Here is a 115,343-nt window from a genome sequence, read left to right as displayed (position 1 = left end):
TAATGTTTATTTGTTTAAATTCAACATTATACAGATGTTGTTAGTAATACGAAAACACTTGTGGCCACTATTTTCTGTATTAAAGGTAGTTGAATAACTGTTAAGTTGTTATCGGAGAGATTCATAAATATGCTTTTTTAATATCTGTTTGACAAAATTGCTTAGCAAAAAGATTATTTACGGCAGAATGCTTAAGAATAGTAAAAAAACAGTTACCTTTGCCAGACAAATTAATTCTAAAGATGAAACAAACAAAATCAGGGAAAAGTGACGTTATTTTGCGTACACTGAGCCCTTACGATCCGAAGGTACAACGCTATCTTTCCCTCTCTAAACAAATTGAGCAATTGATGAATAATGCAGAAGATGAAAATGACGCATGTATTTCTATTGAACTGGTGGCAGAATTCTGCGTGCTGCAGGAAGAGCTTTATCAGGAAGCACTAAAAAAGCACAAAGAAGAAGCCAACTAACCTTCTCCATTGCCGATATAACGAAGTACATAACAAAAACGGAAAGGCCCTGGGATACACCAAGTCCGTACCTACTCCCTACCTACTCCTTACCTACTCCTTACATAGTCCTTGTCTAAAGACAGGGAGAAGGTCCGGAGTTGGTAGGGAATGGGCAAGGAATTGGAAAGAATCAGGTATGCAAAACCTCCAGGAATAAATTCATTTTCATATCACACATAGGCTTTTTCCTTGTATCCGATTAATTTTATAAAAAGATTGCAACCGGAATCATGATAAAGTTGTATCTTTGCACCGTTTTATGTATTTCGGAAATAAATAATAACGACGATATGATAGATAAAATCAACCAGCTTCTGCAAGAAGTGGAAGCACTGAAAGCTGCCAACGCCGAGGAACTGGAAGCACTCCGCATCAAATTCCTTAGTAAAAAAGGTGCAATCAACGACTTGATGGCGGATTTCCGTAACGTGGCTGCCGAACAGAAGAAAGAAGTCGGCATGAGACTGAATGAACTGAAGAACAAGGCACAGGAAAAGATTGCTGCCCTGAAAGAACAGTTCGAAAGTCAGGATACGGGCTGTGATGACATTGACCTTACACGTTCCGCTTATCCGGTAGAATTGGGCACACGCCATCCGCTCACCATCGTAAAGAACGAAATCATCGATATATTTGCCCGTTTGGGATTCAGCATTGCCGAAGGCCCGGAAATAGAGGATGACTGGCATGTGTTCTCCGCATTGAATTTCGCCGAAGATCACCCTGCACGCGATATGCAAGATACTTTCTTCATCGAAGCTCATCCTGATATTGTATTGCGTACACACACCTCATCCGTGCAAACCCGCGTAATGGAAGTTTCACAACCTCCTATCCGCATCATTTGTCCGGGACGTGTATATCGTAATGAGGCCATCAGCTACCGTGCACACTGTTTCTTCCATCAGGTAGAGGCTTTGTATGTAGACAAAGATGTATCTTTCACCGACTTGAAACAGGTATTGTTACTCTTTGCCAAAGAGATGTTTGGTGAAGACACTAAAATCCGTTTACGCCCTTCTTACTTCCCGTTCACGGAACCCAGTGCGGAAATGGACATCAGCTGTAACATTTGCGGTGGAAAGGGGTGCCCGTTCTGTAAGCATACCGGCTGGGTTGAAATCCTCGGTTGCGGTATGGTAGATCCGAATGTATTGGAAAGCAACGGCATCGATAGTAAAGTATATAGCGGATATGCCCTCGGCATGGGTATCGAGCGTATTACGAACCTGAAATACCAGGTGAAGGACCTTCGTATGTTCTCTGAAAACGACACGAGATTCCTGAAAGAATTCGAAGCCGCTTACTAATAACCGACATATACCGGGCGAATGATTATCCGCTCCTACAATGATATACCATTCCGGATATCACAAAACAAGTAGGCGATATATAATCATTCGCCCGGATATATTTTCTTAGCTCTTACTCAAGCTGCCCATTATGAAAGATAGACTTGTCACTCCCAGCTATTGTTTTATTCTTGCAGCCAACTTCCTGCTGTACTTCGGCTTCTGGTTGCTGATACCGGTACTTCCATTCTACCTGTCCGAAGTATTTAGTACCGGAAATTCAACAATCGGCATTATTCTTTCCTGTTATACAGTAGCAGCTTTATGCATCCGTCCTTTTTCCGGTTACTTCCTGGATAGCTTTGCACGTAAACCTCTGTATCTGATGGCTTATTTTATCTTTATGACCATGTTTGCCGGATACATCATTGCCGGTTCACTTACGTTATTCATCCTGTTTCGTATCATACAGGGCGTATCGTTCGGAATGGTGACCGTAGGCGGTAATACGGTGGTCATCGACATCATGCCTTCTTCACGACGCGGAGAAGGATTGGGATACTATGGGCTTTCGAATAATATTGCAATGGCAGTTGGTCCGATGTCCGGATTGTTTCTGCATGATGCAGGAATGAGTTTCACAACTATATTCTGTTGTTCACTGGGTTCATGTATGGCAGGCTTCGTCTGTGCTTCCCTTGTCAAAACACCCTATAAGCCTCCTGTGAGGCGAGAACCGATCTCCCTCGACCGTTTTATATTATTAAAAGGTATTCCGGCGGGTATCAGCCTGTTACTGCTTTCGATTCCTTATGGAATGACAACGAACTATGTGGCTATGTATGCCAAACAGATCGGGATCAATGCCACTACGGGGTTCTTTTTTACCTTCATGGCGATAGGTATGGCTATCTCGCGTATCTTCTCCGGAAAGATAGTGGACAGGGGTAAGATAACACAGGTTATCTCTGCCGGACTGTATCTCGTAGTATTCAGTTTCTTCCTGCTTTCAGCGTGTGTATATCTTATCAGCTGGAACAACATGCTATGTACTGTTGTTTTCTTTGCCGTAGCCCTGCTGCTGGGAGTAGGTTTCGGTATCATGTTTCCGGCTTACAACACCCTGTTCGTCAACCTCGCCCCCAACAGTCAACGTGGTACTGCCACTTCTACCTATCTGACTTCCTGGGATGTAGGCATCGGTATCGGTATGTTGGCAGGAGGATATATTGCGGAGGTCAGCACCTTCGATAAAGCTTATTTGTTCGGGGCTTGCCTCACCATTGTCTCTATGCTTTACTTCAATGGAAAAGTGGCTCCTCATTACCATAAAAATAAATTGCGATGAGAAAAAAAGAACGTTACGAAAAAATTCTTGCCTGGTTTCGGGAGAATCGTCCCGTAGCCGAAACGGAACTGCATTATGAAACTCCGTTCCAACTGCTGATAGCAGTCATCCTCTCCGCCCAATGTACAGACAAGCGGGTGAATATGATTGTTCCACCGTTGTATCGCGACTTCCCTACCCCGGAAGTCCTTGCTGCCAGTACACCGGAAGTAATATACGAATATATCCGTAGCGTATCTTATCCCAATAACAAAGCAAAACACCTGGTGGGTATGGCACAAATGTTGGTGAAAGACTTCAACAGTGAAGTGCCCGATACACTGGAAGAACTTATAAAATTACCCGGTGTAGGACGCAAGACGGCAAACGTCATCCAATCCGTTGTATTTAACAAAGCCGCAATGGCAGTAGATACTCATGTATTTCGTGTAAGCCACCGCCTCGGCCTGGTTTCGGATGCGTGTACCACGCCGTTCAGTGTAGAAAAAGAACTGGTGAAAAATATCCCGGAAGCGGATATTCCCATTGCACATCACTGGCTTATCTTACATGGAAGATACGTCTGCCAGGCACGTACACCGCAATGTGATAAGTGCGGTTTGCAATTGATGTGCAAATACTATTGCGAGAAGTATAAAGTTAGCAAAGAGAAGCCGAAAGATAAAGAATAAACGACGGATTCATAGCAAAAGAAAGAAATAAATGCTAACTTTGCGCTCACGAAAACGAATTAATAACACTTTTAAATAAAATAGAGTATTATGACAATTGATCAATTCAACTTTGCCGGTAAAAAGGCATTCGTTCGTGTGGACTTCAATGTGCCTCTGGACGAAAACTTCAACATTACAGATGATAACCGTATGCGTGCTGCTCTTCCTACGTTGAAGAAAATTCTGGCTGACGGTGGTAGTATAATTATTGGTTCTCACCTCGGTCGTCCGAAAGGTCCGGCTGACAAATTCTCACTGAAACACATTCTGAATCATCTTTCCGAATTGTTGGGTGTTGACGTACAATTCGCTAACGACTGTATGGGCGAAGAAGCTGCTGTTAAGGCTGCTGCTCTGCAACCGGGTGAAGTGCTGTTGCTCGAGAACCTTCGTTTCTATGCTGAAGAAGAAGGCAAACCCCGTGGTTTGGCTGAAGACGCTACAGACGAAGAAAAAGCTGCTGCTAAGAAAGCCGTTAAAGAAAGCCAGAAGGAATTCACCAAGAAATTGGCTTCTTACGCTGACTGCTATGTAAATGACGCTTTCGGTACAGCTCACCGCGCACACGCTTCTACAGCTTTGATCGCTAAATATTTCGACAAAGACAGCAAAATGTTCGGTTACCTGATGGAGAAAGAAGTGAAGGCTGTTGATAAAGTATTGAATGACATCAAACGTCCGTTCACTGCTATCATGGGTGGTTCTAAAGTTTCTTCTAAAATTGAAATTATCGAAAATCTGCTGAGCAAGGTTGACAACCTGATTATCGCAGGTGGTATGACTTATACTTTCACTAAGGCTATGGGTGGTAAGATCGGTATTTCTATCTGCGAAGATGACAAACTGGATCTGGCTCTCGACCTGATGAAAAAGGCTAAAGAAAAAGGTGTAAATATGGTACTGGCTGTTGATGCAAAGATTGCTGACGCTTTCTCTAACGACGCTAACACTAAGTTCTGTCCGGTTGACCAAATTCCTGATGGTTGGGAAGGTCTGGATATCGGTCCTGAAACTGAGAAAATCTTCACAGACGTTATCAAAAACTCCAAGACTATCTTATGGAATGGCCCGACAGGTGTATTCGAATTCGAAAACTTCACTCACGGCTCACGTGCAGTAGGCGAAGCTATCGTAGAGGCTACTAAAAACGGTGCATTCTCACTTGTAGGTGGTGGTGACTCTGTAGCTTGCGTTAACAAGTTCGGCTTGGCAAGCGGTGTTTCTTACGTTTCAACAGGTGGTGGTGCATTGCTCGAAGCAATCGAAGGAAAAGTTCTTCCGGGTATCGCTGCTATCAACGAATAAGAATAAACATTATCATACCAAAAGGCAGCTCTTTGAAAAGAAGGGTTGCCTTTTTTAATCTTATATTTTTATAGTAAACGATCAATTATCTTCCCTAACACATTTATCATAGAAATGAGACGAACTTTGTTATCCTTTGCTTTCCTACTTTCCGCACTGATAGCAACAGCACAAGATGCATGTTTGAACGATGTAGTAAATACCCTTAAAGACCGTATCAAACTCGCAGGCTACGCACAGGTGGGTTATACCTACGATGATGCCGACGGCAGCAGTAATACGTTCGACATCAAGCGGGTTATCTTTATGGCAGAAGGTAGAATTACTGACCGTTGGTTGTGCTACTTCATGTACAGCTTTGCCAATACTGGAAAAATCCTTGAAGCATATACCGAATATAAATTCCTTCCGCAACTGACTGCCCGCATCGGACAATTCAAAACCATGTATACCATTGAAAACCCAATGTCTCCCTGCTATGTGGAACTGATTAATTGCTACTCGCAATCTGTCAATTATCTGGCTGGCATCAATGGCAGTGATCCTTTGTATGGCTCGAGTAGCGGACGTGATATGGGACTCCTGATCTATGGTGATCTGTTTGGAAAACTGGTGAACTATAATCTTGCGGTAATGAATGGGCAAGGTATCAACCTGAAAGATAAAAACAATCAGAAGGATATTGTAGGTAGCCTGATGGTCCATCCACTCGACTGGCTGTCTGTAGGCGGTTCATTTGTAAAAGGGAAAGGATGTGCTGTGGCCGTTTCCAGCCTTAATCCCGACATACAGGTAGGCGAAAACTATACCCGTAACCGGTGGTCGGCAGGTGCAGTCATTAAAACCAAACCGGTGGATGTGCGCACGGAATACCTGGCCGGAAAAGACGGACGCATCAAAAGTGACGGTTATTATGTAACAGCATCTGCACATGTATTCCCGAAAGTAGATGTAATAGCATCTTATGATTATCTTAATAAGAGCAAAGTACTCGATGATAAGCAAAGTAATTATGTAGTAGGTTTACAATATTGGTTCTATCCTAAATGCAGGGTACAGGCACAGTATACATACTGCAACCGCCATATCGGAGATAACAGTAACCTGCTGCAAGCGCAATTGCAAGTGCGCTTCTAAAGAAAAACCTTATATACCATGGACTACACCGAAATTCTGAAAGAAATATACGAAGAGATACAGCCATACGCCCAAATGGGTAAACCGGCAAGCTATATTCCTGAGTTGCTGAAAGTCAATCCTGATTGCTATGGCATTTGCCTGCGTACTATTGAAGGAAAAGAATATGCCCAAGGAGACAGTGACGAGCGTTTCGCCGTACAAAGTATTTCAAAAGTATTCTCTCTTGCGATAAGTTTCAGCCGGATGGGCAATGAACTCTGGAAACGTATAGGTGTAGAACCATCCGGTAATGCATTCAACTCCATCTTCCAGCTGGAAATGGAGAAAGGAATTCCCCGCAATCCTCTCATCAATGCGGGAGCATTAGTAATGGCAGACATCCTGCTTTCAGTACTCGATAATCCGGAAAAGGATTATCTCGCTTTCGTACGGAAACTTTGCGACAACAACCAGATTGAATATAATGAAGGTATGGCAACTTCCGAACGGGAGCATGGCTATCTGAATGCTGCCATTACCAACATGCTGAAATATCATGGAAATATAGAAAACGATATTGAGCGGGTACTTCACTTTTATTTTCTTCAATGTTCCATAGGCATGAGTTGCCGGGAACTGGCACGTTCTTTCCTTCCTTTCGCCGATCATACAAGACCGTTCAGTTTTAATGGAATCGAACTGACGACTTCACAAGTGAAACGTATCAATGCCATTATGCAGACCTGCGGCTTCTACGATGAAGCCGGAGAATTCTCTTATCTGGTGGGGCTACCCGGAAAAAGTGGTGTTGGTGGTGGCATTGCAGCTGTCTGCCCACGCAAGTATGCAGTAGCAGTATGGAGTCCGCGACTTAACTCTAAAGGTAACTCTGTGATGGGCATGAAAGCCCTTGAATTGCTGACAACTAAAACAGCTATCAGTATTTTCTAAGACCCCGAACTTTTTGGCATCATTTTTGTACCTTATATTAATAAAGTATTAAAGAAAGGACTGAATATGAATGAACAATCCATCCAAAAACAATATAATCAAATAGTCAGTTTATTGGAAGATAAACGATTGAAAGAAGCTCTCGTTCAACTGGATGCTTTCTTATATAATGGTAACGACTGGAGTCTGCGTAACCGACTGGAACAAATCCAGACTTCCTATCAATATATGTTGCAATACATGAAACTGGGTATGAAAGACCCGGAACGGCAGAAACTGTATCGTCAACTATTGGCTGATACATGGGAGATTGCTGACCAGACACGTATTGCATTATTAGATGAAATATCCACCCACTATTACCACTCCCTGCGCAGGAATCCCAACCAACTTCCGAAGGCTTATGACCTTTCCGGCCAGCAAAAGATCCTGGAAGGCTTTGCAGATGAAATGGCTGTATCACAGTTAGCAAATTATCAGGGCTTAGACGCTATCCTGAGACGGCATGAAGAAACACATCAGGTAATGTTTCTTACTACCTGGAGCAACAGTAGTTGGACTTTGGAAGAATTTGCCCAGGCAGAAGATATGCTTCGTTCGGAGACATTGCCAACCAATGACTTATGCCTGTTTGTCAGTGCTGTCACACTCAGTTTAATGGAGTGTTTCGATGAGCGCAAAGTAAACTGGTTGCTCGACGGGCTTCGCCATACCAATCCGCAAATCAACCAAAGGGCATTGGTAGGACTTGTTATTACCTTGCATCTCTATCCTTCACGCATTGCACTTTATCCGGAATTGGAAGCACGTATTTCTCTTTTCAGAGAAGACCCGAACTTCAGCAAGCAGGTGAACCGCATTTATATCCAGCTACTTCGTAGCCAGGAAACGGAGAAGATCGACAGGAAGATGCGGGAAGAAATCATTCCTGAAATGATGAAGAACGTGAATATCATGCGCAACATGAAGTTCGGTTTTGAAGAAACAGATGAAAATGACCGCAATCCTGACTGGGAACAAGCTTTCGAGCAATCGGGTTTGGGGGATAAAATACGCGAGATGAACGATCTGCAACTGGAAGGAGCAGATGTCTATATGAGCACGTTCGCACAACTCAAAGGGTATCCTTTTTTCCGCGAACCACATAACTGGTTCTATCCTTTCGACCGGATGCATTCCAGCATTATCCATCAGGTGGGTTTGAACCAGAGTGATGAGAGTTCTGTCCTCTCTATCATCCTGCAATCAGGATTCTTCTGCAACAGTGATAAGTATTCATTTTGCTTCACTATTGCACAACTTCCGCAGGGACAACGTGACATGATGCTAAACCAGATGACCCCTCAGGATCAAAGCGACTTTATGGAAGAAAAGAATAGTGCCAGCCTGAAACAATATGCTGAACGGCCTGATGTTATCAGTAACCAGTACATTCACGATTTATACCGTTTCTTCAAACTTAGCCAACGCAGATTCGAGTTTCATAATATCTTCCAGGAAGAGATTGCATTGCACCGCAATCCGGTACTGAAAGAATTGTTGAGTGCTCCCGAATTATTAGTAGCCGTTGCCGACTTCCACTTCAGCAAGGAACATCCTGCAGAAGCGTTGGAACTCTACCGGATATTAATAGACCGGAAACAGGCCAATGCGGACATTTTCCAAAAGACAGGTTTCTGCCTGCAAAAGGAGAAACGCTATCAGGAAGCTGTGGACGCTTATCTGAAAGCCGATATGCTGAAGCCCGATCACCTGTGGACACTTCGCCATCTGGCTACCTGTTACCGCCAGATGAAGAATTTCGATGCAGCTTTGGAATACTATCACCGCGTAGAAGCTATCCAACCGGAAAATCGCAATGTATTGTTCTATACCGGTAGTTGCCTGGCAGAACAAAAAAGGTATGACGATGCCCTGCAATATTTCTTCAAGTTAGACTTCCTGGAAAACGACTGTATGAAGGCATGGCGCGGCATTGGCTGGTGTTCATTTGTCAGTGGTAAGCACGAACAGGCTATGAAGTATTATGACAAACTCCTTGCTGCCAAGCCACTTGCTACGGATTATCTCAATGCCGGACACGTGGCCTGGGTACTGGGAAACATAGAAAAAGCAGTCGGGCTATATGGCAAGGCCATGGCAGAAAGCGGAAGTAAAGATGCTTTCCTTGAAATATTCGACAGAGACCGGAGCAGTCTTCTCAAACAAGGTATTGCAGGAGAAGAAATTCCATTAATGCTGGATATGATTGAATAAAGACATAAATAAGTAGCTGATGAGGAAATATTGTATACTGGCTGTATTCTGTTGCCTTAGCTATCTGGCAGCAGCACAAAGTCCTGTAGAGAAAGGACTGGAAAGCATAAACCGGGCATCTGCCGAAGCGTATATCGGTTTTCTGGCTCACGATGAATTACAAGGGCGGGAAGCCGGATACCATGGTTCGAAGGTAGCTGCCCAATATATTGCTTCATTGCTTCAGGCAATGGGAATACAACCATTGGGAGACAGCTATTTTCAACCTTTTGAAGCATACAGAAGAGAACGCCAGAAAAGGGGAAGATTAGAAGTACACCCCGATTCAATAACCATATTCAAAAAGGAAGTGCATCAGAAACTCTCTATGGCAAATGTACTGGGAATGATCCCCGGCAAAAACACCAGTGAGTACGCTATTGTCGGTGCGCACCTTGATCATTTGGGAATAGATCCTGCTCTTGAAGGTGATCAAATTTATAATGGTGCTGATGATAATGCTTCCGGTGTATCAGCCGTTCTGCAAATAGCCAGAGCGTTCATTGCGAGCGGCAAACAACCGGAACGGAATATTATTTTTGCCTTCTGGGACGGTGAGGAGAAAGGATTGCTGGGTTCCAGATACTTTGTACAAACCTGTCCGTTCATTTCGCAGATCAAAGGATATCTGAACTTCGACATGATAGCCCGTAATAATAAGCCACAACAACCCATGCATGTAGTTTATTTCTATACGGAGGCTAATCCGGCTTTTGGAAAATGGCTAAAAGAAGATATAAAGAAATACAACCTCCGGCTGGAACCCGACTATCGTCCATGGGATAATCCCATAGGCGGTAGTGATAACGGTTCTTTTGCCAAAGCGGGAGTTCCTATTATCTGGTATCATACAGATGGGCACCCGGATTACCATCAGCCCTCCGATCATACAGACAAACTGAATTGGGAGAAGATAGTGGAGATAACCAAAGCATCCTTTCTGAATGCCTGGAATCTGGCGAACGAGAAAGAGTATTGAACTATACTTTCAATAATTCCCTGTACAATTTCTGTACAGGAAGCCCCATGATATTATAGTAACTACCCGAGATATTTTCCACTCCGATAAAACCGATCCACTCCTGCACTCCATAGGCACCGGCTTTATCCATCGGTTGGAAATTATCCACATAGTAGGCTATTTCCTCCTCACTTAAAGTGGCAAAACGCACCTCGGTTTGTGCAGTAAAACTACGCTGCCAATCGGTAGTCGTTATACATACACCGGTGAAAACTTCATGGGTACGCCCGGACATAGTGCGCAACATCTGCAAAGCATCTTCCCTATCCCGGGGTTTACCCAGCACCTTACCATCCAGCCATACAATTGTATCAGCAGTAATCATCAATTCACCGGGCTGCATCATGGCAACATAAGCGTCCGCCTTTTCTTTAGCAATATACAAAGGTATATCCGCACCCTGCAAAGTCTCAGGATAAGATTCATCCACATCGGGCAAAGTCCGCACTTCATAGTCCACACCTAAACCTGCAAGCAATTCCTTTCTTCGCGGAGAATTACTGGCAAGTATCACCTTATACTTTTTCAAATTGTCCAACACCGCCTCTTTAATTTTTAATTATTAATTATTAATTTGCTCGTCATCCTACCATCCGAAGGCTTTATCATCCATCCAAAGTCCCTGAACTTTCAGGACTTGTTCCACGACATCCCGGCCACAACCATAGCCGCCATTAGCATAAGATATATAGCGGGAAACAGCCTTCACTTCCGCTGATGCATCTTTAGGGCAACATGGCAATCCACATTCACGCATCACCTCGATATCGGGAATATCATCTCCTACATAAAGAATCTCTTCATTTTTAAGACTATGACGATCACGGAAATCATGATAATCATGGATTTTCACGGAAGAAGACATATAAATATCCACAGAAGGAATTCCCAAAGCCACGAAACGTTTGCGAACAGCCTCAGATCGTCCACCGGTTATGATACCCAATAGCAGCCCCTGTTTGCCGGCAAGGTGCAAGGCGTATCCATCCTTAATGTTCACGGTACGCATCGGTTCGCCATCCGGACTCATCGGGATAACATTAGCACTTAAGACGCCATCGACATCAAAAACAAGGGCCTTTATCTTCTTTAAATCGTAATTGATAGTACTCACTATATTCGGTTTTTAGTTGGGTTATTTATCAGAAACAACAATGCTTGTCAGGTGGTAAAACAATGCTTGTTATGCCTCAAAACATTGCTTGTTATACACCGGAACATTACTTGTTATGCAACCGATGTATGCTCTCGCTAACCAATCGATATAATTCCTGCATCTCCGGTTCACCCGCAAGCATCTCCAGATGTTTATTGATCACATTCTCATCATAACGTACAGCCGGCCCCGTCTGCGCTTGCTTTGGTTCCAATTCGTGCACTTTACGGGCTGTCTCATCAATCAAAGGCAGCATGGCATTAAATGGAAGATCATACATCTTCAATAATTCAGCCGCCAGGGCATACATGTGATTCGTGAAATTACAAGTAAACACAGCCGCCAGATGCAAGCTCCTCCGTTGCTCAGAAGTTGCCTCGTATACATTTTCCGAAAGAACAGAAGCAATTGCCTTTAATAGTTCTGTATCTTCAGACGAATTACTCTCTATAAAGAAAGGCACTACGCGAAAATCAACTTCGCGCTGCTTGCTGAAAGTCTGCATAGGATAAAACACTCCATAACGTGATGCTTTACCTTCCCAGATATTCATAGGAATACTTCCGGCTGTATGTACCAGTAAAGCATCTTCCTTTCCGGCAACAATTTCAGGTAATAATGTCACGAAAGCATCATCCTTTAAAGAGACAATATATAATCGGGCATCCTTAGACACTTCAGAAAGTTCGGTTGTATATCCAGCCTCCACCGTCTGCGCCAATGCACATGCAGCTTCTTTTGTACGGCTATATACCTGTACTATACGAAAGCCATTCTGATATAAAGCCTTAGCCAGATTAGTCGCGAGGTTTCCGGCACCGATAAAGACTATTGGCGTATCTTGTACACTCCTTTTCATCTTGTAGCCAGCCAATATAAAATAATTCCGAGAACTAACAGCGCCACAGGTAACAGATAAGCAGACATCGTACCGAGTAATGCTGTAATCAATCCGAAGTTCAGTATTAACCATAAACCAATCAACACCAGCCCTACAGACTTGTCACGCTTGAAAATGAGGAATATTACTGCTGTATAAAGCAAGAAGTTATCTTTATTCATCACCCACGGCAGGCCGATATTGGAGAAATGTATCAATTTATCCACCAGATAAAGTATGCCGAAAACAATCAGTGTAACAGCCGTAGCCCTGTAAGTATCGCGGTTATTGTTTGCTTTTGCTGCGCTCACCGTTACTTTCCTCCAAATTTATTGATATGAACTTTTTCCCATTGCAAATGTTCTTCACTAAAGGGCTTGCGCTCCATTCCCTTGTGTCCGATAGCAATGACACTGAGGACTTGTAGCTGCAAAGGAATATCGAGTACCTCGCGCACATATTCATCGGAAGGCATACCAGTAGCCGTAGAACGTTCGCGCACCTGTACCCAACAACTGCCTAAGCCCATATCTTCTGCCTGTAACTGTATAATAATCGAAGCAATGGAAGCATCTTCAATCCACACATCACTAACCAACGGATCGGCCGTCACCACAATTGCCAGCGGGGCATCAGCAATAAACTGCGACGATTGTGCCTTACAATGCGATAGTTTTTCTAGTAATTCCTTATCGTCCACCATGATAAATTGCCATGCATTTGTACGCTTGGAAGTAGGCGACATCAGTGCAGCTTTCATCAAAGCAACCACCTGTTCCTGTGTCAACTCTTCATTTGTAAACTTCCGCATGCTGCGGCGAACCTTTAGTAATTCACTGAAATTTTCCATATATCGTACTATTATTTATTAAGTAACAAGCTACCGGCTACGAATTACAAGTGGCTGCGCTAACATAGCCGAATGGCACTTGTAGCTCGTAGCCGGTAGCTTGTAGCTAATTTATCGTTTAAGAACGCAAAGATACGAGATTATTTTTTAAATTTGCAGTCAATGCCTTTGAAACTAACCACATATTACCACGGGAGTAACATCCCGGAACTACCGGGCAAAAATACGTTTCACTCCCTTGAGTTGTTTCATATCTATGAAGCAACCCCGGGTTATACACCCCTTCTCATTGTTGCATCAGAGGCAGGAAGGCCCGTTGCCAAGCTATTGGCGGCAATACGAAAGAGTGTTCGTTTGTTTCCACCCTCTATCATCAAGAGATGTGAAATCTATGGCACAGGAGAATATTTCGATGAAACAGTCGATAAAGAATTTGTCTTTGGCGAAATCCTACAACGGTTAACTGCCGAGGCATTGCGGGAAGCATTTCTTATTGAATTTCGCAATCTGGAAAATTCGCTGTTCGGATATAAATCTTTCCGCAAGAATCGTTACTTTGCCATCAACTGGCTACGGGTACGCAATTCGCTACATAGCATCGAACATGTAGAAAGTCGTTTCAGCCCCTCACGTATCCGTCAGATAAAAAAAGGATTAAAAAATGGTGCAGAAGTGCGTGAAGCTCATACTCCTGAGGAAGTACGTGCTTTCTCCCAGATGCTACACCATGTTTATTCCTCAAAAATACGCCGCCACTTCCCCAGCAGAGTCTTCTTCCTACGCATGGAAGAAGAAATGATGAAAGGGGAACAAAGCAAAATATTCATTGTCACTTACAAAGATAAAATTATAGGTGGCAGTGCCTGCATCTATTCCGAAGATAATGCCTATCTCTGGTTCTCCGGTGGCATGCGCAAGACGTATGCGCTCCAATATCCGGGCATACTTGCCGTATGGCATGCTCTATCTGATGCCAAGCAACGCGGCTACCGCCATCTTGAATTTATGGATGTCGGCCTCCCCTTCCGCAAACATGGTTATCGCGAGTTTGTCCTACGCTTCGGCGGCAAGCAAAGCAGTACTCGCCGCTGGTTCCGTTTCCGTTGGGAATGGCTGAATAGAATACTAAACAAAATCTACGAATAGACTTCACTCCACACTTTGGTATGTCAGCGGCGGATCAAAGTAACGAGACATACTCTTCAGATTTTCTCTGTAAGATGGCTTTGCAAAATGAGTATTGTGGAAATAGGCATCCTGTTGTTGCTTCTTCTCCAGCTTGGCAGCATCCGGTTCCACTGTATAATTTGCGATTTGTTTACCGGAAGCATCCGATACTTCTACTTTCAGACTTACTACATCTGTCTTGATATTCACTGAACTGTTGGTTGAAACCGGAACTTCCAATGCTTGATAAGAATCAATATTCAGTTTAAGAGATACAGGCGCACCCGTCCATTCATAACGATAAATTCCGTTAGCTCCATTCTTAGAGAAGACCATACGCAGGGTACCATCTCCAACGTTTATTTGCGCATCTACCTCTTTCAAATCAGAAGGAAGTTTAGGATCGATAGTAATGGAATGGTTAAGCATATCGGGACGAATACCCAAGAAATATTGATTCCATACACGGATATGTTCACTATTGCTCCATGCCTGCAGGAAAGTTCCACTACGCCGTACCCATGTCTGCCCGGCACGTGGCCACGCATCTGCATTCTCCGACAAACTCCCAACAGCACCTTCGGCAAGTGCCTGACGATTCATGTTTTTGAATAACGCATAGGCTATATCCTGCTGACCGTTTTCTATCATCCGTTGCATAGCCATACCATTGTTCCAAAGCCATATCGTACCGTTGTGGTATGCATCATCTTTATGATAACGATACCATTGCTCATGGTAAGGATGAAACTGTTCGTCATACTGGTCGAGTGAAGATACTCCCCACGGATATACCAGGCGTTCCCAGACTTCCTTTGTTTCATGCATCTTTAAATCTGAATCAGAAATCAAATCCAACGCATAGATAGCATTGGGGCGGAATTGCATATCTCCACTTCCATCCGTATTCAAATGATCATAAATAAACGTAGTAGCAGTATCAACAAAGTCTTGTTCAAAGCTTAAACGAAGGTGCTCTGCCGCCTTACTCCAACATAGTGCATCTTCTTCCTTATTCATGTATCGGGCAAGGTCTGCAGCATTCATCAACTGGGTATACCATAATGCCTGCACATCTACAGCACGATTGCCGCGTGGCGAACATGGATATCTACCCTGGCGCTTGGCATCCATCCAGGTATCTGCACCTGCATGAGTAAGATAACCTTTCTCATCAGTATACAGACGGAGGGATGCATCCGTAGCAATCTTCACGGAAGGATATATCTCTTTTACAAAGGCCGTATCACCGGTATATTTCAGATAATCGTGCACTTGCATAACAAAGCGGGGTGTTCCATCGGTAGTATTATAGAGAACACCTTCCAGATTCAAGCGATTGGGTACACGCCCGTAAGTAGGAGAAGTAGAAATAGTATCCTGGTAACGTGCAAAAGAGGCTAGAATATCACGTGCCGTATCAAACTGTCCTGTACAGAGTACTGCACCCGGCATAGAGATAAACATATCTCGTCCCCAGAAATCCGTAAACCAAGGCAGACCGGCATACATGCCATAACCACCATGTTGATGAGTTATCAACTGGTCGTTAGTGAGCATAATCCAGGCAAGGGCATGATCTAAAGAATCCTGATTTGTTTTTAAAGGATTATGATCGAGTAACGACTGAATACGCTGGCTACGTGTGTTCAACCACTTTTCTCCTTCTTGACGAAAATCTTCTATTACTTTCCGGCTCTCTCCTTCGGTACCGAAAGCGATCAGGAAACCATCAGAAGAAGTCGGAACAGTTATCAGACTATCAGCAAATTCTATTCCCACTTCTTTTACAGGTGCTATGCGTATTACATTCTCCGGCGATTCTTTCGCTGTATAAAGTATTGAATTCCCATCTTTCCGTGCATCTACGACATTTCCTCCTATCAACATTAATGAGATATGTTTTCCCTGCACACTATCCATACGAACATATAATAACTTTGGTTCATCCACCAGAGAAAATGTTTCCACAGCCTTTCCATAATGGCGGATTAATCTGTCAGGATATACCGATGTGCGAGCATCTTTCCGATACAATCTTTCACCATCCACATGCAAACGGTAATCAGCAAAGATACGTTTAGCATAGATATTCCAACCTGCATACCAGTCTCCCCAATCATCAATAGAGGTCATTCCATAGTAGAAGCCACCATTCTTATCTGTATAAGAATACTCACGTGATTGTCCGCCAGGTATAGTGATACCTAATTTATCCATATTTAACGGAGATAACTCTTTTACATTTTCACTGCAAGACATTACTAAAAAAGAAGTAGCTGCAAGTAATATACTCGCAGCTTTCTTTGAAAAACACCAATTTACAACCATATTTACAACAACTAACCTATTTCATTATTTTGCAAACCTGTACTTTACCATCTTCCATATAAACCCGTGCCATATAATAACCAACAGGTAAGGCTGACAAGCCTACAGAAGTACACCTTTCCTGCGTCATCACCAGCATTCCGTTTACAGAATATACTTCTACACGTTTAGCCTCTCCAACAGGTAACACCAAAGTATCTATTGCCTTATTATAATATATCAAAGGCACTTCCGTATCAGGAGTAGTGGTTTCAATCCCAGTCAAAGTCGGTTTAAAGTTAGTAAAGAGACGGAATTCATGAGCAGGGACAGCAATAGTCTGTGTAGCACCTGACACACTCAATGGCTCATTATCTTTCAGAAATTCATACCATGTACCTGTTTCCGGGAAAGTTACAGAAAGGTTCTTATCTGCCAAAGTAAAGTTTCCAACCACTACAAAAGACTTGCCATCAGTAGAAGTAGCTGACAAGGTACGTCCATTATCCCAATTTGTAGCACCTACCTTCCAGCTAAATGTAGTATTCGAAGCAAATAGTTCAGGATATGAATGACGAAAATCTAAAAGGGCAGCATACGTTTCATACAATCCTTTTCGATCAGCATCTTCAAAATAGTCCCAACGTATAGGTTTAGGATCCGTACGATAACCGCCCTGATCGTCATAACTAGAACCATCACTATTGTTGTTTATAGAGAAATCATATCCTAACTCACCAAATTGCCAGATCATCTTTGGTCCGGGTACAGTAAGGAAGAAGGCCGCATTAGTAGCTAAACGTTTAGTACGGGTAGAGAGATTAATATTACTTCCTGTTGAAGGACTTATTCCGTCATTCTTACTCGTAGTTGATGCTATTACTCCGGTATTTCCCCATTTCCAGGCTTTAAATCCTGTACGTTCCTCATCGTGACTTTCCATATATCCTACTAAACTACCAGCAGGCATACTGGATGTCCCCGCAAATAAACCAGAAAAATCGGTTTTTGAACCACTCCATCCCATAGCAGTTTCACAATATGCTTCATTTTTATTACACCATAGCAAGATGCCCGCATCTCCTAACTGCTTTTCTTCACTGGCAGCTGCCAAATGTTCAAAAATAACATAAGCACCCGGTTGGCGCTTTTGTACGGCAGCCGACATACGCTTCAAGTTGGCAATACGTGCAGCATCCGGTCCATTAGCCCAATCATTCTCCCCATAAGGAGTATTGGAGAAACCTTTCGTAAAATCATAACGGAAACCATCAATTTTGTATTCCGACATCCAAAAGCCTGCTACACTATCTACCAGAGCACGGGTATATTCACTGTCATGATTAAAATCATATCCCCATGAGAGGCTCGGATTCTTTATATTTGATTCTTGATTATACCACGGATTATCAGCAGAGGGCTTCCCATCCACATCCTTATACAAAAGATAGAAAGGAGACTGACCAAAACTATGATTGAGCACAAGATCGATAATAACAGACATTCCTTGACTGTGGCATTCATCCACAAAAGCTCTTAAATCATTCTTTGTACCATAATACTTATCCACGGCAAAATAGAATGAAGGATTATATCCCCAACTCGTATTTCCTTCGAACTCATTAATAGGCATCAATTCTATAGCATTTACTCCCAGATTCTTTAAATATCCCAGCTTTTCTTTTGCAGCGTTAAACGTATGTTCTTCAGTAAAATCACGAACCAACATTTCATAAATAACCAATTGCTCAGAAGCCGGGCGTTCGAAGTTCTTTACTTTCCAATTATATACAGTCTGTCCTGTTTGTAATACAGAAACAATACCTTCTGCTTTTCCGGCTGGATAAGGTTTCAGATTCGGATATGTCGTACTTTCAATATACTGGTCGTTCCAAGGATCCAGAACTTTGTCTGTATAAGGATCTGCAATATAAATAGAGCCATCTACCAAATATTGAAAAGCATATTCTTCACCTTTTATCAATCCGGAAAGAGTTATCCAGAAATATTCACCATCTTGTTTCAACTGATAGTCTGCTTTAGGCATCCAATCATTAAAGTCACCTACCACATACACATACTTTTTACCCGGAGCCTGCAACACCAAAGTAACTTCTGTATCACTGATATAGTTAATACCGGGACGCACACCTTGGGGCATTGTCTCCGAGGTACTTGTTCCATTCAGTACTGTTACTTCTTGGGTAGCAGATTCTGTTTTACCATTAGCAGTAGCCTCTACTTTCAAAGTATAGCTTCCGGCAGTTGAGAATGTATAAGGTTGGGAAATTGTAGTAGCATTAGCTTCAGTAGCTATCTCAGTATTACCTACATAGAGTTTTAGAGTTGAAGCAACAGAAGCAGAAGCTTTAATTGTAAGAGCAGTATTTGTGATCAAATTTTCTTTCTCAGCAGGCTGATCGAAACGAACGGTTAAACCGGCAGTATGCACATCTACGAATATATCTTTATTACCCGTATCCTTGCCTTCTTTTGATGTATCTGCACTACGAAAAACAAAAGCCAGTTGTTTTACTGTTTCTCCATCTTTAACGCCATAATATTCACGAATATTAGGGGTTATTTTCAGTTGCCATTTATCATTTCCTAATGAAGTCAGTTTATACTTCGCCGAGTTATCTCCCCAAGTTGGGGCATATTGCCAACTTGTACCCGTACTGAGTATCACTCCTGTATGTGCATACACATCACCAGTAAAGCCTTTCAGTCCTGCGGTACCTTTCGTTGCATCAAAGATAATGGTTACCTCATCATTTTCTGTTGGGAAATCCGGAGTAGTAGTTACTATTTGCGCTTGCATAGCTAAAACAGCTAACAAGCAAATAAAAAAAGCGTAGAGTCTTTTCATTCGGTATCAATTTATGAGTTAATAGTTCAAAAGTACAGTAGTTATCCCAAATTATCAAGTGCTTGAAACAGAAGCAAGAGAAGAAATAATGCAAACGGTTGCATGACCTAAAGAATACATCTCTTTTATTAACATAAAGCAAAAATATATCATACCATCCTCTCTCGTTCATTTAGGATGATTTTTTCCTCCAAAACCTCTTATCAGACTGTTTTTGCTAGATTATGTGTAAGATAAGACAAGCCCTCTCCCCCATATTTAGAAAAATGAGGAAGAGGGCCTGGTTTAAATTCTAAAATTGGATCACTTAAAAGTTCCTGTACCGTCAGTGAAATTCAAATAGGCTTTCTGGCCTTCTGAAACACTTACCCGTTCTTGATCACCACCGTTGCCACGATAAACAATCTTTCCATCAAGAACAATAAATTCCACCTTCCACCAATCGTAGCCACCAAAATTGACGCACATACGCACTTCTTTACTTGCCACGAATGCAGGAGACACAAATTCGCCATCTTTTGTTTCCGGAACAACAAACTTTCCTGTTTCATCAATGCTCCATCCTCCGGGAGCCGTATCACCTGTCAAGTAAACGTTTGGAGCCAACACATTAACTATGCGTTCTGCACCATTAACAACATGAAGCAGATACCAACCGGCATTCTTGGCTTCCAAATTATTATCAGTATCAGCAACCAAACCTGCACCAGCTTCATCATTCACCGTTGCCTGACCACCAAAATCATTTCCCCAATCGGCCTGCGGAGCGAATTTAATCTTTTCGCCGACACTCAAATATACAATCGTCCAATAATCAGTGCCTGTACCATTTACTGGAGTAAGTTGTTTCCATACACCACCCCAAGAGTACTCACTGCCCGTCATATAAAGTTCCGTAGGAGCTTCCGTAATTTCATAAGTATAATCCATCATATTAATAGTCATGTTATACTTACCGGCTTTCGCAATCTTTCCTGCACCAGCGCCCTCATTCACGAGTTGACCGCTCATAGCATCATCTCCATCAACTTTAGGACCTACAACTCCAGGATTTGCCCAGAAGTCACCTGCGTCAATATTCTTTTGAGGAATAATTTTCCAATATTGATCATCAACTGTGGTAGTTATAGAGATGGTAAACACTGGATCATCATAAACATTCACATCACTATGGGTGAATTTTATCATACTTGCCTCATCCCATCCAGCCATATCGCCAACAAGATAATAAGATTCTGAGATGTCAGGCTTAATAAGCGTTACTTGTATTTCTGCTTGATTGGAACTTACACAAAAAGCCTGTTCAGCTTGTTTAATGTATGCCATTACAGTTATAGCCAATTTACGTGCAATCGGATTCTTACCATAATAACTCTCCACTGCACTTACGACTTCTTTAGTAGATACATTTCCTGAAGCATCAGCTGCCAAGACAGTTTTTCCCTGTGCAACTCCATTCTCATCTATTTTGCTCAGCACAGCTTCATAAGTAGTAACTTCCATACCTTCCGGAGCATCTATCGACGCTGTAAAAAGCTGAATAGTTTCAGTAGTAACATTCTCCATTTCAATGGCTGCAGCAGGCGTAATATTCACACTTATATTTTTAGCCTCCTCCGCATCAAAACCTTGAGGAGCTGCCCAGTCATCATAATCTCCTTTACAACCGCTAAGAAACGCGGTTGTAAGAACTATACCATATATGAATGATTTTCTCATACTAATCAATTATTTATTCATTATTATTTATTGTAAAAATGATAGTAACCGGTAATATCATTAAAGATGACTCGATAATCGCCAGCCTCTACAGGAATATTACCGCCGCCGCCGACACCCCAACCAAACGGGAACTTATCACCGCCCCAGTTAGGATTCCAACTGCTATCAACGAGGAACTTCATCCCTGTATTTTCAGTTATGCTCATATCGTACATCCATACATGTGGACGAGCACCCGCATAAGTATCTACTGGAGACATGCTCACAGCTCCATCTCCCCAATTAGTAAAGTCACCTGCAATCATCATCTGCGAGTATTCCGCTGGCTCCTTGTCAAGGGCAGTGAATGTCAAAGTGTTCGTATAACAATCAAGGTCAATTCGATAGTAGCCTGCCGAAGGAACTTTAAAATCAGAACCTTCACCACTATCATCTTTCAAACGAGGCTGATTAATATCTCCATCAACAGCTCCCCATTGATCGGCCCACTCACCGGGAACACGAACAATCTTGAAACCAAGTTCAGGTGTGAAATAACCTGTATAAGTAAGCGGTCCTTTACCCGTTACTTCATCAAACTTACCACCTTCTACTGGAGACATCGGATAAACAGAAACACCAATTTCTGAACCCCATGCACCATCTCCTACACAAGCACCGATAAGATACCATAATTCAGTATCCGCAGCAACCAATGCTTGAAAGAAAGGTTTAACTTTCACTGTTATACTGTTTGAATAAGTGTTTTGCTTAGAACTCAGAACGCCATTAAGACGTATATATACATCCAGATTATCTGGTATTTGCTCTTCTGCCGTATATCCACCTATTTTCATAATGGCTTTATTGAAATCTTTAGCAGCAACATCAAATTTAGCCTTCGTACTATAACTTTCCAATTGTACAAATTTGGGATTGCCTACTATTTCACCGTTCTCATCAAGCACATTTTCCCATTCATTAGTCAATGAAAGTTGCGGATAATAGCTTACAGCAGCCGTATAACCAAACTCTGGTTGTTTACAAGACAGTTCAATCCCCTCACAATTAGCTAAATCATACACATTACCAGCCAATGCAGGTGTATTCAGCACAAAACTATCAGGTACCGTCAAGGTAGGATTGGAGTCTCTGTCATCCTCACACGATGTAAAGCCCATAAGAGCAACACCTGCCAACAAAGATGCAATAATATATTTTTTCATATTCCTTGTTTTCATTTAGAGATTAATAACCAGTATTCTGTTTCAGATTTTTATTATTTGAGATCTCATTTACCGGTAAAGGGAAAATACTCATATAAGAGGGGAATTGATTACCCTCATAAACTCCTCCCATCCATTCCCACTTATAGCTGGACTGTCCGGCAAATTTGCCAAAACGAATAAGATCAACACGTCGACGTCCTTCAAGCCAGAACTCACGGCTCCATTCATCACAGATATCGTCCAATGTATAAGTACTCTTTACAGGGGCATGTGCACGTGTACGCAATTCGTCTATTTTCGCTTTGGCATCACTATTGCCAATAGCACCATTCTTGCGAACTGAAGCTTCCGCATAAGTCAAATATGCCTCAGCTATACGCATAACGGGCAGGTCTGTATTGACAAATTCAATAACTGCATTATTACTTCCATCAGAATTAACATTGCGGAATTTCACGCAGCTATATCCCAAATTTTCATCAGTACCTTCATCGGAAACAGAAATATCCATTCCTTTATTGAAGAACAATGCACGGTCATCATTTGCGGCAGTAATCATATTTTGCAATGTTGCAGCTTCAGCAGGTTTAGTCGTAAAAAACTTATCAATAAGTTGCTTGCGCAAACGAATACATTTACCCCAATTGTTGTCGGCACCTGAAGGAGCATAATTGTCTGTCGGCACCTTGTTAGAGTAAGACGCCTGTATAAGGAAATTGGTTCCTTCATAACTTTTGGTAGTTTCACCATCAGTAAGACCTACCAATAAATTCTCATATTGTGCTCCATTACGATTATTATCGGCCAAAAACAACATTTGATAACCTGTATATTTCTCACCAGTTACTGGATTAGTAGCTCCCGTTGTATTAAGATGATAATAACCATTATTGATAACCTTTTCAGCATAAGTCATGGCATCATCCCAACGAGGTGTACCCGTATAGACTTCTGCATTCAAATAAATACGTGCCAAGAGGTTCCAAGCAGCCACACGGTCAGCGCGGCCGTAAGTGTTTTTACCAGGTTCTGCCATCAAATCAGCACATTCTTTTAATTCTCTCTCAACATATTCAAAAAACTGGCTTCTTGAATAGCCTAAAGCCATTTCAGCAGACACAGTTTCAGTAAAGGCCGCATTTCCATACAAGTCCATAACAAGCGCATAGTTATAAGCACGTATAAAACGCACTTCCGCATTACGTATCTCTTGGTCTGCTGCATTACCTTCTTGCCCTAAATAGAAATTACAAAGTGTAATTGTGAAATAAAGACGATAATAAAGAGCAGCCGAGAATACGCAACTCTCTCCCCATGAGTTGTGAAGCAATTCCGGTATACCAGCATCTGTTGCCCATACCCAATGTGCTTCGTCAGCAGTAAATTCATTGAGATACCACTGAGAGCGGAACATACCTGAACGTCCTTCATCAACATCATCAATATCACCATTGCCATTAGGTCCTGATTGCCCTGTCAGACTAAAACTAGCATAAATTTTGTTGAAGACGGCGTCATTATCGAACTCCATCGTTTGCTGCGGATTAATTGGACTGACATCCAAGTCGCCTATACAAGAACTAAAGTTCAATGTTAGCGCAAGTGCCGCAGCAGGTATTATTGATTTCAGTATTTTTGTTTTCATGTTATTTTTCTATAATATGGTTTAGAAATTAAGACTTACACCAAATACACCAGTGAATGGACGGGGGTAAATATTACCATCATAGCCACCATTGATTTCCGGATCAATGCCCTTGTATTTAGAGATTGTAAAGACATTCTGAGCTGTAAGATAAGCACGACCACTAATTTTCATTCCGAATAACTTTTCGAAGCTATATCCCAAAGTGATATTATCGCACTTCAAGAATGAAGCGTTCTGAATGAAGTAGTCAGACAAAGCATCTTCCGTAGAAATATAACTCCAATCCTTGGCCATTGCCATATTGGTTACATTGTGCCATGTATTACCATTGAACAAACGTTCTACAGAAATATTCGAGCGTCCGGCTTCTACACCGTTATAAGCATAATTACCAAGACTTGCACGAAGAGAAAAGCCAAAGTCCCAATTCTTGTAAATCAATTTAGACGTCATACCCATTATCACATCAGCATCAGCCTTTTTATAGAAATAACGGTCTGCCGAGTTGATAGTACCATCTCCATTACGATCTACAAACTGTCCTTCAATAGGTTGGCCATTCTGGTCATAAACCTGTTGATAAGTATAGAAAGCTGATACCGGATGTCCCACAGCCCAAGCTTTAATACCATCTGAGCCAGAATCACCTACAGCAAGACCTCCATGCAGGATTTTATAATCAGCATCATCGCTTGCTAACAGCTTATCAATCTTATTATCATTATAAGTTATATTATAACCCAATTCCCAACGCCAATCTTTCGTTTGGATAGGCCGATAAGTGAACGATAATTCGACACCCTGATTATGTAACTCACCAATATTACTTGTAACCTTATTCTTAAAGTTAGAACCTGCAGCAACAGCCACTGTATTGATAAGGTCAGTAGTCTTTCTGTAATAATAATCTAAATTTACAGTAAAACGATCATTTAAAAGACTCAAATCAATACCAGCATTGTAGGTAGTAGTCTTTTCCCAAGTCAGGGCGGCATTATAAGCATCAGGGCGGTAAGTCATACCGTTGCCTACAATTGGATAATATGCACCCAAACCATTAGTCGTATAAGAAGCAAAATAAGTGTAATCGCCAATACCTTCCTGCTGACCAGTTTTACCCCAACCTAAACGAAGTTTCAAATCAGAAACGACTTTAGAATCTTTGAGGAAAGCTTCTTCATTGATTTTCCATGCAGCTGCAACAGAAGGGAACAATCCCCAACGATTGTCTTTATGGAAACGTGAAGAACCGTCATTACGCAGCGTAACAGTCAGTAAATAACGATCCATCAACGAATAGTTCAAGCGACCAAAGAAAGATACCAAATAATTCTCAGTCTTATAGAGAGTATTCTCTGACGGGTCTTTTATTTCACCGGGATGTTCCTTGTTGGTATCAGGATAAGTACCGTAATAGTAATAATCAGTTTCTTTATGGAAATGCTGCCATTCATAACCACCCATTACATCGAAATGATGATTCTTGCCAAAATCCTTAGTGTACTGGGCATACATATTCAGTGAAAGATTATAAGTGTCCTGAGTATTCCAGCCCTGACTGCCATAATAATAATTGTCGTAATTATAACGGCTATAATATTTGTCACTCTTACCACTCTTCAAGTCCATACCGGCATTCACATGTAAATGGAGATCTTCAAGACCATGAATTTTATAATCCAACTCAATATTTCCAGTCAGTTCCTTACCTTTACCCTTATCTGAAGTTGTATTTAAATAAGCCATAGGATTACGCGTAGACAGAGAGTTTATAGAATATTTCCATTCATCATCACCACGATCTACAGGTGAACTGTATTGGAAATAGCCACCAAAGTTTTTGTTGTAGAATTCACTGTCAATCATAACAGGCTTTGTTGGATCCATTTCACTGGCCGCACCAATAGCACTGGTATTAGCATACGTTGTATTAGAATACATTCCTTTGGCATTAAAATTCACAGTCAAATGATCGTTCAAGAAAGTAGGATTCAAGCTCACACTAGCTGTATAACGCTCAAAGTCTGAGGTTTTAAGAATACCTTGCTGTTTTGTATAACCCAAAGAAACACGATAAGGAAGATTCTTGTAAGCACCAGTCAACGTGATGTTATGGTCGGTAGCAATGGCCGTGCGGTAAATCTCATCTTGCCAATCTGTATCAGCAAAAAGATGTTGAGCTCCATCAGCTGGTGTTCCATCAGCATTATATGCACTCCAGTAACCCATATTCTTATAATAGTCACTGGCTTCCCAATCAGCACCTTCCAATCCACTCTTGTTCTTTATAAAGTTCATGAATTCATTAGCACTCAGCACATCCAACTTATTAGTCACAGTACTCACCGATACATTTCCATTATAAGAAATAGTCGGCTTCATATTTTTGCGTCCTTTCTTAGTGGTAATAATAATCACACCATTAGAAGCACGGCTACCATAGATTGCTGTAGCAGATGCATCTTTCAACACTGTAAAGCTTTCAATATCATTAGGATTTACAAGGTTTAAAGGGTTGGACATACCTTGCATACCGTAATTATCCATAGCCAGACCATCGATTACAATCAACGGATCATTGCTAGCATTCAATGATGAACCACCACGAATACGAATTGAAGCTCCGCCACCCGGTTCACCGCCACTATTCTGGACATTAACACCAGCAATCTTACCGGTAATCATGTCTTGCGCACTAACCTGCAAACCTTTGTTCATTTCATCAGGTTTGATAGCTGTCACCGATCCGGTTAAATCGTTTTTCTTAGCGCGACCATAACCAATTACGACAACTTCATTCAACAACTCGGCATCGTCCTTCAAGGTAATAATTACCGAAGGAGCCGCAGCCACTTCCTGAGTCTGATATCCAATGAAAGAAACCACCAGCGTTGCCCCTTTGGGAACACTCAGTGTAAAATTACCGTCAAGGTCGGTGATTGTACCATTCGAGGTATTACCTTTTTCCACGACATTAGCGCCAATCACCTCACCCATGGCATCCTTTACATGCCCTTTCACGGTGATGTTCTGTGCATAAACGCTAACAGACAAGAATAACCCCATCAATAGGGGAAGAATCATTCGATAGATTCTAAGATTAACTTGCTTCATGCATTTAAAAAATTAAAGTTAACAATATTAATTACCTATATTATATATTCGAAATTATCTTTCGATTGCTTTTTCTTTTATAAGGTATCTATAACACGACGCAACAAAAATATGCTTTATTAAAATATTAAAATATAAGAAATATGAGAAATATGCAATTGCAACAGTGCAAACGATTGCAGGAAGTTGCGCCATTACACAAGAAAAGGATTAGTCTTTGAGATAGACAAATACATAATCATTTTCAAGGAACAAAGAATTACAAAATGTCAAAACAACAATAGAAACACTTATTTTACATCCATAATGCTAGCCCATTCCCTATTTTCATAACATACCTCATTTTATAAATCCGCAAACCAGCACATTCTTCGAATAAATAAAGAATAAGAATGCACTAAAACCGCATATTATTGCAGCTTTGATAGCTATTTATACAGAAAAGGGTTACTACTTACAGGTGATAAGGTTACTACTTACAGGTAAAAGAGTTACTACTTACAAGCAAAAGGGTTACTACTTACAGCCAATACACTTATTTGCATCACGTCTCTCACCTATAAGAGCTATTTTCCATGAATATTTCATTCTAAAACGAATGTAAGCATTTCGCTATTCAACTATTAATCTGACATTTGTTTCTTTTCACTGTCATATTTCCAACTCTGTAGGCCTACGGCCAGAAATAGCGCACTCTCAGCTAACCTAAAATACAATTTGTCACAATGACAATTAGGCATATCCTCGTCCTCACTAATTCAGCCTCCTACATAAAGCAGCCATTATGGGTCGTACATATCCCATCCCTGTCGCACATTTGTTATAATTACAAACGGGAGGACAGGAATGGAAAAGCTTCTTAAATCAATACCTTATTATTTTGAAGAATAAAGTGTAAGTTTACCGGACTTTACCCCTTTGGCTTTAGCTTCAAATACTATCTCACCGGCTTGCTCGGCAGTCTGAACAATTGCCGTCAACTGACCACTGAAAGCAGGCATCTTCGGCAAGTGGAACAAATCGAGTGAAGTAGCATCTCCATTAGCAGCAGCACGATAATGACCCGCACCTTTCACCGTAAAGTTAACAAGACGACTATCCGAAGGACAGAGGTTTCCATCTTTATCGACCACGCGAACTGTGATATAGGCCAAGTCTTTGCCATCGGCAGTAAGTTGCGAACGATCAGCTACCACTTCCAAGTGATGAGGTTTACCGGCAGTACGGACCACTTTTTCCTCTGCTATTTTACCTGAAACATCATAAGCTACGACTTTCACCTCACCCGGCTCATAAGGAACATCCATCCACATCAAGCGGTAACGACGTTGGAGAGCAAGCGCATCTTTGCCTTGAATAGCTTTACTTTCTTCGGCTGTCAGTTTATGCTGTTTACCATAACTTTTCCCATTAACGAAAAGTTCGGCAGTCGGATAGTTTGTGTAAACGAAGACAGGAGTATTCTCCCCTTCCCTACCCGGCCATGTCCAGTGAGGAAGTACATGAAGTGTATTCACATTCTTATTCCAAAGACTGCGATACAAATAGTAGCGGTCTTTAGGGAGGCTGCCAAGGTCAATAATACCAAACAAAGAACTATGACTCGGCCATGCATCCGTATCATAGGGAGAAGGTTCACCCAGATAATCGAATCCTGTCCAAACGAATTGACCGATAGTCCAGTCATAATCATCTGCTAAAGCAAAATCCTCATCGGGAACATTAGACCAAGAACAATGCTCCAAATCATATCCGGAAGACTGATGATCATCGTACTTCGCATCCCCGCGTTTCTCTACAGGGAATTTATATACGCCACGAGAACTAACGGTAGAAGAAGTTTCGGAACCAAGTACTATATTCTGCGGTAGCAGTTCATAAGCTTCCAGATAACGGTGTGCACGATAATTAAAACCGGGTACATCAATCATTGCTGCAAAGCCATTCTTCAAAACACAGGAAACCTGATCCATACCGCAAGTAACAGGGCGTGTCGGGTCTTCACGATGACAGATATCCTGCAAAAAAGAAGCAACTTTATAACCTACCGGGCTACATTGGGTCGGAACTTCATTGCCGATGCTCCACATCACGACACAAGGATTGTTGCGGAACTGATGCAGCATATTTATCATATCGCGCTCTGCCCACTCGTTGAAATAGCGGTGATAGCCATTCTCACATTTGGCAATGTCCCATTCGTCGAAAGGTTCCACCATCATCATAAAGCCCATTTCATCACAGAGTTGCACTAACTCCGGTGCAGGCATATTGTGAGCGGTACGAATGGCATCGCAACCCATATCTTTCAACAGTGTGAGTTGGCGACGTAATGCAGCAACATTGATGGCAGCACCCAACGGACCGAGATCGTGATGATTACATACCCCCTGGAACTTACGGTGCTTACCATTCAGGAAGAATCCTTTGTCGGCAATGATTTCTATGCTACGGATGCCGAAACGAGTAGTATATTCATCCGTTTGCTTGCCATCGGCATAGACTTTGGAAACAGCCTTATATAAATAAGGTGTCTCTGGTGACCACAAGCAAGGAGCATTCACCAAGAAGTTTTGTTCAAAAGGTTGACCATGATTAATCTTACGGGTATTATCCTTCGTTGCAACAACTTTCCCATCGGGAGAGATAATTTCTGTTACGATACGGATATCTTTTCCTTCATCATTAGCAATAGTCGTCAACAGACGTACTGAGGCATACTCATCAGAAACATGAGGAGTAGTCAGCTGAGTACCCCATACAGGAACATGCACTTTATCAGTACTCACTACACGCACATTGCGATAAAGTCCTGCGCCAGGATACCAACGGGAAGATTGAGGCTTATTCTCCAGACGTACAGCAAGGGTATTGTTTTTACCATCTTTATTCAGAAGTCCGGTGACATCGCAATGGAAAGAATTATAACCGAATGGCCAGAAACATGCTTCTTGCCCATTGACGTATACACGGGCTTCACTCATTGCACCATCAAAGACAAGTGTCGTCTGCTGATCAGCGAGAGCATCGAACGTAGTACGATACCAACCTATTCCTACGTAAGGGAGCCCACCTGTACGTCCGGTCTTGACAGAAGCCTTCTTTTCGAAGTTTTGCGTTACTGCTACTTCCTGCAAGTCGTTGCTGCGATCGAAAGGACCGAAGATGGCCCAGTCGTGAGGTACAGTTACAGTTTCCCATTTGCGATCATCAAATTCAGGCTTCATGGCTTCCGCTACTTCACCTTTTGTAAACTTCCAGTTCTTCTCCAACAGTGTTTCTATACGCTGAGCTTTTGCCATCAAAGAAAAAAGAATACAGCAGGAGAAAGAGATGAATAGTATCTTCTTCATTTTCAATCAAAGTATTTAATTAATGTTATTTAAAAGCATCCATTATAACAGTAGGACGACCCTCTTCTGTAAATGCTCCCAATCTATATTGACTCGGCCTGCACTCCGGTTCCCAATAGAACACTCCTTTACAACGACCGTTGGTATGTTCCTTGCACTCCTTCAAGATACGGGCAAGCTGCCTCTTTCCCTCGTTCAAAACAGAGGTACTTGCCAACTTACCATTGTCATCGGCACACTCCATACCGGTTTCTACCACCATTACATCACAATTGTACTTGGTGCTCAAAGCCTTGATGTTGCTGATACAGTCCGTAATGACGGCATCGGCAGATGAATAGCCTTCTTTGGAATCACGCGACCAATAAGGGTAAAGCGACATACCTATCATGTCCCACTTGCCGCCATTCTTCTTTAATTCATCGAAGAACCAGGTGAACAAGCCGCTGTCCCATCCATTGTCCAAGTGAACAATCACAATAGCATCGGGAAAAACTGACTTCACAGCATCGTATCCGGTAGTGACGAAAGCACCAAGATTAGCCCAATTCATGGGATATACCACTTTGTCGGTCGCACTTGCCGGTGCATCTTTCAAATCCTTCTCCGTCACATTATAAGATGCGCCGCTCAAAGCCACGTCTTCATCCCACAACATACCCGGGCGAATTTCATTCCCCACTTGCACCCATTTAGGAATAACCCCTATCGTCTTCAAGGCCTGAAGTACACTCACTGTATGGTCTTTAATGGCACTTTTCAAGTTTGCCAGATTTTTTCCTACCCACGACGCGGGTTTGTTTTGCTGGGCGGGGTCGGCCCACCAATCACTGTAATGAAAGTCTATCATTACATCCATTCCCAACTCTTTGGCTCTTTTGGCCTTCTCCACCACATCGGCAGTGTTACACCAATTGCCATGTTTGCTCGGGTCTACCCATACGCGAATACGGATGGCATTAAGTCCTAGTTCCTTCATCAGAGCCGTACACTCACGCTGCTCACCTTTGGCATTATAGAAGTTGTAGCCTTTGGATTCGTATTCGGTGACCCATCCTATGTCGGCACCTTTGGCAAATTCCACCTCTGTAGTTCCATCGTCACCATCGGGATCGACATCGGGCACAGGAATTATTTCGTTATTACTGCTACACGCTACTATAGAAAAAGTAATACCCAAAAAGAAAGACAAAAATTTCATGTGTTTCATGGCAAATATAGTTATCAATGATACAAATATAATAAATAAAAGCATAATCATTCAAGCCAGATACTCCCTATCTCTATTTCCGTAGCCTTTTCAGCAACTCCATCAAAAGAGAGTTCGAGAGTTTCAATCCCTTCTACCTTGAAAGGTATTTCAGTCTGCGGACGGAAATAATTATCAAGGAAGACCGGATAGACGTGGGGAAGTAAAGCTGTATTTGTTTGCTTCAAATCCTGCAAGGATATACGAATGATACCATCAGTCGCAGCGGCACACGAAGCAAGGTAGGTATATCCGTCAGAAGTAATGAAGCCGGCTTTTAGCCCTTCGGGGAACTTCTTTGCATGGATACACAAAGTGCGGCAGGAAGCGAGTCGATCAGGGCGTCCATCGATATCATCTTTAATGTAACGACGAAGAACGAAGACAGACGCCTTATCTTTAGACTCGAAAGTGATGCGCAAGGTCGGCTTCTCTGTCGGTGCATTTTGTATTAACTGGCGATTCGTACGGCTCCATTCGGGCATAGTATATGTTTCCAACTTACTATCAGCATCCACTATTTCCAGCAGAGGCAGTGATTTTTCAGGAGCAACTACGTTGGTTTCCCACAGGGTAGCCGAAGTATAGTCCCAATCCAGTGGACTCCTGGCTACTCCCGAAGGAAACGTTTGTCGCTTATCGCCTTGACAAACGACGATGTTATACCTAAAACAACCCTCTTTTATCTCTGTAGCAGGTACGGTAGCACGATAAGTGTAACCGCCTGCATGATTCATTTTCAGACAAGGATTCTTTTCATTCCAGAAAGATATCTTATCTGTGTAGATAATAACGGAATCGGGCATTTCATGGCCTGCCACAATAGCCTCTATCTGTAAATCTTTACCGGCATCTACTGCCTTGGCAGGAGAATGAGTAACAGTAAAACCTTTATTATCAGAAATGGATGGACGTACATATTCACCAAGAGTAATATTCTGCCAATGGGCATCAGCAGTCCATTTACCGGAAGCAGATATACCTTCACGCTGTAACAGATAGACACCCGGACGAAGGGTAGAAATCTTACCATTCGCAGCTTGTGTACTGAATGTATTTCCATTATTCAAACCGTTCACCCGGAATTGCTTACCTAAATCAGGTAAATTCAGAGTCATAGCCCATGCACCGGAGACAATGCGCATTACTTCTTTATCCAAAGAAGGCCTTGTAAACGGATCACTAACCTGTACCGCATCGGGCATTACTTCCAAGCGCCAAACACCCTCTTCCAAACGATCCAGCCAATACACGCCCGTACCTTCATAATTCACCACCGGAGATTTGCCACAACCGGCTATTGCGCGAAGCTGAGAAATATCTTTCGGACGGGTTTGAGTCGTATTGGAATAGTAGAATTTCTCTCCGTCATTCAGTTCGCTTAAATCCTGCACGTAGCTGACACGGAAGTCATTGAATAATGTATCTGCCGGATAACTGCCAAAACTCTCTCCCCTGCCCACTTTCTGTGCCACTTCTGCGGCAATCATCAATCCGACAGCTTTATTCGGGGTGTATGCTACATTCAGGTAATGAGTCTGGTATTCGGTATTGTAGGCTGCCATGTCAATAGGATCATAGGCAAACTGAGTAATCCACTGGAAACCGGCTGTGCGGAAAGTGCGTACAGTGGCCGGATACATATAAGAATAAAGAATATCAGCGGGATCAAATTCATAAACCATACGAGCCTTCTTATTGAAACCTTTCAGATTGGAGAAAGGAATATCGTAACGGTCTACGGAAGGCAGGAAATTCCCCTTGCGGGTATATCCGGATACAAGACCAATAGGATACCATTGATAGGTAGTACCTTGTATGGCTGTAGAATAGTAAGCCTCTACCACATGCTGGTTATGACTGACATTGTAGAACACCGGTTTGCGGTTGCCTGCACGTTTCAGGGCGGACAGCATCTTATTTATGTAACTACGCGTCTCAGCAACAGTGCCGGGATGGCAAGGCTCATTGTTTATTTCAAAGCCTACGATATAAGGATCGTCTTTGTAAGCATAACCTGTATAAGGATTCACATGGCGTACAAGAGCAGCAATATACTTTTCCTGTGCAGCAATAGCTTCTACATCACTATGAACAGCACATTTATCATAATGGGATGAGAAGCCATCGGTGGGCTGATTACGTTCCGGATAACCGTTGCCAAAATTTGTCTGTGCCGTGATAACGGTACGGATACCACGTTCCTGTAATTTATGAATAAGGTAGTCCAATAGTTCCAGGTGCTCATTTTCCAGCAAGTTACCTTCTGCATCAGAAATCTCTACGTCCCAGATGTGAATACGGTAAGCATTCAGTCCCAAGCGTGCCATGTGATAGACATCACGATCGATAGCTGCTTTACGATCCACTCCCAGATAGCCCATCGCCCGGTAGGCATGCGCAAAGGGTAAAGTGTAGTTCACACCAAAGAAAGAAGCTTCTTTCTTCGTATCCGACCAACGCATGACGCCGCCGGCATCTACATAGATAGTAGGAACGCTTTTTTGTACTTTGTTCTGTGCCGGAGCAACTACTGCCAGCAAACAAGTAATCAAGATAAGAATGTGTCTCTGCATGTCATCAAATTCAAGTTGGTTTTTCTTGACGGCAAAAGTAATGGAGGGCGATTATCCGTCAAAGCAGATATCGGACATAAAACGACACAAAAAGGACATACACTGATTATCAGCGACATCCATAGATAATTTCTGAGTTAGAATATAATAACAGCCATAAACGACAAATCGGATTAACTGGTATTTTTTCTCCAGATTCTTGTAATTATTAAGCATAAAGAAGTATCTTTGACGCATCCTTTATACAAGAGATAAAATGAGAAGACACACCAACATACTAATTTTGCTACTCCTTACAGGACTCTGTATTTCTGCAGAGGCACAAAATAATCCCTATAAAATAGACGACTCATTATATCCCATCTTCCAACGTGCCATCAAATGGCGTACTCAACCCCAAGGATTGCTTATTGCTGATACGCTTTATGCGGAAGCCACGCAAAAGAAAGATAAGAAAGCACAATGCCTGGCACTAACAATCCCTGTTAGTTTTTATTTGAGTACCAATAATTATGAGAAACTTGAACAGGCAGCAACCCGAGCAAAAGAAGAAGCAAGAAAGAATAACTATCTCCAATATTATTATTCCGCCTGTACCAATGAAATAAACTGCCTGTTAAATAACGGACATTCATTGCGAGCCCTGCAAAAAGCTGAAGAAATGAAAATACAGGCTTTCAAAGATCAGCACGAATATGGGATCTTTTCGTGTATCTACACTTTAGGGAATATCTACTACATGCGTCAAAACAGGGAGGTAGCCACAGAGTACTACAAAAATGCATTGGAATATATGCTGAAGAATCTACCCGATCAGGATCCGACATATATGTATATAAACCTTTCTGAATATTATCGGGATAAAGGAGAAGGTGAAGTGGCTTTAGAATATGCGGAAAAAGCAACTAAAGCTGCTAAAACCAATGAAAGCCGTGTAGCCGCCCTGCTAAACAAATGCGAAGCATTGTATTCCATAAAGCGTATCAATGACTTTAATGCCTGCTATGATGAATGCACGCGAGTAATAGAACAATATGGCGTTATCCGCAAAACAGCAGTACAACGCTTGCATATCTATAAACTCATTCTGAATAAAAATTACGATCAGGCACACACTGAAGCGGATTCCCTACGCAATCTATTATCAGTCTACCAGATGCACCATGAAATATATCTGAAATCTGGAAACTATGAAAAAGCTTATTTCTATAATGACTGGCTCCATAATTATCAGGATTCTGTCAACCGCCAGGTACAATCATCAGACATTGCCGAACTAAATGCACGTATAGGTACTGAACGCATAAAATTGGACGCCAAAGCCCTGGAATATCAGAATACAGCACTCAACCTGAAGAATACCCAGCTGGAACTGGATCGGACGAAATCGCAGTCTGAACTGGAAATGATGAATATCGAGAATAGCAAGTTAGTACTGGAAAACCGGAACCTGGATCTGGCACGCCTCAATGTAGAAGCGGAAAAGCAAAAAGCCATTTTAAAAGAGCAACAAAGCGCCTCCCAACATTACATCGTAACCCTCAGTCTTGTGCTCTCATTCTTGTTTCTTTTCACCTGCTTCCTGATATTCTACCTGTACAGACGCCGTAAAACAATGGCTATCCTACAGGAGAAAAATGAAGAACTCACCGTTGCACGCGATCATGCTGAGGAATCGGACCGAATGAAAAGCTTCTTTATACAGAACATGAGTCACGAAATTCGTACACCGCTCAATGCCATAGTCGGATTCTCGCAGGTATTATCTACTCCGGACATGGAAGTTGACGACGAAGAAAAGGAAGAGTTCAGTATGCTTATCCAGCAGAATTCCGAGTTGCTGACTACACTGATCAATGATGTCCTCGACCTCGCCAGTCTGGAAAGTGGTAAATACAGAATGCATTTGGCACCCCACCGTTGCAATGAATTATGCCAGGTAGCAATGGTTTCTGTTGTGCACCGTAACCCAAAAGAAGTGAAATCTTATTTCACTTCCGATGTGCCAAATGATTTCTTGTTTGTAACGGATAAAGAACGCTTGCAACAGGTACTTATCAATTTCCTGACCAATGCGGAGAAACACACGGAACGGGGTGAGATTCATCTTCATTGCTCTCTTACGGAAAATCCGGGAAAGATTACATTTTCCGTTGCAGATACCGGTCCGGGAATTCCGGCAGACCAGGCAGATTGCGTTTTCGACCGGTTCAGCAAGCTGGATGAATTCAAACAGGGCACAGGACTCGGATTGAATATCTGTTCCATCATTGCCGGACGCCTGAAAGGGGAAGTGAAACTGGATAAGAATTACACCGGAGGAGCACGTTTCTTGTTTATACTTCCGCTCGACAGTGTGCCTGATAAATAAAGCTCTGCTAAACAAAACTCACCACCCATTGTTCTCTTCGGAACGATAACAATCTAACGAAAGGACAATGAAAAAGTTGACGTATTCTTTCCTGCTCCTGATGCTTCTGACATCAGTTCCGGCCCTGGCCGATTATGCACCTGTCAATGTACAGACAGCACTGAAAAAAATGTATCCCGCCGCCAAGGATGTTGCCTGGTCACGGGATGAGACTTATTATGTAGCGGACTTTATACAGAATGGGTTCGACACAAAGGTCTGGTTCAACTCCGAAGCACAATGGGAAATGAGACAGATTGATTGGGGAACAATGGATGAAGTGCCCAATGCCGTGTACAATGCTTTTGCAGCAAGCGAATATTCCGATGGAATGGTGCAGGGAGTCACCTTAGTTCAGTTCCCCAAACGAGAAGCGGTGGTTTCCGTAGTTGTGGGAATGGCAAATACACAGACCAGATACCAGCTACTATTCACCCTCGACGGCGGATTGGAGGATGAACGCAATGCAACCTATTTCAACAACTTGCTTGGCGCAGAAGTCTTCTTATAATAGAGAACTACTTCCTCAAACATACTGCTTCGGGGTCACTCCAAACTCAGCCTGGAAGCATTTAGAGAAATAGGAATGATTGGAGAAACCAACCATATACATCACTTCGGCCACAGTAAACTTCTGCTGTTTCAGTAGCATAGCCGCCTTTTTCATGCGGATGGACTTAATGTATTCCACAGGTGTCATGCCCGTCAGTTGCTTTATCTTGCGATACATCTGCTTGTTATTGATTCCGGTCCATTCGCAAAGGGCATTCACATTCAGTTCGGAGTCTGAGATGTGTTCTTCAATCAGATTAATTACACTTGCCAGGAACTTCTCATCATAAGAAACCGCCTCTATCTCTTTCGGGGTAGAAAGAACTTCCATGCGGGCTTTCGCCTCATGCGTCTCCCGGCTATGTAATAACTGCTCCACACGCGAAAGTAAAATATCCGGTTCAAAAGGCTTAGGAATGAAGGCATCTATATGCAACTGGATACTTTCAAGCTCTGTTTCCTTATTACTTTTCGCTGTCAGCAAGATAATGGGAATAGTGGATGTGGGAATATTCTTCTTAATATGACGCACCATTTCAAGTCCATCCATCACGGGCATCATGACATCAGCTATAATCAGATCGGGCATTAATTCCATAGTGAGTTCCATACCTATCTTACCATTATCCGCTAAACGGCAACGATATTTGGTATGCAGTATCTGATAGATAAACTCTGAAACCTCCGGAGTATCATCCACAATCAGAAGCAATGGGGCATCCGGAGCAGGCATATTTGTATCTGGAACCACAGCTTCAACTCCGGCAGCAACAGGTTCGATATCAGAAGAAACAGTTTCCGGAGAAATTTCTACGACAGGCTGTTCCATAGCAATCAGCGGAAGGATCAGCGTAATGGTAGTACCTTTATTCTCTTCTGAAGAAAGGTGAACATTACCGCCATGCAGTTCAGTATAAGTCTTTACCAAATATAGTCCGATACCCGTTCCCTCCTTTTTGCCTGCCGTCTTGGGAGACTGAAAGAAACGCTGGAAGACATACGGTTGATCCTGGTGGGAAACACCGATACCTGTATCTGATACAGAGATATTCACCTTTTTATCAGAAGCCTGTAAACGAAGCGTTACCTCACCCTCCTCCGGAGTATACTTCACAGCATTAGACAAAAGATTATCCAAGATAGATTCCAGCTTTATGGCATCCATCTGTATGTATATCTTTTCACGGTCGGTATAGAAATGGAAAGTTAGCTTCTTCTCTTTCGTCTTCTCCTCTGCATACATGGCAAATAAACCACGCGCAAAAGATACTAGTTCGATTTGAGAAAATATCAGCAACGTATTGTTGCCACTATCCACCCGGTTGAAGTCCAGTCCCTGATGAATAAGTGAATTCAGCTTCATGGCATTGCGATGCACCTGCTCCAGTTGTTTCTTTTCCTGCTGGTCCTTGATACCGGGCAGCAGTTTACTGATAGGAGCGATAATCATGCTCAACGGAGTTTTCAAGTCGTGGGAAAGATTGGTGAAAAACTCTATCTTCGCCTGTGATTGTTCCAGAATCTTCTCCTTCTCCATACGTTCCAGCTTCAAGCGATTCTTTACACGAAAGAAGTTGATGGTCCAGATCACCAGTACCAAGCAGAGCAAGGCATAGAATACCTTTGCCCACGGAGTATAGTACCAGGGCGGAATGATATGAACCTCCAGTGTATAAGCCCGGTCCGATGGTTTTCCATAAATGTCCAACTTACTCACCAGCAGACGATAGTCTCCATAACTCAGGTTATTGTAAGTAATACGGTTCGTATTCGCTTTCAACAAGTTCCACTCACGATCCACGCCTTCCAGACGATAGACTAATTTGCTTTTCTCTTCAAGAGAATAAGGCAGGTCGGAAAGTTCAAAGGCAAGGTTATTCTGGTCATAAGCCAGTTCTATCCGTTGCGAGTAACGGATACTTTGTCCGGGCAATGAGAAAGTACCGGAGCGTCTGGTATCGGAATGTGAAACATCAGTTTGTGAGGCATTGGGCTGATACTGTTGGTTGTTGATGTAAATGGCAGTCAGGATAAGAGGCTTTTCGATGTGTTCCGCCAGCAGAGCTTCCGGTGAAGATATGGCAAAACCATCTGCCGTACCCAAATAAAACTCTCCGCTTATCCGGTCGAATAACATGCTGGTGAAACGTTTATCGGTGATATTCAGCCGGCGGATTTCCAGCGTCTGCTGATCTGCCACCCAGACACCATCGGTGGTAGATATCCAGATTTTTCCGTCAGCCTCAGCCATGGAAAGTATTGCATAGTGATTGTACTCATCGAAAGGAAGCATGCGGATACTATCGTTATCAGGCTGTACACGCATCACACCACCGGGAAAGCCTATCCAGATATGACCGTCTTGGGCAGAGAGGATGAAGTTGGGGGTTCTTTCGCCTGTCAGCTCGTCCGGGGCGATATGGGTTATCTCGCCTGTGCGAGGATTTATCTTCTCGATGCTGTTGGAACTGTTGTACAGCAATGCCCATACATTTCCCTCACGGTCAGGGATTAGCTGGTTGATGAACATGCCCGAAAGACCATTGTGGATGGAATACGTCTTCTCTGCCATATAGGGACCACCGGAAGAACGCATAAGGTTCTGTTTGTCTACCACAAAAATTCCACCGAGGCAAGTGGCTATCCAAAGTTTCCCTTCCCGGTCTTCAAACAAATGATACGCCCAGTTGGCATTGTAGCGGCGGGTGCTGTCCACAATGCTATAATGGACGAACTGGCGGTTCTTCGGATCAAAACGGCTGATGCTGCCATCGGTAGCCAGCCAGAGTTGCCGTTCCCGGTCTTCATAAAGATGGCGTACCCGGTTGTGCGACAAGGGATATTTCTGATCACCCATTTTATACCAGGCAACATCTTGCTCTTCACCCAGGGGCTGGGTGAAACGAATTAGTCCGTTGGTTCCGCCAAACCAGTAGGTTCCGTGTGTATCGCGAAGCATGGAATAGAACTGGTTCCCCTCTCCTGTTCCGGTGATTTGTGAAATAGGGATATAACGCAACGCATTATTATTCCGTGACATGGAAATTCCGTAATCCGTGCCCAGCCAGATGTTATGTTCCCGATCGGCAAAGATGGTCCAGATGATATTATTGGAGAGTGATTGCAGATTTCGGGAGTCGTGGACCACGTGCAGCAAAGGTTCTCCTTCCTGATATACATACAAACCATTGTCCGTGCCCACCAGCAACTGCCCACTGCCATCCAGTGCCAACGACTTGACGGAATTATCATAGAAAGCATCAATCCTCTGAGTACGCCCGTCAGCAGGCGTATATCTGAAAAGACACCCTTCCGTACCGATCCATATGCAGCCACGTGCCGTATCTTCCAGTAGGGAATTGATAAACTGGTTGCTCCGGTTGCCACTGCGAGGAAGGTCTATTGCTTCAAAATGCCGGGTAGCGGGGATATAACGACAGAAGCCATTATAGGTGCCGATATAAAGGAGCCCGTCCGAAGAGCGAATCAGTGAATAGATGGTCTGGTGTGGAATACCTTCGGTAACGGCAGAGAGTTGGTGGTCGTTCAGCGAATAGGTATAGAGGCCGTTCAATGTTCCCAACCACAGCAGACCGTCGTGTACAAGCAATGTCCGGATATCGGTCGGAAGTTGCGTTTCCGGTTCTTCATAGGTATCTGTACGATAGTTGTAAATCAGCAAACCATTGTCGGCACCCAGATAAAGATAGGTACTGTCTACCACCGTACCGCAATAAATCTGTGTATTGCTACGCTTGGCGAAAGTGAAATGTGGCTGCGTGGAATAACCGTCATAACTGAACAACCCTTTATTGGAACCGATCCATATCAGTCCCTGTGTATCTTGCAGAAAGCAATTGATTACAGAAGCTTCCGTCCCCAGACCGATATTATCGAACAAGCGATAATCCGATTTCTGTCCGGACAGCTTGAGGGGAAGCGTTATCTGCAAAAGTATAAGTAGAAGAAGAAAAACAGGTCTGCGCATACACTTCGGTTTGTTAAAGGTCGGGGACAAAGATAAAACTAATCTGTAACAAACGCCCTGCACCTTTCTGAAAAATTGCCTAAATCTTATGAGGGAATCCTCTAAAGTAACCTACTCTAATCGTTTGTTATGCTCTGAAACTTTTCACTCCTTCCATGTAACACCTAGCCCAATACTTTCTGCCTCATACTTACCAACTCTTAGGATACATGCAAACGTTTGCATAAATCTCTAACCCGATAACTGTCAATGAAGAAGCGATATTTCATGTATTCAACTATTTTTGCAATCGGATAGGTCAGTTCAATAAGATAAGCTGCACCTCAGCAATAAAAAACAAGCAAGCTTATTTTGTATTGTTTTTGGTTTGCACTACCTTTGGATAAAGGAATACTTAGAGAATACCATGAATAAACCGCAGATTACCATCAAGGACATAGCACGGGCGTTGAACGTCTCGCCCTCTACCGTGTCAAGAGCGTTGAAGGACAACCCGGATATCAGCCAGGAAACCCGCAACCTTATACATGCTTACGCCCGCGAGCATAATTATAAGCCTAACGTACTTGCAGTAAATCTTCGAGCCAGCCGTTCGAATACAATCGGTGTAATTGTACCGCAACTGGTACATCACTTTTTCTCGTGCGTGCTGAGTGGCATTGAAAAGGCTGCCGCCGAAGCGGGATACAATATTCTGGTAGCCCAGAGCAACGAATCTTACGAGCAGGAAGTGAAGATAGTACATTCATTCCTTGCCGCCCGCGTCTGTGGTGTGATTGCCTCTCTGGCAAAGGATACTTCCCAATACGACCATTATCAGGACCTGCTGAATAATAATATCCCCATTGTGTTCTACGACCGCATCTGTACCGGATTGAAAACGGAACGGGTGGTAGTGGACGACTATGCCGGTTCTTTTGCCGCCGTGGAGTATATGATACAGACAGGTTGCAAACGTATCCTGTTTTATGGAGCAGCCCCGCATCTGGAAATCACCAAGAATCGCCGGAATGGCTATCTGGATGCCATGAAGAAATACAAGATTCCCGTAGACGACAGCATGATTATGCTGTGTGATACACGAGAACGCGCCATATCCATCACCCCTGACATACTGGAAGGTCCCGACCATCCCGATGGTTTCTTTGCCATCAATGACGAAACAGCTTCGGGCATTCTGTATGCCTGCAAACTGGTTGGAAAGAAAGTTCCCGACGAAGTATCGATCTGCGGGTTTACCGACGGCGCCATTGCCCAAAGCACAGATCCCAAACTGACCACCGTGGAACAGCACGGAGAAGAAGTCGGAAAAAGTGCTTTCAGCATTCTGACAGGCAAGCTGGGAGGGGGCGATGATAAGAGTAACAACAAGATTGTGAGGACGAATCTTGTAGTGAGGGGAACAACGAAATAACTGAATAAATATCTAATACATAAAATTAAGAATGAAAGTAAAACCTGATTTGAGCTTTTGGAAGCTGTGGAATATCAGCTTCGGCTTCTTTGGCGTACAGATCGCATATGCTTTGCAGAGTGCGAACATCAGCCGTATTTTCGCGACATTGGGTGCAGACCCGCACAATTTAAGTTATTTTTGGATATTGCCACCATTGGCAGGTATCATCGTACAGCCCATCGTAGGTGCTGCAAGCGACAAAACGTGGACACGCTTCGGACGACGTATTCCTTACCTGTTTGTCGGTTCACTGGTAGCCGTACTGGTAATGTGCCTGCTGCCGAATGCCGGTAGTTTCGGTATGGCAGTCAGCACGGCAATGATATTCGGATTAGTATCATTGATGTTCCTGGATACATCCATCAATATGGCGATGCAGCCATTCAAGATGATGGTGGGCGACATGGTAAACGAAAAGCAGAAAGGTCTTGCCTACTCTATCCAGAGTTTCCTGTGCAATGCCGGTAGCTTGGTAGGTTTCCTGTTCCCGTTCATTTTTACATGGATAGGTATCAGCAACATAGCTCCCCAAGGTGTAGTTCCCGACTCGGTTATCTATTCCTTCTATATCGGAGCAGCCATTCTGATACTTTGTGTCATCTACACCACGGTAAAGGTGAAAGAAATGCCACCTGCCGAATATGCAGAATACCATGGCATCACCGAAGAGGAAAAAAAGGAAAAGATCAATATGGTGAAACTGCTGGTGAAAGCACCGAAAGCTTTCTGGACGGTAGGTTTGGTTCAGTTCTTCTGCTGGTTTGCCTTCATGTTCATGTGGACCTATACCAATGGTAGTGTAGCTGCCAATGTATTCGATGCTCCTACCGTTGAAACAGTGGTGAACGGTGCAAGCAAAATAGTGCTGGACACTAAGAGTATCCAATATCAGAATGCTGCCGACTGGGTAGGCGTATTGTTTGCCGTACAGGCCATTGGTTCTGTACTCTGGGCTGTATGTATCCCGCTGTTCAAGAATCGCAAACAGATCTACTCACTCAGTCTTGTTTTGGGTGGTATAGGTTTCATCTCCACGTATTTCGTTCACAATCAATATGTATTGTTCATCTCCTTCTTGCTTATCGGTTGCGCATGGGCAGCTATGTTGGCATTGCCTTTCACCATCCTGACCAATGCTCTGAGCGGCGGACACATGGGTACCTATCTGGGACTGTTCAACGGAACGATCTGTATTCCGCAGATTGTAGCTGCTACGCTGGGTGGTAGTATTCTGGCTCTGTTCACCCCGAAAGGTATGTTACCGCCTGAAATAAATATGCTTGTCATGGCAGGTGTGATGTTGATTATCGGTGCCGTTTGTGTATATTTAATCAAAGAGACCAAAGGAGAACAAGCAAAAGCATAATCCGTGCGAAAACATACTTAAAAGGGGATGTCTATCCCTCTATAACGAACAACTCTCTTCTCTACGATAATCGCCCCGTTCCTTTAAAAAGATCGGGGCGATTCTTATAAAGGAACCAAACACATCTTATTCTTTAGACATTCCTTGTCTTCTTTTTTTCCTCATCATTGCCGTTTATCCGTTTATTTGTTTATCTTTACCGCCATAATCACCATTGAGATACACACCATGAAAAGATACCTTAAAACCGATGAATGGAATATTATTGAAGATAACTTTCACGCCGACAACCTGCGAATGTCAGAAAGTATATTCAGCCTTGGGAACGGTCGCTTCGGCCAGCGGGGCAATTTCGAGGAACCTTATTCAAGCGACTCATACCGTGGTTCATTCGTTGCCGGTATCACTTTTCTTGATAAAACGCGTGTAGGCTGGTGGAAAAACGGTTTCCCTCATTTCTATACCCGTATTCCCAATGCAGCTGACTGGAGTCGTGTCAGCCTGCGTCTCATCGACGAAGAACTGGACCTGGCACAATGGGACGTGAACAGCTTCAGCCGCAGGCTCAATATGAAAGCGGGTATCTCCTACCGGGACTTCGAAATCACATCTCCCAAAGGACACCAAATACGGGTACATGTGGAGCATATCAACAATATGGCTCACCCCGATTTATGTCTGATAAAATACAGCGTCACCTCCATCAATTATACGGGAAGAATATCACTGATTCCCTCCCTGGATGCAGTCATAGTCAATAAGGACGATGATCTGAACGAGAAGATATGGAATATCCTCCGTTCTGGTGTCACAAAGGATTGTGCTTACCTATGGACGCAAACCCGGCGGGAAGATGCGCAAGTGTGCTATGCCATGACCTATCAGTTCTTCAAGAACGGCAAAGAAGCCACCTCGAACCCGATACGCATTGAAAAGGAGAAACAAACCGGGTTCAGCATCGGGGCAGATGTGAAACCGGGAGACAATGTAATGCTCATCAAATATACCGTTATAAGTTCGTCGCTCTATGATGAACGTCAGGAACTGATAGAACATTCCGTCACCAAAGCCCGTCAGACTAAAATAGACGGCTGGGATAAGCTGGAAAACGATCATCAGCAAGCCTGGGCCAATATATGGAAAGAAATGGATGTGGTTATCGAAGGCGATCCGGAAGCACAACAGGGTATCCGGTACAACATCTTTCAACTATGCCAAACGTACCGCGGTGATGATCCGCGCCTGAATATCGGCCCGAAAGGCTTCACAGGTGAAAAATACGGTGGAAACACATATTGGAATACGGAACTTTGTTGTGTACCGTTCTTCCTACTCTCTACTCCGAGGGAGATTGTAAAAAACCTGTTGATATACCGTTATAACCAACTACCGAAAGCGATAGAGAATGCCCGCAAACTGGGTTTCAAAGAGGGTGCCGCCCTCTTCCCGCAAGTTACTTACAGCGGTGAGGAATGCCACAGTGAATGGGAAATTACCTTTGAAGAAATACATCGCAATAATATCATCGTCTATGCCATTGCACAGCATGCTGCAATCACGGGTAGCAAAGATTATGTAGCCAAATACGGACTGGAAGTAATGATCGCCGTCTCCCGTTTCTGGAGCCAGCGTGTATCTTTCTCCAAACCAAAACAGAAATATGTGATACTGGGTGTCACCGGACCGGATGAGTACGAGAACAACGTAGATAATAACTGGTACACCAATTACTCGTGTGTGCAGTGCCTGCGGATGACACTTAACTATCTTGAAATTATTGCCGGAGAATACCCCGACGAATATGCGCGTGTACGCCGTGTCACCAACCTCCGCCAACAAGAAGAGGCTGAATGCTGGCGCGACATCATCAACCGTATGTATCTGCCGGAAGATAAAGAACTGGGGATCTTTGTACAAAATGACGGTTTCCTGGATAAGGAACTGAACAGTGCCGATGCCATTCCACCCGAAGAACGCCCCATCAATCAGCACTGGTCGTGGGATCGTATTCTTCGTTCATGCTACATCAAACAAAGCGATGTATTGTTGGGCCTATATCTGTATTATTTCAATTTCGATAAGGAAACTGTCCGCCGTAACTTCGATTTCTATGAAACAATGACGGTGCATGAATCTTCACTTTCCCCGCACATCCACTCCATTCTTGCCGCCCGCATCGGAGAAGTGGAAAAGGCTTACCAACTCTTTCTGCATGCCACCCGTCTCGACCTGGATGATTACAACAACGAAACTCACCAAGGACTGCATATCACCAGTATGCCGGGCAGCTGGCTTGCCATTGTACGAGGCTTTGCCGGGATGCAGATTCTGGAGGGCATACTCTCTTTCTTCCCAGTCATTCCAGAGAAGTGGAACAGTTACTCCTTCCAGATAAATTATCAGGGACGTACACTTCATATGCATGTAAGCAAAGAAATAAATATTTCACTTATTGCCGGAGAAGAACTGAACATACAAGTATATAAAAACGTTTATAAGCTCAAATTGGGCACCGATTTGTTGCTCAGGATAGAGGAGTAGAAGCCTTATCATTAACAACGCGTAACAAAATAAACCGGGAGAACAATTATCTGTTTTTCCGGTTTTATGTTTTTTATACCTAAACGAACAACTATATATTAGTATGAAGAAAATCTATTTGTTCGCCATCAGCGTGATGCTGCTTGCCACATCATGCGGGCACAAGAAAGAGGGCGATGCCACGCTGGTCCGACCTGTCAAGACAGCTACTGCCAGCTCCCAATCGGTCATCCGGAAAGACTTCTCCGGTATTGTAGAAGCCGTAGAATACGTGAAACTGGCCTTCCGTGTCAGCGGACAGGTCATAAATCTTCCTGTGGTAGAAGGCCAGCGAGTAAAGAAAGGACAGTTGATCGCCGCCATTGATCCGCGCGACATTTCCCTGCAATATGCCGCCGACAAAGCCGCTTACGAAACTGCCGCAGCACAGGTAGAACGTAACAAACGCTTGTTGGGACGTCAGGCTATCTCCGTGCAGGAATATGAAATTAGCGTTGCCAATTATCAAAAAGCAAAGTCAGCTTATGAATTATCCAGCAATAATATGCGGGATACCAAACTTACCGCTCCCTTCGACGGTTCTATTGAAAAACGTCTGGTAGAAAACTATCAGCGCGTGAACTCTGGGGAAGGCATTGTACAACTGGTGAATACACAAAAGCTCCGTATCAAATTCACCGTACCGGATGATTATCTCTATCTACTTCGGGCAAAGGACGTAACATTCAAAGTGGTATTCGATACCTATCCGGGCACGGTATTCAATGCAAAACTGGAAGAATATCTGGACATTTCTACAGCCGGAACAGGTATTCCGGTAACTATTACGATTGAAGATCCCGCTTTCAACCGTTCCCTATACGATGTGAAACCGGGATTTACGTGCAAAATCAAATTGGCTTCGGACGTAGCTCCCTTCTTGGAAGAAAAGCTTGTGAATATTCCGCTCAGTGCCATATTCGGTGAAAGCGAGAACCAGAAAACCTATGTGTGGGTAGTAAAGGATAATAAGGTAAGCAAGCGGGAAGTAACCGTATACTCTCCTACCGGAGAAGCCAATGCTCTTATCTCTACCGGTGTACAGCCGGGAGAAACTATTGTGATTGCCGGAGTGCACCAACTGGTCGAGGGACAGACGGTGAAAGTTATCAATTAAATGATAATTTAGTAGGAGATGAAAGGCTGAAGTATCTCAAATTCTCCTCCTCTTGGGAGGAGGAGTACCCGTAGGGGGAGGTGGTAGGTAAAACAATAAAATACCTATGAATAATAAAATTAAGGAATTTTTCTCTCACCTACCACCCCGCCCGTTGGGCACCCCTCCTCCAACTGGAGGAGGGGAATTGAGATAGTCAGAATACCAATAGCTTCGCCGCTAAATTATCATTTATAGAATCTAAAACATAAATATAAATCATATGAATTTAGCTAAATATGCATTAGACAACACCAAGATTGTTTATTTCTTCCTAGCTGTGTTGCTAATCGGCGGTATACTATCATTCGGCCGGTTGGGAAAGAAAGAGGATGCACCCTTCGTCATCAAGTCAGCGGTCATTATGACTCGCTATCCGGGGGCAGAACCGGCAGAAGTAGAACGACTGATCACCGAACCGATCTCCCGCGAGATACAGTCGATGAGTGGTGCATATAAAATTAAATCGGAGTCCATGTACGGACTATCCAAGATAACATTCGAGCTTCAACCTTCCCTTTCCGCAGAGTCTATTCCGCAGAAATGGGATGAACTTCGCCGCAAGGTGCTCAACATACAACCGCAACTACCCGCCGGTGCTTCCGTTCCCACGGTATCGGACGATTTCGGTGATGTATTCGGCATCTATTACGGTCTGGTAGGCGATGACGGTTTCTCTTACGAAGAAATGCGCAACTGGGCAGAGCGTATCAAAACTCAGGTTATCACTGCTGACGGGGTAATGAAAGTAGCCCTGTTCGGCACGCAAACCGAAGTGGTGAATATCTTTATATCCGTCAATAAACTGGTCGGTATGGGGATAGACCCGAAGCAAGTGGCAAGCCTGTTGCAATCGCAAAACCAGATTATCAACACGGGTGAAATCAACGCCAGTGAACAACAATTGCGTATTGTAGCCAACGGAACTTACACCACCGTCAATGACATCCGGAACCAAGTGATTACAACTTCGGGAGGGCAAGTAAAATTGGGTGATATAGCCATTATCGAAAAAGGATATATGGACCCACCCGGCAACATCATGCATGTCAATGGGAAGCGTGCCATAGGTATCGGCGTTTCCACCGACCCGACAAAGGATGTAGTAAAGACCGGAGAACTGGTAGATCAGAAACTGGCTGAACTTCTTCCCCTTATTCCGGTAGGGTTGGAGTTGGAAAGTCTGTATCCGGAAAATGTCATAGCTCAGGAAGCAAATAATGGTTTCATCATTAACCTGATAGAATCCCTCCTCATTGTAATCGTTATCATCATGCTGGTGATGGGGCTACGTGCTGGTATACTTATAGGAAGTTCACTGCTATTTACCATTGGCGGCACGTTGCTCATCATGTCCTTCATGGGGGTAGGACTGAACCGTACTTCCCTGGCAGGTTTCATCATTGCCATGGGTATGCTGGTGGATAATGCCATTGTAGTGACGGACAATGCACAAATAGCCATTGCCCGAGGAATAGACCGTAGAAAAGCACTGATAGATGGAGCTACCGGACCACAATGGGGCTTACTTGGCGCCACGTTCATCGCCATTTGTTCATTCCTCCCATTGTACCTCGCCCCTTCTGCCGTAGCGGAAATCGTAAAACCTCTGTTTGTCGTACTTGCCATTTCTTTGGGATTAAGCTGGGTACTGGCACTCACACAAACCACCACTTTCGGCAATTTTATCTTGAAAACCAAATCCGGCGATACTAATAAAGATCCGTATGATAAACCTTTCTATCACAAGTTCGCATCTATCCTCGGAGTACTTATCAAAAAGAAAACGCTCACACTAGGTAGTATGGTAGTCCTGTTTATCATCTCACTGATCATCATGGGAATGATGCCGCAAAACTTCTTCCCCTCATTGGATAAGCCCTATTTCCGTGCCGATATATTCTATCCGGACGGTTACAGCATCCGTGACGTGGAAAAGGAAATGAAACAGGTGGAAGCGCACCTCCTGCAACAACCGGAAGTGAAACGGATATCCACTACTTTCGGCAGTACGCCATTACGTTACTATCTGGCATCTACTTCCGTGGGTCCCAAGCCCAACTTTGCCAATATACTCATTGAACTAACCGACAGTAAATATACAAAGGAATACGAAGAGAATTTCGACCAGTATATGAAGGCGAACTATCCGAATGCCATTACCCGTACCACTTTGTTTAAACTATCACCTGCGGTAGATGCTGCCATTGAAATCGGTTTCATCGGTAATAATGTCGATTCACTGGTGATGCTGACCAATAAGGTCCTGGAAATCATGCATCGGGATGACGATCTCATTAACGTACGAAATTCATGGGGGAATAAGATTCCTGTATGGAAACCCGTTTACAGTCCGGAACGTGCCCAACCGTTAGGTGTCTCCCGACAGAGCATGGCACAGAGTATTCAGATTGGCACAAGCGGTATGACATTAGGTGAATATCGTGAGGGCGACCAAGTGTTGCCTATCCTGCTAAAAGATAACACGGTCGATTCTTTCCGTATCAACGATCTGCGTACACTACCCGTATTCGGAACAACACAGGAAACCACTACCTTGGAACAAGTAGTCAGTGAATTTGATTTCCAATATAAGTTCTCGAATGTGAAAGATTATAACCGCCAGATGGTAATGATGGCGCAAGCCGATCCACGCCGGGGAGTAAATGCCATAGCAGCATTCAATAAGATATGGAAAGAAGTGCAAGAAGAAATTCAGGTACCGGAAGGATACACCATGAAGTATTTTGGTGAACAGGAAAGTCAAGCAGAAAGTAATGCAGCATTGGCAGCTAACATGCCATTAACTTTTTTCCTGATGTTCATTACCCTGTTATTCCTGTTCAGAACCTACCGCAAGCCAATCGTCATCCTATTGATGTTGCCGCTTATCTTTATCGGCATCGTACTGGGATTAATCTTGCTTGGTAAATCATTCGACTTCTTCTCTGTCCTCGGTCTACTGGGATTGATTGGTATGAATATCAAGAATGCAATTGTATTGGTAGACCAGATCGATATAGAAACTGCTTCCGGAAAAACGCCACTGAATGCGGTAATCAGTGCAACAACCAGTCGTATCATACCTGTAGCCATGGCATCCGGAACCACGATTCTGGGTATGTTACCGTTGCTATTCGACGCTATGTTCGGTGGTATGGCGGCAACAATCATGGGTGGTTTGCTGGTGGCTTCAGCATTAACTCTGTTCGTTCTTCCAGTGGCATATTGTGCGATACATAAGATTAAAAAGTGAAAAGAAGAAATACAAGTAATCATGAAAAAGAAGATATTCATAGTCACACTACTCTGTTGCTTCGGCCTGAAAGCCGGAGCCCAACAGTATCTCAGCCGTGAAGCATATCGTGACAAAGTAGAAGCCTACAGCCAGGTGTTGAAACAGCAGCGCCTGAAAACCATGGCAAGCACCGAAGCGCGAAAAATAGCAAATACCGGCTTCCTGCCACAAATAGACATCACTGCCGAAGGTACCGCCAACCTCAACCATCTGGATAAGTGGAACAGTCCGAAGGGTGAATACCGCCCCTACACCTATCAGGCACTCGCAACTTTGGCACAGCCCCTCTATACCGGTGGTTCTCTGATAGCCCAGAAACGTATGGCACAGGCAGACGAAGAGTTAAGCCAACTCACCACCGAACTTACTCTCGACCAAATTCATTATCAAAGTGATGCCGTTTACTGGAATGCTTCAGCCGCTTATGCCAGTCTTGAGGCTGCTGCTACATTTCAGGATATCATAAAGAAGCAGCACGATATTATTCAGGATCGTTTCGACGATGGCGCTATCAGCCGTACAGACCTGCTGATGATTTCCACCCGCCAGAAAGAAGCTGAATTGCAATATATCAAAGCCCGCCAGAATTATACCCTTGCCCTGCAACAACTGAACATTTTAATGGGAGCAACACCCAATACTCCCGTTGATAGTCTAAGTGAAATCAGTATAGCCAGTGAACCCGTCGACATTCTTGGACTTGACGATGTACTTCCACGCCGTGCCGATTATGCCAGTACAACAGTAAACATTGCCCGAAGTGAAGCACAACGCCATGCCGCCCTCAGCAAGTATAATCCCCAGGTAAGTATGTTCCTTGCCACAGGTTGGGATACAGGTATCACATATATGGGACAGGAAATTCCCCATACTCCTGTAGCCGGAGTAAACGTCAGTATCCCCATCTTCCGTTGGGGAGCCCGTTTCAAGACAAACCGACAACAGAAAGCATTCATTGGCATCCAGAAGCTACAACAAAGTTATATTACTGATACTATTCTTGAAGAGCTCTCCGCCGCCACTACGAAACTGACGGAAACGGAGCAGCAAGTAAAGACTGCAAAGGAAAATATGGCTCTTGCCGAAGAGAACCTGGACCTTGTGACTTTCTCTTATAATGAAGGAAAATCCAGTATGGCAGATGTCTTGTCCGCACAATTGTCGTGGACACAGGCTCATACGAACCTGATTAATGCATATCTGGCAGAAAAAATGGCAGTGGCAGAATACAGAAAAGTGATTAGTGAATAAAAAATCAGGCGCGGATTACACGGATTACGCAGATCAGCTTTATTGCAACAAATTGCAACAAAAGAATCCGTGTAATTCGCGTAATCCGCGCCGTCTTCGTATCTATTCCCCTTATCCCAGGAACGAAATCAGCACACCCGCCGCTACAGCCGAACCGATTACACCAGAGATATTACTGGACATACAGTAATTCAGCACATGGTTCTTCGGGTCATACTTCGTAGCAATCTCATTGCACACACGGCTTGCCATAGGCACAGCACTCAATCCCGTTGCACCGATCAACGGATTTATCTTCTTCTTGCTGAACAGGTTGAACAGCTTCACAAAGAAGATACCACCCGTAATAGAAAGCGCAAATGCAAGGAAACCACCAATAACAATACCAATGGTTGTCCAGTTCAGAAATGCTTCGCTTGTCATAGTTGCGCCTACACTCAGTCCTAAGAAAATAGTTGCCGCATTCATAATGCTGTTGGCAGCCGCATCAAACAAACGGCTGGTGTCCGCACCGATTTCCTTAATCAGGTTACCGAACATCAACATACCGATCAAAGGCACTGCCGTCGGTACAAAGAGAGCGACAATTGTAGTTACTGCTATCGGGAAAATGATTTTCAGTACACGCAGATTCTTGATTTCCGTCTTCGAAGGATAGAGCTTTTCCTGTTCCTTCATATTGATCATCAGTTCCTTCTTAGAGCAGAACAGCTTCACTACCAACGGAATAATCACCGGCACCAACGCCATGTAAGAATAGGCTGCAATAGCAATCGGACCCAACAGATGCGGAGCCAGCTTAATAGTCGTGAAGATAGCCGTCGGACCATCAGCACCACCGATAATGCCCAGTGCACCTGCCTCCTGTGGAGTGAAACCTATCATAACAGCACATAGCAGCACAGTGAAGATACCCAACTGTGCAGCAGCACCAAAGATAGAGAGACGCAGGTTGCGAAGCATCGGTCCGAAGTCCGTCAAAGCACCCACACCCATAAAGATGATGGGCGGCAAGAAACCTGTCTTAATCAACATATAGTAGATGAAGTTCATCAATCCCAGGTCGTGCGCTATTTCATGGAGCGGCATTTCCCAGATGTTCTTCAATACCCCATTTACCATTACCATTCCGTTTTCATCTGCCTGAATGACCCCCATATCACCACCGGGAAAGTTGGCGATAAGTACACCAAAAGCGATGGGCACCAGCAACAACGGTTCGTAGTGCTTCTTGATACCCAAGTACAGCAGAATGAAAGCAATGGCATACATCACCAGAAACGACGGGTCGGCAATGATATTGCTGAACGCCGTCATATCATAGAGTTTTGCAAATATTTCTTCCATCGCTGTTTATCCTATCTTCATTAATACATCATCTTCTGAAACAGTGTCCCCCGGAGTGGCACAAATAGCCGTAATTGTTCCGTCAAAGTCGGCACGGATGGCATTGTATGTCTTCATGGCTTCAATGTAGCAAAGCAAGTCACCTTTCTTCACCTTGTCGCCCACTTTCACCGGAGTTTCCTGTGCATTCTTCGTCAGGAAGAACTTACCTTCCAACGGAGCGATCACATCCTGACCTTCGCCTACGGGGGCTTCCACTTTCGCAGTAGCATTTGCCGGTAGGTCAATATCACCATAAGCCACCGTTACGCGATAAGCCTGTCCATCCACCTGTACGGTTAGCGTCTTCGGTTTAGCGTCATCCAACGGGGACTTATTAAGTTCCGCCTTCCGTTTTTCCACGTCTGCCAGGAAGTCTTCTTTCGCCTTGCCACTCTTGTATGCTTCGTATTGTGCCGGATGCATGGCATATTCGAAGAGTTCTTCATCATCTTCTCCCAGATCCCATTTATTCTCTTTCATCATCTTGCGATACTTGTCGAGCGCATCCGGATAATTATCCTGTGGATTTCCGGTGAAGAACTTACGGCCTTCACGTTCCGCTTTCTCCACGAGTTCAGGAGCCAGCGTACCCGGCAGTTTACCTGCCTTGCCCAACAACATATCCCAGATATCATCAGCAATCATACCCCAACGTTCCTTGCCTTTTTCCATGGCAATCACGTTCATCATCGCCAGATTCTTAACGTACTGGCTGAACGGAGTTACCAACGGAGGATAACCTACACGCGGCCATACATAAGCTACTTCGTTAAACAGCTTGATAAGCAACTGATCCTGCGTCATAAACGGCAAGTTACGTTTTGCCTTATATTTATTGATGGATTCCAGATTGGACTCTAGGTCGGCCATAAGGCTACCCATCATACCACCCGGAAGTCCCGGACCAATCAGCAGGGAGTTCATCAAGCGGTTCTTCGGACTGATGTACAGACCAAGAAAATCGTCCATAAATTCCTGAATCAATGCACGTACCTTCATGTATGCTTCCATATTCACCTCAGGAACCTGGAAACCTGCATCTTTCAGCATTGCCTGCACGCTCAGCAAGTCAGCATGTCCCGTACCCCATGACAACGGTTCCATGCCCACGTCGATATAATCGCAACCAGCCTCACAAACTTCGAGGATGCTTGCCATATTAAAACCGGGACCTGCATGACTATGATACTGAATAGGGATTTCAGGGTGTGCCGCCTTGATATTTGCTACAATCTTACCCAATGATACCGGGCGTCCGATACCTGCCATATCCTTGATACAGATTTCATCGGCACCTGCCTTGATGAGCGTTAACGCCATATCCGTATAGTATTCTACTGTATGGATGGGCGAATGGGTGATACAGAGCGAACACTGTGAAATCATTCCGGCTTCCTTAGCGTAAGTGATGGAAGGAATAATGTTACGGGTATCATTCAGTCCACAGAACGTACGTGTGATGTCTGTCCCCTGTACTTTCTTCACTTTGTAAAACAGCCTACGTACATCCGCAGGCACGGGGCTCATGCGCAGACCATTCAATGCGCGATCCAACATGTGAGTTTGTATACCGGCTTCGTGGAACGGTTTCGTCCATGCACGTACAGCTTTATTAGGATTTTCACCAAACAATAAATTTACCTGTTCAAAACCTCCGCCATTGGTTTCTACCCGGGCAAAACAGCCCATTTCAACAATAGCTGGAGCAACCTTTACCAACTGGTCTACGCGGGGCACATATTTTCCGGCACTCTGCCACATGTCCCTGAACACCAAGCTGAACTTAATTTCTTTTTTCATACTAAATAAATAGATGTGTGTTTTTTATTAAAGATTATCATTTTACTTTCTCGACCTTGGCTACTTTACCCTTGCCTTGTGTCACCACTGTTACAGCGGCACTGATAGCAGCCAAAATATTTCCAGGAATCGCTGCGGGACCTTGCGCACCTTTCTTATCCGGCACCACCTCTTCGGGGGCATACTTGTTTACCAGAAGAATAAGTCCTTTACCTAAGTAGATTACAATCAGCAGGATAGCGAACACTGTCGTCATACCTACCACCATCAGCAGAAGCGCTGTGTTGAGATTTTCCATATTATAAATTATTAGTTATTCGGTCTGTTTTGCAAAAAATCGTCCGAAATTACGGATTTTTGATGAATTAAAATAGAAAAAGAACGATAAAATATGCTAAAACGAAAGTTCCCGTGCTCTCTCCTATCAAAAAGATTGCACGGGAACCATCTGTCACAAGTCACTGGATATCAAAAGATACTAACTTACAGAGCCGAGAGGATTAACCTAATGGATCACCCTCGATACCACCGTCACCGCCGGTATTTCCGCTATCGGTGTTGCCACCGGAAGTGGCGGTTTTACCCCACTCTTCCCAACAGATATTATTATCCACCATGCTGCGAGTAACAACCTTACTATTCACATCGCGTTCAACCTCGGGAATGAAACGGACGCGCACGCCCACGATCTGAGAGGCACTGACCTCCTTAGCAGTTTGTACTCCCTTCTTATTAGCAGCAGCCGTATAATAAAAAGTGCCAACTCCATCTATTTTCACCGTACGTCCCTGTGCCATATAAAGGGAGAGCACTTTTCCCAAGTTTTTGACGATAGCATAGGCATCACCACGGGTAGTGGTAGAAAAATATGCCAATTGATCCGCAACCTGATCGGTTGTAATGGCTTTACCCCATGTAATTGATTTAGGATACCACAAGCCATTGATTTTCTGTTGATTTTTCTTGTAAAACATAATTAATAATGTATTAAGTAAATATAAATATAGTTGCAAATGAACCAGCCATCATTGCTTTGACCGATCAGGTTAAGGACTGACCGAGGCCGCATCTCCTTATAATAAGAGATAATAAGAAAGAATTTCATCGCGAGGCCTCAACGATTAAACCTTTCGTTTTTCTCAAATTCGATGTTGCAAAGTTAGGATACACAAGAAGGAAAAGCAAGAAAACAGCCTCTACAACCTATTCCACCAATCTGCTATTAATCAGAACATTACAAAAAGTGAATCTCTACAATACAACAATAGGAGCAAGTACGGAAAATGAAGCAAACGATAAGTATCTCTACAAGGGAGGAAGCTAAAGAACTGATAATGAACAATAGGGAAACAAAGTATCTCTACAATATGACTAAAAGAACTTTTCTTCTCTTTCTCTCTTTTAATTGCGCATAATTTCATTACTTTGCACCCTAATACTTAATTAATAAAAAATTGCTCCATAAATTAAATATATGTTCTATAGATTAATAACCCAAAAACGTAACGAATGGCTATGCTCTGCGGATTGCACAATCCGCGAATTGCTATCTTATATCAACCGAAAAGGAAGAATGCGCGATGCCCAGCTCGATGCCATAAAAACCTACCTGTTTCTCAAGATAGCATGCAAAAACCAACCTTTGTGGAAACTGTTCGTTAATGGAACATTCAATAGCATGGACTTAAGTACAATGCCGCTCACAGTAGAGGCACGCAATGTGCTGACAACCAACAAAGCCGCCGCTGCCTTGTTGGAATATGCCTTGCAGAAGGACAAGAGCGGACGACAGCTTGCTCCCGCATTGGAAACCTTCATCAAAGAACATGCCACGGATATAGACTATGAAAAGGCTTTCAGAAAAATATTCTATGACGTAACCTATACGGATTATCTGTTCAGCCTGCCCATGGGAGCCGGAAAAACCTATCTGATGGCAGCATTCATCTATATAGATCTCTACTTCGCACAGAATGAGCCAAGCAATCCTTGCTTTGCACATAACTTCATGATATTTGCTCCTTCCGGACTGAAATCATCCATTATCCCCAGCCTGAAGCATATCAAAGAGTTTGATCCGTCATGGGTAATACCTGAGCCTACTGCTTCACAGCTTAAGCGGCTAATCAAATTCGAGATACTGAACGAACAGAAATCAGCCAAGAAGAGTAATCTCATCAAAAACCCCAACGCGCAGAAGATAAACAATCACCAACCACTGGAGGACTTGATGGGATTAGTGGCCATTACCAACGCCGAAAAAGTAATATTGGACAGGGTGGATCAGGAAGAAGAGATTAATCTGTTTTCAGAAGAAGAATATAATAAGGTGAAACTTGCTAATGAATTGCGGAATATCATCGGACAATTACCCAATCTGGCCATCTACATAGACGAAGTGCACCATGCCGCCGATGGCGAAATAAAACTACGCAAAGTAGTGAACGAATGGACGCGCGCCCACTCGTTCAATGCTGTATTAGGCTTTTCGGGTACCCCCTATTTGGAGAAAGCGGAGAATGTAGTTTTGGGAGAAACATTCAGCATCAAAAATACAGACCTGGCCAACGTGGTGTATCACTACCCTCTCATTGAGGGGATCGGTAATTTCTTGAAAACACCTGAGGTGAAGTATGCCGATAATGAGACCGATATGATTGTCCGCAACGGAATTAAGGAGTTTTTGGAAAAATATAAAGCAACCATTTATCCGGACAAGACCCGTGCCAAGTTAGCCATCTATTGCGGACAGATAGAGACGCTGGAAGAACAGATTTATCCGCTCGCCGCCGAAATATCAGCTGCTTATGGACTGGACCCCGTGACAAGTATTCTGAAATATCATGGTGGAAACTCTAAATATCCACAGCCGGAAGGATCGGAGACAGAGTTCGCCTCACTTGACACTATCTTTTCCAAAATCAGAATAGTTTTGCTGGTACAAATCGGCAAAGAGGGATGGGACTGTAAGAGCCTCACCGGCGTAATCCTTCCTCAAAAAGGAGTATGCCCCACGAATATGGTGCTACAAACAAGTTGCCGCTGTCTGCGCCAAGTGCAGAAAAACCATGCGGAAACTGCCTTGATCTGGTTGAACAAATTTAATGCCGACACCTTGAACAAGCAGTTGAAACAACAACAGAACATCACTTTGCAGGAGTTCAGTGACAAGAAAACATATTCCTTCAAATCCATCGAACGATTTTCGCGCATGGAGCGAATGCAGGTGCCTCCCATTGACTTCTTCCAGTTAAAAGTTTCGTATCAGACATTAATCATCGACGAAGATACGCATACCGCAGAACGGCTGACAGAAAAAGGCATATTGCGACAGGCCGAGTTGTCCATCATTCATCATCAAGACATGGAAGGGCACATCATAGGGCACTATGAAGAAGAAAGACAATCGAACCATGAAATCGCTTCTTTCAATCATTGGCTACAACTCATTGCCAAAGAAAGCTTTGGTACACTCTCCATTCCGGAACTAAGAAAATACGATAAAGAGTTAAACGGCATCTTTCGCCAGATCACACTCAAAGAAGGAAATTTCCTGTCTTTCAATCACTATTTTGACCACATGCAGATACGTTCTCTGATACGCCAAGCATTCGTCCCCAGGCGGGATTTTCGCACCAATGAAGAGATTGTGCCTGCCAAAGCTAACCTGCTGCAAATAGAAAAATTAGTTTCTCCGATTGAAGTGACCGATGACAGCCATTTCTACCCTTCACAAAAAGAAGTGAAAGAAGTGCTCCAATGGGATAATCATGCTGCTGACGCTCCACTTGCCCCTGAAGTGCAGGCTGCCATGAAAATATTGGAGGCACAAGGAATGGATACCTCATCGCTACACCCGCATGACCCACACCCCGAACGTAGGAAGACCTATCATTACCTTCCCTACCGTTTCGACAGCCCTCTGGAGAGAGAATATTTCTCGCAATCCGTCCTGCCCATAATCAAAAACAAGGAGCTGGAAATATACTTCAACGGTGATGACACCATAACCGAATTCAAGATTGACTGTTACAAACAGGCAGGCAAAGAATGGAGATACATAGGAAAATACGTCCCTGACTTCCTTCTCATCAGCCGCAATGCCGACAAGCAGATTCACAAAATCATTATCATTGAGACGAAAGGTGAAGGATTTGCCGCCAAGTTTGCAGATAAGCGCAACTTTATTGAGACCGAGTTCATCAAGAAGAACAACGAAAAGTTCGGCTATACACGTTTCAACTTCCTCTATCTGGAAGACACATTAAGCAGAGAGGAACAGGAAAGACGAACCCTGCGTGCAATCAATCAATTCTTTAACAACTAAAAATATATTCAAGATATGGCTATTAAATATGTACCCTATTCCCCGAATACACTGGAAGGCCAAGCATTGCTCGACAACTTTGTACGTACCAAACGCATCCTCCGCTATCGTGACAATGACAAAGTGATAGAACACATAAAGCGTGGCATGCCACTCTACGAAACAAAGTTAAAGGAAAAGAGGGGTGAAAACCCGGACGGAAACTTGATTATCCGTGGTGAGTGTGTTTCTGCCTGCGCCTACTTAAAAGATAAAGGTATCAGTGTGGATTTGGTATATATCGATCCCCCGTTCGCCAGTGGGGCAGATTATGCAAAGAAGGTTTATATAAGGAGGAACCCCAAAGTGGCGGAAGCAATGCGACAGGCTGAAACAGAACTGGATGTGGAAGAGCTGAAAGCTTTTGAGGAAAAGATGTATGGAGACATCTGGAGTAAAGAAGATTATCTAAACTGGATGTACGAAAATCTTATGGCTATCAAGAGTGTGATGAGCGATACGGCAAGTATTTATGTTCATCTGGACTGGCATATAGGGCACTATGTGAAGGTACTGATGGATGAAGTGTTCGGGGAAGATAACTTTCAACGCGAGATTATATGGGATATTCAGGTGTTATCCGGTTTCAAAACCATAGCACCTAACTGGATCAGAGGACATGATACCATTTTTTATTATTCAAAAGGAGAAGAGAGAATCTTTAATAAATTAAGACAACCCCATACAAAAGAATATCTTGACTCCTTTAATAAAACTGACGAAGAAGGCAGACGATATATGGTCGCACATGGCACTACAAGATATCAAGACGAAGTTGAAAAAAAAGGAAAGCCATTTGGTGATGTATGGAACGACATTATGTCATTTCAACAACAACCAACGTCAGATGAAAAAGTGGATTACGCTACCCAGAAGCCGGAATCTCTCCTTGAACGCATCATCAAAGCCAGCAGTAACGAAAGCATGGTAGTTGCCGACTTCTTCGGCGGCAGTGGAGTTACCGCCTCCGTATCTCACAAACTGAATCGTCGCTTCATCCATTGTGACATCGGCATCAACAGCATACAAACCGTCCGCGACCGCCTCATGGCTGCAAAGGCCGAATTCGACATTCTCGAAATAAAAGACGGCGTTTCACTCTACCGAAACCCCGTACAGACTATGGAGAAACTGAAAAGCCTGATTATCGGCCTTCGCAACGAAGATGCCTTGGACAAATTCTGGGAAGGCAGTATTATGGATACCAAATGCGGTATGATGCCTGTCTATCTGCCCAATTTGATGGACAGCAGCACCCGCTTGTTGGACAAACCACTAATGAACCGCATCATCCGCGAAGCCATGCCCGATTTGCCTGATGATGTAAAGCGCGTAATCGTCTATTACATAGATATCATCGACCGGAAAGAGATAGAGCAGTTCATCAAAGAGCAAGGCAACCCGCTCATTGAAATCGAGCTACGCGACCTGAAGCAGGTGCTTGACAACGTAGTAGTGGAAGACTATGCCGAATGGCAACTTACAGAAACACAGGACAACCTGTTCAAAGGATGGCAAGTAGAAATCATACAGTTCCACAGCGACCGTGTACTTAAGAAGATAGAAGCCATCAACCTCAAAGGGGAGCAGCAAGTCACGCAGTTCAATCTGAAGAACTCCGGCAAGGGTAAGGAAAAGAAACACTCCCCCATCACCATCAGCGATGAAGGGCTCGAAACCATCGAATGGATTAGCCTAGACTGCTCTACAGCTGACAAGGAGGCTATCTGGCACAGCAATAGTGAGGTAAAAATCGACAAGCTGGGCTACACTATCCGAAACGGCATAAAAACCAATGAGTTCTGGGATGCCCGTATCCGTTGTGACCACAAGCCTTTGAGAATGAAAATCCGTAACATCTGCGGAGACGAAACTGTATATACATTATAACCTGTATTAATCATAACAGGATTTAAAGGAGTTATCACTTTGTCAGGAATTAAAGCCAATAGTTTCTGCTTGGGTATAAGTTAAGTTTTATCGCAATCCTGTAAAAAACGCCCCCAAAGCGAAAATTACCATTCAGGTACAAAAATCCCCGTCAGAAACACTTCTCGACGGGGTATCCAAAGATAACGACAGAGGATGCCTCACATAACGACAGAGGATACCTCACATAACGACAGAGGGCACCTCATATAACGACTGAGGGTACCTCCATCAAAACAAGAGATTCGGAAGCATTTTTTTGTTGCCATATTTCGGTTATTCAGCACCCTTCCACCACCGCATCCACTGTTTCACCGTTGGCAAACAACGCCTCGTCCATCTGCAACAGCCTCTTCTTCAACCGGAACTTCTGCTGAGATACCGAAGCGGGCGACACGGCCGTCAACGTAGCAACCTGCGCGTTGGTAAAGCGCAACCGGATGAGCAGGCAAAGCTGAAGGTCGGCAGGCGTAAGTTTCGGGAAACGTCCGGCAAGGCGAGTGGTAAACCCTTCGTACACACGGTCCGTGAGTGTTTGCAGGTATCTCCACTGTTCGTCCGTGAGGAACTTGGGATGACTGCGCAGTTGCCCCACTACCTCATCGCGGTCTATCAAGACAGAAGTGAGTGCCTGTACCTGGCCATCCAGCACGTGCGCACGCTCCCCCTCCTTCCGCAACAATTCCAGTTCGCGGGGCAAGGGGCGATTTTCATAATCCTTGAGACGTGTACGAAGGGACTCATTTTCATCACACAAGTGACTGCCATGCTCCATAAGGTTCATCAATGACCGGTGTACTTCTTCCCGTTCCTCATCCGTCAGTGACATCTCCTGCAGGCACTCCTGCAATTCATTTTTTTCCAGTTCATTGTTGCGCAGACGTTGCTCATTCTCGCTCAAATCAATGAGGTAACGGCGATGCTTACGGTCGGTCGAAAACTTGATATTGCTTATGGAGAGCCATACGTTCAGACCTATCATCAGAGCAGTAAATGCTCCCCAGAAGAATTGCTTCCGCTTATTGGCAGGCATCAGGCGGACACGCTTCCCATCGGAGAGTTCTTTCACCCTGTTATATTCACGATGCAATTCGGAAAGCAGACGGGAGGTTTGGGCACTATCGGCGACACCGGCTTGTACTAAAGAGTCGGCACTGACAAGGGATTGTTCATAATCGAGCATGGTTTTACTGACAGGGGCAGTGCAAGCTGTCAGCCCCAGAAGAAAAAGAAAGGACAAAAAGAATAGCATATATCCGCTTTTCATAATCAATGTTTTGTCGTTGTTTTTATAATCAACACATATCAATCTTAGCGTCACAAAGGTAATGCTTTCTTTACATAATAAACAAAAAAGGCACAAAGTTTTTCGTAACTTTATGCCCTCTATCTATCTTAAAACAAGAAAAATCAGAACTCACTTGTAAAGTGAAACTTAATATTCTTAAAGTCCATCTGCGCCATCTGCAACACATAACCGCTATCAGCCAAGAATACATCCCTACCCTCACGATCCTTTGCCATATACTGATACTTGCGCTTTTTAAAGGCTTCCAGCTCTTCCGGATTATCACTCTCTATCCAGCAAGCCTTATACAAGCTCAACGGTTCCCAACGACACTTCGCACTGTATTCATTCTCCAAGCGATACTGGATAACCTCAAACTGCAACTGTCCTACCGTACCGATAATCTTACGCCCATTAAACTGATTGACAAACAACTGCGCCACACCCTCGTCCATCAACTGGTCGATACCCTTGGCAAGCTGTTTCTGCTTCATTGGGTCAGCATTCTCGATATACTTGAACATCTCCGGTGAGAAACTCGGTAAACCACGAAAATGAAGCATCTCCCCTTCCGTCAGCGTATCACCAATCTTAAAAGTACCGTTATCCGGCAAACCGATAATATCGCCTGCCCAAGCCTCGTCAACGGTTGTCTTGCGCTGTGCCATGAACTGCGTGGGCGAAGAAAAACGCATCGTCTTCCCATGACGTACATGCAGATAAGGAGTATTACGTGTGAATTTACCGGAACATATCTTGCAGAATGCAATGCAAGAACGGTGATTCGGGTCAATATTTGCCGTAATCTTAAACACAAAACCGGTAAATTTCGGTTCTTCCGGTTCCACTTCACGTTCTTCCGCCTGCACCGGACGAGGGCTTGGGGCTATTTCCACAAAGCAATCCAGCAGCTCCTGTACACCGAAATTATTCAGAGCCGAACCAAAGAATACAGGCGCCACTTCCCCTTTCAGGTATTCTTCCTTATCAAATTCAGAATATACTCCATCTATCAACTCCAACTCACCACGTAATTTATCAGCCAGTTGCGCACCGATTTGCTTATCCAGTTCTTCGGTATTGATATCTACCTCCACCTTTTCCGTCACTACCTGCTTGGAAGGCTGAAAAAGGTTCAGATTCTGCTCATAGATGTTATAAACTCCCTTAAAGCGCACACCACTTTCGATAGGCCACGTCAACGGACGCACATGAATGGCAAGTTCTTCCTCCAGCTCATCCAGCAAATCGAAAGGATCTTTAGCCTCACGATCCATCTTATTGATGAATATAATAACCGGTGTGTTACGCATACGGCACACCTCCATCAATTTACGAGTCTGCGTTTCCACACCTTTGGCACCATCCACAACGATGATAACGCTATCTACGGCAGTCAGCGTACGGTAAGTATCTTCGGCAAAGTCCTGGTGACCAGGAGTGTCGAGGATATTAATCTTATAATCTTTGTAATCGAACTCCATCACAGAGGTAGTTACAGAAATACCACGCTGTTTCTCTATATCCATCCAGTCGGATGTAGCCGTTTTCTTTATCTTATTGCTCTTTACAGCACCCGCTACCTGAATCTGTCCACCAAAAAGCAACAGTTTTTCAGTTAATGACGTCTTACCGGCATCCGGATGCGCGATAATCGCAAAGGTCCGTCTTCTTTCTATTTCGTTATTATTTGCCATATATAAATAGGTATAATATTATTATTGGGCATTCAGTTTATCAATACATACTTTCAGGCTTTCTTCCCAATGTGGAATATGAATCCCGAAAGTATTTTTTATCTTTGTCTTATCCAATACGGAATAATGCGGACGTGGAGCCTTTGCCGGATATTCATCCGTATGCAACGGACTAACCTTACAAGTCGTAATGCCTGCAATGCGGTGAATGGCAACTGTAAAGTCATACCAAGAACATACACCCTCATCGCTGAAATGATAAATCCCCGGTACAATTCCCTGATTGATGGCTGCATAGATGGCAACAGCCAGGTCTTTTGCATACGTCGGTGTACCGATCTGGTCGAAAACAACTCCCAAAGATTCACGTTCACGTCCCAGACGAATCATCGTTTTCACAAAATTGTTTCCATAAATAGAGTATAACCAGGCAGTGCGAATCACCATCGCCTTCTCGCAGTTCTGCATGACTTCCTTCTCTCCGCCCAGTTTAGTGAAGCCATAAACTGAATTAGGACACGGCATGCAATCTTCTTTATAAGGTATATGCGCCGTACCGTCGAATACATAGTCCGTAGAAACTTGTATCATTGCAGCACCATAAGCCTGTGCAGCACGTGCCAGTATTCCCGGAGCCTCCTCATTCAGTTTGCGGCATAGTTCTTCGTTATCCTCTGCCTTGTCAACCGCCGTAAAAGCGGCACAATTTACTACGACATCAATCTGATTGTCGGCAATGCATGCCCGTACAGCGTGTTCGTCACAGATATCCAATTCCTGTACGTCAGTAAAAAAATAGGTGTGTTGCGGATTCTCTTTTGCAAGAACTTGCATCTCGTTGCCAAGTTGTCCGTTGGCTCCGGTTACTAATATTCTCATCTCTATATTTAGATTTTATTAATTACAATTCACGATTAAAACTACGATCCCTCATCACCCTGTCACTTTATCACTCTTCCAGCTTTAACTCCCCCTTCTTGTCCTTCTCATTATAGTTGGCAAGCAAAGATATGAAACTGCTGATAACCTCTATTGCCTTCGCCGTTCCCGGTGTTATTTCCTTCTTTTGCAAACGCAACAGCAGAACGCCATACAAAGCTTCGAAACATGTTTCCAATTCCGGTTCATCCTTCTTCCCGCTCTTTTGACGCAACTCTACAATAAAAGGCAATGCTTTGAAATAAGCCGCACTATAATAAGGGTACTTGGGTGATGATAACAATTCGCCATGCAACTCCGTCAGGTTTATCACTACATTACGGTTGATTTGCAGATGCCCTTTCTCCTTCACACCTTCGATACGCATCATATCAATCAGATTTCCATACCATTCCTCCAATGCAGGGCGCTCTTCTTCGGGATAACGGGAAATAATATTTTCGCGGATTTTATCTATATCGCAACCGTTGGCACGTATCAAATCTTCCACCTGCCACATATATATAAGGTATTCTGCGATATTCTTCGCTTTCAGTTGTTGTGCTATCTTCATGATTTTATGTTTCTTGTCAGTAAAGTGATTCGCCCATCAGCGTAAACACCAATCCAAACACAGATACAACAATGACAATGCCTCCGATGATACGGTTCAATATCCAGATGCCGCGCAGGTTGAACTGTGTACGGACTTTATTCACAAAGAAAGTAATACCGAACCACCACGCCAATGCTCCCAATGCAATAGCCAGGTATCCGGTGACTGCCTCAAACACCAGCACCCCTTCGCTGACAAAGGCAAAGCGTGCAAAGAGTCCGATAAACAGGAAAATAATAAGTGGATTGGATAGTGTGACGGCGAATGCCGTTATGAAGTTATGAAAATAAGAACCTTTATTAGTAGAAACAGGGCGAATGGACGAAACGGGATTACTGCGGAACGTATAAATGCCAAATGCCAACAGCATGATGCTTCCGAACAACTGCAAATAAAAAATATTTTTATTGACGTAATCGAATACGAAACTCATTCCGTATCCTGTCAGTAAGGCGTAGGCAATGTCACTCAGCGAGGCTCCCAGTCCCGTTATAAAACCATACCAACGCCCCTTGTTCAGCGTACGCTGAATGCACAGTACGCCAACAGGCCCCAGCGGTGCAGACACAACTACCCCGATAATAAAGCCCTTCCATAATATATCGAATATGGTCCTTATTTCAATCATGGCTGCAAATATCGTACTTTTTTGTGAGACGAACCAATTGTGTTAACGTTTTTTCGACTGATTAGCATAAAACACCTAATACTTTACACTACTAAAGCGAAAAAGTGACAAATAACAGGCTATTCTTAGACAGAAACGTTGTGCATGTTTAGAGGTGAAAAGTCTTTTATAAGAAAATGAATTTGCAAGTCGTTTTACAGAGAATGAAAATAGAGACATTTTAGTTTGACATTGTAAAAAACATGCATTTATTACGGAGATTTATTTAAACATAAAAGCTGATTATAGAATAGTTACTTGAGCACCAGTTAAAAGAGCGTACACAAAGTAGAATGCAAGCGACTCTTAGTATCCTATTATTTTACATAAAAGCAATATGGAAAGCTCAGATAAATTTTATTTTAGAAGTCAAACAAAAGGATAATTCAGTACAGATATTATTAAATAACCAACTTAAAAGAATAAAAAGACAACTTTTAATAGCTTTATATCAAGATTTACATTATCTTTGTACCGTTAATTAATACAAACAGAAAAGACATGCTTATGAAAACAGCTCATCAATTAAGGAATCTCTTATTCATTACACTACTTGCACTTGCCGGTTGTATGAACAATGATGTATACAATCCTGACAGCAAACCAGACAATGAACCTGACAATGGGAATGTCACCGATCTTACTATTCCCTCAGATTTTCTATGGTCTACCACTGCCCAAGTTGCCGTTCACGTAACTATCGGCAATAATACGCCCCACACTTATACTATCTCCATCTACTCACAAGGAGCAGACGAGGAGAGTTTGCCTGTAGCCATTGGCACAGCCAGTTTCAACTACCCATATAACAAAGAAATCACACTACCTGCCAGCGATACGATAGTGACCGTAACCCAAACATTACACTATACAGATGGTAGCCAAATGACATTGGAATGTAATGTCCCTATAGTCAACAAGAAAGCAACATTACATCTGGGAGAGTCCGGCAACACAGTCTCGTCTACCCGTTCTCCCAACATAACTACACGTAGTGATGATGACCTGGAAGATTGGAATGAGGCAAAAGAGTTAACAACTGACATCACAAAGATAAATAAGAATGAAGAATACAAAGTTTCTACCGGAAACATGGTTAACTTGAATGATAACATCAACATTATGGAAGGCGGTAAAATTTATATTGCAGGAACATTAAACATTTCAGCAAAGAACGCATTTCAGAACCATAAAGATGCCAAATTTATCATATTAAGCAAGGAACAGTCCAAAGGAGAAGCAGCGGGGATTCTTCAATGCTTTGGCGACTTCACTGTTAAAAATGAATTTGAAATAGAGAATTACGGCACAATGACAGTAAACGGAACACTCGCCATTTAAAATGGCGGTGAAATAGATAACTATGGATGCCTTCACGCCGAAAAAATAGAATTGGATGGTAACGGAAAGGATGACTCACTACTTGAAATAAAAGAAAGAGGATACGTTTTCTCCAAAACAATGTGGATGCAAAAAGCCACTTTAGAAATGGAAAAGAACTCTCTTTTAGAAATTGAGGAAACTTTAGAGTTAAAAAATGACTGTGAAATAGAGGGAGATGATGATGGCAAATGGGCCGTAGTCAAACTAACGAATGCAACAGTAATAAACGAATACAACGATAAAACCACACAAATTAAAAATAAAGTATTCGTTGTATGCGACCATAACAATGGGGAAAAGCCAAAAAACATTTATTTGGAAGACGGTGCCCAATGGGGGAATACGAAAGCTGCCGCCAACGCAGGGGTGAAAACAACAGGCTCCGATTGTGCTCCCGCCTACAAACCGGAGGAAGGGGGTACCCCGGAAGAACCCGGTAATGATAAAGAATATACTTTAGGGCAGTATACCTACGCCTTTGAAGATCTGTGGCCCAACTTTGGCGATTACGATATGAATGATATTGTACTGGTTACCAAAGTTACACTAAAAGTTACAGGTAACTACGTAACCCAAGCCACACTGAAGTGTAAACTTGCCGCCATCGGAGCAAGCAAACGCATTTCCGCAGGAGTACAGTTGGACGAACTCACTGCCGGCGATATTAGCAGTATTCAATATGATACAAGTAATAACTTCACAGAAAATATGTTCAAAACCAATGCCAACGGCACTGAACAAGGACAAACTTTAGCAGTTATACCTCTGTTCGACCATGCGCATGCTTTTGCAGGTTATAACGGCACTCCCATCGTAGGTACCTATAAGGACGCTGAATTCAATCCTAAAGAATTCATCGTAACCATTCATTTCAAAGAGAACAGTGTGGAAGAATCCAAATTGGCTTTAAACAAATTGAACTTCTTCATCACTTGCAATGAACACAAGGCAAACGTATGGAAATCCACCAGATCAATGGAAAAGCAACCGACTTGTTCGACACATCCGCCATTGGCGGAGTGGTTGCATCCCCCAATACCCCATTCAGGGCAAAGGGTAATTTCTGCTGGGTCATGATAATCCCCGGTGAATTCAGCTTCCCACTAGAGGGCAACAATCTCCGCCAATCTTTTGAGAATTTTGAGCTATGGATTGCCAATCCGGATTACGATTGGTACAATCATCCTTTCCCTGACAAAGTAAAACAATAAGGATTCCCGATAAAAACGCATGCAAGCAAATCTGCATGCGTTTTTTATTTCCATTTCTTTCTCTCCCCCAACGATTTTATGTATCTTTGCGCCAAAGAAAAAAAGCCGGTATCTCCCGTAAGTGCTTCCTTGCCTTTTTCGGAGTACCTCAAGCATAAATCATAAATTATAAATCATAAATATTCAGTATGATTCTTTTTTTCAAGACCCCATCCAAGAGCGTGATAGCCGTAGAATGTGACCACGCACTCACCCAGGCAGAAAGCGACAAACTCTGCTGGCTTTTTGGAGAAGCCACCCCCGAAAGTGAAGACAACCTGAAAGGACATTTCGTTGGTCCGCGCCGCGAAATGATTACTCCTTGGAGTACGAATGCCGTAGAAATCACCCAGAACATGGGATTGAATGGCATTACCCGTATTGAAGAGTATTTCCCCGTAAAGGACGAAAACGCCGACCGTGACCCGATGCTGCAACGCATGTACAAAGGTTTGGACCAGGATGTATTCACCACTAACCGTAAGCCGGAACCGATCGTCCATATTGAAGACCTGGAAGCTTACAATGAGAAAGAAGGTCTGGCACTCTCAAAAGAAGAGATGGACTACCTTAAGAAAGTAGAGCAAGACCTCGGACGTAAGTTGACAGACTCCGAAGTGTTTGGTTTTGCTCAAATCAACTCCGAGCACTGCCGTCACAAAATCTTCGGTGGAACGTTCATCATCGACGGTGTGGAACAAGAGTCTTCCCTCTTCCAGATGATTAAAAAGACCACTCAGGAAAATCCGAATAAGATTATTTCAGCCTACAAAGACAACGTAGCTTTTGCAGAAGGTCCGGTAGTTGAGCAGTTTGCTCCGGCAGATCACTCCAAGCCTGATTTCTTCCAGGTGAGAGATATACAGAGTGTTATCTCACTGAAAGCTGAAACACATAACTTCCCTACCACAGTGGAACCGTTCAACGGTGCTTCTACCGGTACAGGTGGTGAAATCCGTGACCGTATGGGCGGTGGTAAAGGTTCCTGGCCGATTGCCGGAACTGCTGTCTATATGACTTCTTATCCACGCACGGACGAAGGACGTCCTTGGGAAGAAATATTGCCGGTACGCCAATGGCTGTACCAGACTCCGGAACAGATTCTGATCAAGGCATCCAATGGTGCCAGCGACTTCGGTAATAAGTTTGGCCAACCACTGATTTGCGGTTCGGTACTTACTTTTGAACATAAAGAGAACGACGAAGTTTATGGTTACGATAAAGTAATCATGCTTGCCGGTGGTGTAGGTTACGGTACAAAGCGTGACTGCTTGAAGGGTGCTCCCGAAGCCGGAAACAAAGTCGTTGTGATCGGTGGTGACAATTATCGTATCGGTTTAGGTGGCGGCTCCGTATCTTCAGTAGACACCGGACGTTACAGCAGCGGTATTGAGTTGAATGCTGTACAGCGTGCCAATGCCGAAATGCAGAAACGTGCCTACAACGTAGTACGTGCTCTCTGCGAAGAAGAAACTAACCCGGTGGTGTCCATCCACGATCACGGTTCGGCAGGACACGTGAACTGTCTCTCCGAATTGGTGGAAGAATGTGGTGGTTTGATCGATATGAGCAAGTTACCCGTAGGTGACCAAACTTTGTCAGCTAAAGAAATCATCGCCAACGAAAGCCAGGAGCGCATGGGATTGCTGATTGAAGAAGAAGCCATCGAGCATGTACGTAAAGTAGCTGAACGCGAACGTGCTCCGATGTATGTGGTAGGTGAAACTACCGGCGACCATCGTTTTGCCTTCCAACAAGCTGACGGTGTACGTCCGTTCGACCTTGCCGTGGAACAGATGTTCGGTTCGTCTCCCAAGACTTACATGATAGACAAAACCGTAGAGCGTCACTACGAAATGCCGAAATACGAACAATCCAAGTTGCACGAATACCTGACGAATGTATTGCAACTGGAAGCTGTTGCCTGCAAAGACTGGTTGACTAACAAAGTAGACCGTTCCGTAACAGGTAAGATCGCCCGCCAGCAATGCCAGGGCGAATTGCAGTTACCGCTGAGTGACTGCGGTGTGGTAGCCCTCGACTATCGTGGCGAAAAAGGTATCGCTACCTCATTAGGACATGCGCCACAAGCTGCATTGGCAGATCCGGCAGCCGGTTCGGTACTTTCTGTAAGCGAAGCGTTGACCAACCTTGTATGGGCTCCTATGGCTGAAGGAATGGACAGCATTTCCCTCTCTGCCAACTGGATGTGGCCTTGCCGCTCACAAGAGGGTGAAGATGCACGCCTCTACACCGCCGTAAAAGCATTAAGTGATTTCTGCTGTGCACTGCAAATCAACGTGCCTACCGGAAAAGACTCTCTCTCCATGACTCAGAAATATCCCGACGGTAGCAAGGTGATTGCTCCGGGAACCGTTATTGTGTCGGCAGGCGGTGAAGTATCCGACGTGAAGAAAGTAGTTTCTCCCGTACTAGTAAACAACGAAAAGACAACCATTTATCATATTGATTTCAGCTTTGATACATTAAAGCTGGGCGGTTCGGCTTTTGCACAGTCATTGGGCAAAGTAGGTGACGAAGTACCTACCGTACAAGATGCCGAATATTTCCGCGATGCTTTCCTTGCTGTTCAGGAGTTGGTAAACAAAGGATTGATTCTTGCCGGACATGATATTTCTGCCGGTGGTTTGATTACAACTCTGCTTGAAATGTGTTTCGCTAATGTAGAAGGTGGTATGGAGATCAACCTCGACAAAATGAAGGAACACGACCTTGTGAAAATTTTGTTTGCCGAGAACCCGGGTATCGTGATCCAGGTAAGCGACAAGCACAAAGAAGAGGTTAAACAAATATTGGAAGATGCCGGTGTGGGTTATGTGAAAATCGGTAAGCCGACTGATGAACGTCACATCCTCGTATCCAAAGACGATGCTACTTACCAATTCGGTATCGATTACATGCGTGATGTATGGTATTCTACCTCTTACCTGCTCGACCGCAAACAATCTATGAACGGCTGTGCTAAAAAGCGCTTCGAAAACTATAAGATGCAGCCCTTGGAATTCGCTTTCATGCCAGGTTTCAAAGGTAAATTCTCTCAATACGGCATTGATCCGGATCGTCGTACCCCGACAGGTATCCGTGCAGCAATTATCCGCGAGAAAGGTACGAATGGTGAACGCGAAATGGCCTACTCACTGTACTTGGCAGGATTCGATGTGAAAGACGTTACAATGACCGACCTTATCAGCGGACGCGAGACATTGGAAGATGTGAACATGATTGTTTACTGCGGTGGTTTCTCTAATTCCGACGTACTGGGTTCTGCCAAAGGTTGGGCAGGTGCTTTCCTCTTCAACCCGAAAGCCAAAGAAGCTCTCGACAAATATTACGCTCGTGAAGATACACTTTCACTGGGTGTTTGTAATGGCTGCCAGTTGATGATGGAACTGAACCTCATTAACCCGGAACACAAGAAGAATGGCAAGATGCTTCACAATGAATCGCATAAATTCGAATCCAGATTCCTGGGACTTACCATTCCTACAAACCGTAGTGTAATGTTCGGTTCGTTAAGCGGAAGCAAACTCGGCATCTGGGTAGCTCATGGAGAAGGAAAATTCTCTTTGCCTTACGATGAAGATAAATACAATGTGGTGGCTAAGTACAGTTATGATGAATATCCTGCCAATCCGAACAATTCGGACTACTCAGTTGCCGCAATAGCAAGTTCCGACGGACGTCATCTCGCTATCATGCCTCACTTGGAGCGTTCCATCTTCCCATGGCAGAACGGTTGTTATCCTGCTGATCGTCTGCACAGTGACCAGATTACTCCATGGATGGAAGCCTTCGTCAATGCACGTAAATGGGTAGAAGAAAAGACAAAGTAGTTCTGACTACAATTTAGAAGTGATGTACAGGCGCAGGTTATAATATACAACTTGCGCCTGTTTCGTCTAAACAATACGAGGTATCGAACACTATTCTTCTACATTCGTTTTGCTTTTATCAAACAAAATGCATATTTTTGCGTTAATTTCACAAAAGGCCCCAACAACAAACGCCTGTAACTATTATGAGAAAACTCGTCCTTTTCTTTATATTCACATATTTTTCTGCCCTATGCATCGCCCAAACATATAAATATCTCGGCGTAGAAGATGGCTTAAGTAACCGTAGGGTATATGCCATTCAGAAAGGGCCGAAAGGTTATATGTGGTTTCTTACGCATAATGGCATCGACCGTTATGACGGAAAAAACTTCAAGCAATATCGGCTTATAGACAGCGAGATAGAGGTCAATTCTATGTTAAATCTGAGTTGGCTCTATGTCGGCACGGATGGAACACTTTGGGAAATAGGCAAAAAAGGAAGAGTATTCCGCTATGACGCCAAACATGACCGCTTCCAGTTAGTATACAAACTACCGGATGAAGTGGTAAAAGGAAATCCGACTCCTGTAAGCTATGGTTTTATCGACAGTAATAACATTGTATGGCTCTGCAATGAAGAAGCGCTATACCTCTATGATACCAACAGTGAAAAAAACACTGTCATTGAAAACCATATAGGAGAAAGCATTACAGATATTGAGCAAATCGATCCAGAACATTATTTTATCGGTACAGATGTTGGTGTACATCACGCCGAGTTAAAAGACAACGTCCTCAATCTTTCGCCTTGTCACTGGCTGGATAACCTGAAAATGCAAGTTAACGAACTATATTTTCATAAAGAAAGTCGTAAACTATTTATCGGTACCTTCCAAAAAGGTCTTTATTTGTACGACATGAATATCCATCAAACTATCAAGCTCAATGCTGGTTTGGAAGATGTCAGTATTACCCGTATAAAAGCTTTCAACGATAAGGAAATCTTAATAGCCACTGATGGTGCAGGCGTATATAAAATGAATGTGGATACCTACAAGTGCGATCCTTACATCGTAGCAGATTATAACAGCTATAATGCCATGAACGGCAATAGTATCTACGACTTCTACGTTGATGGTGACCGTATCTGGATGGCCAATTACCCTATCGGCATCACGGTACGCAATAATCAATACGCCAGTTATCAATGGATTAAACATTCCATTGGCAACAAGCAATCACTTGTTAATGACCAGGTAAATGCGATCATCGAAGATCACGAGGGTGACTTATGGTTCGCCACCAACAACGGTATCAGCCTGTACTCCACTCAAACTAAGCAATGGCACTCATTCCTCAGTGTATTCGACAGCGGAAATGTTACAAAGAATCATGTTTTCATTTCTTTATGTGAGGTATCACCGGGTATCATTTGGGCGGGCGGGTACAGTTCAGGCATTTATCAAATCAACAAAAAACAAATGAAAGCGGAATTCTTCACTCCCTCTACATTTAGTGACAGTGATATCCGCCCAGACAAATATATACGTTCTATTATGAAAGATTCTGCCGGCAACATCTGGTTCGGCGGCTATTACAATCTAAAACAAATTGATTTTTCACGTAAAAACATACGTACATATCCGGGACTGAACGGCATTACGGACATTATAGAAAAGGACGAGAAACATATGTGGATAGGTACTGCCACAGGTCTGTATTTATTAGATAAAGAGAACGGTGAATTTCAATATATATCAATGCCGATAGAATCTTTTTATATCAATGCACTTTACCAATCGGACAACGGTTTGCTATATATAGGAACCAGTAATTCCGGACTACTCATTTATGATTATGAGAACAAATCGTTTGAGCACTTTCATAAAGATAATTGCCCTTTGATTTCCAACAATATATATACGATTCTTTCAGATGAAGACCAAAGTATTCTGTTGAGTACTGAAAACAGTCTGACAAGTTACTATCCAAGTGAAAAAGTATTCCATAACTGGACTAAGGAGCAAGGATTGAAAAGTGACCATTTCAATTCTGCATCAGGTGTATTGCGGAAGAATGGAAACTTCATTCTCGGAAGTACGGACGGAGCTATAGAATTTCATAAAGACATGATGATTCCACGAAATTACAAATTTCAAATGATATTCAGCGATTTACGTGTATTCTATCAGACCGTTTACCTTGGTGACGAAGGCTCACCGCTAGAGGTTGACATAGATGAAACCAAAGTATTGAAACTAAAATATAATCAGAATATATTCTCTTTGCGAATATCTTCCATTAACTATGATTACCCGTCTCTGATTTTGTATTCCTGGAAATTGGAAGGCTTTTATGACGGATGGAGCCGTCCTGAAAAAGACTGTTTGATCCGATTCACTAACCTAAGTCCCGGAAAGTACACACTACGGGTACGTGCCATTTCCAGTGAAGACAGGAGAATCGTTCTTGAAGAACGTGACATGGATATTATGATAGAACAACCAATATGGCTCAGCATCTGGGCTTTATTACTTTATGCTCTTGTTATTGCAGCAATTATTACTATAACCTTACGTGTCATTATCTTACGAAAACAACGAAAAACTTCGGATGAAAAGATACGCTTCTTTATCAATACAGCGCACGATATCCGTACTCCGTTGACATTGATCAAAGCTCCTTTGGAAGAACTCAGTGAAAAAGAAGACCTGACACCAGGCGGGCGTAGCAATATGAATACTGCCATACGAAATGTGAATGCCCTGCTGCGTCTTACTACTAACCTAATCAACTTTGAACGCGCAGATACTTATTCCAGTGCTTTGTATGTATCAGAATACGAATTGAGTACATACATGGAAGAAATGATCAATGCTTTCCGAGCTTATGCAGATGTCAAACGTGTCAGCCTGACATACGAAAGCAACTTCCGTTATATGAATGTCTGGCTCGACAAAGATAAAATGGACTCTATTCTGAAGAATTTGATTTCCAATGCTTTGAAATATACACCGGAAGGTGGTAGCGTACATATCTTTGCTGCTGAAACTGAAGATAACTGGAGCGTTGAAGTAAAGGATACGGGTATCGGTATTCCGGCTTCCGAACAAAAAAAACTTTTCAGAATGCATTTCCGGGGTAGTAATGCTATAAACTCAAAGGTTACAGGTAGTGGCATTGGTCTGCTACTGGTATGGAAACTCGTCCGTTTGCATAAAGGTAAAATTAACTTCAACAGCACGGAAGGTAAAGGTTCCTGCATTAAGGTTATATTCCCGAAAAAAGAAAAATATTATCGTAAAGCCGTTCATAGTCCGAAACCGGGAAGTGAAAAAGTAGTCTATACAGAATCGGGGGTGCCTAAGAATATTTCTTTAAGTACTGTTTATGATACAGCCAGACAGAAACAACAGCAGAATGGCGATCTTCCGAAAATCTTAATTGTAGAGGATAATGACGAACTGAGAGAGTATCTGCGCAATACACTGTCGGATGATTATACCATACAAGTATGCAGCTATGGTAAGCAGGCACTCGACATCGTTAAAGAATACATGCCTAACATGATCATTTCGGATATCATGATGCCCGAAATGCGTGGGGATGAATTGTGTCACAAATTAAAGAATGATATTGAAACATCACATATTCCCATCATATTACTAACTGCACTGAATAATGATAGAAATATCATTGAAGGATTGAAAACAGGAGCAGACGAATACATTGTGAAACCATTTAATATTGGTATTCTTCGTGCTACGATAGCTAATATCCTTACTAACCGTTCTTTATTGCGCCATAAATATGCCAATCTGGAACTGAACGATGAAGAGAGTGATACAGCTTGCATCAACTGTTCCACCGACATTGACTGGAAATTCATTTCTACTGTCAAGAAGAGTGTGGAAGACAATATGGATAATAGTTCCTTTACAGTTGATGTGCTATGTAACTTACTGAATATGAGTCGCACCAGTTTTTATAATAAAATAAAGGCTCTGACTGACCAAGCCCCGGCAGATTATATCCGACTGATACGCCTGAAACGTGCCGCCCAGCTACTGAAAGAGCAACAGCACAGTATAACTGAGGTTGCCGAAATGACGGGATTTAGTGATGCGAAGTACTTCCGTGAAGTATTTAAAAAGCATTTCAACGTCAGCCCAAGCCAATATGCGAAACAGAAAGAAGAAGATAATAATGGTAAGATGATATAATAACATGAATATTTACTTCGAGGCATTCGGCCTCTTTTCTAAGATAGGACTCTTTACTATAGGAGGCGGCTATGCTATGGTGCCATTGATAGAAGAAGAGATTGTAGATAAACGGAAATGGATTGCCAAAGACGATTTCATTGACTTACTTGCTATTTCCCAATCAACCCCCGGCATTCTTGCAGTCAACATTTCTATTTTCATCGGATATAAGTTAAGGGGAATTCGCGGAAGTATAGTTACCACTTTAGGTACTATATTACCGTCATTCTTCATAATTCTTGCCATTGCGTTATTCTTCCATAACTTCAAAGACAATGTCATTGTTGAACGTATCTTTAAAGGTATTCGTCCGGCAGTGGTTGCATTGATCGCCGCTCCTACATTCAGTATGGCAAAATCAGCCAAGGTAAACCGATACAATATCTGGATACCCGTCGTATCAGCATTGGTCATCTGGTTACTGGACTTCTCCCCTATTTGGGTAATTATCATTGCCGGTGTGGGAGGATACTTGTACGGACGATTGCACCGTCCGAAAGTTAAGAGTTGAAAGTTGGCTGCGCATCATAAATCATAAATTATAAATCATAATTCTTCCATGCTTTATTTACAGTTATTCTATACATTCTTCAAGATCGGTTTGTTTGGCTTTGGTGGCGGATATGCCATGCTTTCTATGATACAGGGTGAAGTGGTCACCCGCTATGGCTGGTTGACATCACAAGAATTTACGGATATTGTGGCTATCAGTCAAATGACACCCGGACCTATCGGAATCAATTCGGCAACATATGTAGGTTTCACTGCTACTGGAAGTGTATGGGGCTCTATCATCGCTACTCTTGCAGTGGTGCTTCCCTCATTCATATTGATGTTAGCCATCAGCAAATTCTTCCTGAAATATCAGAAGCATCCGGTTGTAGAAGCCGTATTCAGTGGATTGCGTCCGGCAGTGGTCGGATTGCTGGCATCAGCAGCATTGGTATTGATGAACGCAGAAAACTTCAGTTCACCCAAAGAAGATATGTACTCATTTATTATTAGCTGCCTCATTTTCCTGATAGCTTTTATAGGAACCAGGAAATATAAAATCAATCCGATACTAATGATTGTAGTTTGCGGAATAGCAGGGCTTATATTATATCAATAAAAAAGATGAAGCTTATAGCTTCACCTTTTTTGCAACTGTTTTCGATTCATTATGCAGTCGGTCGAGTGCCGTCACCACATAACGATATTTTGTTTTCCCATTCTCATACGGCAATTTATAAAAATTATCGCGCGTAATAGCTACGATATGGGAAGGATCACTGATATCCACTTTCTCTTTTGCACCGAAGCGGTAAATTACATATTGAACAGCACGATTCATTTCATCTTTGTACTTCGGGGCTGTCCAGAACAAAAGATACCCATCTGCTGTCCACACAGGTTTTACCTTACGCACCTTATCAGGTGCTTCATTATCCATGAAATCGAATACCGGCGGTAAAGCAGGATATTTATGATATTCAGCAATCAAAGCATCGCGATATTTCCCGGCATTTTCCACCACTGCGCTGGCAGGCCACTGACAGCTTCCGCCAATTGTCTGATAAGCACGCTGCAATGCCATCTTGCGGGGAAGTTGATTCATAGAGGGATTTTGCGGATCAGCATTCTGTACTGTATTCATCACTGACTGCCCGATAAACAAAGGACGGTTCTCCGTATGCTTTGCCCACCATTTCACCAATGTTTCATAATCAGCTGCCGGATGGCCAATATGCCAATATATTTGCGGAATGTTATAGTCCACCCAGCCTTCACGAGCCCAAAGAAGCACATCGGCATAAAGGTCATCATAGTTCTGTAATCCATTGGTCTTGCTACCCAGCGGATCACTCTTCTCATTACGATAGATACCGAAAGGAGATACACCAAATTTAACCCAAGGTTTCACCTCGCGTACCGTCTCATGTATTTTCTTTATCAACACATTGACATTGCTGCGCCGCCAGTCTGCTTTATTAGAAAAGCCACCACCGTAACGGGCAAAGCTAGCATCATCCGGAAATTCCACTCCTGGTTTAGGATAAGGATAGAAATAATCATCCATATGAATGGCATCCACATCATAGCGGGAAACAATATCCATTACCACCATACAGATATGACGACGGCTTTCCGGTAATGCCGGATCAAAATACAATTGGTCACCATAGGTCACAAACCACTCGGGATGGATATTATAAACATGATTCGGGGCCAATTCATTCTTTAGCGAGGTCTTCACGCGATAGGGATTGATCCACGCATGAAATTCCATGCCTCGCTTATGGCATTCTTCAATCATAAACTCCATAGGATCCCAGTAAGGATTGGGAGCTTTTCCCTGTACACCTGTCAGAAAACGGCTCCACGGTTCCAGTTTGGAGGCATAAAGAGCATCAGCCTCAGGACGTACCTGGAAAATGATTGCATTGATACCTGCCTCTTGCAAAGAATTCAACTGGTTAATCAAGGTTTGTTTTAACTTCTCGGTAGGAATTCCACGAAACTGTCCGTTGACAGCCTGAATCCAGGCTGCGCGAAATTCACGTTTGGGATATCTTTCGGGTTGCGGAGATTGTGCCGCCACTGCTAAAGAAAAGAGCAGGGCGCATATGCACAAAAGAGTTTTTACTTTCATTCTTTATAAATCTGATTAAGGGTTGTTTATTAATTATGCAGGCCATTCTACTACCATACGGGTACCGCCTGTGTAAGATGTATCCAAATAAATTTTACCATCAACAATGTCCATTACCTGGCGGGCTATGGAAAGTCCCAATCCTGTACCAGGCCTAAAGGTATCTATTTTAAAGAAACGCTCGAAAATAGTATCCTGATATTGCGGGTCGATACCTATACCTGTATCCTCTATAATAAAACGAATGATACTATTCGCTTTATCTTCCTCACACAGTAGACGAATGACTCCTTGTTCGGTAAACTTCTCGGCATTGTCCAGCAACAAAGACAGGACACGCTTCATCCAGGCACGCACAGTCAAGATTACAGGATCATCAGGAGACGGAATCCACTGCAATTCCACACCGTCATTTTGTTTGCCTCCAAATTCATCTATACATTCAAGACAGCAAGCATTGACATCCACAACTTCTTTAGGCATATCTGCCGTCTGAGAGTCCATGTCAGCTATATCAATAATATTATCAATCAATCCCAGCAAATAAGCACTGTTCTTCTCCACCTGACCGGAGTATTCACGAGCATCTTCCACATCCAGTCCTTCCTCGGCAAGCAAAGCAGAAAAGCCTACTACAGAATTAAGCGGTGTACGCAACTCATGCGTAACATGCTGGATAAATGAACTCTTGATACGGCTCATCTTCTGCAATTCCTTACGGGCAACATCCAATTTCCGGTTCATAGATAAAGTGCGAACATAGAGGTAAGTAACCAGCAGAAGTAATATAAATATCAAGCAACCGGCAATAGATACCGTAATAAGCCGTTCACGACTCATTCTTTCACTCAATTCCAATTTTTCCATCTTCAGGCGGTCCACTTCAAACTGGGCAGTGTATTTGTTCAGTTGTTCATCCATTTCTGCCGTACGTACAGAATCATTCAATTGAGAGTATTCTGCAAAAGCACGGCATGCCTCCTTATAGTAACCTACTTGTTCCAGCATAATGGCTTTCTGCCTATAATTTCCAGGATAATAATTACCGATCGAACGTTGGTAATCAATTAAAGAATCCATATAAACCACAGCATTACTTATATCTCCCAGAATCTGGTTGCACATTATTTTGTAACCGAACCATCCTTCTTGTGATATGTCTCCTTTATGTTTGAGGTAATAAGCATTCGCCTCACGAATGTAAGGTTCTGCCGCCTTCGCTCCTTTCACTCCTAAGACAGCTATGACACGAAATTGATAATAACGCATATATAGCGCCTCTCCCATAGATATATTTTTATCTTCTACAGTTTTCACCAACTGTCCTAAACGGTCCAAATAGGGCAAGGCCTCATTATACGACTGACGTGCCAAATAAGTTTGAATGATATTAAGAGAAACGACGTAAGCGTCACGGTAGTATTTTCCTTCCTCAAAATGTTTTAAGGCATTATCATAATATTCAATACAGAGCTTTATATTCTGCCCAAACACACGGTGGTTATAGCCTATACACATCTCCCCGGATGCCATGCCATATTTATCTTTCCTCTGTTCGGCATCTTTACATAGCAATTCTGTCTCTTTCATCGCCTCTTCCTGCATGCCCTTTTCAGTCATCCGCTGAATATATTGCCTCCATGCCTGGTAGCGATCCGTATTGCGATGACAACGGTCCGCCCAATCCATATATTCATAAGTCATCAGACGCAGGCTATCCGTATCACCCAACTCATAATAATGATTTGTAATGATGGCATAAGCATCACTGATATTTGCCGTATCTTTCCGTTCTTTTGCCAGTTCCAGAAAGTGCATGCCCAAAGGTAGAAAATTCGGCTTGCCATTAGCTTTCCGCACACTATCGGCAAGTGATTTCAGATCAACAGTCTCTTGTCCTGTAATTGTCTCGACACAAGAGAACAAGCATACCAAAATGGCACACAAGCATATCCGAGGGTATCGCATAGGGATGATTCGTTTAAAAATGCGCATAAAAATAGCTCTTTTCCTGCTGGTATATCAGCAACTATTTAAAAGTATAACAAATCTTAACCTGCCAATCATTATACATATTTGAACCGCAGTGATTATCTTTGCAAACTGATATTCACTATAGTGACTCTGATTATGATAAAAAACAACTCCATACTTATCAAAGGCGCACGCGTCAACAACCTAAAAAATATAGACGTAGAAATACCCAGAAACAAACTTGTCGTCATCACCGGGCTATCCGGTTCCGGTAAATCATCCCTGGCATTCGACACGCTATATGCAGAAGGACAACGTCGTTATGTAGAAAGCCTGAGCAGTTATGCCCGCCAGTTCCTGGGACGTATGAGCAAGCCGGAATGTGACTTTATTAAAGGAATTCCGCCAGCTATTGCCATAGAACAGAAGGTGAGTAGTCGCAACCCACGATCTACCGTCGGTACCTCTACCGAAATTTACGAATACCTACGTTTACTGTATGCACGCATCGGACGGACATTCAGCCCCATCAGCGGAGAGGAAGTAAAAAAACATTCCACAGAAGATATCGTAAACTGTATGTTGGGATATCCGGAGGGAACAAGATACACCGTACTGGCTCCGATATTACTTCGCGAAGACCGAACGATGAAGCAGCAATTAGACATCGATATGAAACAAGGTTTCAACCGTCTGGAAGTAAACGGAGAAATGGTTCGTATCGACGAATACGAGCCTAAAAAAGAAGATACAGTTTTCTTATTGATAGACCGTATGGTAGCATCTAAAGAGAAAGATGCAATCAGCCGGTTAACAGATTCTGCCGAGACAGCCATGTACGAGGGTGACGGTGCCTGCCTGCTGCGATTCTATCAACCTGACGGAACGACCAGTCTATACCGCTTCAGCACTAAATTCGAGGCAGACGGCATTGCTTTTGAGGAGCCCAGTGACCAGATGTTTTCTTTCAATTCCCCTATTGGTGCATGTCCTGAATGTGAGGGCTTCGGCAAGGTAATCGGCATTGATGAACACTTGGTAATACCCAACCGTTCATTATCCGTATACGACGGTGCCGTGGTATGTTGGCGAGGCGAAGTGATGGGCGAATGGAAAGACATGGTAATACGCGGTGCCGAAAAATCCGGTTTCCCGATCTTCACCCCCTACTTTGAACTTACAAACGAACAACGCCGCATGTTATGGGAAGGCACTCCTTACTTCCAAGGAATCAATGCTTTCTTCAAGATGGTACAGGAAAATCAGTACAAAATACAATACCGTGTGATGTTGGCACGCTATCGTGGCAAAACGCTTTGTCCAAAGTGCCACGGTACCCGTCTGAAGCCCGAAGCCAGCTATGTACGGGTAGGCGGACGAAATATCTCCGAACTTGTGGACTTGCCGATTACAGAACTAAAAACTTTCTTCGACAACCTTCAACTGGATAAGCATGATACGAATGTTGCCACCCGTATCCTAACGGAAATCAACAGTCGCATCCGCTTCCTTCTCGATGTAGGATTGGGATATCTGACATTAAACCGCCTCAGCAATTCGCTTTCCGGTGGTGAAAGTCAACGCATCAATCTCGCCACTTCATTAGGCAGTAGTCTGGTTGGCTCACTCTACATTCTTGATGAACCAAGTATCGGGTTGCATAGCCGCGATACAGATAAGCTGATCCATGTATTACGTCAATTACAACAATTGGGTAATACGGTTGTCATCGTGGAGCATGACGAGGAAATTATCCGTGCAGCAGATTACATTATAGATATCGGACCAAAAGCCGGACGTCTGGGTGGGCAAGTTGTCTACCAGGGAGATATGAAAGATTTGCAACCCAATAGTGATAGTTACACAGTACGTTATCTGCTGGGAGAAGAAGAAATTCCCGTTCCGGAACACCGTCGTCCATGGAATAATTACATAGAACTGACCGGAGCCCGCGAGAATAACCTGAAAGGAGTAAATGTACGTTTCCCGCTAAACGTGATGACCGTAGTAACCGGAGTCAGCGGTTCCGGTAAGAGTACTCTGGTACGTGACATCTTCTTCCGTGCCCTGAAGCGCGAACTGGACGAATGCAGTGAACGCCCGGGTGAATTCGCTTCTATCGGTGGTGACCTGCAAAATCTACGGAACGTAGAATTTGTAGACCAGAACCCCATTGGTAAATCCAGCCGTTCGAATCCCGTGACATATATCAAAGCTTACGATGAGATTCGTAAATTATGGGCAGAACAACCGCTTGCCAAGCAAATGGGATACACCGCCGGTTACTTTTCATTCAACAGTGAAGGCGGACGTTGCGAAGAGTGTAAAGGTGACGGAACCATCACAGTAGAAATGCAATTTATGGCCGATTTGGTTCTGGAATGTGAAACCTGCCACGGTAAACGCTTCAAAGCAGATACACTGGAAGTAAAATTCCATGATGCCAATATATATGATGTACTGGAAATGACCGTAAACCAGGCCATGGAGTTTTTCACCAAACATGGACAAAAGAAGATTGTGAAGAAACTTGCTCCACTGCAAGATGTGGGATTGGGGTATATTAAACTGGGGCAATCTTCCTCCACCCTTTCAGGTGGTGAAAACCAGCGTGTGAAACTGGCTTACTACCTCAGTCAGGAGAAAGCAGACCCCACCCTGTTTATCTTTGATGAACCGACCACGGGATTGCACTTCCATGACATCCGTAAACTGCTGGAAGCATTCGACGCATTGATATTACGTGGACACTCCATTGTAATCATTGAACACAACATGGATGTTATCAAATGTGCCGACTACGTGATAGACCTCGGACCGGAAGGCGGTGATAAAGGTGGAAATCTGGTGGCGGCAGGTACACCGGAGGAAGTAGCGCGATGTGCAGAAAGCTATACGGGTCAATTCCTGCAAGAGAAATTACACATGAAATAATAGAAAGAAAATCATCTCATGAGACGATTTATTTTGTCTCGTAAGATGAAAATATCCGTCTCATGAGATAAAAAAAATCGTCCCACAAGACTATTAATATGATCTCATGGGACGGTTTATAAAATCCGCCAAGCGGAAGAAAACTCTTAGAAATAGAAGCCGAAACCTACCTTCAGGCCAAATACAGAACGGTCACTATTTACATTCCAGTACACAGCCGGTTCAAGCGTCACCGTCCTTGTCAAAAAGAAAGCATAGCCAGCCTCCGCTCCAAAAGAAAACTTGGTATCATCACTTGTACCCCAATCCCAACGGTCCACATTGACATCAGCACCCAGATATATACCAATATTACTGAAATAATAACGACCACCTACACCGAGAGTATAGACATCTGTATCCGAACCACCATTGTTCCAGGCAGCCCCTGCATGTACCAACAACGCCACATTATCCAGCAAGAATGCACCACCCTTGGCTTCGATGCCAAAAGAGGTCTTATCCGTATCCGTATTATGCGACAAACCTAACCCGGAAATTGACGGATTTACAATCCACTTTCCTTTTTCAAACTGTGCCTGGGCAGCCACTGTGGCCACAAGCAGACAAACGAATAATACTAATTTTTTCATTGTTACTTATAGTTTTTGGTGTTATTGTACTTTTCATCTTCTTCTTTACGTTTCCGCTGCAATTCTTCCTTTTTGCGCAGAACCAGCCAAAGGATAAACACAATGACATAGGACGCTGCAACCGTGACGTATTTCTCCGTATCACTGATGACAGTGTTACGTGGCAGGAAATAGGCTGCCGTAGCACTCACATAAATAAGCAGGGCAATTGTAATACTTGTAGATTTTTTAAATTTCTTCATTACCAAAGTTTTTTAGTCGTTTTGAAATACCAGATATTGAACCAGAATGCGGCTATCACAACAGAAAAAATAGCAATAGCAAGCGCCATCTGAGGTCCTAGTCCAAAACCTTCGGGGGCTATGCAGATATAGGTCGTACAAACAGCTGTCATAAATATAGCCGGGAAATAAGTTACATAAAAGTAACGTCCTTTCTTCTCACGCACCAGATAAACGGTTATCGCCCAAAGAGTGAAAACAGAGAGCGTCTGGTTGGTCCATGCGAAGTAACGCCAAATCATATCAAAGCCCTCTTTGTCACGCAGACTGTAAAGCAATAGACCAATAGCAACGAGAAACATCGGCACACATATATATAAACGGCGTCGTATGGATTTTTGTTCCATTCCAAGAAAGTCGGCCACAATGAGACGGGCAGAACGGAAAGCAGTATCACCACTGGTGATAGGTGCAGCAATCACACCCAATATAGCAAGGAAACCTCCTACCGTACCAAGCCAGTCTTTGGTGATGGCATCCACCACTACAGCCGCATTATTTTCGCCCATTCCATTTTCATGGAAAAAGTAAGTGGCAGCAGCAGCCCATATCAAAGCAACAATACCCTCAGTAATCATAGCACCATAGAATACAGGCCGGCCATGACGTTCGCTCGTCATACAACGCGCCATCAACGGGCTTTGTGTTGCATGGAAGCCACTGATAGCGCCACAAGCTATACTTACAAACATAATCGGGAAAATAGGTAATTCGGTAGCATTAGGATTCGTATTCTGTAATCCGTCCCAGAATTCCGGCAGCACGGGATGCTTTACGTAAAGCATCACCAATATGCCTATCGCCATAAAAAGCAGTGCTACGGCAAAAAGCGGGTAAATCTTACCTATAATCTTGTCAACTGGCAAGAGAGTTGCTAAAATATAGTAGATAAATACAACTACTATCCAGAACGTAGCATCCAGCGACTCCGGCGTAAGCTTTGCCAACAGCCCGGCAGGACCGGCTACAAACACAGCTCCCACCAATATCATCAGAAGTACGGTAAAACCACGCATCACTTGCTTGGTAGTCCTACCCAGATATCGGCCGATGATTTCCGGCAAACTTTCACCGCCATTACGCAGAGAGAGCATACCTGCCAGATAATCGTGTACAGCACCGGCAAAGATGCTGCCAAACACAATCCACAAATAGGATGACACCCCGAATTTAGCCCCCATAATAGCACCGAAGATGGGCCCTAAACCGGCAATATTAAGAAACTGTATCATGAATATTTTCCAGGTGGGCAGAGGAATATAGTCCACCCCGTCGGTCTTGGTCAGGGCAGGTGTTTTACGATCATCAGGGCCAAAAATGCGTTCAATGAAACGCCCGTAAAGAAAATAGCCCGCTATCAATGCCAGCAAGCAAAGCGTAAATGTAATCATGGTGCGTTGTTATTCATTACTTTTAATGCACGCAAATGTAACAGTTTCTTAGGAAACTGCACAACTTTCTCGAGTGTTTTACTTATCTTCGCCGCGAAAAATGACAGAAATAAAGAAGTAAAAGAGAATCCAGCCCTATCATGAAACAGTTACTGCTTACCATACTATTCAGCATATTGGTTTTGCCCCTTGCTGCGCAATCCATCGGTGAGACGACAAATCGTCCTCCCAAATACGAAGTGCGTGCCGCCTGGGTTACCGCTGTCTATGGTCTGGACTGGCCGCGTACCCGTGCCACCACGCCCGAAGGTATCCGGAAACAAAAAGCAGAACTCGTCGAAATACTGGACAGACTGAAAGATGCCAACTTCAACACCGTACTCTTCCAGACACGGACACGCGGTGATGTACTCTATCGCTCAAAAATAGAACCTTTCAATTCCATACTAACCGGGAAAACAGGAGGCGACCCGGGATATGACCCGCTGGCTTTTGCCGTAGAAGAATGTCACAAACGCGGTATGGAATGCCATGCCTGGATGGTAGCCATTCCATTGGGTAACCGCAAACATGTTGCCAATCTGGGTAATACCTCTGTCACCAAACAAAAATCCGCCATCTGTGTACCTTACAAGCGGGAATATTTCCTCAATCCCGGAAATCCGCAAACCAAAGAATACCTGATGAGTCTTGTACGTGAAGTTGTGGAAAAATATGACGTAGATGGCGTCCATTTCGATTATCTGCGCTATCCGGAGAATGCTCCCCGTTTTCCCGATACTTACGATTTCCGGAAGTACGGTAAAGGACGTGACCTTTCCCAATGGCGCAGGGATAATATCACAGAAATCGTCCGTCATCTCTATAAAGGTGTAAAAGCTCTGAAACCCTGGGTAAAGGTTAGTACCTGCCCCGTAGGTAAATACCGTGACACTTCCCGCTATCCTTCTCGCGGCTGGAATGCTTTCCACACCGTCTATCAGGATGCACAAGGTTGGCTGGGCGAAGGGATACAAGATCAGATATATCCCATGATTTATTTCCGTGGTAATCATTTCTACCCTTTTGCCCTCGACTGGCAGGAACAAAGTAATGGACGACAGATTATTCCGGGACTGGGCATTTATTTCCTTGACCCCAGCGAAGGCAACTGGACTTTGGACGAAGTGGAACGTCAAATGTACTTTATCCGCAAACAGAAACTGGCAGGCCAGGCTCATTATCGTGTAAAATATCTGATGGATAACACTCAGGGATTGTATGATGCATTGGAAGAAGATTTCTATACCGCTCCTGCCTTGCAACCCGCCATGCCATGGATAGACAACGTGCCACCTACAACTCCCGGCAATTTAACCGTCACCCAGCAGTCCGACGGTTACATACATTTGAGCTGGCTTCCCGCCACGGACAATGATAAGCGCAATGTGCCGACTTATGTCATCTATGGTTCGGATACTTATCCCGTAGATACCTCTAACCCGGAAAATATCATAGCCCAGCGTGTACAGGGAACAGAATATACATATGCTCCCATCCGTCTGTGGACAGCAAAGAAATACTTTGCTGTCACGGCTGTAGATCGTTGTGGAAATGAGAGCGAAGCATGCAAACAGGTCTTACACTAATCATTCGCATCATCCACCCTACTCTTATAACATAGGACATAGGCACGATACCGGCTCTTCGGTGTAACCGGAACTAACGGAAGATAACCGGAAACCAAACGTCCGTTTTCTATTACAACAGGATACTGCTCCATCGCCTGCTTGTGCTCTTCCTGCAGGGCATCGTTCGTTGGATAGTAATCAATTTTAAAATTACCAACTGTGCCCGGAGCCACAAAATTCTCACGAAACAGATGTGCCACTACTCCCATATTCATACGCACGTTAATCTCCACACAAGGATGAATACGGTAACTCTGCGTTTCCTCATCACGACAAACCATCATGTCTACACCCAGATAACCCGTACAAGATTCTCCGAATACGACAGTTAATAACTCCTGCAACCTTTCGCGTACCTGCACCAAAGTTACCAATGGTACGTATTCAGTTATCCAGTTTTCCACCCATTCAGGTGTTACCAGCAGATTACCAAGATAGGCTCCTTTTTCATTGGTCAGGAAAAGAGAATAACCGGTAAAAAGTACCCTGCCACGTCCATCAGAATAAAATTCAAGAGCAAAATCTTCTACCTTATTATATACAGGTTGCCCGATTACCCCCTCTTGTTCATCCAAAACATGCTGGCACCAACCGGCAATAGAATCGGTAAATGTACCTCTACACCAGTTCAGTCCTTTACCACTACTTGACCAAGGCGCCTTCAACACTGTACGTTTATACTTCTCTACAAATTCCTGACAAGCAGGGATGTCATTCAAATAGTTGGCCAAACCACAACAATTCTCAATGCCATGCAAGCCGTCAAGCACTACCATAGCCAACTCCCGAGAAGAAAAGGCACGAAGTCTTTTTAATTCCTCCAACGTAGGAAGTTTGTGTTTTGCAATTCCCCCTTTCAACATGCGTTTACGAAAAGCAAGATTCCAGCCCCATGGTATAATCTGAGATTCGGCATAATCAGGCAGTTCAGGTTCGGTAACCAACTGTACGGAAAGGGGAAACATACGCTTCATTATTTGCAGATAATCTGCATTATAAGCTGATGGAGCGAGTACGGCACTGCCAGGCTGGGCATACCAGATGGGTAATAAAGCAAGGTCCTGAGCCATTCGGCGGGCAGAAGCGGGAGCCATATAATTTTCTTCGTTGTTAGCAAGCGCCATGTCTGTGTCTGGGTTAAATACGTAGAGTTTCATACAATTACAGTTCTTTATAATTTGAGGCCGCAAAATTACAGAGAAAAACAAGGCAAAGCAAATATATAAACTTCACTAACAAAAAAGATATTTTGCCATCTCTACTTTGCAATTCTACAAAAAAGCCGTATATTTGTCGCCCGATAAACCGAATTTAACAGCATGGAAGCATTCTACCGCACACACGCCTATCTTGTTGAGCATACCAATGCCCCTGTTCGCCGTGACCTCATGGATGAGATCAACTGGAACGACCGCCTTATCGGTATTAAAGGAACGCGTGGTGTAGGCAAAACCACGTTTCTGTTACAATACGCTAAAGAGAAATTCGGCACAGACCGTTCTTGTCTCTTTATCAATATGAACAACTTCTACTTTTCTTATTTCAGCATCGTTGACTTCGCTTATGAATTCCAACGCCGCGGCGGAAAAGTATTATTGATAGACCAGGTGTTTAAACACCCTGACTGGAGCAGAGAACTGAGAATGTGCTACGACCGTTTTCCGAACCTCAAAATCGTATTCACCGGTTCGTCTGTGATGCGACTGAAAGAGGAAAATCTGGAATTGCGTGACATTGTGAAGAGCTATAATCTGCGTGGCTTCTCTTTCCGTGAGTATCTGAACCTGCAGACCGGCATGAAGTTCCGTGCTTACACGCTGGAAGAGATTCTGAGCAACCACGAGCAGATAGCCAAGGGTATCCTTTCGAAAGTACGCCCGTTAGATTACCTGCAGGATTATCTGCACCACGGTTTCTATCCGTTCTTTCTGGAAAAACGCAATTTCTCGGAAAATCTACTGAAGACCATGAATATGATGGTGGAAGTGGACATTCTGCTTATCAAACAGATTGAACTGAAATATCTTTCAAAAATCAAGAAATTGCTTTATATGCTGGCAGTAGACGGTCCGAAAGCCCCGAACGTAAGCCAGTTGGCAAACGATATACAAACATCCCGTGCCACGGTGATGAACTACATCAAATATTTGGCAGATGCACGCCTTATCAATATGGTATATCCGAAGGGAGAAGAATTCCCTAAGAAACCATCAAAGATCATGATGCACAACTCCAACCTGATGTACTCCATCTATCCCGTGAAAGTGGAAGAACTGGATGTACTGGACACTTTCTTCGCAAATTCCTTGTGGAAAGATCACAAGGTGAACAAAGGCGACAAGAATATGTCGTTCCTGGTGGACGATGTGATGCCTTTCAAGATTTGTCCGGAAGGAATAAAGATTAAGAACAATCCCGGCGTCACCTACGCCCTGCACAAAGCAGAAATAGGAAGAGGGAATCAGATTCCACTCTGGATGTTCGGCTTTTTATATTGAGATTTATTCACTTAATAATAATTCAATTTAGTTATGACTAAACAGAAGAAATTCATTACTTGTGATGGTAACCAGGCTGCTGCGCATATCTCGTATATGTTCTCAGAAGTAGCTGCTATCTATCCCATCACTCCCTCTTCTACGATGGCTGAGTACGTAGACGAATGGGCTGCCGCAGGACGCAAAAACATCTTCGGCGAAACAGTATTGGTACAGGAAATGCAATCAGAAGCCGGTGCTGCCGGAGCCGTTCACGGTTCATTGCAAGCCGGTGCGTTGACTTCAACGTACACTGCATCTCAAGGTCTGTTGCTGATGATCCCGAATATGTACAAGATTGCCGGTGAATTCCTGCCTTGCGTATTCCACGTATCAGCTCGTACACTGGCTTCTCACGCTCTGTGTATCTTCGGTGACCACCAAGACGTTATGTCAACCCGTATGACCGGTTTTGCTATGCTGGCCGAAGGTTCTGTACAGGAAGTTATGGACCTCTCCGGTGTTGCTCACTTGTCAACTATCAAAGCTCGTGTACCGTTTGTTAATTTCTTCGACGGCTTCCGTACTTCTCATGAAATCCAGAAGATCGAGATGTTGGAAAACGATGATCTCGCTCCGCTGATTGACCAGGAAGCTTTGGCTGAATTCCGTGCTCGCGCATTGAATCCGATGAATCCGGTTGCCCGTGGTATGGCTGAAAACCCCGACCACTTCTTCCAGCACCGTGAATCATGCAACAACTACTACGAAGCAGTTCCTGCTATTGTAGAAGAATACATGAATGAAATTTCTAAAATCACAGGACGTAAATACGGCTTGTTCGATTATTATGGTGCTGAAGACGCAGAACGCGTTATCATCGCTATGGGTTCTGTAACTGAAGCTGCCCGCGAAGCTATCGACCACTTGGTAGCTAATGGCGAAAAGGTAGGTATGGTTGCCGTACACTTGTATCGTCCGTTCTCTGCTAAGCACTTCCTGGCTGCTGTGCCTAAGACTGCTAAGACTATTGCAGTTCTTGACCGTACAAAGGAACCGGGTGCTAACGGCGAACCGTTGTACCTCGATGTAAAAGACTGCTATTATGGTACTGCTAATGCTCCGGTAATCGTAGGCGGTCGTTACGGTTTGGGTTCTAAGGACACTACTCCTGCTCAGATCATTGCTGTATTCAAGAACTTGGCTATGCCGATGCCGAAGAACCACTTCACTATCGGTATCGTAGACGACGTTACTTTCACTTCACTTCCTCAGGAAGAAGAAATCGCATTGGGCGGCGCAAGCATGTTCGAAGCTAAATTCTACGGACTGGGTGCTGACGGTACAGTAGGTGCTAACAAGAACTCTGTAAAAATCATCGGTGACAACACTGATAAACACTGCCAGGCTTACTTCTCTTATGACTCTAAGAAGTCAGGTGGTTTCACTTGTTCTCACTTGCGTTTCGGTGATACTCCGATCCGCTCTACATACTTGGTAAACACTCCGAACTTTGTGGCTTGCCACGTTCAGGCTTACCTGCACATGTACGATGTAACCCGCGGTTTGCGTAAGAATGGTACATTCCTTCTGAACACAATCTGGGAAGGCGAAGAACTGGCTAAGAACCTGCCTACCCGCGTGAAGAAGTATTTCGCTAAAAACAATATCTCTGTATACTATATCAATGCAACTCAGATTGCACAAGAAATCGGTTTGGGCAACCGTACCAATACAATCCTGCAATCTGCATTCTTCCGTATCACAGGCGTAATTCCTGTTGACCTGGCTGTAGAACAGATGAAGAAATTCATCCAGAAGTCTTACGGTAAGAAGGGTGAAGATATCGTAAACAAGAACTATGCTGCCGTTGACCGTGGTGGTGAATACAAACAATTGACTGTTGATCCTGCTTGGGTTAACCTGACTGACGATGCTAAGGCTGAAAACAACGATCCCGCATTCATCAACGAAGTAGTTCGTCCGATCAATGCACAGGATGGTGACTTGTTGCCGGTATCTGCATTCAAAGGCATCGAAGACGGTACTTGGTATCAAGGTACAGCTAAATACGAAAAACGTGGTGTAGCTGCTTTCGTTCCCGAATGGAATGCTGAAAATTGTATCCAGTGCAACAAGTGTGCTTATGTTTGTCCTCACGCTTCTATCCGTCCGTTCGTTCTGGATGCTGAAGAGCAGAAGGGTGCAAACTTCGAGATGCTGAAAGCGGTAGGTAAAGTATTTGACAGTATGACATTCCGTATCCAGGTTGACGTTCTCGACTGTCTGGGTTGCGGTAACTGTGCCGACATCTGTCCGGGTAATCCGAAGAAGGGTGGCAAAGCTTTGACTATGAAACATCTGGAAAGCCAGTTGAACCAAGTTCCTAACTGGGATTACTGCGCTGAAAAGGTAGCAAGCAAGCAACATCTGGTTGACGTTAAAGCTAACGTAAAGAACTCTCAGTTCGCTACTCCGTTGTTTGAATTCTCAGGCGCTTGCTCTGGTTGTGGTGAAACTCCGTATGTGAAGTTGATCACTCAGTTGTTTGGTGACCGCGAAATGGTAGCTAATGCAACAGGATGTTCTTCTATCTACTCCGGTTCAGTACCTTCTACTCCTTATACTAAGAATGAAAAGGGTCAAGGTCCTGCTTGGGCAAACTCTTTGTTCGAAGACTTCTGCGAATTCGGTTTGGGTATGGAACTCGCTAATGAAAAGATGCGTGACCGTATCGTGAAACTGTTCAACCAGATTCTGGAAGGTGACAATGCTCCTGCTGAAGCTAAGGAAGTATTGAAAGCATGGATTGAAAACATGTATGATGCAGACAAGACTAAAGAACTTGCACCTCAGATCGAGGCTATCATCGAGCAAGGTATTGCTGCCGGTTGCCCGGTAAGTAAGGAACTGAAAGGCTTGACTCAATATTTAGTAAAACGCAGCCAGTGGATCATCGGTGGTGACGGTGCTTCTTACGATATCGGTTACGGTGGTCTCGATCATGTAATCGCCAGCGGTAAGGACGTTAACATCCTGGTTCTGGATACTGAGGTTTACTCTAACACAGGTGGTCAGTCTTCTAAGGCTACTCCGGTGGGTGCTATTGCCAAGTTTGCTGCTGCCGGTAAGCGTGTACGCAAGAAAGACCTCGGTCTGATGGCTACTACTTACGGTTACGTTTACGTAGCTCAGATTGCTATGGGTGCTGACCAGGCTCAGACTCTGAAAGCAATCCGCGAAGCTGAAGCTTATCCCGGACCATCACTCATTATCGCTTACGCTCCGTGTATCAACCACGGTCTGAAGCTGGGTATGGGTAAGAGCCAGGCTGAGGAAGAAAAGGCTGTTAAGTGTGGTTACTGGCACTTGTGGCGTTACAATCCGGCTTTGGAAGCTGAAGGCAAGAACCCGTTCCAGTTGGATAGCAAAGAACCCGATTGGGCTGGATTCCAGGACTTCTTGAAGAGTGAAGTTCGTTACTCTTCTGTAATGAAACAATATCCTTCAGAAGCTGCCGAACTGTTCCAAGCTGCCGAAGACAATGCAAAATGGCGTTACAACAGCTACAAGCGTCTGTCTAAAGGAAACTGGGGTGCTGATGCCGAATAATTTCGATTATTGAAATAGAACATAATAAACTCTGAAAAATGAAGGCTGCACCGTGAACCGGATGTAGCCTTTATTTGTTTTTAAATTAATAAACAACGAACATTATGATTGGATTTATTATTTGGATTATTGGCTTGATACTTGCAATCAAAGCCGTATTGGAAATTATGAAATGGAAGGTAGATGGAGTGAAAAAACTATTAGTCGCCATCCTTGTTTTGCTCACCAGCTGGATCGGACTGATCTTTTATTATTTCTGGGGAAGAGATAATCTGCCACAGATGTTGAAATAGACAAGTCTATCTGTATATAAAAGAAAATGCCGTATTAAATTACGGCATTTTCTTTTTTTATTAAGCTATGAACTTCTTCTTCCGTTCCACCGAACGGACCATAGCTCTGCAACTTTACAGAACACATGGCAGCGGCAAAGCAACCGGCTTCCTGATAGGATGCTCCTCTTTTACGCATATATAGATAGCCTGCCATATATGTATCTCCACAGCCTGTAGCATCAGCTACATTTTCTACCGGATAGGCAGGTATTTCATAGAATCGCTTATCAACATAGATGAGTGAACCTTTATCTCCCAAGGTAAGCAAGACTTCCTTCACTCCCCATTCTGCCAATTTCACAGCAGCATCATAAGGATCCGTGCACTGCGTAAGTACCTCCATTTCATGCTCATTCGCTTTCAGAATATGGATATACTTCAAGGCTTCTTCTTTTTCAAGCCAGTCCACCGCCAATACTTCTTCATTCTGTACTTCGCGCAAATAACCCTGTACATCAAGAGACAATAGCCCTTTCCCGGCAAGATGTTTAATGACATCTAATGAAAAATCATCCGCCAATAGACTGCCCAGATGATAAATCCGGGAATCTACATCCTGCAAACCTTCAATTGTGAAAGGATCAGCCTTAGCTGTGACCCGCTGCTTTCTTTCATTAGTGTCTTCTCCATAAATATTCTCAAAGCAAATGGAATGAGTGCTGGGAAGTACTTTCACTTCAATGCCGTCTCTTCTCAAATCATTCACCACCGGCATCTCGCTATCAGCCAAAGCAGTAACAAGTTGGAATCCTTCAGTATTCAGGTGTTTAATGGCATGCGCAAAATAGAAAGAGGTTCCTCCAGGCATGTGCACTGTTTTCTGCGGAGTAACTACTTTATCCAAAGTAATATATCCAATGCAACAAAGATCGTATTTCATAAAATATTCAATTCCTTTTTGATATTGCAAAAGTAGGCAATTATTATCACTTCCTACCCCTGTTATGCTATAAATTCTTCCGCTTCAAGAAATCCGTCGGACTTTCGCCAAATTGTTCTTTATAACACTTTGTGAAATAAGAAGGAGAAGAGAAACCTACTTCATAGGCAATTTCCGCAACTGTCATCTCGGAAGAAGCCAACAAGGAAGTTGCCTTCTTAAGACGTGCCTGGCGCAGCAATTCATTGGGAGCATAGTTCGTAAGCGATTTCAATTTACGATAAAGCTGTACACGGCTCAACCCCATATCTTTGCCTAAGTCTTCCACATTTAGTTCCGGATCTCTCATTTTCTCCTCCACCAAAGACTTAAAGCGGGAAACGAAATCTTTATCGATATCACATATATTCTCTTTTGCCAATGTCTGATTATCACCAAAGAACTGCCGAAGCTGACGACGGGAGTCTATCAAGTTCCGGATACGGGACAATAACAATTGGGAATTAAAAGGCTTGGATATATAAGAGTCTGCACCGCCATTATACCCCTGGATGCGTTGTTCATCAAGCGAGCAGGCCGTAAGAAGGATAACGGGGATATGACAAGTCTGCAATTCTGTCTTCAGTCTCCGGCAACACTCTACCCCGTCCATACCGGGCATCATAACATCGGACACAATCACATCGGGAACATATTTCATTGCAAGGCGAATTCCCGTAGCAGCTTCCGGAGCATCCAATACATGATATTCTTCGGCAAGCAATGTTTTCACATAATTGCGGATATCAGCATTATCATCGATAACCAGAACTGTCGGGCGATCCGCATCTCTCGTTTCTTCCCCACCCATAGGAAAATCAGTTTCGACTAATGTGGTAGAAACTTCTGCTTCTTCACTTGGAAGAGTAACCACCGTCGGGTGATACTGAGAAATACTCTGCGCCGGAAAAAGAACAGTAAAAGTCGCCCCTTTTTCATCACTATGGGCAGTGATCTGACCGCCATGCATCTCTACAAAAGCACGAACAAGTGCCAAACCAATCCCCGTGCCAGCCTGATGCCCGTCTATCTGATAAAAACGTTCAAAGATGGCATCAACCTCTTTAGGAGAAATATGGCTACCGGAATTAAATACTGAAAAGCGGAAATTAGTAGCTTCTGCCTCCAATCGAACCATAATCTTTCCATTCTCGGGTGTATACTTCACAGCATTAGATAACAAATTGAAGTAGATACGCTCCATTTTCTCACTATCTGCCATCATACGAAAATCCGTATCAGGGGTAGTCTCAAAAGAGAAGGATATATGTTTTTTCAACAACGCCATGCGGAAAGAATCGTTCCAGCCACGAAAACTGCTCAAAAGATCGAACGGCTCCAGATGGAGTTCCATTCGTCCGTTCTCCACTTTACGGAAATCAAGGATTTGATTAACAAGACGAAGGAGAATATTGACATTCTTCTTCATCAGTTCCAGTAACTGGTGCGGACGTTCTCCAAGAGATTTATCGGCAAGAAGTTGATTAACAGGATCTGCAATCAATGTCAATGGGGTGCGGAAATCATGTGAGACATTGGTAAAAAAGACCAGTTTGGCATGAGTTGCCTCTTCCAATTCACGGGAAAGTTGTTCCAGTTGTTCTTTCTGCTGAATGAGCTGTTCTTTCTGTTGTGTCAGTTGCTGTTTCTGTTCTTCCAACTTCTCCTTCTGACGAGACAGTTCCCGGTTCAAGCGATTTTTAGTACGCAAAGACAAATACACGGCAACCAATAAGCCCACTACCAATAAAAGTACCAACAGACTACCATATAGCACAACTTGCTGCGTAGCATAACGGTCGAGGAACTGACTCATCTTCCCGTTCATGGTTTCTATCTTCTCGTCAAGAGTAGCTATATGTGAGGTCTGCATCTGCATAATCTGGGCATTGGTAGCATCTACGACAGAAGTTCCCAATACAGTCTCACGAGGATAATCACGTTTATTCAGAATGTCCATTGCAATCTGTATCACACGGTCACCACCTGTAGGATAAATAAACGTGGCATCCAATTGCCCGTTCAGCACCTGCTCCACACCATATCCTTCACCAGGCAAAGCATCCGTACCGATAAAACGCATTTCTTCCGCCCTGCCCTGCTGTTTAGCAACGTCATAAGCACCTGCAGCCATACGGTCATTCTGGGCATACACCACATCTATTTCCGGAAAACGCTTCAAAAGAGTGTCCATCCTTTCTCCCGCTTCCGAACGTAACCAACCGGCATCTTCACGAGCCAGAAGTTGAATACCGGGATAGGGAGATATCGCAGAAACAAATCCTTGATGGCGATCCATGGCAGACGTAGAGCCGGTCAATCCAGCAATCTCTACAATATTACCCCGCCCATGAAGCATATTGGCTACATAATTACCTATGGCTTTTCCCAACTCATAATTGTCCGCACCTATATAAGCAGTATATTTATCAGAAAGTATCTTCCGGTCGAAGACTATGACGGGAATCCCACGATCAAATGCTTCCTCTACCACCGGAGTAATGGGAGCAGCTTCATTGGGGGCAACTACAAGCAAGTCTACCCCTTCCTGAATGAAATGGCGAATATCTTCTATCTGTTGTGCATTATCGTCTTTCACGGTGCGGATATCCACTTCCACTCCATCATAGAAAAGTGCTTCGCGCAGCATTTCATTGTTCATCTGGTGCCGCCATTCATCGTCACTGCATTGGGAAACGCCGATACGGAAATGCACATCTCGATGCGTACACGAAGCAGTCAGCCAAAAGAGGGAGAGCATTGGAATAAGTAACATTTGGAAAGTATATCTTCTCATCTTTTCTGGTATTAGTAACGCAAATATAAAAATATTATCATAGGAATCGTTACCTGTTTCTTAAAAAAACTCTCCACTCTACTAAATTATAACATGAATGCCTGTTGCGGAATTAAAGAGTAAATAAGCTTGTGTTCATAATATTAATACCTTCAAGACATAAAGCAAGGATACCTTAATAGAGCAATAGGAGAAATTAGTATCTCTGCCTACGGAGGCTAATGCGTTCCACCATGGAGAACATTACGTCCCCTTATAAGGAACATTGCGTCCCTCCATAAGGGGACGCAATGTTCCTTATAAGGGGACGAATTAACCTTCGTTATCTTAGTCTTTAACCCTTACAGAAAATCTCCTTAGCTTTCACTAATGGTTCATGAATCTATCATAAAGATTAATTTCCAAGTCTAACAATCCCTTCTTAGCTTCCAATCCGCCGGCATATCCGACCAGCTTATGGTTGCTGCCAATGACACGATGGCAAGGAACAAATATTGAAATGGAATTCGCTCCATTGGCAGTTGCCACTGCGCGGACCGCTTTCGGATTTCCCAGTTTTTGTGACAACTCACCATAAGATACGGTTTTACCGTAAGGGATATTCAGCAATTCCTGCCATACTGATTTCTGAAAATCCGTTCCAATAAAGAGTAATGGGATGTCGAATGCCTTCCTTTTGCGGGCGAAATACTCTTCCAACTGAAGAATTGCTTTTGCAATTACTTCAGAACCTTGCGTGCAGTAATCGGCATGCAGTGCCTTTTGCAGTCGTTTGTCGATTACCTCCCGGCGTTTTTCATTCACCCAGTCACACATACAAAGTTTACCCTCGAAGGAACCAAGTATCAACTCACCATAAGGAGATTGATAATACTGAACCTGAATCATTTCCATATACTCACCATTTATATATTACTATTGAATCAACCTCTCTATCACATGTTTACAAAAGTAAGTATTTACCTCAAATGCGACAACTATTTCTACTACAATTTCCGTATTCATCACTTCGGAAGTATACTCGCGGAACGGACTCCATAATCATAACGAAAGTTTCAGCCTTTGCCCGGAAAGGTATCATTGCCTAATGTATACTCCTACCCTTTATCCGCCTATCATCACTGTCGGGCATCCGGCGGCTATCGTGCCACCATGTGCGGTGCTATCACCCATACGAGCTGCAGGTCTGCCACCTATCATTACAGTGGATGAACCTTTTATTATTGTATCCGGCGGTCCCACGCAGACGCACATGTCACCTACGACGGCTGCCGGTATTTTTCCTATCAAAACATTTTGCACACTTGGACCGACTATCGGTCCGCCCACATGCGGTATCGGCGAGGGAAACGCCGGGGTCTGCATCGGACAAGTGTGCATATCGGTTATTCTTGCTGCTGGAGGCATAGTTTTAATTAAAAGTTAAAGATTAAAATTTCATTTCCTCATTGTCAATTAGTTTATCATAACCATTGCACCTTTGACGGTAGTTTGGCCCGAAGCTGAGAGTTCCGCTGTGGCGTTACCCTTAACGGTTGCGCTCACTTTAGCCTGCACTTTCACATTCAATCCTTCCAAACTGACATCCTGCTTGGCGATGCCGCTGATTTTCGAAGTGGCATCCATTGTAATAGCACCTTTCGCTTTCAGTGTGATATCTTTTGCAGACGAAAGGGAAATGCCGTTGCTGTTCATCACAATCTCGTTTCTGTTCTGATCCGTCAGTTTAATATGCTTGTCATCGTCACTGATTACCACCGTATTTTTTCCAGGAGTGGAGACCGTTATCACCCTCTTTTCTTCATCGAATTCTATCCGCATCTTCTCACGAGTAACGATGGCTTTCATATTATTCTTGGCCTCGTATTCGTAGGGCGGTTTGTGCTTCGCACCATATATTCCACCCAATATTACGGGATGCCCGGGGTCTTCATTCATAAAGCCTACCACCACTTCATCATCCGGTTCGGGCAGGAAGAAGTTACCTGATGCATTTGTGGCGTACATGGTGGAGAGCCTTGCCCAAAGCAGCTTGTTCTTTCCATCCATCCATGGCAATTCTATCTGAATACGGTATTCTTTCAGCGGATCACCGTCCAGTTTCCTTACCACTGCCGCATGAAGTCCCTGCAAACCGGGCAAAAAACCGGAAGCGGAAGGCGATACCACATCCGTTTCATCAGTAATGTTCAGGGATGAAACGCCTGCACCCGCTTCGGTCGTCCATTCATTGTTCTCTATGATATGCGTCACTGAGCCGACAAACAGATTGCCGTTGAATCGTTTGCCCAAGCCTTTCAGTTCGATGATGCAGCCGGGCACCACCTTGGCGGAACCGTAAAAGCTGCATGATCCTTGATAACGTGCCAATCCAGCTTTCAATGCCATGCCATCCGCCCATTGCTTCAACGCTTTCTCGTCTGTAGGAGCATCAGTTTGCAACAAAAAGCTATCGCCTGTGGCAATGTTCTTTGGCTGCAAGTCCCCTTGCTTATTGAGCGAGGGGGAACTAGCGGACACTTTCACAGCTTTCTGTGTGGCGGGATCCCAAGACATCGCTTCATATTGCGTAAACTGGTCATCAGCGGACAGTTCAAGGTCAAAAGTAGTCAAGTCGACACCATAAGTTACAGTCAGTACAGGCGACGCACTCACATCGGGCTTCTTCACCTTAATCTTACTACCATCAGTAAAGATAAACAGGCCATTGGCATCGGCACGCGAAAGGGCAAAATCCCAATCGGAACAATAATACTGTACCAGCGTGGGGTACTGATAGGGTGTGGAGTCTACTTCCACACTACCGTAAGCTGACAATACTTCTTTAATGATGTCACAGTCCTTCTTCTTTTCAAAGATGCGATTCTTACGTCCTTGCGTGGCGGAATAGGCATGGTCACGGCACTCCACTAACATATAGGAATGAAAATCTTTATCAGTAATGATGCGTAACCCGATAATCATACCATCGAACAGTATATCTTCCTTGTCAATATCGCCTGCTTCCAGACGGATAGCATTACCCGGCTTGAAAAGGTCGGCATCACTCTCGTCGAAGGTCTGCTTATTCATATTTCCGGCATTAAATTTCAATGTTGCTTTACCGATGCGGTTCAGTTCCAAATGCACCGTAGCAGCAACCAAGGTGTACTCATTTCCCAGTTTGTTTCCGTTACAATAAACGGAACAGGTCAGTACGCGGTCTTTGTTTACAGAAGGCGATTCACTCATAATCTTAATTATTTTTTAATAACGGAAGCAAGATCTTTGTGCAGTCAGGCACATTCCTGTAACCGTTCAGGTTATTAAATCGGACTATTTCATCCTCTTTATATGATTCATTTGTATAAGCTCAATGGACGAGAACAAAAATAATGGGAAATGGAGGAATCTGAATTCTAAAATCAATAAACTAAAATAAATAATTTATAGCACTGATATTTAGAAGATTAAAGATTAAAGGACATCCTTAATTTTACGATTTCATACTTTTTTTGATGATATGAAGGTACATAAAAACAGATACGCCCACTAAAATAAAGCTTTAGTGGGCGCACTTATTATAAAAATATCTTTATCGGCAATCTACTTATTGAGCAGTAAGCTCAATCACATGGCTCTGAGTCGTAGCCAAACCGAATACATTCAAACCGACTTTCATCAGATAATCACCGGAAAAAACTTTTCCGTTAGACCCTAACTTTGAAGTAACAGAAGGCATCAGATTGATTTCTTCTATTTTATACTGTTTATTCGGATCCAGACCTTGTAATTTCACTGCCATCAGTTTCTCCTGAAAGCGGGGATGGATATCGTAAGCAAACAGTACAGCTTTGTTGGTATCCTTACTCACATAGTTCAATGCCATATGATTTCCCTCATAAGGAGAAACTAAACGATACTGATCACCATCCATAATAGCATTCTGCAGGCGTTTCCAATTGGCAACGGCTGTCTGGCAATAAGTCAGTTCGTCAGCAGTAAGTTCTTTTAAGCCAATATCGAAACCAAGCTTGCACATGGAAGCCACATCGGTACGGAATTTCACGGAAGTCGCCTTGTTCCAACTGGTCACATGAGCATCCATAGCTTTTGCCGGGAAGAATTGGGAGAAGCCCCACTGGATATAAATACGTTCTACGGGATCCGTATTATCGCTGCACCAAAACTCGGTAAAGTATTTCAGTGCTTCATAATCGCAACGGGCACCACCACCGGAACAAAGCATCATCGGGACATCAGGATAATTCTCCTTCACACGTTTCAGGACATTATAGATACCGCGGACATGGTCAATATACAACTGCCCCTGTTTATTCTTCAGATACGGAGAATAGATATTGGTGATAGGACTGTTGCAATCCCATTTGAAGAAAGCAACTTCGGGATTCTCTTTCATTATATTCTCTACAACACCGTATACATAATCCTGCACTTTCGGATTGCTAAGGTCAAGCACCAACTGGTTACGATAATAATACGTATCACGATTAGGCAGCATGATCGCCCAATCCGGATGTTTCTCGAAGAGTTCACTCTTAGGATTCACCATTTCAGGCTCAATCCAGATACCGAACTTCACATCTGCATCTTTGGCAGCTTTCACCAGAGCGGGGATACCACCGGGCAGTTTATTATGATTCACATCCCAGTCTCCCAAACCTGCATGATCATTTTTACGGGGATATTTGTTCGCAAACCACCCGTCGTCCAATAAGAACATATCTACACCCAGATGTTTGGCTTCCTTCATTAATTCAGCCAGTATCTCCTGGTTAAAGTTAAAGCCTGTATTTTCCCAGTTATTCAGAAGAGTCAGACGACTGCCTTTACCATCTTTCAAACTATAGTTACGTGCCCACTCATGGAGATTCCGGCTACCTTTCCCAGCACCGTCATTGCTTAAAGTGAAGATAAATTCAGGGGTAGTAAACACTTCATTCGGTTTCAACTCATAGTTCGAAGCATAAGGATTGATGCCAGGGATTACGCGAAGGTTTCCTACATTGTCTACCTCAAAAGTGAAACGGAAATTACCGGTCCAGCCCAATGTACCCATCAATACACTTCCCTGATTTTCGCTGACCGGCTGATCCAGCCCCACTTCAAAGAAAGGATGCGTATGCATGGCGGCACGACTCCCCAACTTCGTATCGATCACTTTCTTACCGAACTGTAGCTGTTGGTTGCTCATTTGTGCTTCCTTTGCCCAGTCACTGCTGAACTCAGTCAGGTAATAAGCTGAATTATTGAAATAAAGCATGGTAGAGGCATAGGTCGAAAGCATTACAGGTTTCTTCTCCTGATGTATGATTTCGCTCCAGGTCTTGATAACGTTTTCCTTCGGATAAGCCACATAATGCAGAGTGACATCTACCGGATACTTGTCGTCACGCAGATTGATCACAGTCTCCGTACCGCCGTCAACCGCCTTAGAGGAAGAAGAAACATAATACAGGATAGTGGACGGATTGCCGTCGTTATGAGTGATAGCAATGGCCGGTTCAAAGTAATCTTCATTACCCGAACCACTATATACTTCCCAACCACGCCGGCTTACACTACCATCGGCACCTGCATGGATACTCCAGCTGAAATTATTCAAATCCTGTTCATGCAGTAGTTTCTCACCTAAATAAGTTTGGTACAGACGACCATTATCGCCTACCTGAAGCACCAGGTCAGTGTTGTCCGTAGAAATGCGGATCGTTTTGTTTTCCGCTGCATGAGTATACGATAAAGTAGCGCATGCAAAAAGGGTTACAAGTAAATTTTTCATGGTATACAATCAATTTAGTTACAAAAATATATTAATTAAAATTAGAATGAAAGACTTGCACTGAATTCCAGCGTAAACGGACGCAAATAGTTGCCACTCATATAATGGTCTTTAAACTTGCCTGCTTCTTCCTTACCCAACAGTTCGGCACCATTAATCGTGCCGCTGGCACCTTTCTGATTCAGGAAGTTCACTACCGTTGCACCGAGTGAGAGATGTTTGTTCACTTTCCAGTTGATGCCGCCGAAAGTTTCCCAGCGACCATTGAAATAGAGGGCATTGGTCAGATTGGCATATGTCTTACCAAAGTAACGGAAGCTAAGCCACAGACGTAAATCGGGCGTTATGTTATAACTGGGATCTATTTCAGCCAATACTTGGGGAATTTCCTTCACAATATTACCGTTGGCATTCAGATCGGGCACTCCTTCAAATGGAGATTTAATGAAGTAGTTATTATAAGTGGGCTTCTGGTAAGTGAACAGAGCATGCAGATGAAAACCTTTAAAAGGATTGATTTCAGCAGAAGTAGTCCAGCCCAATGTCTTGATATCGTAAATCAGCAAAGTGGTCTTGGATTGCGTTGTTCCCGGCTTGGTTACATTCTGCTGGTCTATGTTATTCGACTTGGAGATATAGGTAATCATAGAAGTCAGGTTTATCCAGTCATTCTGATAGAATAATCCACCACGCAACAAAGGGATGGTCACACGCTTATACTGTTCCTCAGTTGGGCCGGTTCCTGCATATTCATTAATGCGCGGGAAACGGGTAGCAATAGTTCCATCGGCAGTAAGCCCGAAGTTCCTGGTCAGTTTGTAAGTAAATTGTGCCGTTGCAGCATAATTCAACTTATCTTTTACCACTTTATGCGGCTGTATCTTTTCAGTAGAAAGCACATTCCCTTCATTGTCCGTATATTCATGGGTATCACCAATATGGAAACCAGAATAACGGCTGTAAGGAATCTGGTCGGCAGACATACGATAATATTCCAAGCGAGCCCCGTAGTAGACTGTGAATTTCGGACTTACCTGCCAGTTGTCCGTAAAGTAAGCAGCCAGTTTGTTCTCAGTCCCTTTCGTGTACTCCGGGCTCAGTTCATTGAACCCTCTGAATTTACTGGTACTTCCGTCAGCTTCCACCCGGTTCAGTATCTGCGGATATTCGGTGACGGTTCCCGTCCATTGAAAAGAAGAAGAGTGATAATCCATATGATAAAACCATTCATTCAACCCCAGACGTACATCATGGTTACCGACTTTCTTTTTCAACTCAGAGGTTAGCAATACATTCTTCACCTTTCCAAGGTGCAACCAGGTACGTCTACCTTCCACCAATCCGGTATAGGCATTTTTCGAACCATCCAGAAAAAGGCCATCTTCCTCAGTTGCTTCACTGATATTACTACCGCCGAAATCTACATAATTTGCTTCGGGAGCATTCATAAACTTGGCATTGAATGTCCAATTCAGATTATTACGGAAAGTATAATCAAACAGCATAGCTACTTCATGCGCTCTATTCCCCGTGAAGTCACCAAAGCGCCCGCTCTTCATCTTTCCATCCATAACGTCCATATATTGAAAGCGTCCGCCTTCGGGAGCATATGAAGAAGTCCCCAACTTGAACCCCGGAATTTCTTTTACGCTGCCATCTCCCACATAAATGAACGGAGCAGCATTAATCATCGAACCGAGTGCATTACTTTTCGAGAATTTATAGATGACGGAGAATTTTCCACGATTGTTATTGAAAAGGCGGGTCAGTCCGGCATGATACAATTGGGTGCGGTCACTGAAGTTTTCAAACTTAGGGGCGAAACTACCCGGATCGAAATTCTGATAAATACTCGCCGTATACAACCAACGATCTCCGATGCCACCGGACACATTCATGTCCACATTCTGCCATCCGAAGTGATTGGTATGATAATTCAAGACTCCCTTAAACTCCTTCTGTCCTAATTTAGAGAAAGAATTTACAGAATAAGCAATATTTCCGGTAGCAATAGCAGATTCGGACGGTGTCATTAATCCGACTTCACCCAGGCTGGCATCGCTGCGCCAGTGAGTAGCCAACTTGTGCACAGCCGAAGAATATACGGCGGGTAATCCGTTCTCATACACATTCACATCTTCACTGGGAAGTCCGATCTGGATTTCACGAGGCTTGTTAGCATCCAAAGCATTCAGCATCACATTGCGTTCACTTCCTTCCGTCTTCTTACTACTGATGGTGTCATTCTCCACCGGATTATTTGCTATCGCAGTAGTAGCGAATAACAAAGCTGCCGATACGACATAAGAAAAGAGACTTACTTTCATAATATTAATAGGATTTAAAATTAAACTCTTTGCCAAAGGATCGGACGGGAATACATCCTTTATCTTTCAACGAGGGCAAAGTTAGAAGGTATTATTATGCACTGTTGCCACAAGTAGTTGTCAGGTAGATTGAAGTGAAGTAACGCACGCCATTATCATGCTGATTATAAACATATTACAGGTATCCATTTTATAAAAGCAGGTAGATGTATCCGTTTGCTGAAAACTTTTAATATCTTTGTATTTGTCTACTTTAAATGAATATACCCTATGAAAAGATACTTGTTATCGGGATTATTTCTACTATTTATGCTTGTACCTTTTCGTGCAGCGAATAAAACGGACTTATCCAATGAATTGGAATCAGCTTTAAAACAGCGCAACCAATACTCGCTCCAAAAGGAAACCCGGATTGACAGTCTAAAACATTTGCTATATCCGGCAATGGATAAAAATGAACGTTTCCGATTATACAATGCCATTTATGAAGAGTACTATACATATCGTTTCGATTCGGCCATGCTCTATGTAGACAGGGAAGAACAAGTGGCCATGCAGCTTTCAAATCCCACTTATCGCAATCTGAGCATCATTCACCGTTCAGTACTTCTTTCCACCTCAGGCTATTTCAGCGAATCCATTCAGAATCTGGCACAAATAGACTCACGCACTTTAGATGCTCCGTCAAAGATAGAATACTATGTCGCCTGTGAATGGGCTTACAGTATGTGGGCCGAATACTCCAATGATAAAGTATATGCCCCCCGCTATTATGAAAAAGAGATGCTCTATCAGGATTCTCTAATCAGTGTGCTACCCGTCGGTTCGTCATTACACAACTACTGGAAAGGAGAAAATCTCTATCGTCACCAAAGATATTCCGAAGCGAAAGAATACTACCAAAAAGCATTGGAAGGAGTTCCCGTAAATGTTCGTCTTTATGCTATGGTTACTTACGGTTTGGCATTAGTCCATTCTAAATTAGGGAATTGGGACGAATATGAGCATTATCTGATCAAAGCTGCTATTTCGGACCAGGTATGCCCGCTTAAGGAAAACCTGGCTCTGCAGGAACTTGCCTTATATATCTTTAAAAACAGAAGTGGAGAAGTATCGCGTGCCAACCGCTACCTGAATTATTCCATGGAAGACGCACAGTTTTATAACAATCGTCTCCGTATGCTCGAGATAGCGAAGAAATTCCCTTCTATCGTACTGTCTTATCAGGAACAGAACCTTATTAAAAGTAAACGGCTACAATGGTCACTGATATGCATCAGTATATTATCCATCGGACTGGTTATTTCCCTGATCTATATTTACCGGCAAATGCACCAACTTCATAAACGCAGAGAGATACTGGCGGATATGAATCAGGAATTACAGCATCTGAATAAAGCATTAGTAGAGACCAATCATACGCGTGAAGAATATGTAAGCCTGTTCATGGATTTGTGTGCTGCCTATATAGATAAACTGAATAAATACCAGGATTTGGTAAAACGCAAGGTGAAAGCAAAACAAACGGATGATCTCTTGAAGTTAGTCAATGCCACTAAACTATCAGACACCGATGCGAAAGAGTTCTTTGTAAACTTCGATACTGCATTTCTGAACTTATACCCCAAATTTATAGAAGAATTTAATGCATTATTACGAGAAGGTGAAGAAATCATTCCTAAAAGAGGAGAGATATTGAATACGGAGCTCCGGATATTTGCATTGATACGTATGGGGATTAAAGATAGCTCTAAGATAGCCACCCTCCTGTTCTATTCACCACAAACTATTTACAATCATCGGAGCGTAGTGAAGAATAAGGCAAAGATGAGGAATAGTTTTGAAAAGCAGGTGGAGGAACTTTGTGCAGTAATGTAAAATCGTCTATAATATAAAACAAGACACTTTTTCTTTAAAAAAGGACGTGTACACATTGCTCCTTCAAATACTTCTGTTACTTTTGCCTACAAATACAATGTAACTACTAGAAAACTATTATTTTATGAAAAAGCTATTCTATTTTGGCATTCTGGCATGTATTTCATATGCATGTTCCTCAGATTCTGATTTCACCCCGGAAGATGAAACTCCTTCTGATGTCTATGAACTCAAAGCTATTCCTGACAAGGAAGTCATTTTCAAAACCTACCCGGCAAGTATGAAACAAATTCTTGGTGCGGGCTACGATGTTACCGCTGATTACTTAAGCCCCGAGGCCATAAAAGCACCTATAATAGATTTGGATAAATTGGCAGACAGCGATATATATGACTTCACCTGTATGAAGGCAACTTCTACCGAATCCCAAAACTACGCCGGAGAAAATGCAACAGCGTTCCTTGCCAACATTAGCAATAGCCTGATATTGGAAGACGTAAATTCCAAGAACGCTCTCTCCGTAGGTACCATTCTCAAGCATAAGGAATTCCAGTCTGATTACAACCATTCTTCACAATATTCTTTTGCCTCCAGTGAACAGCTCTTTACAATGGAGCGCTGGTACTTATCACCGTTTTATATCTCAGAGAAATATAAATACAGATATCTTACTCAGGAGTTTGAAAATGATGTGACCAGTCTGACAGCGGAAAATATCATAAACAAATATGGCACACACTTTTTAATAGATGTCTGCATAGGAGCACGATTCAGAGGACTTTACCGAACAGCAGTACCTACAGCGACATCGGCAACCGACATTGTAAAAATCACCTTAGTCAGCGCTTTGACAAAAATGGCCCAGCAAGGCTTTTCTACCGGAAGCAGTGTCGGTGGATGGGAAGAGGAAGTGGCACAAAGCATAGGAGGTCAACTTATCTTCGAATTCTATGGAGGAAATACAACCTTATTGCCTTCACTGCCGACAACCGCCGACCTTAACACCTGGTTGAAGTCCTTTAATGAAGAAAATTATACTTTAACGAAAATCACTCAAAACAAAGTCCTTCCTATTTATGATATGATAAAGGATGCCACCAAAAGAAAACAAGTGAAAGATGCCATAGAAAAATATATTTCCAACCAAAAATTATCGTCTGTTTCCACAACTCCGTTACTTCAGGCTTGGAATGGCAAAAATCACACATACGATACATCTTATTTAGATATTGCAGTGCACTCCAACAGAAAATATGAAGGAGCCGTTTGTTCCATCTACAAACAGCAAAGAACACATACCGTGCCTCTGTATTTATATAGCAACGGGCAAAAACAACGTTTATCCGTAGAGCCATTACAAGCAGACGCCGGATGGCAACTGGAAAAAGAACTGGGATATGTATATACTTCACCCGTAGACGGAGCCATTCCTCTATACGAAGCAGCAAATGAAAATGATTATTGTTACACTACAGAAGACAAACAGGCATATGGAATAGAAGGAAGTTGGAAGAAAACAGGTATTGTATGCTACACAATGCCCTTATAATACCAAATTAGTTGCCATATAAATGAATCTCCTTTATCATTACCATATCAGAATAGTAATGATAAAGGAGAAAACAATCTAATTGTAACCTTTCAGGTACTTACTCCAACCGACTCTTAAAAGCAGACGGTAATTCCGGCATAGCCCCACTCTGTGTACAAACATAAGCAGAAACTTCTACGGCCAGTTTATGTGCTTCAGGAACAGGTTTTCCACTAAGTATGGCAGATGTGAAAGCAGCAGTAAATGAATCACCCGCTCCCACAGTATCGGCCACAGGAACTTTCGGTGTGTCCTGATAAGATACTACGCCCGGAGTAAATACATAGCTGCCATTGGTTCCACAAGTCAGAATCAGCATCTTCAGATTGTATTTAGCCAGAAGTATCCAGCATTTATCCTGTAAATCGATACCCGGATAACCAAAGATGCGGCTGATTGTCACCAATTCCTCATCATTGATTTTAAGGATATTGCAACGACGCATAGATTCACAAAGAATCTCCTTCGTATAAAATCCCTGGCGAAGATTAATATCGAAAATCTTAATCTGATCTTCTCCGTCAGGCATCGTATCCAAAAAGCGCTGGATAGTAGCCCGACTCACAGGACTGCGTTGAGCCAGAGAACCGAAACAAACGGCACGGGTAGAAAGAGCCAGCCGTTTCAAATCGTCCGTAAAAGGTATATTATCCCAAGCTACCCCCTCTTTAATTTCATAACAAGGTACACCGACAGCATCAAGAGTAACCTGTACCGTACCCGTAGGGTAATCCACCTGTTCTATCTGGCAAGTCAGCTTCTTTTGAGCAAAAACATCCAATATTTCCCGTCCGTCAGCATCACGCCCTACAGCACTTACGACACGACTGTCAAAACCAAACTGTGATACATGATAAGCGAAATTGGCAGGTGCACCACCTATTTTCTTTCCTTCGGGCAGCACATCCCAAAGCGCTTCACCCATTCCAACGATTGTATTCATATATAAATAAGTTGTTACTCTCCGAAAAGAGATTGATTTAAACCATTAATAAATTATTAGTCCCATATTGATTTAACCCCAAATACTTGTAGCTCCTTAATATCAATATTATTCCCCCAGAAATGAAATCCTTCCTTATTATTCTTATCCGGCTTTCTAACCATTGAAAATGAATATACTCCGTTATCGACAAACACTTCAATAGAAGTTCTGTCTATATATATATCGGCAGTTATTTCCATACTTGTCATATCATCAGGAGAGTAGAACACGCCATTTATTGTATTCGGATTAAGATCGTAAGTAAGCATTTGCTGGCCAAACAAATTAAATCCGGCACTAGTTGCATGAGACAACTTGAATGTGGTTTTAATTCTAAGGCAATCTGCATTTTCAAATTCTTTCAGCAATTCATTGGCTTCATTTGCCTTGAGAGAATTCCATTGACGGAGAGGCGTAAACAACTGCTCGGATTCCTTAATCGGGACATTAAATAATCTTGGTCCATCTTTAGTAGTCCGAAGGGTAAGCTCCGTTGGCAAACACATCATACCATTAAAAGGCATTCCCGGATGACTGATTCGCCCCCACCCCATTTGAATACGTCGTCCGTCGGGCATATTGGTAAATGTCTGCGCAGCATATATAGAACCTGTTGTATATTGATATTTTCCCATTTCCGGTTTAAAAACTTTCCCATTGAACGAACCAAGCATATAGGTGCCTGTGGCGCCATACATCACCCACTTCGTATTATTCGGATCTCCATCAATAGGCAATTCAAACAACTCAGGACATTCCCAAAATCCGGTTGTATGGCTTTGATAAGTCCACTCTTTCAAATTGGAAGAAATGTAGATAGAGTGTCCATCACGCTCATTCAGCACCATAACCCAGTGCTTGCCGGGTTTATACCAGAATACTTTCGGGTCACGCGTATCTACACTATTCCAGATATGCTTCGAATCAATCACAGGATTCTCCGGATATTTGGTAAAAGTACGTCCATTGTCAAGACTATATGCTATACATTGCACTTGCTTATCCGGACTGGCAGCTGTATAAGCCACTATCATGGCAGGAACATTATCTCTATTATACCCTGCAGTATTTTCATAATCTATCACTGCTGATCCTGAATACATTGTACCTAAATGATCTGGATAAAGGGCATCCGGTAGTTCTTCCCAATGAATTAAGTCTTTGCTTACAGCATGCCCCCAGTGCATATTTTCCCAGTCACGTTCATAGGGATTATGCTGATAAAACAAATGATACTCTCCATCATGATATATCAGCCCGTTAGGGTCATTTATCCAGCCACGACGAGTAGTAAAATGGAATTGCGGACGGTTCGTTTCCCGATAAAGGCTGTCATGTCCGGCTATAAAGTCATCCTGGTATATTTTACTTAATCCCTTTTCATCTCCCTCATAACTTATCCTGATTGTTTTACCTTTAAGATCGGAAACATCTTTAAACACCCAATAATCAGCTTCGCCGGATGCCAGACGGATAACTACCGACAAATCGGGCTTCCCTTCCGATTTAAAAGTCATTTTCGCCCTTTCCTGTTTATGAGAAACAGGAAAATTCAGATACTTTTTGTTGATTTTCAATTCAATGTCACCAGAAAACGCCCAATTACACGAAAGTAAAAATGCGCTGGTCACTAATAGTCTTAAGATTAACTTCATATTCTACTAATTAATTTGTTTCCAATTTAAACATTAAAGGATTATTAGCCGAATCCCATGTTTGTTATGCAATATCAGGAAAATTGATAAGACTTCATACCGCAATTTTCCTTTAAAGTTATTTCTTAATCTTCAGAGTATAATACAGCAGGTACAGTACACCGACTGTCATTACCGCTACTGCTCCGCTTTGTCCTACCGCATCACTTGCCAGTCCCATTGCCAACGGAAACACTGTTCCACCGAAAAGGCCCATAATCATCAGACCGGAAACTTCGTTCTTCTTGCCGGGCATATACAGCAATGCCTGCGAAAAGACAATCGAGAATATATTTGAGTTACCATAACCTATCAATGCAATGCAAATATAAATAGATGTTTTTGAATGAAAAACAAAAAGCCCTATCATTGCCAATAACATCATAAAACTACTGATAGCAAAGAACGATTTGGCATTCATCTTTCTCAAAATGAAAGAACCTGTAAAGCAACCTGCCGTACGGAATATAAAATAAAGACTGGTAGCAAACGCAGCATCATCCAATCCCATACCCAAGCGTTCCATCAAAATCTTAGGTGCGGTAGTATTCGTGCCCACATCAATTCCTACATGACACATAATGCCGATGAAAGATAGCAGAATAAACGGTTTGCCCAATAGAGCTAAACACTGACCAAATGTAGAAGGTTTGCCTTCTTCTTTTTCTTCAGCGATCTGTGTCTGTCCTAATAGTAAAACAGCGATTACAGCAATTACCATATAAATAGGGAATAGCACCCGCCAGCCCAGACCAAAGGATGGAATGGCCTGCGTAGCTCCCCACATGGCAATGTAAGGTGCAAGAAACGAGGCTATCGCTTTCACAAACTGTCCAAAGGTTAGACTACTTGCCAGACGGTCACCTCTGACAATATTGGAAAGTAACGGATTTAGTGAAGTCTGCATAAGCGCGTTGCCGATACCTAATAAAGAGAAAGAAATCAGCATAAGCGTATAACTATCACCGAAAACCGGTAATAATAAAGAAGCAAAAGTCACCAGCAAACTAAGAAGTACCGTTTTTTTCTGTCCGATACGACTCATCATCATACCTGTCGGTACGGAGAAGATTAAAAACCAGAAAAAAACCAGCGAGGGAAAGATGTTAGCCTGAGAATCCGTCAGACCTAAATCTGCTTTTACATAGTTGGAGGCAATACCTACCAGATCTACAAATCCCATGGCGAAGAAACAAAGCATCACCGGGAAAAGCTTGGATAACGAAGAATTTGATTTCATTGTTGTATGGTATTAATTTAAGTATTTCTTGCTCGGGAAAGCATGTTGCAAAGGAAGCGAATACCACGACAAC

General features: G+C 43.3%; 72 protein-coding genes and 1 pseudogene. 33 read left to right on the top strand and 40 right to left on the bottom strand.

Translation table 11 applies throughout. The annotated features are described in order from the left end of the window. Positions 1 to 242 precede the first annotated feature (242 nt). The 9 genes from DWW10_RS13305 (at position 243) to DWW10_RS13265 (ending at position 10,517) form a co-directional block, all read left to right on the top strand. Positions 243 to 473, top strand: a complete 231-nt coding sequence (locus DWW10_RS13305) for a hypothetical protein (RefSeq protein WP_118422231.1) — start codon at positions 243 to 245, stop codon at positions 471 to 473. Positions 474 to 805: 332 nt separating this feature from the next. After that, positions 806 to 1,825 (top strand): phenylalanine--tRNA ligase subunit alpha, encoded by a 1,020-nt coding sequence (pheS, locus tag DWW10_RS13300; RefSeq protein WP_022392806.1) that lies wholly within the window; start codon positions 806 to 808, stop codon positions 1,823 to 1,825. Between the two features lie 133 nt (positions 1,826 to 1,958). Continuing rightward, positions 1,959 to 3,155, top strand: coding sequence for an MFS transporter (locus DWW10_RS13295; RefSeq protein WP_022392807.1), 1,197 nt, complete (start codon positions 1,959 to 1,961; stop codon positions 3,153 to 3,155). Further along, a complete protein-coding gene (nth, locus tag DWW10_RS13290; protein WP_022392808.1) occupies positions 3,152 to 3,826 on the top strand; it encodes an endonuclease III in 675 nt (224 codons plus the stop codon). Before DWW10_RS13295 ends, nth begins: the two co-directional genes overlap by 4 nt. Before the next feature lie 87 nt (positions 3,827 to 3,913). Continuing rightward, a complete protein-coding gene (locus DWW10_RS13285; RefSeq protein WP_118487072.1) occupies positions 3,914 to 5,173 on the top strand; it encodes a phosphoglycerate kinase in 1,260 nt (419 codons plus the stop codon). A gap of 114 nt (positions 5,174 to 5,287) precedes the next feature. Next, positions 5,288 to 6,310 carry a porin family protein gene (locus tag DWW10_RS13280; protein ID WP_022392810.1) on the top strand — a complete coding sequence of 341 codons (1,023 nt, stop codon included), beginning with the start codon at positions 5,288 to 5,290 and terminating at the stop codon, positions 6,308 to 6,310. Between the two features lie 18 nt (positions 6,311 to 6,328). Further along, positions 6,329 to 7,243: a glutaminase gene (locus DWW10_RS13275; RefSeq protein WP_022392811.1), complete on the top strand. Its 915-nt coding sequence runs from the start codon at positions 6,329 to 6,331 to the stop codon at positions 7,241 to 7,243. Positions 7,244 to 7,309: 66 nt separating this feature from the next. Then, on the top strand, positions 7,310 to 9,499 hold the full coding sequence (locus tag DWW10_RS13270; RefSeq protein ID WP_022392812.1) for a tetratricopeptide repeat protein: 2,190 nt from the start codon (positions 7,310 to 7,312) through the stop codon (positions 9,497 to 9,499). 19 nt (positions 9,500 to 9,518) lie between these two features. Beyond that, the gene (locus DWW10_RS13265; RefSeq protein WP_022392813.1) at positions 9,519 to 10,517 is read left to right on the top strand and encodes a M20/M25/M40 family metallo-hydrolase; all 999 of its coding nucleotides are present in this window, start codon (positions 9,519 to 9,521) and stop codon (positions 10,515 to 10,517) included. Position 10,518: 1 nt separating this feature from the next. On the opposite strand, the gene DWW10_RS13260 is transcribed toward DWW10_RS13265, so the two are convergent. The 5 genes from DWW10_RS13260 to DWW10_RS13240 all read right to left on the bottom strand — a co-directional run bounded on the left by DWW10_RS13260 (position 10,519) and on the right by DWW10_RS13240 (position 13,445). Beyond that, positions 10,519 to 11,100, bottom strand: a complete 582-nt coding sequence (locus DWW10_RS13260; RefSeq protein ID WP_007664386.1) for a Maf-like protein — start codon at positions 11,098 to 11,100, stop codon at positions 10,519 to 10,521. A gap of 45 nt (positions 11,101 to 11,145) precedes the next feature. Continuing rightward, positions 11,146 to 11,673, bottom strand: coding sequence for a KdsC family phosphatase (locus tag DWW10_RS13255; protein ID WP_022392814.1), 528 nt, complete (start codon positions 11,671 to 11,673; stop codon positions 11,146 to 11,148). Positions 11,674 to 11,779: 106 nt separating this feature from the next. Then, positions 11,780 to 12,574: a Rossmann-like and DUF2520 domain-containing protein gene (locus DWW10_RS13250; RefSeq protein ID WP_022392815.1), complete on the bottom strand. Its 795-nt coding sequence runs from the start codon at positions 12,572 to 12,574 to the stop codon at positions 11,780 to 11,782. Then, a complete protein-coding gene (locus DWW10_RS13245; protein ID WP_022392816.1) occupies positions 12,571 to 12,906 on the bottom strand; it encodes a hypothetical protein in 336 nt (111 codons plus the stop codon). Before DWW10_RS13245 ends, DWW10_RS13250 begins: the two co-directional genes overlap by 4 nt. Positions 12,907 to 12,908: 2 nt before the next feature. Then, the gene (locus DWW10_RS13240; RefSeq protein ID WP_022392817.1) at positions 12,909 to 13,445 is read right to left on the bottom strand and encodes a nitroreductase family protein; all 537 of its coding nucleotides are present in this window, start codon (positions 13,443 to 13,445) and stop codon (positions 12,909 to 12,911) included. Between the two features lie 162 nt (positions 13,446 to 13,607). Here DWW10_RS13240 and DWW10_RS13235 point away from each other — a divergent pair, with 162 nt between their 5' ends. Then, the gene (locus DWW10_RS13235; protein WP_022392818.1) at positions 13,608 to 14,591 is read left to right on the top strand and encodes a GNAT family N-acetyltransferase; all 984 of its coding nucleotides are present in this window, start codon (positions 13,608 to 13,610) and stop codon (positions 14,589 to 14,591) included. A gap of 3 nt (positions 14,592 to 14,594) precedes the next feature. Here the strand turns inward: DWW10_RS13235 and DWW10_RS13230 are convergent, their stop codons facing one another. The 9 genes from DWW10_RS13230 to DWW10_RS13190 all read right to left on the bottom strand — a co-directional run bounded on the left by DWW10_RS13230 (position 14,595) and on the right by DWW10_RS13190 (position 34,661). Next, on the bottom strand, positions 14,595 to 16,832 hold the full coding sequence (locus DWW10_RS13230; protein ID WP_259320482.1) for an amylo-alpha-1,6-glucosidase: 2,238 nt from the start codon (positions 16,830 to 16,832) through the stop codon (positions 14,595 to 14,597). A gap of 127 nt (positions 16,833 to 16,959) precedes the next feature. Further along, a complete protein-coding gene (locus DWW10_RS13225) occupies positions 16,960 to 19,791 on the bottom strand; it encodes a DUF4961 domain-containing protein (RefSeq protein ID WP_022392820.1) in 2,832 nt (943 codons plus the stop codon). A gap of 303 nt (positions 19,792 to 20,094) precedes the next feature. Next, on the bottom strand, positions 20,095 to 21,510 hold the full coding sequence (locus DWW10_RS13220; RefSeq protein ID WP_022392821.1) for an Outer membrane protein SusF domain-containing protein: 1,416 nt from the start codon (positions 21,508 to 21,510) through the stop codon (positions 20,095 to 20,097). Positions 21,511 to 21,533: 23 nt separating this feature from the next. After that, a complete protein-coding gene (locus DWW10_RS13215; protein ID WP_022392822.1) occupies positions 21,534 to 22,718 on the bottom strand; it encodes a SusE domain-containing protein in 1,185 nt (394 codons plus the stop codon). Positions 22,719 to 22,740: 22 nt separating this feature from the next. Next, positions 22,741 to 24,366 carry a RagB/SusD family nutrient uptake outer membrane protein gene (locus tag DWW10_RS13210; RefSeq protein WP_007217420.1) on the bottom strand — a complete coding sequence of 542 codons (1,626 nt, stop codon included), beginning with the start codon at positions 24,364 to 24,366 and terminating at the stop codon, positions 22,741 to 22,743. Positions 24,367 to 24,387: 21 nt separating this feature from the next. Continuing rightward, on the bottom strand, positions 24,388 to 27,483 hold the full coding sequence (locus DWW10_RS13205) for a SusC/RagA family TonB-linked outer membrane protein (protein ID WP_118422234.1): 3,096 nt from the start codon (positions 27,481 to 27,483) through the stop codon (positions 24,388 to 24,390). 875 nt (positions 27,484 to 28,358) lie between these two features. After that, entirely contained in the window at positions 28,359 to 30,836 is a 2,478-nt protein-coding gene (locus DWW10_RS13200) for a glycoside hydrolase family 2 TIM barrel-domain containing protein (protein WP_022392825.1), read from the bottom strand. A 25-nt stretch (positions 30,837 to 30,861) separates the two neighbouring features. After that, positions 30,862 to 32,046, bottom strand: a complete 1,185-nt coding sequence (locus DWW10_RS13195; protein WP_022392826.1) for a glycoside hydrolase family 53 protein — start codon at positions 32,044 to 32,046, stop codon at positions 30,862 to 30,864. A 47-nt stretch (positions 32,047 to 32,093) separates the two neighbouring features. Further along, complete coding sequence (locus DWW10_RS13190; RefSeq protein WP_022392827.1) at positions 32,094 to 34,661, bottom strand: glycoside hydrolase 5 family protein; 2,568 nt, start codon at positions 34,659 to 34,661, stop codon at positions 32,094 to 32,096. A gap of 256 nt (positions 34,662 to 34,917) precedes the next feature. On the opposite strand from DWW10_RS13190, the gene DWW10_RS13180 reads away from it, so the two are divergent. Further along, a complete protein-coding gene (locus tag DWW10_RS13180; protein WP_118422054.1) occupies positions 34,918 to 37,032 on the top strand; it encodes an ATP-binding protein in 2,115 nt (704 codons plus the stop codon). Positions 37,033 to 37,099: 67 nt separating this feature from the next. Further along, positions 37,100 to 37,582: a PepSY-like domain-containing protein gene (locus DWW10_RS13175; protein WP_022392828.1), complete on the top strand. Its 483-nt coding sequence runs from the start codon at positions 37,100 to 37,102 to the stop codon at positions 37,580 to 37,582. A gap of 15 nt (positions 37,583 to 37,597) precedes the next feature. Here the strand turns inward: DWW10_RS13175 and DWW10_RS13170 are convergent, their stop codons facing one another. Then, on the bottom strand, positions 37,598 to 41,611 hold the full coding sequence (locus DWW10_RS13170; protein WP_022392829.1) for a hybrid sensor histidine kinase/response regulator transcription factor: 4,014 nt from the start codon (positions 41,609 to 41,611) through the stop codon (positions 37,598 to 37,600). 406 nt (positions 41,612 to 42,017) lie between these two features. Between DWW10_RS13170 and DWW10_RS13165 the strand changes: the two genes are divergently transcribed. The 6 genes from DWW10_RS13165 to DWW10_RS13140 all read left to right on the top strand — a co-directional run bounded on the left by DWW10_RS13165 (position 42,018) and on the right by DWW10_RS13140 (position 52,718). Next, positions 42,018 to 43,025 (top strand): LacI family DNA-binding transcriptional regulator, encoded by a 1,008-nt coding sequence (locus DWW10_RS13165; RefSeq protein WP_022392830.1) that lies wholly within the window; start codon positions 42,018 to 42,020, stop codon positions 43,023 to 43,025. Between the two features lie 31 nt (positions 43,026 to 43,056). Continuing rightward, positions 43,057 to 44,433: an SLC45 family MFS transporter gene (locus DWW10_RS13160; RefSeq protein WP_022392831.1), complete on the top strand. Its 1,377-nt coding sequence runs from the start codon at positions 43,057 to 43,059 to the stop codon at positions 44,431 to 44,433. 228 nt (positions 44,434 to 44,661) lie between these two features. Beyond that, entirely contained in the window at positions 44,662 to 46,974 is a 2,313-nt protein-coding gene (locus tag DWW10_RS13155; RefSeq protein WP_022392832.1) for a family 65 glycosyl hydrolase domain-containing protein, read from the top strand. Between the two features lie 103 nt (positions 46,975 to 47,077). Continuing rightward, a complete protein-coding gene (locus DWW10_RS13150; RefSeq protein WP_022392833.1) occupies positions 47,078 to 48,130 on the top strand; it encodes an efflux RND transporter periplasmic adaptor subunit in 1,053 nt (350 codons plus the stop codon). Positions 48,131 to 48,392: 262 nt separating this feature from the next. Then, positions 48,393 to 51,425 (top strand): efflux RND transporter permease subunit, encoded by a 3,033-nt coding sequence (locus tag DWW10_RS13145; protein WP_118487070.1) that lies wholly within the window; start codon positions 48,393 to 48,395, stop codon positions 51,423 to 51,425. A 21-nt stretch (positions 51,426 to 51,446) separates the two neighbouring features. Continuing rightward, positions 51,447 to 52,718, top strand: a complete 1,272-nt coding sequence (locus DWW10_RS13140) for a TolC family protein (protein ID WP_118487068.1) — start codon at positions 51,447 to 51,449, stop codon at positions 52,716 to 52,718. A 111-nt stretch (positions 52,719 to 52,829) separates the two neighbouring features. Here the strand turns inward: DWW10_RS13140 and DWW10_RS13135 are convergent, their stop codons facing one another. The 4 genes from DWW10_RS13135 to DWW10_RS13120 form a co-directional block, all read right to left on the bottom strand. Continuing rightward, entirely contained in the window at positions 52,830 to 54,065 is a 1,236-nt protein-coding gene (locus tag DWW10_RS13135; protein ID WP_007664424.1) for a sodium ion-translocating decarboxylase subunit beta, read from the bottom strand. Positions 54,066 to 54,071: 6 nt separating this feature from the next. Further along, the gene (locus tag DWW10_RS13130; protein ID WP_007664425.1) at positions 54,072 to 55,907 is read right to left on the bottom strand and encodes a biotin/lipoyl-containing protein; all 1,836 of its coding nucleotides are present in this window, start codon (positions 55,905 to 55,907) and stop codon (positions 54,072 to 54,074) included. Between the two features lie 37 nt (positions 55,908 to 55,944). Further along, positions 55,945 to 56,205 (bottom strand): OadG family protein, encoded by a 261-nt coding sequence (locus DWW10_RS13125; protein ID WP_007664426.1) that lies wholly within the window; start codon positions 56,203 to 56,205, stop codon positions 55,945 to 55,947. 202 nt (positions 56,206 to 56,407) lie between these two features. Beyond that, the gene (locus DWW10_RS13120; protein WP_118487086.1) at positions 56,408 to 56,884 is read right to left on the bottom strand and encodes an HU family DNA-binding protein; all 477 of its coding nucleotides are present in this window, start codon (positions 56,882 to 56,884) and stop codon (positions 56,408 to 56,410) included. A gap of 497 nt (positions 56,885 to 57,381) precedes the next feature. Between DWW10_RS13120 and DWW10_RS13115 the strand changes: the two genes are divergently transcribed. Then, positions 57,382 to 60,234, top strand: coding sequence for a DEAD/DEAH box helicase family protein (locus DWW10_RS13115; protein ID WP_118487066.1), 2,853 nt, complete (start codon positions 57,382 to 57,384; stop codon positions 60,232 to 60,234). A 15-nt stretch (positions 60,235 to 60,249) separates the two neighbouring features. After that, a complete protein-coding gene (locus DWW10_RS13110; protein ID WP_118487064.1) occupies positions 60,250 to 62,163 on the top strand; it encodes a DNA-methyltransferase in 1,914 nt (637 codons plus the stop codon). 319 nt (positions 62,164 to 62,482) lie between these two features. On the opposite strand, the gene DWW10_RS13105 is transcribed toward DWW10_RS13110, so the two are convergent. The 5 genes from DWW10_RS13105 to DWW10_RS13085 all read right to left on the bottom strand — a co-directional run bounded on the left by DWW10_RS13105 (position 62,483) and on the right by DWW10_RS13085 (position 67,349). Continuing rightward, positions 62,483 to 63,469 (bottom strand): helix-turn-helix transcriptional regulator, encoded by a 987-nt coding sequence (locus DWW10_RS13105; RefSeq protein ID WP_118487084.1) that lies wholly within the window; start codon positions 63,467 to 63,469, stop codon positions 62,483 to 62,485. Positions 63,470 to 63,612: 143 nt separating this feature from the next. Further along, entirely contained in the window at positions 63,613 to 65,187 is a 1,575-nt protein-coding gene (locus DWW10_RS13100) for a peptide chain release factor 3 (RefSeq protein WP_007664431.1), read from the bottom strand. Between the two features lie 21 nt (positions 65,188 to 65,208). Next, complete coding sequence (gene rfbD, locus DWW10_RS13095) at positions 65,209 to 66,066, bottom strand: dTDP-4-dehydrorhamnose reductase (protein WP_118477133.1); 858 nt, start codon at positions 66,064 to 66,066, stop codon at positions 65,209 to 65,211. A gap of 70 nt (positions 66,067 to 66,136) precedes the next feature. Further along, complete coding sequence (locus DWW10_RS13090) at positions 66,137 to 66,679, bottom strand: DUF4924 family protein (RefSeq protein ID WP_007664433.1); 543 nt, start codon at positions 66,677 to 66,679, stop codon at positions 66,137 to 66,139. Positions 66,680 to 66,695: 16 nt separating this feature from the next. Beyond that, on the bottom strand, positions 66,696 to 67,349 hold the full coding sequence (locus tag DWW10_RS13085) for a LysE family translocator (protein ID WP_007664434.1): 654 nt from the start codon (positions 67,347 to 67,349) through the stop codon (positions 66,696 to 66,698). A gap of 546 nt (positions 67,350 to 67,895) precedes the next feature. On the opposite strand from DWW10_RS13085, the gene DWW10_RS26450 reads away from it, so the two are divergent. The 6 genes and pseudogenes from DWW10_RS26450 to DWW10_RS13050 all read left to right on the top strand — a co-directional run bounded on the left by DWW10_RS26450 (position 67,896) and on the right by DWW10_RS13050 (position 79,233). Continuing rightward, positions 67,896 to 68,729: a hypothetical protein gene (locus tag DWW10_RS26450; protein ID WP_259320481.1), complete on the top strand. Its 834-nt coding sequence runs from the start codon at positions 67,896 to 67,898 to the stop codon at positions 68,727 to 68,729. A 120-nt stretch (positions 68,730 to 68,849) separates the two neighbouring features. After that, positions 68,850 to 69,982, top strand: a pseudogene (locus tag DWW10_RS26445) (LruC domain-containing protein). 188 nt (positions 69,983 to 70,170) lie between these two features. Then, positions 70,171 to 73,875 (top strand): phosphoribosylformylglycinamidine synthase, encoded by a 3,705-nt coding sequence (purL, locus tag DWW10_RS13065; protein ID WP_118487060.1) that lies wholly within the window; start codon positions 70,171 to 70,173, stop codon positions 73,873 to 73,875. A gap of 185 nt (positions 73,876 to 74,060) precedes the next feature. Next, the gene (locus tag DWW10_RS13060) at positions 74,061 to 78,080 is read left to right on the top strand and encodes a hybrid sensor histidine kinase/response regulator transcription factor (RefSeq protein ID WP_118487058.1); all 4,020 of its coding nucleotides are present in this window, start codon (positions 74,061 to 74,063) and stop codon (positions 78,078 to 78,080) included. 4 nt (positions 78,081 to 78,084) lie between these two features. Next, positions 78,085 to 78,633 carry a chromate transporter gene (locus DWW10_RS13055; RefSeq protein WP_117691450.1) on the top strand — a complete coding sequence of 183 codons (549 nt, stop codon included), beginning with the start codon at positions 78,085 to 78,087 and terminating at the stop codon, positions 78,631 to 78,633. A 48-nt stretch (positions 78,634 to 78,681) separates the two neighbouring features. Then, entirely contained in the window at positions 78,682 to 79,233 is a 552-nt protein-coding gene (locus DWW10_RS13050) for a chromate transporter (protein ID WP_117691449.1), read from the top strand. A 12-nt stretch (positions 79,234 to 79,245) separates the two neighbouring features. Here the strand turns inward: DWW10_RS13050 and DWW10_RS13045 are convergent, their stop codons facing one another. Next, positions 79,246 to 80,754: a glycoside hydrolase family 10-like protein gene (locus DWW10_RS13045; RefSeq protein WP_118487056.1), complete on the bottom strand. Its 1,509-nt coding sequence runs from the start codon at positions 80,752 to 80,754 to the stop codon at positions 79,246 to 79,248. Between the two features lie 33 nt (positions 80,755 to 80,787). Next, entirely contained in the window at positions 80,788 to 82,722 is a 1,935-nt protein-coding gene (locus DWW10_RS13040; RefSeq protein WP_022392857.1) for a sensor histidine kinase, read from the bottom strand. Positions 82,723 to 82,884: 162 nt separating this feature from the next. Between DWW10_RS13040 and uvrA the strand changes: the two genes are divergently transcribed. Next, complete coding sequence (gene uvrA, locus DWW10_RS13035; protein ID WP_022392858.1) at positions 82,885 to 85,662, top strand: excinuclease ABC subunit UvrA; 2,778 nt, start codon at positions 82,885 to 82,887, stop codon at positions 85,660 to 85,662. Positions 85,663 to 85,808: 146 nt separating this feature from the next. Here uvrA and DWW10_RS13030 read toward each other — a convergent pair whose 3' ends face one another. Genes DWW10_RS13030 through DWW10_RS13020 form a run of 3 tightly spaced genes read right to left on the bottom strand, consistent with a single transcriptional unit; the run spans position 85,809 to position 87,966 of the window. After that, positions 85,809 to 86,294, bottom strand: coding sequence for an outer membrane beta-barrel protein (locus DWW10_RS13030; protein WP_007664444.1), 486 nt, complete (start codon positions 86,292 to 86,294; stop codon positions 85,809 to 85,811). A 2-nt stretch (positions 86,295 to 86,296) separates the two neighbouring features. Continuing rightward, entirely contained in the window at positions 86,297 to 86,536 is a 240-nt protein-coding gene (locus DWW10_RS13025) for a hypothetical protein (RefSeq protein ID WP_007664445.1), read from the bottom strand. Then, positions 86,536 to 87,966 carry a carbon starvation CstA family protein gene (locus DWW10_RS13020; RefSeq protein WP_022392859.1) on the bottom strand — a complete coding sequence of 477 codons (1,431 nt, stop codon included), beginning with the start codon at positions 87,964 to 87,966 and terminating at the stop codon, positions 86,536 to 86,538. Before DWW10_RS13020 ends, DWW10_RS13025 begins: the two co-directional genes overlap by 1 nt. Before the next feature lie 140 nt (positions 87,967 to 88,106). On the opposite strand from DWW10_RS13020, the gene DWW10_RS13015 reads away from it, so the two are divergent. After that, the gene (locus DWW10_RS13015; protein ID WP_022392860.1) at positions 88,107 to 89,594 is read left to right on the top strand and encodes a glycoside hydrolase family 10-like protein; all 1,488 of its coding nucleotides are present in this window, start codon (positions 88,107 to 88,109) and stop codon (positions 89,592 to 89,594) included. Here the strand turns inward: DWW10_RS13015 and DWW10_RS13010 are convergent. Then, positions 89,591 to 90,793 carry a hypothetical protein gene (locus tag DWW10_RS13010; RefSeq protein ID WP_022392861.1) on the bottom strand — a complete coding sequence of 401 codons (1,203 nt, stop codon included), beginning with the start codon at positions 90,791 to 90,793 and terminating at the stop codon, positions 89,591 to 89,593. The genes DWW10_RS13015 and DWW10_RS13010 overlap by 4 nt on opposite strands. A gap of 162 nt (positions 90,794 to 90,955) precedes the next feature. Between DWW10_RS13010 and DWW10_RS13005 the strand changes: the two genes are divergently transcribed. The 3 genes from DWW10_RS13005 (at position 90,956) to DWW10_RS12995 (ending at position 96,018) form a co-directional block, all read left to right on the top strand. Next, positions 90,956 to 92,134 carry an ATP-binding protein gene (locus tag DWW10_RS13005; protein WP_022392862.1) on the top strand — a complete coding sequence of 393 codons (1,179 nt, stop codon included), beginning with the start codon at positions 90,956 to 90,958 and terminating at the stop codon, positions 92,132 to 92,134. A 33-nt stretch (positions 92,135 to 92,167) separates the two neighbouring features. Then, entirely contained in the window at positions 92,168 to 95,725 is a 3,558-nt protein-coding gene (nifJ, locus tag DWW10_RS13000) for a pyruvate:ferredoxin (flavodoxin) oxidoreductase (RefSeq protein WP_118422058.1), read from the top strand. 104 nt (positions 95,726 to 95,829) lie between these two features. Next, positions 95,830 to 96,018, top strand: a complete 189-nt coding sequence (locus DWW10_RS12995; protein WP_007664451.1) for a hypothetical protein — start codon at positions 95,830 to 95,832, stop codon at positions 96,016 to 96,018. Between the two features lie 34 nt (positions 96,019 to 96,052). Here DWW10_RS12995 and DWW10_RS12990 read toward each other — a convergent pair whose 3' ends face one another. The 7 genes from DWW10_RS12990 to DWW10_RS12960 form a co-directional block, all read right to left on the bottom strand. Then, a complete protein-coding gene (locus tag DWW10_RS12990) occupies positions 96,053 to 96,940 on the bottom strand; it encodes a PfkB family carbohydrate kinase (protein ID WP_118422059.1) in 888 nt (295 codons plus the stop codon). 67 nt (positions 96,941 to 97,007) lie between these two features. Next, positions 97,008 to 99,776 (bottom strand): substrate-binding domain-containing protein, encoded by a 2,769-nt coding sequence (locus DWW10_RS12985; RefSeq protein ID WP_118422060.1) that lies wholly within the window; start codon positions 99,774 to 99,776, stop codon positions 97,008 to 97,010. A 366-nt stretch (positions 99,777 to 100,142) separates the two neighbouring features. After that, entirely contained in the window at positions 100,143 to 100,670 is a 528-nt protein-coding gene (locus DWW10_RS12980; RefSeq protein WP_022393501.1) for a methylated-DNA--[protein]-cysteine S-methyltransferase, read from the bottom strand. Between the two features lie 210 nt (positions 100,671 to 100,880). After that, the gene (locus DWW10_RS12975) at positions 100,881 to 101,183 is read right to left on the bottom strand and encodes a PAAR domain-containing protein (protein WP_022393502.1); all 303 of its coding nucleotides are present in this window, start codon (positions 101,181 to 101,183) and stop codon (positions 100,881 to 100,883) included. 48 nt (positions 101,184 to 101,231) lie between these two features. Continuing rightward, on the bottom strand, positions 101,232 to 103,007 hold the full coding sequence (gene vgrG / locus DWW10_RS12970) for a type VI secretion system tip protein VgrG (RefSeq protein ID WP_022393503.1): 1,776 nt from the start codon (positions 103,005 to 103,007) through the stop codon (positions 101,232 to 101,234). Positions 103,008 to 103,365: 358 nt separating this feature from the next. After that, positions 103,366 to 105,555 (bottom strand): alpha-galactosidase, encoded by a 2,190-nt coding sequence (locus DWW10_RS12965; protein WP_022393504.1) that lies wholly within the window; start codon positions 105,553 to 105,555, stop codon positions 103,366 to 103,368. A gap of 41 nt (positions 105,556 to 105,596) precedes the next feature. Next, positions 105,597 to 107,882 carry a TonB-dependent receptor gene (locus DWW10_RS12960; RefSeq protein ID WP_022393505.1) on the bottom strand — a complete coding sequence of 762 codons (2,286 nt, stop codon included), beginning with the start codon at positions 107,880 to 107,882 and terminating at the stop codon, positions 105,597 to 105,599. Positions 107,883 to 108,152: 270 nt separating this feature from the next. Between DWW10_RS12960 and DWW10_RS12955 the strand changes: the two genes are divergently transcribed. Both DWW10_RS12955 and DWW10_RS12950 read left to right on the top strand, forming a co-directional pair. After that, positions 108,153 to 109,760, top strand: coding sequence for a DUF6377 domain-containing protein (locus tag DWW10_RS12955; RefSeq protein ID WP_022393506.1), 1,608 nt, complete (start codon positions 108,153 to 108,155; stop codon positions 109,758 to 109,760). 124 nt (positions 109,761 to 109,884) lie between these two features. Beyond that, positions 109,885 to 111,309 carry an MAC/perforin domain-containing protein gene (locus DWW10_RS12950; protein ID WP_022393507.1) on the top strand — a complete coding sequence of 475 codons (1,425 nt, stop codon included), beginning with the start codon at positions 109,885 to 109,887 and terminating at the stop codon, positions 111,307 to 111,309. Positions 111,310 to 111,409: 100 nt separating this feature from the next. Here DWW10_RS12950 and DWW10_RS12945 read toward each other — a convergent pair whose 3' ends face one another. From DWW10_RS12945 to DWW10_RS12935, 3 genes are all read right to left on the bottom strand, one after another. Then, positions 111,410 to 112,294 (bottom strand): carbohydrate kinase family protein, encoded by an 885-nt coding sequence (locus DWW10_RS12945; RefSeq protein ID WP_022393508.1) that lies wholly within the window; start codon positions 112,292 to 112,294, stop codon positions 111,410 to 111,412. Between the two features lie 56 nt (positions 112,295 to 112,350). Further along, positions 112,351 to 113,991, bottom strand: coding sequence for a glycoside hydrolase family 32 protein (locus DWW10_RS12940; protein WP_022393509.1), 1,641 nt, complete (start codon positions 113,989 to 113,991; stop codon positions 112,351 to 112,353). Positions 113,992 to 114,109: 118 nt separating this feature from the next. After that, complete coding sequence (locus tag DWW10_RS12935) at positions 114,110 to 115,270, bottom strand: MFS transporter (protein WP_022393510.1); 1,161 nt, start codon at positions 115,268 to 115,270, stop codon at positions 114,110 to 114,112. Positions 115,271 to 115,343: the final 73 nt, after the last annotated feature.

This window comes from Bacteroides intestinalis (assembly GCF_003464595.1).
GTDB lineage: Bacteria > Bacteroidota > Bacteroidia > Bacteroidales > Bacteroidaceae > Bacteroides > Bacteroides intestinalis_A.
This window is presented reverse-complemented; position numbering and strand designations above follow the sequence as displayed.

What these genes read in the sequence shown, in the direction of transcription:
- DWW10_RS13305 (WP_118422231.1), top strand. Translation starts at nt 243, where the DNA reads ATGAAACAAACAAAATCAGGGAAAAGTGACGTTATTTTGCGTACACTG.
- pheS (WP_022392806.1), top strand. Translation starts at nt 806, where the DNA reads ATGATAGATAAAATCAACCAGCTTCTGCAAGAAGTGGAAGCACTGAAA.
- DWW10_RS13295 (WP_022392807.1), top strand. Translation starts at nt 1,959, where the DNA reads ATGAAAGATAGACTTGTCACTCCCAGCTATTGTTTTATTCTTGCAGCC.
- nth (WP_022392808.1), top strand. Translation starts at nt 3,152, where the DNA reads ATGAGAAAAAAAGAACGTTACGAAAAAATTCTTGCCTGGTTTCGGGAG.
- DWW10_RS13280 (WP_022392810.1), top strand. Translation starts at nt 5,288, where the DNA reads ATGAGACGAACTTTGTTATCCTTTGCTTTCCTACTTTCCGCACTGATA.
- DWW10_RS13275 (WP_022392811.1), top strand. Translation starts at nt 6,329, where the DNA reads ATGGACTACACCGAAATTCTGAAAGAAATATACGAAGAGATACAGCCA.
- DWW10_RS13270 (WP_022392812.1), top strand. Translation starts at nt 7,310, where the DNA reads ATGAATGAACAATCCATCCAAAAACAATATAATCAAATAGTCAGTTTA.
- DWW10_RS13265 (WP_022392813.1), top strand. Translation starts at nt 9,519, where the DNA reads ATGAGGAAATATTGTATACTGGCTGTATTCTGTTGCCTTAGCTATCTG.
- DWW10_RS13250 (WP_022392815.1), bottom strand. Translation starts at nt 12,574, where the DNA reads ATGAAAAGGAGTGTACAAGATACGCCAATAGTCTTTATCGGTGCCGGA.
- DWW10_RS13240 (WP_022392817.1), bottom strand. Translation starts at nt 13,445, where the DNA reads ATGGAAAATTTCAGTGAATTACTAAAGGTTCGCCGCAGCATGCGGAAG.
- DWW10_RS13235 (WP_022392818.1), top strand. Translation starts at nt 13,608, where the DNA reads ATGCCTTTGAAACTAACCACATATTACCACGGGAGTAACATCCCGGAA.
- DWW10_RS13230 (WP_259320482.1), bottom strand. Translation starts at nt 16,832, where the DNA reads ATGGATAAATTAGGTATCACTATACCTGGCGGACAATCACGTGAGTAT.
- DWW10_RS13225 (WP_022392820.1), bottom strand. Translation starts at nt 19,791, where the DNA reads ATGAAAAGACTCTACGCTTTTTTTATTTGCTTGTTAGCTGTTTTAGCT.
- DWW10_RS13220 (WP_022392821.1), bottom strand. Translation starts at nt 21,510, where the DNA reads ATGAGAAAATCATTCATATATGGTATAGTTCTTACAACCGCGTTTCTT.
- DWW10_RS13215 (WP_022392822.1), bottom strand. Translation starts at nt 22,718, where the DNA reads ATGAAAAAATATATTATTGCATCTTTGTTGGCAGGTGTTGCTCTTATG.
- DWW10_RS13210 (WP_007217420.1), bottom strand. Translation starts at nt 24,366, where the DNA reads ATGAAAACAAAAATACTGAAATCAATAATACCTGCTGCGGCACTTGCG.
- DWW10_RS13205 (WP_118422234.1), bottom strand. Translation starts at nt 27,483, where the DNA reads ATGAAGCAAGTTAATCTTAGAATCTATCGAATGATTCTTCCCCTATTG.
- DWW10_RS13200 (WP_022392825.1), bottom strand. Translation starts at nt 30,836, where the DNA reads ATGAAGAAGATACTATTCATCTCTTTCTCCTGCTGTATTCTTTTTTCT.
- DWW10_RS13195 (WP_022392826.1), bottom strand. Translation starts at nt 32,046, where the DNA reads ATGAAACACATGAAATTTTTGTCTTTCTTTTTGGGTATTACTTTTTCT.
- DWW10_RS13190 (WP_022392827.1), bottom strand. Translation starts at nt 34,661, where the DNA reads ATGCAGAGACACATTCTTATCTTGATTACTTGTTTGCTGGCAGTAGTT.
- DWW10_RS13180 (WP_118422054.1), top strand. Translation starts at nt 34,918, where the DNA reads ATGAGAAGACACACCAACATACTAATTTTGCTACTCCTTACAGGACTC.
- DWW10_RS13175 (WP_022392828.1), top strand. Translation starts at nt 37,100, where the DNA reads ATGAAAAAGTTGACGTATTCTTTCCTGCTCCTGATGCTTCTGACATCA.
- DWW10_RS13170 (WP_022392829.1), bottom strand. Translation starts at nt 41,611, where the DNA reads ATGCGCAGACCTGTTTTTCTTCTTCTACTTATACTTTTGCAGATAACG.
- DWW10_RS13165 (WP_022392830.1), top strand. Translation starts at nt 42,018, where the DNA reads ATGAATAAACCGCAGATTACCATCAAGGACATAGCACGGGCGTTGAAC.
- DWW10_RS13160 (WP_022392831.1), top strand. Translation starts at nt 43,057, where the DNA reads ATGAAAGTAAAACCTGATTTGAGCTTTTGGAAGCTGTGGAATATCAGC.
- DWW10_RS13155 (WP_022392832.1), top strand. Translation starts at nt 44,662, where the DNA reads ATGAAAAGATACCTTAAAACCGATGAATGGAATATTATTGAAGATAAC.
- DWW10_RS13150 (WP_022392833.1), top strand. Translation starts at nt 47,078, where the DNA reads ATGAAGAAAATCTATTTGTTCGCCATCAGCGTGATGCTGCTTGCCACA.
- DWW10_RS13145 (WP_118487070.1), top strand. Translation starts at nt 48,393, where the DNA reads ATGAATTTAGCTAAATATGCATTAGACAACACCAAGATTGTTTATTTC.
- DWW10_RS13140 (WP_118487068.1), top strand. Translation starts at nt 51,447, where the DNA reads ATGAAAAAGAAGATATTCATAGTCACACTACTCTGTTGCTTCGGCCTG.
- DWW10_RS13135 (WP_007664424.1), bottom strand. Translation starts at nt 54,065, where the DNA reads ATGGAAGAAATATTTGCAAAACTCTATGATATGACGGCGTTCAGCAAT.
- DWW10_RS13130 (WP_007664425.1), bottom strand. Translation starts at nt 55,907, where the DNA reads ATGAAAAAAGAAATTAAGTTCAGCTTGGTGTTCAGGGACATGTGGCAG.
- DWW10_RS13125 (WP_007664426.1), bottom strand. Translation starts at nt 56,205, where the DNA reads ATGGAAAATCTCAACACAGCGCTTCTGCTGATGGTGGTAGGTATGACG.
- DWW10_RS13115 (WP_118487066.1), top strand. Translation starts at nt 57,382, where the DNA reads ATGTTCTATAGATTAATAACCCAAAAACGTAACGAATGGCTATGCTCT.
- DWW10_RS13110 (WP_118487064.1), top strand. Translation starts at nt 60,250, where the DNA reads ATGGCTATTAAATATGTACCCTATTCCCCGAATACACTGGAAGGCCAA.
- DWW10_RS13105 (WP_118487084.1), bottom strand. Translation starts at nt 63,469, where the DNA reads ATGAAAAGCGGATATATGCTATTCTTTTTGTCCTTTCTTTTTCTTCTG.
- DWW10_RS13100 (WP_007664431.1), bottom strand. Translation starts at nt 65,187, where the DNA reads ATGGCAAATAATAACGAAATAGAAAGAAGACGGACCTTTGCGATTATC.
- rfbD (WP_118477133.1), bottom strand. Translation starts at nt 66,066, where the DNA reads ATGAGAATATTAGTAACCGGAGCCAACGGACAACTTGGCAACGAGATG.
- DWW10_RS13090 (WP_007664433.1), bottom strand. Translation starts at nt 66,679, where the DNA reads ATGAAGATAGCACAACAACTGAAAGCGAAGAATATCGCAGAATACCTT.
- DWW10_RS13085 (WP_007664434.1), bottom strand. Translation starts at nt 67,349, where the DNA reads ATGATTGAAATAAGGACCATATTCGATATATTATGGAAGGGCTTTATT.
- DWW10_RS26450 (WP_259320481.1), top strand. Translation starts at nt 67,896, where the DNA reads ATGAAAACAGCTCATCAATTAAGGAATCTCTTATTCATTACACTACTT.
- purL (WP_118487060.1), top strand. Translation starts at nt 70,171, where the DNA reads ATGATTCTTTTTTTCAAGACCCCATCCAAGAGCGTGATAGCCGTAGAA.
- DWW10_RS13060 (WP_118487058.1), top strand. Translation starts at nt 74,061, where the DNA reads ATGAGAAAACTCGTCCTTTTCTTTATATTCACATATTTTTCTGCCCTA.
- DWW10_RS13055 (WP_117691450.1), top strand. Translation starts at nt 78,085, where the DNA reads ATGAATATTTACTTCGAGGCATTCGGCCTCTTTTCTAAGATAGGACTC.
- DWW10_RS13050 (WP_117691449.1), top strand. Translation starts at nt 78,682, where the DNA reads ATGCTTTATTTACAGTTATTCTATACATTCTTCAAGATCGGTTTGTTT.
- DWW10_RS13045 (WP_118487056.1), bottom strand. Translation starts at nt 80,754, where the DNA reads ATGAAAGTAAAAACTCTTTTGTGCATATGCGCCCTGCTCTTTTCTTTA.
- DWW10_RS13040 (WP_022392857.1), bottom strand. Translation starts at nt 82,722, where the DNA reads ATGCGATACCCTCGGATATGCTTGTGTGCCATTTTGGTATGCTTGTTC.
- uvrA (WP_022392858.1), top strand. Translation starts at nt 82,885, where the DNA reads ATGATAAAAAACAACTCCATACTTATCAAAGGCGCACGCGTCAACAAC.
- DWW10_RS13030 (WP_007664444.1), bottom strand. Translation starts at nt 86,294, where the DNA reads ATGAAAAAATTAGTATTATTCGTTTGTCTGCTTGTGGCCACAGTGGCT.
- DWW10_RS13025 (WP_007664445.1), bottom strand. Translation starts at nt 86,536, where the DNA reads ATGAAGAAATTTAAAAAATCTACAAGTATTACAATTGCCCTGCTTATT.
- DWW10_RS13020 (WP_022392859.1), bottom strand. Translation starts at nt 87,966, where the DNA reads ATGATTACATTTACGCTTTGCTTGCTGGCATTGATAGCGGGCTATTTT.
- DWW10_RS13015 (WP_022392860.1), top strand. Translation starts at nt 88,107, where the DNA reads ATGAAACAGTTACTGCTTACCATACTATTCAGCATATTGGTTTTGCCC.
- DWW10_RS13010 (WP_022392861.1), bottom strand. Translation starts at nt 90,793, where the DNA reads ATGAAACTCTACGTATTTAACCCAGACACAGACATGGCGCTTGCTAAC.
- DWW10_RS13005 (WP_022392862.1), top strand. Translation starts at nt 90,956, where the DNA reads ATGGAAGCATTCTACCGCACACACGCCTATCTTGTTGAGCATACCAAT.
- nifJ (WP_118422058.1), top strand. Translation starts at nt 92,168, where the DNA reads ATGACTAAACAGAAGAAATTCATTACTTGTGATGGTAACCAGGCTGCT.
- DWW10_RS12995 (WP_007664451.1), top strand. Translation starts at nt 95,830, where the DNA reads ATGATTGGATTTATTATTTGGATTATTGGCTTGATACTTGCAATCAAA.
- DWW10_RS12990 (WP_118422059.1), bottom strand. Translation starts at nt 96,940, where the DNA reads ATGAAATACGATCTTTGTTGCATTGGATATATTACTTTGGATAAAGTA.
- DWW10_RS12985 (WP_118422060.1), bottom strand. Translation starts at nt 99,776, where the DNA reads ATGAGAAGATATACTTTCCAAATGTTACTTATTCCAATGCTCTCCCTC.
- DWW10_RS12980 (WP_022393501.1), bottom strand. Translation starts at nt 100,670, where the DNA reads ATGGAAATGATTCAGGTTCAGTATTATCAATCTCCTTATGGTGAGTTG.
- DWW10_RS12975 (WP_022393502.1), bottom strand. Translation starts at nt 101,183, where the DNA reads ATGCCTCCAGCAGCAAGAATAACCGATATGCACACTTGTCCGATGCAG.
- vgrG (WP_022393503.1), bottom strand. Translation starts at nt 103,007, where the DNA reads ATGAGTGAATCGCCTTCTGTAAACAAAGACCGCGTACTGACCTGTTCC.
- DWW10_RS12965 (WP_022393504.1), bottom strand. Translation starts at nt 105,555, where the DNA reads ATGAAAAATTTACTTGTAACCCTTTTTGCATGCGCTACTTTATCGTAT.
- DWW10_RS12960 (WP_022393505.1), bottom strand. Translation starts at nt 107,882, where the DNA reads ATGAAAGTAAGTCTCTTTTCTTATGTCGTATCGGCAGCTTTGTTATTC.
- DWW10_RS12955 (WP_022393506.1), top strand. Translation starts at nt 108,153, where the DNA reads ATGAAAAGATACTTGTTATCGGGATTATTTCTACTATTTATGCTTGTA.
- DWW10_RS12950 (WP_022393507.1), top strand. Translation starts at nt 109,885, where the DNA reads ATGAAAAAGCTATTCTATTTTGGCATTCTGGCATGTATTTCATATGCA.
- DWW10_RS12945 (WP_022393508.1), bottom strand. Translation starts at nt 112,294, where the DNA reads ATGAATACAATCGTTGGAATGGGTGAAGCGCTTTGGGATGTGCTGCCC.
- DWW10_RS12940 (WP_022393509.1), bottom strand. Translation starts at nt 113,991, where the DNA reads ATGAAGTTAATCTTAAGACTATTAGTGACCAGCGCATTTTTACTTTCG.
- DWW10_RS12935 (WP_022393510.1), bottom strand. Translation starts at nt 115,270, where the DNA reads ATGAAATCAAATTCTTCGTTATCCAAGCTTTTCCCGGTGATGCTTTGT.